Source organism: Sphingomonas sp. S-NIH.Pt15_0812, from assembly GCF_003951315.1.
Classification (GTDB): Bacteria; Pseudomonadota; Alphaproteobacteria; order Sphingomonadales; family Sphingomonadaceae; genus Sphingomonas.
In genome coordinates this window covers 108,987-219,094 of the sequence record NZ_QLJH01000002.1, presented here as the reverse complement: position 1 = coordinate 219,094, position 110,108 = coordinate 108,987, and the positions used below count along the sequence as shown (strand labels likewise).

112 protein-coding genes and 4 tRNA genes (2 of these 116 cut by a window edge) are annotated in these 110,108 nt (G+C 68.3%); 66 read left to right on the top strand and 50 right to left on the bottom strand.

Translation table 11 applies throughout. The features are described from left to right. Positions 1-19 carry the start of a PEPxxWA-CTERM sorting domain-containing protein gene (locus tag BRX43_RS02365; RefSeq protein WP_125993219.1) on the bottom strand. The gene continues 629 nt to the left of window position 1, outside the view, so the window shows 19 of its 648 coding nt (coding positions 1-19); it begins with the start codon at positions 17-19; its stop codon lies off the left edge, out of view. Between the two features lie 313 nt (positions 20-332). Here BRX43_RS02365 and BRX43_RS20155 point away from each other — a divergent pair, with 313 nt between their 5' ends. Continuing rightward, positions 333-503 (top strand): hypothetical protein, encoded by a 171-nt coding sequence (locus BRX43_RS20155; RefSeq protein ID WP_164523499.1) that lies wholly within the window; start codon positions 333-335, stop codon positions 501-503. A 30-nt stretch (positions 504-533) separates the two neighbouring features. Here the strand turns inward: BRX43_RS20155 and BRX43_RS02360 are convergent, their stop codons facing one another. Next, a complete protein-coding gene (locus BRX43_RS02360; protein WP_125993218.1) occupies positions 534-1,823 on the bottom strand; it encodes an MFS transporter in 1,290 nt (429 codons plus the stop codon). A 145-nt stretch (positions 1,824-1,968) separates the two neighbouring features. Between BRX43_RS02360 and pgsA the strand changes: the two genes are divergently transcribed. The 3 genes from pgsA to BRX43_RS02345 are packed head-to-tail and all read left to right on the top strand — an operon-like array spanning position 1,969 to position 3,223. Then, positions 1,969-2,520 (top strand): CDP-diacylglycerol--glycerol-3-phosphate 3-phosphatidyltransferase, encoded by a 552-nt coding sequence (gene pgsA, locus BRX43_RS02355; protein ID WP_125993217.1) that lies wholly within the window; start codon positions 1,969-1,971, stop codon positions 2,518-2,520. After that, positions 2,520-2,771 carry a molybdopterin converting factor subunit 1 gene (gene moaD / locus BRX43_RS02350; RefSeq protein WP_125993216.1) on the top strand — a complete coding sequence of 84 codons (252 nt, stop codon included), beginning with the start codon at positions 2,520-2,522 and terminating at the stop codon, positions 2,769-2,771. The genes pgsA and moaD overlap by 1 nt, the downstream gene beginning before the upstream one ends. Then, complete coding sequence (locus BRX43_RS02345) at positions 2,768-3,223, top strand: molybdenum cofactor biosynthesis protein MoaE (RefSeq protein ID WP_125993215.1); 456 nt, start codon at positions 2,768-2,770, stop codon at positions 3,221-3,223. Before moaD ends, BRX43_RS02345 begins: the two co-directional genes overlap by 4 nt. Positions 3,224-3,263: 40 nt before the next feature. On the opposite strand, the gene BRX43_RS02340 is transcribed toward BRX43_RS02345, so the two are convergent. The 4 genes from BRX43_RS02340 to BRX43_RS02325 form a co-directional block, all read right to left on the bottom strand. Continuing rightward, the gene (locus tag BRX43_RS02340; RefSeq protein ID WP_125993214.1) at positions 3,264-3,893 is read right to left on the bottom strand and encodes a fasciclin domain-containing protein; all 630 of its coding nucleotides are present in this window, start codon (positions 3,891-3,893) and stop codon (positions 3,264-3,266) included. A 102-nt stretch (positions 3,894-3,995) separates the two neighbouring features. Continuing rightward, positions 3,996-4,541, bottom strand: coding sequence for a fasciclin domain-containing protein (locus BRX43_RS02335; protein ID WP_125993213.1), 546 nt, complete (start codon positions 4,539-4,541; stop codon positions 3,996-3,998). Next, entirely contained in the window at positions 4,541-5,443 is a 903-nt protein-coding gene (locus BRX43_RS02330) for a hydrogen peroxide-inducible genes activator (protein ID WP_125993212.1), read from the bottom strand. Before BRX43_RS02330 ends, BRX43_RS02335 begins: the two co-directional genes overlap by 1 nt. Positions 5,444-5,457: 14 nt before the next feature. After that, entirely contained in the window at positions 5,458-6,225 is a 768-nt protein-coding gene (locus tag BRX43_RS02325) for a sulfite exporter TauE/SafE family protein (protein WP_125993211.1), read from the bottom strand. Between the two features lie 172 nt (positions 6,226-6,397). On the opposite strand from BRX43_RS02325, the gene epsC reads away from it, so the two are divergent. From epsC to BRX43_RS02310, 3 genes are all read left to right on the top strand, one after another. Continuing rightward, positions 6,398-7,084: a serine O-acetyltransferase EpsC gene (gene epsC, locus BRX43_RS02320; RefSeq protein ID WP_125993210.1), complete on the top strand. Its 687-nt coding sequence runs from the start codon at positions 6,398-6,400 to the stop codon at positions 7,082-7,084. Beyond that, on the top strand, positions 7,084-7,422 hold the full coding sequence (locus BRX43_RS02315; protein ID WP_125993209.1) for a DUF2794 domain-containing protein: 339 nt from the start codon (positions 7,084-7,086) through the stop codon (positions 7,420-7,422). Before epsC ends, BRX43_RS02315 begins: the two co-directional genes overlap by 1 nt. Positions 7,423-7,515: 93 nt before the next feature. Continuing rightward, positions 7,516-8,070 (top strand): TetR/AcrR family transcriptional regulator, encoded by a 555-nt coding sequence (locus BRX43_RS02310; protein ID WP_164523498.1) that lies wholly within the window; start codon positions 7,516-7,518, stop codon positions 8,068-8,070. A 21-nt stretch (positions 8,071-8,091) separates the two neighbouring features. Here the strand turns inward: BRX43_RS02310 and BRX43_RS02305 are convergent, their stop codons facing one another. The 3 genes from BRX43_RS02305 to BRX43_RS02295 are packed head-to-tail and all read right to left on the bottom strand — an operon-like array spanning position 8,092 to position 12,321. Continuing rightward, a complete protein-coding gene (locus BRX43_RS02305; RefSeq protein ID WP_125993207.1) occupies positions 8,092-9,564 on the bottom strand; it encodes an efflux transporter outer membrane subunit in 1,473 nt (490 codons plus the stop codon). Continuing rightward, the gene (locus BRX43_RS02300; protein ID WP_125993206.1) at positions 9,564-11,141 is read right to left on the bottom strand and encodes an MDR family MFS transporter; all 1,578 of its coding nucleotides are present in this window, start codon (positions 11,139-11,141) and stop codon (positions 9,564-9,566) included. Before BRX43_RS02300 ends, BRX43_RS02305 begins: the two co-directional genes overlap by 1 nt. Position 11,142: 1 nt before the next feature. Continuing rightward, positions 11,143-12,321 (bottom strand): HlyD family secretion protein, encoded by a 1,179-nt coding sequence (locus BRX43_RS02295; RefSeq protein ID WP_125993205.1) that lies wholly within the window; start codon positions 12,319-12,321, stop codon positions 11,143-11,145. A 138-nt stretch (positions 12,322-12,459) separates the two neighbouring features. Here BRX43_RS02295 and BRX43_RS02290 point away from each other — a divergent pair, with 138 nt between their 5' ends. Then, entirely contained in the window at positions 12,460-13,536 is a 1,077-nt protein-coding gene (locus BRX43_RS02290; RefSeq protein WP_241214715.1) for an endonuclease/exonuclease/phosphatase family protein, read from the top strand. Here BRX43_RS02290 and nhaA read toward each other — a convergent pair. Then, positions 13,481-14,884 carry a Na+/H+ antiporter NhaA gene (nhaA, locus tag BRX43_RS02285; protein WP_125993203.1) on the bottom strand — a complete coding sequence of 468 codons (1,404 nt, stop codon included), beginning with the start codon at positions 14,882-14,884 and terminating at the stop codon, positions 13,481-13,483. The genes BRX43_RS02290 and nhaA overlap by 56 nt on opposite strands. 154 nt (positions 14,885-15,038) lie before the next feature. On the opposite strand from nhaA, the gene BRX43_RS02280 reads away from it, so the two are divergent. Continuing rightward, positions 15,039-17,180, top strand: coding sequence for a histidine kinase dimerization/phosphoacceptor domain -containing protein (locus tag BRX43_RS02280; RefSeq protein WP_125993202.1), 2,142 nt, complete (start codon positions 15,039-15,041; stop codon positions 17,178-17,180). 4 nt (positions 17,181-17,184) lie between these two features. Here BRX43_RS02280 and BRX43_RS02275 read toward each other — a convergent pair whose 3' ends face one another. The 6 genes from BRX43_RS02275 to fumC form a co-directional block, all read right to left on the bottom strand. Further along, entirely contained in the window at positions 17,185-17,703 is a 519-nt protein-coding gene (locus BRX43_RS02275; protein WP_125993201.1) for a biliverdin-producing heme oxygenase, read from the bottom strand. Then, positions 17,700-18,998 carry a dicarboxylate/amino acid:cation symporter gene (locus BRX43_RS02270; RefSeq protein ID WP_125993200.1) on the bottom strand — a complete coding sequence of 433 codons (1,299 nt, stop codon included), beginning with the start codon at positions 18,996-18,998 and terminating at the stop codon, positions 17,700-17,702. Before BRX43_RS02270 ends, BRX43_RS02275 begins: the two co-directional genes overlap by 4 nt. A 156-nt stretch (positions 18,999-19,154) precedes the next feature. Further along, positions 19,155-19,805: a guanylate kinase gene (gene gmk / locus BRX43_RS02265; protein WP_206433066.1), complete on the bottom strand. Its 651-nt coding sequence runs from the start codon at positions 19,803-19,805 to the stop codon at positions 19,155-19,157. A gap of 101 nt (positions 19,806-19,906) precedes the next feature. Further along, on the bottom strand, positions 19,907-20,116 hold the full coding sequence (locus tag BRX43_RS02260) for a hypothetical protein (protein ID WP_125993199.1): 210 nt from the start codon (positions 20,114-20,116) through the stop codon (positions 19,907-19,909). Next, complete coding sequence (locus BRX43_RS02255; protein ID WP_125993198.1) at positions 20,116-20,325, bottom strand: hypothetical protein; 210 nt, start codon at positions 20,323-20,325, stop codon at positions 20,116-20,118. The genes BRX43_RS02260 and BRX43_RS02255 overlap by 1 nt, the downstream gene beginning before the upstream one ends. A gap of 53 nt (positions 20,326-20,378) precedes the next feature. Continuing rightward, on the bottom strand, positions 20,379-21,770 hold the full coding sequence (fumC, locus tag BRX43_RS02250) for a class II fumarate hydratase (protein WP_125993197.1): 1,392 nt from the start codon (positions 21,768-21,770) through the stop codon (positions 20,379-20,381). A gap of 138 nt (positions 21,771-21,908) precedes the next feature. Between fumC and BRX43_RS02245 the strand changes: the two genes are divergently transcribed. From BRX43_RS02245 to BRX43_RS02210, 8 genes are all read left to right on the top strand, one after another. Beyond that, positions 21,909-22,277 carry a BlaI/MecI/CopY family transcriptional regulator gene (locus BRX43_RS02245; protein WP_125993196.1) on the top strand — a complete coding sequence of 123 codons (369 nt, stop codon included), beginning with the start codon at positions 21,909-21,911 and terminating at the stop codon, positions 22,275-22,277. After that, entirely contained in the window at positions 22,274-23,932 is a 1,659-nt protein-coding gene (locus BRX43_RS02240) for a M56 family metallopeptidase (protein ID WP_125993195.1), read from the top strand. Before BRX43_RS02245 ends, BRX43_RS02240 begins: the two co-directional genes overlap by 4 nt. Positions 23,933-24,025: 93 nt before the next feature. Further along, positions 24,026-24,883: an MBL fold metallo-hydrolase gene (locus BRX43_RS02235; RefSeq protein ID WP_125993194.1), complete on the top strand. Its 858-nt coding sequence runs from the start codon at positions 24,026-24,028 to the stop codon at positions 24,881-24,883. After that, positions 24,865-25,617, top strand: a complete 753-nt coding sequence (locus BRX43_RS02230; protein ID WP_125993193.1) for a DUF4230 domain-containing protein — start codon at positions 24,865-24,867, stop codon at positions 25,615-25,617. Before BRX43_RS02235 ends, BRX43_RS02230 begins: the two co-directional genes overlap by 19 nt. Before the next feature lie 67 nt (positions 25,618-25,684). Then, entirely contained in the window at positions 25,685-26,707 is a 1,023-nt protein-coding gene (nadA, locus tag BRX43_RS02225) for a quinolinate synthase NadA (RefSeq protein ID WP_125993192.1), read from the top strand. Next, positions 26,707-27,546, top strand: a complete 840-nt coding sequence (gene nadC / locus BRX43_RS02220) for a carboxylating nicotinate-nucleotide diphosphorylase (RefSeq protein WP_125993191.1) — start codon at positions 26,707-26,709, stop codon at positions 27,544-27,546. Before nadA ends, nadC begins: the two co-directional genes overlap by 1 nt. A 178-nt stretch (positions 27,547-27,724) precedes the next feature. Next, positions 27,725-28,147: a hypothetical protein gene (locus BRX43_RS02215; RefSeq protein WP_125993190.1), complete on the top strand. Its 423-nt coding sequence runs from the start codon at positions 27,725-27,727 to the stop codon at positions 28,145-28,147. Positions 28,148-28,164: 17 nt separating this feature from the next. Further along, entirely contained in the window at positions 28,165-28,860 is a 696-nt protein-coding gene (locus BRX43_RS02210) for a ribonuclease T (RefSeq protein ID WP_125993257.1), read from the top strand. Positions 28,861-29,143: 283 nt separating this feature from the next. On the opposite strand, the gene astD is transcribed toward BRX43_RS02210, so the two are convergent. Both astD and BRX43_RS02200 read right to left on the bottom strand, forming a co-directional pair. After that, complete coding sequence (astD, locus tag BRX43_RS02205) at positions 29,144-30,553, bottom strand: succinylglutamate-semialdehyde dehydrogenase (RefSeq protein ID WP_125993189.1); 1,410 nt, start codon at positions 30,551-30,553, stop codon at positions 29,144-29,146. 77 nt (positions 30,554-30,630) lie between these two features. Then, positions 30,631-31,989 carry a protein adenylyltransferase SelO family protein gene (locus BRX43_RS02200; protein ID WP_125993188.1) on the bottom strand — a complete coding sequence of 453 codons (1,359 nt, stop codon included), beginning with the start codon at positions 31,987-31,989 and terminating at the stop codon, positions 30,631-30,633. A gap of 36 nt (positions 31,990-32,025) precedes the next feature. On the opposite strand from BRX43_RS02200, the gene BRX43_RS02195 reads away from it, so the two are divergent. Both BRX43_RS02195 and BRX43_RS02190 read left to right on the top strand, forming a co-directional pair. Further along, entirely contained in the window at positions 32,026-32,889 is an 864-nt protein-coding gene (locus BRX43_RS02195; RefSeq protein ID WP_125993187.1) for an alpha/beta hydrolase, read from the top strand. A 35-nt stretch (positions 32,890-32,924) separates the two neighbouring features. Continuing rightward, positions 32,925-34,034, top strand: a complete 1,110-nt coding sequence (locus BRX43_RS02190) for a glycosidase (RefSeq protein WP_125993186.1) — start codon at positions 32,925-32,927, stop codon at positions 34,032-34,034. Positions 34,035-34,052: 18 nt separating this feature from the next. Here the strand turns inward: BRX43_RS02190 and BRX43_RS02185 are convergent, their stop codons facing one another. After that, a complete protein-coding gene (locus BRX43_RS02185) occupies positions 34,053-34,295 on the bottom strand; it encodes a hypothetical protein (RefSeq protein WP_125993185.1) in 243 nt (80 codons plus the stop codon). 236 nt (positions 34,296-34,531) lie between these two features. Between BRX43_RS02185 and BRX43_RS02180 the strand changes: the two genes are divergently transcribed. The 3 genes from BRX43_RS02180 (at position 34,532) to BRX43_RS02170 (ending at position 37,883) form a co-directional block, all read left to right on the top strand. Beyond that, positions 34,532-35,668 carry a glycosyltransferase family 4 protein gene (locus BRX43_RS02180; RefSeq protein WP_125993184.1) on the top strand — a complete coding sequence of 379 codons (1,137 nt, stop codon included), beginning with the start codon at positions 34,532-34,534 and terminating at the stop codon, positions 35,666-35,668. A 105-nt stretch (positions 35,669-35,773) separates the two neighbouring features. Further along, positions 35,774-37,177, top strand: coding sequence for a nitronate monooxygenase (locus BRX43_RS02175; RefSeq protein ID WP_125993183.1), 1,404 nt, complete (start codon positions 35,774-35,776; stop codon positions 37,175-37,177). A gap of 7 nt (positions 37,178-37,184) precedes the next feature. Next, entirely contained in the window at positions 37,185-37,883 is a 699-nt protein-coding gene (locus tag BRX43_RS02170) for a glutamine amidotransferase (RefSeq protein ID WP_125993182.1), read from the top strand. A 145-nt stretch (positions 37,884-38,028) separates the two neighbouring features. Here BRX43_RS02170 and BRX43_RS02165 read toward each other — a convergent pair whose 3' ends face one another. Next, positions 38,029-38,220: a hypothetical protein gene (locus tag BRX43_RS02165; RefSeq protein ID WP_125993181.1), complete on the bottom strand. Its 192-nt coding sequence runs from the start codon at positions 38,218-38,220 to the stop codon at positions 38,029-38,031. 75 nt (positions 38,221-38,295) lie between these two features. Next, positions 38,296-39,306, bottom strand: a complete 1,011-nt coding sequence (locus BRX43_RS02160; RefSeq protein ID WP_125993256.1) for a D-glycerate dehydrogenase — start codon at positions 39,304-39,306, stop codon at positions 38,296-38,298. Positions 39,307-39,430: 124 nt separating this feature from the next. Between BRX43_RS02160 and BRX43_RS02155 the strand changes: the two genes are divergently transcribed. Continuing rightward, positions 39,431-39,931 (top strand): SH3 domain-containing protein, encoded by a 501-nt coding sequence (locus BRX43_RS02155; protein WP_125993180.1) that lies wholly within the window; start codon positions 39,431-39,433, stop codon positions 39,929-39,931. Positions 39,932-39,959: 28 nt separating this feature from the next. Here BRX43_RS02155 and BRX43_RS02150 read toward each other — a convergent pair whose 3' ends face one another. Continuing rightward, the gene (locus tag BRX43_RS02150; RefSeq protein ID WP_125993179.1) at positions 39,960-40,175 is read right to left on the bottom strand and encodes a hypothetical protein; all 216 of its coding nucleotides are present in this window, start codon (positions 40,173-40,175) and stop codon (positions 39,960-39,962) included. 127 nt (positions 40,176-40,302) lie between these two features. After that, positions 40,303-41,511 (bottom strand): acetyl-CoA C-acyltransferase, encoded by a 1,209-nt coding sequence (locus BRX43_RS02145; RefSeq protein WP_125993178.1) that lies wholly within the window; start codon positions 41,509-41,511, stop codon positions 40,303-40,305. A gap of 138 nt (positions 41,512-41,649) precedes the next feature. On the opposite strand from BRX43_RS02145, the gene BRX43_RS02140 reads away from it, so the two are divergent. The 9 genes from BRX43_RS02140 to BRX43_RS02100 all read left to right on the top strand — a co-directional run bounded on the left by BRX43_RS02140 (position 41,650) and on the right by BRX43_RS02100 (position 55,357). Then, positions 41,650-41,826: a hypothetical protein gene (locus BRX43_RS02140; protein WP_241214714.1), complete on the top strand. Its 177-nt coding sequence runs from the start codon at positions 41,650-41,652 to the stop codon at positions 41,824-41,826. 31 nt (positions 41,827-41,857) lie between these two features. Beyond that, complete coding sequence (locus tag BRX43_RS02135; protein ID WP_241214713.1) at positions 41,858-42,589, top strand: A24 family peptidase; 732 nt, start codon at positions 41,858-41,860, stop codon at positions 42,587-42,589. Beyond that, a complete protein-coding gene (locus tag BRX43_RS02130) occupies positions 42,586-43,017 on the top strand; it encodes a hypothetical protein (RefSeq protein ID WP_125993176.1) in 432 nt (143 codons plus the stop codon). The genes BRX43_RS02135 and BRX43_RS02130 overlap by 4 nt, the downstream gene beginning before the upstream one ends. Before the next feature lie 262 nt (positions 43,018-43,279). Then, a complete protein-coding gene (locus tag BRX43_RS02125) occupies positions 43,280-45,349 on the top strand; it encodes a BamA/TamA family outer membrane protein (protein ID WP_125993254.1) in 2,070 nt (689 codons plus the stop codon). Further along, positions 45,349-49,599: a translocation/assembly module TamB domain-containing protein gene (locus tag BRX43_RS02120; RefSeq protein ID WP_125993175.1), complete on the top strand. Its 4,251-nt coding sequence runs from the start codon at positions 45,349-45,351 to the stop codon at positions 49,597-49,599. The genes BRX43_RS02125 and BRX43_RS02120 overlap by 1 nt, the downstream gene beginning before the upstream one ends. 454 nt (positions 49,600-50,053) lie before the next feature. Continuing rightward, a complete protein-coding gene (locus BRX43_RS02115) occupies positions 50,054-51,274 on the top strand; it encodes an EAL domain-containing protein (protein WP_241214712.1) in 1,221 nt (406 codons plus the stop codon). Beyond that, a complete protein-coding gene (locus tag BRX43_RS02110) occupies positions 51,271-53,724 on the top strand; it encodes an ATP-binding protein (protein ID WP_125993174.1) in 2,454 nt (817 codons plus the stop codon). The genes BRX43_RS02115 and BRX43_RS02110 overlap by 4 nt, the downstream gene beginning before the upstream one ends. Positions 53,725-53,785: 61 nt before the next feature. Continuing rightward, the gene (locus BRX43_RS02105; RefSeq protein ID WP_125993173.1) at positions 53,786-54,175 is read left to right on the top strand and encodes a response regulator; all 390 of its coding nucleotides are present in this window, start codon (positions 53,786-53,788) and stop codon (positions 54,173-54,175) included. Between the two features lie 57 nt (positions 54,176-54,232). Next, positions 54,233-55,357 (top strand): ionic transporter y4hA, encoded by a 1,125-nt coding sequence (locus BRX43_RS02100; protein ID WP_125993172.1) that lies wholly within the window; start codon positions 54,233-54,235, stop codon positions 55,355-55,357. A 435-nt stretch (positions 55,358-55,792) separates the two neighbouring features. Here BRX43_RS02100 and BRX43_RS02095 read toward each other — a convergent pair whose 3' ends face one another. Further along, a complete protein-coding gene (locus tag BRX43_RS02095; RefSeq protein WP_125993171.1) occupies positions 55,793-56,074 on the bottom strand; it encodes a hypothetical protein in 282 nt (93 codons plus the stop codon). Then, the gene (locus tag BRX43_RS02090) at positions 56,050-57,732 is read right to left on the bottom strand and encodes a M1 family metallopeptidase (protein ID WP_125993252.1); all 1,683 of its coding nucleotides are present in this window, start codon (positions 57,730-57,732) and stop codon (positions 56,050-56,052) included. Before BRX43_RS02090 ends, BRX43_RS02095 begins: the two co-directional genes overlap by 25 nt. A gap of 225 nt (positions 57,733-57,957) precedes the next feature. On the opposite strand from BRX43_RS02090, the gene lon reads away from it, so the two are divergent. From lon to BRX43_RS02075, 3 genes are all read left to right on the top strand, one after another. After that, the gene (gene lon / locus BRX43_RS02085) at positions 57,958-60,354 is read left to right on the top strand and encodes an endopeptidase La (RefSeq protein WP_125993170.1); all 2,397 of its coding nucleotides are present in this window, start codon (positions 57,958-57,960) and stop codon (positions 60,352-60,354) included. Between the two features lie 129 nt (positions 60,355-60,483). After that, positions 60,484-60,756 carry an HU family DNA-binding protein gene (locus BRX43_RS02080; protein ID WP_125993169.1) on the top strand — a complete coding sequence of 91 codons (273 nt, stop codon included), beginning with the start codon at positions 60,484-60,486 and terminating at the stop codon, positions 60,754-60,756. Between the two features lie 65 nt (positions 60,757-60,821). Next, a tRNA-Val gene (locus BRX43_RS02075) sits at positions 60,822-60,896 on the top strand. 206 nt (positions 60,897-61,102) lie between these two features. On the opposite strand, the gene BRX43_RS02070 is transcribed toward BRX43_RS02075, so the two are convergent. Further along, entirely contained in the window at positions 61,103-62,038 is a 936-nt protein-coding gene (locus BRX43_RS02070; protein ID WP_125993251.1) for a DUF808 domain-containing protein, read from the bottom strand. A 190-nt stretch (positions 62,039-62,228) separates the two neighbouring features. Here BRX43_RS02070 and BRX43_RS02065 point away from each other — a divergent pair, with 190 nt between their 5' ends. Continuing rightward, a complete protein-coding gene (locus BRX43_RS02065; RefSeq protein ID WP_125993168.1) occupies positions 62,229-63,245 on the top strand; it encodes an NAD(P)-dependent alcohol dehydrogenase in 1,017 nt (338 codons plus the stop codon). Between the two features lie 4 nt (positions 63,246-63,249). Here the strand turns inward: BRX43_RS02065 and BRX43_RS02060 are convergent, their stop codons facing one another. From BRX43_RS02060 to aroA, 14 genes are all read right to left on the bottom strand, one after another. Continuing rightward, positions 63,250-64,245: an SDR family oxidoreductase gene (locus BRX43_RS02060; RefSeq protein ID WP_125993167.1), complete on the bottom strand. Its 996-nt coding sequence runs from the start codon at positions 64,243-64,245 to the stop codon at positions 63,250-63,252. A 72-nt stretch (positions 64,246-64,317) separates the two neighbouring features. Next, positions 64,318-65,076: a phosphoadenylyl-sulfate reductase gene (locus BRX43_RS02055; protein ID WP_125993166.1), complete on the bottom strand. Its 759-nt coding sequence runs from the start codon at positions 65,074-65,076 to the stop codon at positions 64,318-64,320. Then, the gene (locus BRX43_RS02050) at positions 65,069-65,527 is read right to left on the bottom strand and encodes a DUF934 domain-containing protein (RefSeq protein WP_125993165.1); all 459 of its coding nucleotides are present in this window, start codon (positions 65,525-65,527) and stop codon (positions 65,069-65,071) included. The genes BRX43_RS02055 and BRX43_RS02050 overlap by 8 nt, the downstream gene beginning before the upstream one ends. Next, positions 65,520-67,145: a nitrite/sulfite reductase gene (locus BRX43_RS02045; protein WP_125993164.1), complete on the bottom strand. Its 1,626-nt coding sequence runs from the start codon at positions 67,143-67,145 to the stop codon at positions 65,520-65,522. The genes BRX43_RS02050 and BRX43_RS02045 overlap by 8 nt, the downstream gene beginning before the upstream one ends. 1 nt (position 67,146) lies before the next feature. Beyond that, positions 67,147-67,443: a DUF2849 domain-containing protein gene (locus tag BRX43_RS02040; protein WP_125993163.1), complete on the bottom strand. Its 297-nt coding sequence runs from the start codon at positions 67,441-67,443 to the stop codon at positions 67,147-67,149. Beyond that, on the bottom strand, positions 67,440-68,231 hold the full coding sequence (gene cobA, locus BRX43_RS02035) for a uroporphyrinogen-III C-methyltransferase (protein WP_125993162.1): 792 nt from the start codon (positions 68,229-68,231) through the stop codon (positions 67,440-67,442). The genes BRX43_RS02040 and cobA overlap by 4 nt, the downstream gene beginning before the upstream one ends. An 85-nt stretch (positions 68,232-68,316) precedes the next feature. After that, positions 68,317-68,733, bottom strand: coding sequence for a DUF4112 domain-containing protein (locus BRX43_RS02030; RefSeq protein ID WP_125993161.1), 417 nt, complete (start codon positions 68,731-68,733; stop codon positions 68,317-68,319). 5 nt (positions 68,734-68,738) lie between these two features. Further along, positions 68,739-70,106: an ABC transporter substrate-binding protein gene (locus BRX43_RS02025; RefSeq protein WP_241214711.1), complete on the bottom strand. Its 1,368-nt coding sequence runs from the start codon at positions 70,104-70,106 to the stop codon at positions 68,739-68,741. Positions 70,107-70,180: 74 nt separating this feature from the next. Then, positions 70,181-70,264 (bottom strand) — tRNA-Leu (locus BRX43_RS02020). A gap of 114 nt (positions 70,265-70,378) precedes the next feature. Beyond that, positions 70,379-70,657 (bottom strand): integration host factor subunit beta, encoded by a 279-nt coding sequence (gene ihfB / locus BRX43_RS02015; RefSeq protein ID WP_125993160.1) that lies wholly within the window; start codon positions 70,655-70,657, stop codon positions 70,379-70,381. Positions 70,658-70,809: 152 nt separating this feature from the next. Continuing rightward, complete coding sequence (gene rpsA / locus BRX43_RS02010; RefSeq protein ID WP_125993159.1) at positions 70,810-72,522, bottom strand: 30S ribosomal protein S1; 1,713 nt, start codon at positions 72,520-72,522, stop codon at positions 70,810-70,812. Positions 72,523-72,795: 273 nt separating this feature from the next. Then, the gene (locus tag BRX43_RS20700; RefSeq protein WP_241214710.1) at positions 72,796-73,539 is read right to left on the bottom strand and encodes a PEPxxWA-CTERM sorting domain-containing protein; all 744 of its coding nucleotides are present in this window, start codon (positions 73,537-73,539) and stop codon (positions 72,796-72,798) included. Between the two features lie 124 nt (positions 73,540-73,663). Next, entirely contained in the window at positions 73,664-74,287 is a 624-nt protein-coding gene (locus tag BRX43_RS02000; RefSeq protein WP_125993158.1) for a d(CMP) kinase, read from the bottom strand. Then, on the bottom strand, positions 74,284-75,630 hold the full coding sequence (gene aroA, locus BRX43_RS01995; protein WP_125993157.1) for a 3-phosphoshikimate 1-carboxyvinyltransferase: 1,347 nt from the start codon (positions 75,628-75,630) through the stop codon (positions 74,284-74,286). The genes BRX43_RS02000 and aroA overlap by 4 nt, the downstream gene beginning before the upstream one ends. A 106-nt stretch (positions 75,631-75,736) precedes the next feature. On the opposite strand from aroA, the gene BRX43_RS01990 reads away from it, so the two are divergent. The 3 genes from BRX43_RS01990 to BRX43_RS01980 all read left to right on the top strand — a co-directional run bounded on the left by BRX43_RS01990 (position 75,737) and on the right by BRX43_RS01980 (position 76,545). Further along, positions 75,737-76,060, top strand: coding sequence for a TIGR02300 family protein (locus BRX43_RS01990; protein ID WP_125993156.1), 324 nt, complete (start codon positions 75,737-75,739; stop codon positions 76,058-76,060). A gap of 81 nt (positions 76,061-76,141) precedes the next feature. Then, positions 76,142-76,217: transfer RNA gene (locus tag BRX43_RS01985), tRNA-Ala, on the top strand. 252 nt (positions 76,218-76,469) lie between these two features. Further along, positions 76,470-76,545, top strand: a tRNA-Ala gene (locus BRX43_RS01980). 471 nt (positions 76,546-77,016) lie between these two features. Here BRX43_RS01980 and BRX43_RS01975 read toward each other — a convergent pair. Both BRX43_RS01975 and BRX43_RS01970 read right to left on the bottom strand, forming a co-directional pair. Continuing rightward, positions 77,017-77,673 carry a PEPxxWA-CTERM sorting domain-containing protein gene (locus tag BRX43_RS01975; protein WP_125993155.1) on the bottom strand — a complete coding sequence of 219 codons (657 nt, stop codon included), beginning with the start codon at positions 77,671-77,673 and terminating at the stop codon, positions 77,017-77,019. 135 nt (positions 77,674-77,808) lie between these two features. After that, positions 77,809-79,026, bottom strand: a complete 1,218-nt coding sequence (locus BRX43_RS01970; RefSeq protein ID WP_125993154.1) for an NADP-dependent isocitrate dehydrogenase — start codon at positions 79,024-79,026, stop codon at positions 77,809-77,811. A 150-nt stretch (positions 79,027-79,176) separates the two neighbouring features. On the opposite strand from BRX43_RS01970, the gene BRX43_RS01965 reads away from it, so the two are divergent. Together BRX43_RS01965 and pssA are read left to right on the top strand one after the other, a co-directional pair. After that, on the top strand, positions 79,177-79,899 hold the full coding sequence (locus BRX43_RS01965) for a phosphatidylserine decarboxylase (RefSeq protein ID WP_125993153.1): 723 nt from the start codon (positions 79,177-79,179) through the stop codon (positions 79,897-79,899). 46 nt (positions 79,900-79,945) lie between these two features. After that, a complete protein-coding gene (gene pssA, locus BRX43_RS01960) occupies positions 79,946-80,755 on the top strand; it encodes a CDP-diacylglycerol--serine O-phosphatidyltransferase (RefSeq protein WP_241214719.1) in 810 nt (269 codons plus the stop codon). Here the strand turns inward: pssA and BRX43_RS01955 are convergent. Beyond that, on the bottom strand, positions 80,694-80,930 hold the full coding sequence (locus BRX43_RS01955) for a hypothetical protein (RefSeq protein ID WP_125993151.1): 237 nt from the start codon (positions 80,928-80,930) through the stop codon (positions 80,694-80,696). The two genes, pssA and BRX43_RS01955, sit on opposite strands and share 62 nt — an antisense overlap. 369 nt (positions 80,931-81,299) lie before the next feature. Between BRX43_RS01955 and rpsB the strand changes: the two genes are divergently transcribed. The 14 genes from rpsB (at position 81,300) to BRX43_RS01885 (ending at position 94,920) form a co-directional block, all read left to right on the top strand. Further along, complete coding sequence (gene rpsB / locus BRX43_RS01950; RefSeq protein WP_125993150.1) at positions 81,300-82,118, top strand: 30S ribosomal protein S2; 819 nt, start codon at positions 81,300-81,302, stop codon at positions 82,116-82,118. Between the two features lie 85 nt (positions 82,119-82,203). Beyond that, a complete protein-coding gene (gene tsf / locus BRX43_RS01945) occupies positions 82,204-83,148 on the top strand; it encodes a translation elongation factor Ts (protein WP_125993149.1) in 945 nt (314 codons plus the stop codon). Between the two features lie 411 nt (positions 83,149-83,559). Then, the gene (gene pyrH, locus BRX43_RS01940; protein ID WP_125993148.1) at positions 83,560-84,288 is read left to right on the top strand and encodes a UMP kinase; all 729 of its coding nucleotides are present in this window, start codon (positions 83,560-83,562) and stop codon (positions 84,286-84,288) included. Beyond that, positions 84,288-84,845 (top strand): ribosome recycling factor, encoded by a 558-nt coding sequence (gene frr / locus BRX43_RS01935; protein ID WP_125993147.1) that lies wholly within the window; start codon positions 84,288-84,290, stop codon positions 84,843-84,845. The genes pyrH and frr overlap by 1 nt, the downstream gene beginning before the upstream one ends. Before the next feature lie 52 nt (positions 84,846-84,897). Next, positions 84,898-85,620, top strand: a complete 723-nt coding sequence (gene uppS, locus BRX43_RS01930; RefSeq protein WP_125993146.1) for a polyprenyl diphosphate synthase — start codon at positions 84,898-84,900, stop codon at positions 85,618-85,620. Positions 85,621-85,703: 83 nt separating this feature from the next. Continuing rightward, a complete protein-coding gene (locus BRX43_RS01925; protein WP_125993248.1) occupies positions 85,704-86,459 on the top strand; it encodes a phosphatidate cytidylyltransferase in 756 nt (251 codons plus the stop codon). After that, on the top strand, positions 86,456-87,613 hold the full coding sequence (locus BRX43_RS01920) for a 1-deoxy-D-xylulose-5-phosphate reductoisomerase (protein WP_125993145.1): 1,158 nt from the start codon (positions 86,456-86,458) through the stop codon (positions 87,611-87,613). Before BRX43_RS01925 ends, BRX43_RS01920 begins: the two co-directional genes overlap by 4 nt. After that, positions 87,610-88,752, top strand: a complete 1,143-nt coding sequence (locus BRX43_RS01915; RefSeq protein WP_125993144.1) for a M50 family metallopeptidase — start codon at positions 87,610-87,612, stop codon at positions 88,750-88,752. The genes BRX43_RS01920 and BRX43_RS01915 overlap by 4 nt, the downstream gene beginning before the upstream one ends. 119 nt (positions 88,753-88,871) lie before the next feature. Then, the gene (gene bamA / locus BRX43_RS01910; protein WP_125993247.1) at positions 88,872-91,592 is read left to right on the top strand and encodes an outer membrane protein assembly factor BamA; all 2,721 of its coding nucleotides are present in this window, start codon (positions 88,872-88,874) and stop codon (positions 91,590-91,592) included. Then, a complete protein-coding gene (locus BRX43_RS01905; protein WP_125993143.1) occupies positions 91,592-92,239 on the top strand; it encodes an OmpH family outer membrane protein in 648 nt (215 codons plus the stop codon). Before bamA ends, BRX43_RS01905 begins: the two co-directional genes overlap by 1 nt. Beyond that, positions 92,236-92,712, top strand: a complete 477-nt coding sequence (gene fabZ, locus BRX43_RS01900; protein ID WP_125993142.1) for a 3-hydroxyacyl-ACP dehydratase FabZ — start codon at positions 92,236-92,238, stop codon at positions 92,710-92,712. The genes BRX43_RS01905 and fabZ overlap by 4 nt, the downstream gene beginning before the upstream one ends. Before the next feature lie 99 nt (positions 92,713-92,811). Beyond that, positions 92,812-93,042, top strand: coding sequence for a 50S ribosomal protein L31 (gene rpmE, locus BRX43_RS01895; RefSeq protein WP_125993141.1), 231 nt, complete (start codon positions 92,812-92,814; stop codon positions 93,040-93,042). 369 nt (positions 93,043-93,411) lie between these two features. Then, on the top strand, positions 93,412-94,065 hold the full coding sequence (locus BRX43_RS01890; protein ID WP_125993140.1) for a porin family protein: 654 nt from the start codon (positions 93,412-93,414) through the stop codon (positions 94,063-94,065). A gap of 204 nt (positions 94,066-94,269) precedes the next feature. Beyond that, a complete protein-coding gene (locus tag BRX43_RS01885; RefSeq protein ID WP_125993139.1) occupies positions 94,270-94,920 on the top strand; it encodes a GntR family transcriptional regulator in 651 nt (216 codons plus the stop codon). 5 nt (positions 94,921-94,925) lie between these two features. Here BRX43_RS01885 and BRX43_RS01880 read toward each other — a convergent pair whose 3' ends face one another. Further along, positions 94,926-95,780 carry an MBL fold metallo-hydrolase gene (locus BRX43_RS01880; protein ID WP_125993138.1) on the bottom strand — a complete coding sequence of 285 codons (855 nt, stop codon included), beginning with the start codon at positions 95,778-95,780 and terminating at the stop codon, positions 94,926-94,928. 156 nt (positions 95,781-95,936) lie between these two features. Between BRX43_RS01880 and BRX43_RS01875 the strand changes: the two genes are divergently transcribed. From BRX43_RS01875 to BRX43_RS01860, 4 genes are all read left to right on the top strand, one after another. Beyond that, positions 95,937-96,389 (top strand): MarR family transcriptional regulator, encoded by a 453-nt coding sequence (locus BRX43_RS01875; RefSeq protein WP_125993137.1) that lies wholly within the window; start codon positions 95,937-95,939, stop codon positions 96,387-96,389. Positions 96,390-96,480: 91 nt separating this feature from the next. Then, a complete protein-coding gene (locus BRX43_RS01870; RefSeq protein WP_125993136.1) occupies positions 96,481-97,932 on the top strand; it encodes an MDR family MFS transporter in 1,452 nt (483 codons plus the stop codon). Positions 97,933-98,263: 331 nt separating this feature from the next. After that, positions 98,264-99,517: an arsenic transporter gene (locus BRX43_RS01865; RefSeq protein ID WP_125993135.1), complete on the top strand. Its 1,254-nt coding sequence runs from the start codon at positions 98,264-98,266 to the stop codon at positions 99,515-99,517. Positions 99,518-99,554: 37 nt separating this feature from the next. Then, positions 99,555-100,811 carry an MFS transporter gene (locus BRX43_RS01860; RefSeq protein ID WP_125993134.1) on the top strand — a complete coding sequence of 419 codons (1,257 nt, stop codon included), beginning with the start codon at positions 99,555-99,557 and terminating at the stop codon, positions 100,809-100,811. A 7-nt stretch (positions 100,812-100,818) separates the two neighbouring features. Here BRX43_RS01860 and BRX43_RS01855 read toward each other — a convergent pair whose 3' ends face one another. The 3 genes from BRX43_RS01855 to serS are packed head-to-tail and all read right to left on the bottom strand — an operon-like array spanning position 100,819 to position 103,992. Continuing rightward, positions 100,819-101,943, bottom strand: a complete 1,125-nt coding sequence (locus tag BRX43_RS01855; protein ID WP_125993133.1) for a M23 family metallopeptidase — start codon at positions 101,941-101,943, stop codon at positions 100,819-100,821. Between the two features lie 4 nt (positions 101,944-101,947). After that, positions 101,948-102,712: a 5'/3'-nucleotidase SurE gene (surE, locus tag BRX43_RS01850; RefSeq protein ID WP_125993132.1), complete on the bottom strand. Its 765-nt coding sequence runs from the start codon at positions 102,710-102,712 to the stop codon at positions 101,948-101,950. Next, positions 102,712-103,992: a serine--tRNA ligase gene (gene serS, locus BRX43_RS01845; protein ID WP_125993131.1), complete on the bottom strand. Its 1,281-nt coding sequence runs from the start codon at positions 103,990-103,992 to the stop codon at positions 102,712-102,714. Before serS ends, surE begins: the two co-directional genes overlap by 1 nt. Before the next feature lie 92 nt (positions 103,993-104,084). Here serS and BRX43_RS01840 point away from each other — a divergent pair, with 92 nt between their 5' ends. The 3 genes from BRX43_RS01840 to BRX43_RS01830 all read left to right on the top strand — a co-directional run bounded on the left by BRX43_RS01840 (position 104,085) and on the right by BRX43_RS01830 (position 106,054). Continuing rightward, positions 104,085-104,600, top strand: a complete 516-nt coding sequence (locus BRX43_RS01840; RefSeq protein WP_125993130.1) for a host attachment family protein — start codon at positions 104,085-104,087, stop codon at positions 104,598-104,600. 383 nt (positions 104,601-104,983) lie between these two features. After that, positions 104,984-105,442, top strand: coding sequence for an RNA polymerase-binding protein DksA (gene dksA / locus BRX43_RS01835; RefSeq protein ID WP_125993129.1), 459 nt, complete (start codon positions 104,984-104,986; stop codon positions 105,440-105,442). Positions 105,443-105,676: 234 nt separating this feature from the next. Then, positions 105,677-106,054, top strand: coding sequence for a PilZ domain-containing protein (locus BRX43_RS01830; protein WP_125993128.1), 378 nt, complete (start codon positions 105,677-105,679; stop codon positions 106,052-106,054). Between the two features lie 86 nt (positions 106,055-106,140). Here the strand turns inward: BRX43_RS01830 and BRX43_RS01825 are convergent, their stop codons facing one another. Beyond that, on the bottom strand, positions 106,141-106,299 hold the full coding sequence (locus tag BRX43_RS01825; protein WP_125993127.1) for a YdcH family protein: 159 nt from the start codon (positions 106,297-106,299) through the stop codon (positions 106,141-106,143). Positions 106,300-106,479: 180 nt separating this feature from the next. Here BRX43_RS01825 and BRX43_RS01820 point away from each other — a divergent pair, with 180 nt between their 5' ends. The 4 genes from BRX43_RS01820 to rmuC all read left to right on the top strand — a co-directional run bounded on the left by BRX43_RS01820 (position 106,480) and on the right by rmuC (position 109,376). Continuing rightward, positions 106,480-106,677, top strand: a complete 198-nt coding sequence (locus tag BRX43_RS01820) for a DUF465 domain-containing protein (protein ID WP_125993126.1) — start codon at positions 106,480-106,482, stop codon at positions 106,675-106,677. A 126-nt stretch (positions 106,678-106,803) separates the two neighbouring features. After that, on the top strand, positions 106,804-107,262 hold the full coding sequence (locus tag BRX43_RS01815) for a DUF1465 family protein (protein ID WP_241214709.1): 459 nt from the start codon (positions 106,804-106,806) through the stop codon (positions 107,260-107,262). Positions 107,263-107,294: 32 nt separating this feature from the next. After that, positions 107,295-107,816: a peptide deformylase gene (gene def, locus BRX43_RS01810; RefSeq protein ID WP_125993124.1), complete on the top strand. Its 522-nt coding sequence runs from the start codon at positions 107,295-107,297 to the stop codon at positions 107,814-107,816. Positions 107,817-107,939: 123 nt separating this feature from the next. Further along, positions 107,940-109,376, top strand: a complete 1,437-nt coding sequence (gene rmuC, locus BRX43_RS01805; protein ID WP_125993123.1) for a DNA recombination protein RmuC — start codon at positions 107,940-107,942, stop codon at positions 109,374-109,376. A 247-nt stretch (positions 109,377-109,623) separates the two neighbouring features. On the opposite strand, the gene BRX43_RS01800 is transcribed toward rmuC, so the two are convergent. Both BRX43_RS01800 and BRX43_RS01795 read right to left on the bottom strand, forming a co-directional pair. Next, positions 109,624-110,022: a hypothetical protein gene (locus tag BRX43_RS01800; protein ID WP_125993122.1), complete on the bottom strand. Its 399-nt coding sequence runs from the start codon at positions 110,020-110,022 to the stop codon at positions 109,624-109,626. Positions 110,023-110,038: 16 nt separating this feature from the next. After that, on the bottom strand, positions 110,039-110,108 hold the end of the coding sequence (locus tag BRX43_RS01795) for an RNA methyltransferase (protein ID WP_125993121.1). The gene runs 731 nt beyond the window's last position; the window shows 70 of its 801 coding nt (coding positions 732-801); its start codon lies beyond the right edge, outside the window; it ends in the stop codon at positions 110,039-110,041.

The window sequence follows — 110,108 nt, the reverse complement described above, 5'->3', positions numbered from 1 at the left end:
GCCGGGCAAATCGGGTCATCGGTGATTCTTTGAATGAAGGCGCAAGGACGCTCGTCACGATCCTCCCGGATTGGCCGCGGGTCGCTGGCGTCGCGCATGGGACATCATTCGCCGCCGACTCCTGCGCACGGCGGGCATCGTACGGGGTTGCCCCGGACGCTATGGCCGGTCGCCTGAAACCTTATCTACGGGTTTTATAGAGGATGTCGGGCCGCCGGACGGCCGGTGCCCGGATTTTTGCGCTTTCGTCCGAACGTCCCGATATGGGGCGGACATTTGTTAAGCATGTTTGGGACTGGGCGAAAACGTAAACAAGGCGTTAACACTTGGCCATGAAACGACGCCTCGTCCTCACAGCCGAATCGGCTCGTCATCCCTTCCGCCGGACGCTGCCGCCGCCGCCGGCGGCGATGCCCGAGGTCGACGATCAGGATCGCGACTGGAAGCTGTTCGTGCTCAGCTTCGTGGCCTTCTTCACCTGTTTCTACAGCTTCATCTTCTGACACGGCGGCGGGCGAACGGCGCCCGCTCGATCAGTCGCAGGCGCGGTGCAGCTTCTGCGCCAGCCAGGCGGAGACCAGGCACATGCCGGCGACCAGGAACAGCATGTCCTGCGGCGTCACGCCCATCGCCGTGATGCCGAGCACCGCGATCGACCCCAGCGTCATCGCACCGGCATTGACGACATTGTTGGCCGCCACCGTACGCGCGGTCTGGTCCTTTTCCACCGTGGTGGTGAGGAAGGCGTAGAGCGGCACCACGAACATGCCGCCGGTCACCGCGATGGCGAGCAGCACCAGCATGACCGGGATCGCCCCTGGCTGCGCGACGAATTCGGACAGGCTGTAATAATGGCCCGCCGGCGCCGCCGACCAGTGGCGCACCGCCAGCGAGAACAGCACCACGAACACGCCCATCGCGACCACCGAGGCGGGCGAATAGCGGGCGGAGATCCGCCCCTTGAGCATGGTGTTGATGACGACCGAGCCGATCGCCACGCCGACCGAGAAGATCGCGATCGCCGCGCTCGCCACCCGCTCGTCGGCGGTCAGCACATTCTTCACCAACGGCGGGAAGATGATGATCAGCACCGCGCCGATCGTCCAGAAGAAGCTGATCGCGCAGATCGCCAGGAACAGGCGCGGGATGTGCAGCGTCGCGGTGATCAGTCGCCACGAGGAGGTGAAGGGATTGTAGTTGATCACCAGCGGCGGCCCGACGCGCGGTGCCGGCGGCACCTGTCGCCCGACCAGCCAGCCTAGTGCCGACAGGCACAGCACCATCGCCGCCGCTCCGTCGATCGAGATCCAGCCGGCGACCACGGTGCCGAGCAGGACGGCGATATAGGTGCCCGCCTCGACCAGCCCGGTGCCGCCCAGCACGTCGCCGGCCGGCAGATGCTGGGGCAGGATCGCGTATTTGATCGGCCCGAAAAAGGTGGAATGCGTGCCGAGCAGCAGCACCGCGAACAGCATCAGCCCGATGCCGGTCTGCGTATGGCCCGCCTTGGCGAGCATCAGGCCGCCGGCGCCGATCGCCATGATGCCGATCTCGGCGGTCTTCACGATGCGGATGATCCGCGCCTTGTCGTGGCTGTCGGCGAGCTGGCCCGCCAGGGCGGAAAGCAGGAAGAAGGGCAGGATGGCGATGCCGGTCGCCAGCGCATTGAAATTCGCTTCCTTGCCGGGATCGTTGAACACCGCATAGGTGGCGAACAGCACCATCGACGTCTTGAACAGATTGTCGTTGAAGGCACCAAGGAACTGAGTCGTGAACAGGGGGAGGAAGCGGCGCTGCTTCAGCAACCCCATGGCATTGATCATGTCGACGAAGCGTCCCGGCCGTTGCTGGTCGCGCGGGTCTAGCCGAGCGGATCGCGTTGCGCCAATCCTTTAACCCCGAACCCGCTGGCGCGCCGGCTGCCGCTTTCCGGTTTCCGATCGCGTCGCCGCGCGATAGGGAGGGCCGGTGTTGAGTTTGCCCAACCTGTTGACCCTGTCGCGAATCGTCGCGGTGCCGCTGCTCGTCGGGCTGTTGTGGTGGCCGCAATGGACGCTGGGCTATGCCATCGCGTTCGCGCTCTACTGCCTGATGGGCATCACCGATTATTTCGACGGCTATCTGGCGCGCGCCAACGGGGCGGTGTCGCGGCTGGGCATCTTCCTCGATCCGATCGCCGACAAGATCATGGTCGCGGCGGTGATCCTGATGCTGGTCGGCACGCACGACATCGCCGGGCTGCACATCATCGCGGCGCTGGTCATCCTGCTGCGCGAGATCGCGGTGTCGGGGCTGCGCGAATTCCTGGCGCCGCTGCATGTTTCGATGCCGGTGTCCAAGCTCGCCAAGTGGAAGACGACGCTGCAACTGGTCGCGCTCGGTGCGCTGATCCTGGGCGGGGCGATCCCGTCGGCGGCGTGGATCCATGGCGTCGGCCTCGTCAGCCTGTGGGGCGCGGCGGTGCTGACCGCGATCACCGGCTGGGACTATCTGCGCGTCGGCTTGAGGCATATGGATTGATGGACCTGCTCTATTTCGCCTGGGTGCGCGAGACGATCGGCCGGAGCCAGGAGCGGGTGATGCCTCCGGATCATGTCGCCACGGTCGCCGACCTGCTCGACTGGCTGGCGGCGGACAGCGAGGCGCATCGTACCGCCTTCGCCGACCGGGCGCGGCTGCGCGCGGCGGTGGACCAGCAGTTCGTGCCGCTCGACGCCAGCCTGTTCGGCGCGCGCGAGGTGGCGATCTTCCCGCCGGTGACGGGCGGATGATCCGTATCCTGGTCGATCCCGCGCCGATCGACATCGCCGCGGAAATGGCGCTGGCGGAAGCGGGCCCGGACGATGGCGGGGCGGGGGCGGTCGCAACCTTCACCGGACTGGTCCGCACCGATGACGGCGTCGAAACGCTCGAACTGGAACATTATCCCGGCGCGACCGAGGCGGCGCTCCGCTCGCTCGCCGAGCAGGCGACGACGCGCTGGGCGCTGCACGCGGCGACCATCGTCCATAGGGTCGGCCCGATGCGGGCGGGCGAGCGGATCGTGTTCGTGGCGGCGACGGCGGCGCACCGGGCGGCGGCGCTGGACGCCTGCGCCTATCTGATCGACCGGCTGAAGACCGATGCGCCCTTCTGGAAGCGGGAGGTGCGCGGCGGCGTCGCCACCTGGGTCGAGGCGCGGCACGGCGACGAAGCGGCCGCCGCGCGCTGGTCGACTGATTAGAAGGCCGCCGCGCCGGTCGAAACCGGTGCGGCGCGATCGATCAGCCCAGCTTGGGCAGGCTGATGCCGTTGGTCACATGGATGACGCCATTCGTCTCGCGCAGGTCGGGCGTGTCGATATAGCTCTTGTTGTTGACCGCATCGGTCAGCAGGATGTTGCCATTCTCCAGCGTCGCGACGATCGGCTGGCCCGACAGCGTGGTCAGCGTCGCGCGACCGCCGCCGGCGGTGATCGCCGCCTTGATCTGGTCCGCCGTCATCGCGCCGTTGATGATGTGATTCTTCAGGATCGTCGTCAGGCTGGCGATATTGGCCGGCGCCAGGAAGGCGTCCATCGTGCCTGGCGGCAGGCGGCCGAACGCTTCGTCGGTCGGCGCGAGCAGCGTGTACGGGCCGGGACCGGACAGCAACGCCTCCAGCTTCGCGGCCCGGACCAGGCGGAGCAGCGCGCTATGGTTGGGGAGCGTCGGCAGCGCGGCAGCGATGGTGGTGGTCGCGGCCGGCGTGGCGGGCGCCGCCTGGGCGGCGGGTGCCGCTTGGCCCGATGCGGTCGCGGCGGGGGCGGTTGTGGCAGAGGCGGTGTTCGGCTGGGCGGGGGCCGCCTGCTGCGCTAGGGCCGGCAGCGCGAACGCCGTGGCGACGGTCAGTGCAAGCAAGGTCGGATATCGCATTCTTCTCTCCGGCGCTGTGGAAAATCTATCCTATCATCGCCCGAGCCGCCAATGGGTTCCCCTTGCGACGACCCGCGCCCTGGCCGGGATGGAGCGTGCGGATCAGGGCATTCGGGGCGCGAGAAAGCCGTTGGTGAGCAGCAGCACGCCGTTCGGGCGCACGATCTCGTCGGTGACGAAGGCATGGTCCCCATCGGCATTGGTCAGGGTCGGCACGTCGCCGGTCAGCGTCACGACCATCGGCTCGCCCGCGAGGGTCGCGAGCTCGGCGGTGCCGCCGCCGGCCGTCACGCGACGACGCAGTTCGGCCCGGTCGATCGCGCCCTCGACCATATGATAGTCGACCAGCCGCACCAGCATGGCGTGATTGTCGGGGGCGAGCAGCGACTCCGGCACTTCGGGCGCGAGCCGGCCATAGGCATCGTCGGTCATCGCGATCACCGTCACGGGTTGTGCGGCGGCGAGGCGGGGGGTGCCGCTGGCGCGGACGCCGGCCGCGAAGTGGAGCAGGGTCGGCGTGGCCGCGATCTCCTGCGCGAGGGATCGCCGCTCGGGGGCGGTCGGCGTGACGGGCGGGGCGACCGGTGACGCGGTCGGGGCGACGCAGCCGGCCAGCGCCAGCGCCAGGGCCAGTGGAGCAAGACGCATCAGAAGGTCGCCGCCAGCACGTCGGCCATCAGGCGGAAATCGGGTTCGCGCGGCGAGGCGCGTCGCCAGACCAGCGCGATCCGCCGCACCGCATGTTCGGCGGCGAGCGGTCGCGCGACGATGCTGGTATGCTCCAATATGCCCGCCTGGATCGCCATCTCCGGCAGGATCGTCAGCCCCAGGCCATGATCGACCATCTGCACGACCGTGTGGAGCGAGGTACCCATCATCGTCGCCTCGGCGCGCAGTTCCGGGCGGTTGCAGGCGGCGAGCGCATGATCCTTCAGGCAATGCCCGTCCTCCAGCATCAACAGGCGCGTCTCGTCGATATCGGCCGCCGGATAGACGGCGGGCGGCGGTTCGCTGCCCGATTGCTGGAAGGCGACGAACAGCCGGTCGTCGAACAGCGGCGCGCTCGCCACCTCGCCGCACGCATAGGGCAGGGCGAGCAGCACGCAGTCGGTGCGGCCATTGTGCAGGCCGTCGCATGCCGCCGCGCTCGGCTCCTCCCGCAGGAACAGCTTCAGGTCGGGATAATCCTGTCGCAGGCGCGGCAACATGCGCGGCAGGATGAAGGGCGCGATGGTCGGGATCACGCTCATCCGCATCTCGCCGGTCAGCGGCCGGCCGGCGGCCCGCGCCAGGTCGCCCAGCTCCTCAGCCTCGCGCAGCACGCGGCGCGCCTTTTCGACGAATCGCTCGCCCATCGGGGTGAAGCGGACGACGCGGCGGGTCCGCTCGACCAGGGTGACGCCGATCAGCGATTCGAGATCGCGCAAGCCTGCGGACAAGGTCGACTGCGTGACGAAACAGGCGTCGGCCGCCCGTCCGAAATGACCATGGTCGTGCAATGCCACCAGATATTGGAGCTGCTTGAGCGTCGGCAGATAAGTCGCGGCCATGATGTCCGCCTATCTCACCCGGCGAGCGCGCGCCACAGTCCGAACAGGCTGGTGACGATCAATATCACGCCGACCAGGATCAGCAGCGTCCGCGCGGGCACTTTCTTGGCCAGCATCGCGCCGAACGGCGCGGCCGCGACGCCGCCGATCAGCAGCCCCAGCGTCGCCACCGTCACCGCCGCCCAGCCGAGCTGCGCGATGAAGGTGGCGGAGATGGTCGCGGTCAGAAAGAATTCGGCGGTGTTGACCGTGCCGATCGTGGTGCGCGGCATCGCGCCCTGGACCAGCAGGTTGGATGTCACCACCGGCCCCCAGCCGCCGCCGCCGGCCGCGTCGAGGAAGCCGCCGGCCAGGCCCAGCGGCTCGACGATCCTTGGCTCCTTGGGCTGGGGCGGGTGGCGCAGCGCGCGGTAGAGCAGATAGACGCCGATCCCCGACAGATAGGCGAGGATGAACGGCTTGGCGGTGGCCGCCGATATGTTCGAGAGGACATAGGCCCCCAGCACGCCGCCGATCACGCCTGGGATCATCAGCCGCAGGAACAGCCGCCAGTTGACGTTGCGATGCAGGACATGGCTGATCCCGGAGACGGCGGTGGTGAAGGTCTCCACCGTATGCACGCCGGCCGAGGCGGCGGCGGGCGGCACGCCGATCCACAGAAGCGCGGTATTGGAGATCACGCCGAACGCCATGCCGAGCGCCCCGTCGACGACCTGCGCGGCGAATCCGATCAGGATGAAGGGCCAAATCTGGGCAAAATCGAACGTCGCTAGGTCGGGCATGAAGATCCTTTCGCGGGCTCAACCTGCCGCGCCGCGCGAATATCCACAAGGTAGATAGACTTTAGACCACCGATCCCGGCGCGGTGGGCCTGCTGGTAATCATGCGGCCCAAAGCCTAGATCATGCGTTCGACCAGGGTTGACGCGCCGGCCACGGCGACAAGGGGATTGTTATGCCAAATCGACTGGCATCCTATATCGATTCGATCCGGGCGCGCGATCCTGCGCCCCACAGCCGGCTGGAAATCCTGACCTATCCAGGCGTTTGGGCGCTGGCCGGACACCGCATCGCGCATCGTCTGTACAAGGCGCGCTTCTTCCTGCTGGCGCGGATCGTCAACCACTGGACCCGGGCCTGGACCGCGATCGACATCCATCCCGGCGCGAAGATCGGCCGCAACTTCTTCATCGACCACGGATTTGTCGTCATCGGCGAGACCGCGGAGATCGGCGACGACGTGACCATCTATCAATGCGTGACGTTGGGCGGCACCAGCCCCGACAATGGCGTCGCCGGCAAGCGCCACCCGACGGTGATGAACGGCGCGATCATCGGATCGGGCGCGCAGGTGCTGGGCCCGATCACGCTGGGTCCGCGCTCGCGCGTCGGCGCCAATGCGGTGGTGACGCGTGACGTGCCCGAGGGCGCGGTGATGGTCGGCATCCCGGCACGCCCGACGATGGTCGAGGGCGGACAGCAGACGCCGCGCTTCGTCCCCTATGGCACGCCCTGTTCGGAGAATTTCGATCCGGTGACGCAGCGCACCGAACTGCTCCGCTGCGAGGTGGAACAGCTCCGCCGCCGGCTCGATGCCCTGCTCGCCGACCAGCAGGGCGAGGGCGAGCGCGACCGGGCCTGATGGGGGTCGTTCCCTTTCCGCTGAACGGCGCGGGGCAAGTCGGCTTCGAACGCGCCGAACTGACGCGCATCCTGGACCTGTATGGCCGGATGGTCGCGGCGGGGCATTGGCGTGACTATGCGCTGGAACTGGGCCGGGACGCGGCGGTCTTCTCCGCCTTTCGCCGCACCGCCGAACGGCCGGAGATCCGGATCGAGAAGCGACCCGCCTTGCGGAATCGCCAGGGCATGTGGGCGCTGATCGGCGAGGCGGGCGCGGTGCTGAAGCGCGGGCATGAGCTGGGACCGGTGCTGGCGCCGGTCGAGCGGCGATTGATGAAACTGGTCGACGGGGAGTGATCGCCGTTCCGGTCGCGGCATGAAAAGTTGAGTGGTTTGAACGCGATGAGCGCCAATGTAGAAGCGGAACATGGTCCGTTCCGAATACCGGTCATGAGGCGCGACGCCCAGGCGCGTCGCGACGCGCTGCTGGATGCCGCGATGATCTGTTTCCGCCAGTCCGGCTATGGCGTCGCGCTGGAGGATGTCGCGGCGGCGGCCGGGGTGGGGCGGGGCACGCTCTATCGCAACTTCAAGGATCGCATGGCGCTGGTGCTGGCGGTGTTCGAGCGCGAATTGCGACGGATCGGCGAGCGGCTTGATCCGGCCGGGTCGCTGGACGACACCATCGCCACCATGGCGCTGGATGGCGCGCCGACGACGGCGCTGTTCAACCGGCTGGCGCTCGACCTGCCGCTAGACCCCGACAGCCGTCGCCAGTTCGAGATGCTGGCCGAGCGCATGGCGACCATGCTGCGCCCGATCGTCGAGCGCGCGCATGACGAGGGGCGACTCGACCGCTCGATCGGCACGCGGCAGGTGGTGCTGGTCATCCGCATGATCAGCAACCTGCTGCTCAAGCACCAGTCGCGCGAGGAGAAGCAGGCGGTGCTGGTGGAAGTGCTGGCGCTGTTCCGCCATGGCCTGTTGCCGCGTTCGGTGGCGTAGCCGAGGACATGAGTCTCGACCTCATCGCGCCGCTCCGTCCCCCTCCGGACGCGGCGGGGTCCAGCCCAACCCGAGGCTCTTCTGCACGGCGATATAGCTGTTGGTCAGCTGCGCCTTGGCCTGCGCCACCGCGATCGCGGCCGACAGGCGCTGGCGCTCGATGTCGAGCTGGTCGATCGTCGCGCTGGTGCCGGCGCGGACGCGCTGGTCGTTGAGCGTGGCGGCGCGGGCCGCCGACGCTTCGGCCCGGGCGAGGTTGCCGAGCTGCACACGCAGATTGCCGAAGCGCGACAGGGACGTCTCCGCCTCCTGCAATGCCTGGAGCACGCTCTGGCGATAGCCGGCCTCCGCCTGGTCGCGCTGCGCCTCCGAGACGTGGGTGGCGGCGCGCGCCTTGCCGAAGTCGAGGAACGACCAGCTGAGCGTCGGCGCGCCAAGCGCGGTCAGCTTTCCCAGGTCGAAGATGTCGCCCGGCGAGGTGCCGCCCAGTCCGAGCAAGCCCAGGAACCGGACGGCGGGCAGCTCGCGCGCCTTGCTGACGCCGATGCCGGCGGTGGCGGCGGCGAGCTGGCGCTCGGCGGAGCGGATGTCGGGACGGCTGGCGATCAGCATGGCCGGATCGCCGACCGGCACCTGCGCGGGCGGCAGCGGCACGGGCACGACGGTCGACAGAGTGGCGTCGAGCGCACCGGGCGCGCGGCCGGTCAGGATCGCGATCTGGCCGAGATATTCGTCGCGTTGCGCGCCCAGCGGCACGGCCTGCGCCTCGCTGGTCTCCAGCGCGGTCTGGAGCCGCTCGACATCCAGCGTCGAGGCGGTGCCGGCGTCGAAGCGCTGGCGGGTCAGGGCGAGCTGGCGCTGCTGGAGCGCCGTCGATTGCTGGTTCAGGCGGATGCGCTGCTGTACGTCGCGCAGCGAGACATAGGCCTGCGCGACCTGCGCCGACAGGCTGACCTGCGCGTCGGCGAGGTCGGCGAAGCGTGCCTCGGCGGTGCGGCGGGTCTGCTCGATCCCGCGCCGTCCGCCGCCGAAGATGTCCGCTTCCCAGCCGACATTGAGGCCGAGATTGTAGAATTGCAGCGAGGTCGAGCCACCGCCATCGCCCTGACTGCCGCCGCCGCTATTGCCACTGCCGTCCAGGTCGATGCCGGGCACCTCGGCATGGATGTACGTGCCGTTGGCGCTGACGCCGGGCAATTGCCCGCTGCGCTGCTGCGTGATCCGCGCCATCGCCTCGCGGATGCGCGCCTGCGCCTGGTCGATGCTGGGGTTATGCGCCAGCGCATCGTCGACCAGGGCGGTCAGCGTCGGGTCGTTCAGCGTCTCCCACCAGCGCGCCAGGCCCGGCGCCGGCGTGAAGGCGGGGTCGCTCGCGCGGACGAAGCGGCCGCGCGCGGCGGCGTCGGACGCGGTGGCGGGCGGCCCGGCATAATCGGGCCCGACGGTGCAGGCGGCGAGCAGGCCGACAAGCGGCAGGAGCGGCAAAATCTTCATCAGTGCGTCGCCGCGGGTGCGGCGTCCTTGGGCAGGGGGCGGAGGAACAGGACCAGGGGCAGCACGGCGAAGGTGCCCATGCCCATGATCCAGAAGATGTCGTTATAGGTCATGACCAGCGCCTGTGCCTGGACCTGCTGGCCGATCACGCGCAGCGCGGTCGAGGTGCCGCCGAACTGGCGCGAGATCCCGCCGACATAGTCCTGTACCGACACGGCGTTGGCGTTCAGCGTCTCCTCGATCCGGCGCGAATGGAAGTACATGCGCGTGTCCTGGATGATCGCGATGCCGGCGAGCGCGAAGCTGCCGCCCAGATTGCGCATCGCGTTGAACAGGCCGGACGCGTCGCCCGCATCCGCCGCCGGGACCGAGCGGATCGCCGCCTGGCTGAGGAACAACATGCCCAGGATCTGGCCGACGCCGCGCAGCAGCTGCGAGTCGACGAAGCTCGATCCGTCCGACACCAGGGTCAGCGTCGTGTCGAGCAGCGCCGAGACGCCCATGATGGTCAGGCCGAAGCCGACCGCGACGCGGATATCGACATGGCGCAGCAGGTACGGCGTCATCGCGATCATGATCAGGCTGGGAATGCCCGACAGCAGCACGATCTTGCCCGATTGCAGCGCATTGTAATCGGCCACCGTCGCCAGGAACTGGGGGATGGCATAGGAGGTGCCGTAGAGCACGATGCCCAGCACCACGCCCATCATCGCCACCGCGCCGAACTGGCGGTCGAGCAGCAGCGACAGCTTGATGATCGGCCGCCGCGCACGCACCTGCCCGACGAACAGCAGCGCGAAGCCGAACAGCGTCACCAGCGCCATGTAGCGGATCAGCTCGGACGAGAACCATTGCTCGCGCTGCCCCTCCTCCAGGAAGACGGTCAGGCCGCCCAGGCCCAGCGCCAGGCCGAGGATGCCCAGCCAGTCCGCCTCGCCGATCAGGTCGAGCCGCGAGCGTTCGTGCGGCAGGCCGACGAGCAGCAGGATCACCAGCAGCGCACAGATCGGCACGTTGAGGAAGAAAGCGTAGTGCCAGCTGACATTCTCGGTCAGCCAGCCGCCGATCAGCGGGCCGATCACCGGCCCCAGGATCGCGGTCATGCCGAACAGCGCGATGCCGACCGGCTGTTGCGACCGGGGCAGGCGCTGCGCGATGATCGTCTGCGCGGTCGGGATCATCGCGCCGCCGGTGAAGCCCTGGCCGACCCGGCCGATGATCATCATCGTCAGCGTCGTCGACAGGCCGCACAGCACCGAGAAGCCGGTGAACAGCCCCGCCGCGACGAGCAGGAAGGTGCGCAGGCCGAGCAGCCGGGTCAGCCAGGCCGACATCGGGATGATGACGATCTCGGCCACCAGATAGGCGGTGGCGATCCAGGTGCCCTCGGTCCCGCTGGCGCCGATCTCGCCCTGGATGGTCGGCAGCGACGAGTTGACGATCGAAATGTCCAGCGTCGCCATCAGCGCGCCGATCGTGCCCGCCGCGACCGCCAGCCAGGCGCTGGCGTCCGCGCGTTCCGGCACGCGTGCGGGGGCCGAGGCGCGCGCCGGGCGGGCAGGGGCGGCGGTCGCCATGTCAGTGCGCCCGCTGGTCGAGCTGGTCCTGCTGGTCGCGGATCCGCTTCAGGTCGCCCTTGGCGCCGATCGTGTCGACCGTCACCGTCACCGACAGGCCGGGGACGAGCAGCGCCCGCACCGCCGGCGTCGCGTCCAGCGCGATCCGCACCGGCACGCGCTGGGTGATCTTGGTGAAGTTGCCGGTCGCATTCTGCGGCGGCAGCAGCGAGAATTGCGCGCCGGTCCCCGGCGACAGGCTCTCGACCCGGCCGACCAGTTCGGTGCCGTCCAGCGCATCGACCTTGATCGTCGCCGGCTGGCCGACCCGCATCAGGGCGAGCTGCGTCTCCTTGAAGTTCGCCACGACATAGAGCTTGTCGAGCGGCACCAGCGACATGAGCCGCGTGCCGGCGCTGACGAACTGGCCGACCGTGACGGTCTTGTCGCCCACCCGGCCGGCGATCGGCGCGCGGAGCATCGTCGCGGTCAGGTCGACATCGGCGGCGCTGCGCTGCGCCTCGGCGGCCTGGCCCTGCGCACGCGCCTGGCGGACCTGGGATTCGATCGAGGCGACCCGGCGCTGCTGGAGAGCGAGCGCGGCTTCGCGGGCGCGCACGTCGGCGGCGGATTGCGCGGCGGTGGTGCGCAGTTGTGCCAGCCGCTCGCGGGTCTCGGCGCCGCTCGCCGCCAGCGGGGCATAGCGCGCGACCTCACTGGCGTCATAGGCGGCCTTGGTCCGCGCCGCCGCCAGTTGCGCGGCGGTCTGCTCGATCGTCGCATATTGTTCGCGGATCTGCGCGCGGGCGCTGTCCGCCTGCGCGGCGGCGACCGCGATCTGCGCATCGGCCTGCGCCACCTGCGCACGGTAATCGCGCGGGTTGATGCGGACCAGCGGCTGGCCCTGCTTCACGTCCTGGTTGTCGCCGACCAGCAGCGCCTCGACATAGCCGGTCACGCGCGGGGCGATCGTCACCGCATCCGCCTGGATGCGCGCGTCGTTCGTCTCCTCCTGATACTTGCCATGCGTCTGGTAGCGCACGAACCACAGCGCGCCCAGGATCACCACCGCCAGCGCGACCAGCAACAGGATTAGCTTGGCGCGACCGCTCAGCTTGCGCTTGGGCTTGCCGTCCTGGTCGGTCGTCGTGGTGTTGTCGTCCGGCTGCCGATCGTCGCTCTCATGCTGCGAGTCCGCCATCTATTCGCCTCGATTGTCGTGCGCCCGGTCCAGCGGGGCGCGATGATGTCCGTCTTAACCGGACAATATGTCCGGTTAGCGATTTTCGCAAGGCACAACCCTTTGTTTGCGGCCATGGGTCGGGTAGCGATCACCTCCGTGTCCTATCGTTCGTTTCCATCCCGCCTGGCCCTGTTCGCCGTCCTGTCCACCGCCGCCGGATGCACCCATCTGCCCCCGCCCAGGATCGCCGACGCGCAGAACGCGCCGGTGCCCCAGCCGATCCGTTCCGCCGACGCAACGACGGCAGAGGTGCAGCTGGACGTGCTGACCTTCAATATCGAGGGGCTGGGCTGGCCGGCGCGCCGCGGTCGCGGCGCCTCGCTGGCGCAGATCGGCGAGACGCTGGCACGGCTGCGGCGCGAGGGGCGGGCTCCCGATGTGGTGCTGATCCAGGAGATGTTCAGCGCCGCCGCCGTGCGCGCGGTCCAGGCGATGGGCTATCCGAACATGATCGTCGGCCCGTCGCGCACCCAGCGCAAGCGCATGGCCGGTACGCCCGCGATGGCCGGTCCGTTCCGCTGGAAGAAGGGCGAGACGGGCATGCACCTGGTCGGATCGGGGCTGGCGATCCTCAGCCGCTATCCGATCGTCGCGCATGATGCGGAGCCGTTCGGCAAGCATCGCTGCGCTGGGCTGGACTGCCTGAGCAACAAGGGGATGGTCCATGCCCGGATCACCATTCCCGGCGTGCCGCAGCCGATCGACCTGTTCGACACGCATCTGAACTCCCAGGGCGCATCGCGCGTGCCGGCCAAACGCAACGGCGAGGCGCACCGGTTGCAGGTCGGGCAGCTCGCCCACTTCATCGACGCCTCGGCGCAAGCGGGGGCGCCGGCGATCCTGGGCGGCGATTTCAACATGCGCGGCTCGACCGAGCGGTTCGACCGGTTCCGCAGTACGTCCCGTAACTTCACGCTAGTGCATCAATATTGCGAGGCGAACCGCGCGCTGTGCGACGTGCGCATGTCGTGGGACGGCGACGCCCCCTGGCTGGATACCGAGGATCTCCAGCTTTTCCATGACGGGGCCCTGGTCGCGGTCCGCCCGGTGCGGGTGGAGGCGATGTTCGACGGGGCGGACGGCCTGCCGCAGCTCTCCGATCATGACGGCTTCCGCGTCACCTATCGCCTGCGCTGGACGCCGGATGCGGCGAAGCGGCCCGCCACAGGGTGAGATAGCCGAACACGCCCGACAGCAGCGAGGCGGCGAGGATGCCGAGCGAGGCCAGCTCGGTATGCTCGGCATCGGCAAAGGCTAGGTCGGCGATGAACAGCGAGATGGTGAAGCCGATCCCCGCCAGCGCGCCGATCCCCAGCACCATCCGCCAGGTGACACCCTCCGGCAATGCAGCCTGGCCGGTGCGCGTCGCCGCCCAGGTCGCCGCCACGAAGCCGATCGGCTTGCCCAGCGCCAGCCCCACCACGACCCCCAGCACCAGCGGCGAATGCAGCGCGCCGCCGATCAGTTGGGCGGAGAAATGGATGCGGACATTGGACAGGGCGAACAGCGGCAGCACGATATAGGACACCCAGGGGGTCAGGATGCGGACCAGCCGCTCCGCCGCCTCGTCGGTCGCCGCCGCCATTTCGTGGATATAGCCCAGCCGCTGCTCGGCCCGTTCGTTATGTCCCTCTGCCGCCTCGGCATCGGGGGCCTGCTCGGCCGCCGCCTGGGCACGGCGCAACTGGTCAACCGGCCGTTGCACCCGCTCCGCGAAGCGGCGCGGCGACAGGCGCGAGCTGGTCGGCAGCAACAGCCCGACCGCGACCCCGGCGATGGTCGGGTGGATGCCCGATCCGAATACCCCGATCCACACCACCAGCCCCAGCAGCACATAGGGGATGGGCGCCACCCAGCGCAGCCGCAACAGTCCGACGATGCCCAGATAGCCGAAGCCGGCGAGCAGCAGGAACGGCCAGTGGATTTCGGCGGTATAGGCGAGCGCGATGACCAGCAGCCCGAACACGTCGTCGATCGCGGCGAAGGCGAGCAGCACCCCCCGAACGGCGGTGGGCAGGCGGGTGGTGAACATCGCCACGATCGCCAGGCTGAACGCGGTGTCCATCGCCGCGACGATGCCCCAGCCATGCTGCGTGTCGGTGCCGAGATTGAACACGAGGTAGAAGGCGACCGGCACGACCAGCCCGCCGATCGCGCCGGCGACCGGGAAGATGGCGGTGCGCAGCGACGATAGCGATCCCTTGACGAACTCGCGCTTCACCTCGGTGCCGATGATCAGGAAGAAGAGCGGCATCAGCGCGTCGTTGATCCACTCCGCCGCCGGCCGTGCCACCGCCCAGGCGCCATAGCTGACCCGCACCGGCCGGTCCCAGAGCCGGATATAATCGGCCCCGAGCGAGGAATTGACGATCACCATCGCGACGATCGACGCGATCAGCAAGGGGCCGCCGGAAACCTGACCGATCGCGAAAAAGGGTTCGATCTTGCGCAGCACGGCGGCGGCGGGGGAGTGGTGCGCCCGGGCGGCGACGCGGCCATATAGCCGGGGGGAAAGGGCCATAAGGGGTCCGTGCTCGTTCGACTGTCCCGAGCATACGGTTCAGGTCGGGCGCATGTTCCCCGCGACCGTCTTGAGCGAAATTAGGTAAACGCCCAAAGCATTTGCGTTTTCAGGGCAATGCGTACAAGCCTTGGGGTCTAGTATCAGGATTGGCATGGCTTCCCATCTCCTTTCGACGGACCCCGGTGCGGATTTGTCCGCCTGTGACCGGGAACCGATTCACATTCCCGGCTCGATCCAGCCGCATGGTCTGTTGCTGGTAGCGGAGATCGCGAGCGACCTGGTGGTCGCCGGGGCTGGACCGATCGAGTCGGTGCTGGCCGCCGACTGGCTGGGGCGGTCGGTGGTCGACCTGCTCGGGCAGGATGTGCAGGGTCGGTTCGATCCCATGCCGGTCGGCTCGAGCAGCCTGCCCGGCACGCCGGTGACGGGGCTGGACGGCCACCGCTACGACGTGGCGCTGCACCGTGCCGGAGACCGGCTGCTGGTCGAGCTGGAACGCGCCGCCGACGCACCGCTCAGCTCGGGCGAGATGCTGGCGTTGCTGGAGAATTTCGCGATCGGCTTCGAGCGGGCGGGCGATCTCAACGCGCTCTGCGCCCGCGCCGCCACCGCCTTTCGCGCGCTGACCGGCTTCGACCGGGTGATGGTCTATCGCTTCCTGGACGACGATGCGGGTCGCGTGGTGGCGGAGGATCGCGATCCGGCGCTGTCGCCCTTCCTGCATCATCATTTCCCCGCCTCCGACATTCCGCGCCAGGCGCGTGCGCTCTATGTGCGCAACCGCGCGCGGGTGATCCCGGACGTGGATTACGAGGCCGCGCCGATCCGCCCGGCCCTGTGGCAGGACAGCGACCTGAGCGACGTGGCGGTGCGCAGCGTGTCGCCCATCCACCTCCGCTACCTGCGCAACATGGGCGTGCAGGCCTCCGCCTCCATCTCGATCGTCAAGGGCGGCCTGCTGTGGGGGCTGATCGCCTGCCACCATCGCACGCCGCACAGCCTGCCCGCCGATATCCGCGCCGGGGCGACCGTGCTGGCGGGCAGCCTGTCGCGCCAGATCCGCGCGAAGGAAGAGGCGGAAACCTATCGCGAGCGGTTGGGTCTGCGTGGGCTGGAAGATGCCATCGCCCCCCGGTTGTCCAGTGCGCCGAGCCTGGCCGAGGCGGTGTCGCACACCCGGCGCGAGCTACGCGAGCTGCTGGGTGGCGATGGCCTGGCCCTTGTCGAGGGCAGGACCGTGCTGGTGCGGGAGGGACGATGCCCGCCCGACGCATTCCTCCGCGATCTGGTCGACTGGCTGCGGCAGCAAGGGGGCGAGCCGTTTTCCTCGCACATGCTCGGCGCCGCCTATCTGCCGGCCGCCGCGCATTTCGCCGAAGCGAGCGGGCTGCTCGCCCTGCCGCAGCCGGAGGGGCCGGGGATGCTGCTCTGGTTCCGCGCCGAACAGCCAGAGGAGATCGAATGGGCGGGCAATCCGCACAAGTCGGTGGCGCTGACGCATGGCGAGACGCTGACGCCGCGCGCCTCGTTCGAGACGTGGCGCGAAGAGGTGCGGGGTCGGTCGCGGCATTGGACGCTGGAAGAGATCGAGTCGGCGCGCCGCCTGGGCCGCACGCTCCTCGATGCCGATCGCGGTCGGCGCCTGCGCGAACTGAACGGCGAGCTGAACCGGACGGTCGCGGCGAAGGACGTTCTCCTCCAGCAGAAGGACCTGCTGATGAAGGAGGTCGACCACCGCATCCAGAACAGCCTGCAACTGGTCGCGGCCTTCCTGTCGATGCAGGCGCGCGCCGCCGGCCCCGGCGCGGTGGCCGACCAGCTGGGCGAAGCACAGGCGCGGCTGGCGGCAGTGGCGCAGGTGCATCGCCGGCTCTACCGCGACGACCAGATCGAGACGATCGACCTGTCCCGCTATATCGGCGAATTGACGGCCGACATGAAGGCGACGCTGGGCGAGGTCTGGGCGCGGCAGATGACGCTCGATCTCGCGCCAGTGCTGATTCCGACCGACCGGGCGGTGAAGATCGGCCTGATCCTGACCGAGCTGGTCATCAACGCGACCAAATATGCCTATCCCGGCGCGATGGGGCCGATCGCCATCGCCCTGGAGCGGCACCATAGCCGCCTGCGGCTGATCGTCGCGGACGAGGGGAACGGCAAGCAGACGGTGGGCGGAACCGGGTTCGGCAGCCGGATGATGCTGGCGATGGTCCAGCAGTTGGGCGGCGAGCTGGAGATGGAGGACAATGCGCCCGGCCTGCGCGTGGTGATGACCGCGCCGATCGCGGCCTGATCGATCAGGCGGCGCGTTCGTAGAGCGCGAAACAGGCCATTGCGCCCGCCACCGCCGCCGCCTGCCATTCCGGCGAGGCGTCCGCCGCCCTGGTCTCGATCGCGGCGAGCAGCGCGCGCCATTCACCCGGCAGGTGGCGGGCCCCCAGATAGCGGCTCGGCCATCCCGCCGCCACGGAGCGCGCCAGCAGGGTGCCGCCCAGCCGCGAACCCTCCGTCACATAGAGCGCGCCCCAGGCCGCCGCATCGCCATCCGGCGCGAAGGGCAGAGGCGTCGGCATCGTCCAGCCCAGATCGGCCAGATCGCCGCCCAGCAGGCTGGTCCGCTCCCGCCAGGAGGGCAGGTCGGGATGATTGGCGAGGGCCGCCTCCACCGCCGGCAGCGCGCGGGCATGGGCGGTGAGGAAGGCGGCATAATCGTCGCGATCGTCCAGACGGAACGCGCCGTAAGCGGTATCGACCCGGTCATGGGCCGGGCCGCTCGCGGCGCGCAATCGCTGGACGAAGCCGGGATCGGCGGTCATGCCGCCGCCGACAGCGTCGGATCGCCCGCCGCATCGTCCCGGCCGGCGGCGATGTCGCGGATCAGCCCCTGCCGCCGCGCGACGATCGTCGGGACCAGCGCCTGACCGGCGACGTTGACGGCGGTGCGGCCCATGTCGAGGATCGGGTCGATCGCCAGCAACAGCCCCGCGCCCTCCAGCGGCAGGCCGAGCGTGGTCAGCGTCAGCGTCAGCATCACCAGCGCGCCGGTCAGCCCGGCGGTGGCCGCCGATCCGATCACCGACACCAGCACGACCAGCAGATAATCGGCGGCGTGGAGCGGGATGCCGTAATATTGCGCGACGAACAGCGCCGCCACCGCCGGATAGACGGCGGCGCAGCCGTCCATCTTGGTGGTCGCGGCGAAAGGGACGGCGAAGGCGGCATATTCGCGCGGCACGCCGATCCGCTCCACCGCCGCCTCGGTGACGGGCAGGGTGGCGATCGAGGAGCGCGAGACGAAGCCGAGCTGGATCGCGGGCCAGGCGGCGGCGAAGAAGCGCCCGACCGACAGGCCGTTGGCGCGCAACAGCAGCGGATAGACGACCAGCAGCACCAGCGCGAGACCGATATAGACGGCACCGGCGAAGGCGCCGAGCGCGGACAGCGACTGCCAGCCATATTGCACCACGGCATGGCCGAGCAGCCCGGCGGTGCCGATCGGGGTCAGCCGCACGATCCAGCGCAGCACGCGGCGGAAGATGGCGAGCGCGGCGGCGTTGAACGCCAGGAACGCCTCGCCCTGCGCGCCCACGCGGACGGCGGCGATGCCGATCGCGATGGCGACGACGATGATCTGGAGGATGTTGAACGACAGGCTGGTGGTCGCCACCCCGTCCGTCAGCCTGGTCGAGGCGGCGAGGCCCAGGATGTTCGCCGGCACCAGCCCGCGCAGGAAGTCGAGCCAGGAGCCGGTCGTGGCCGGCCGCACCGCCGCCGCCGCATCGACCCCGGCATGGGCGCCGGGCGCGATGACGGTGGCGAGCACCAGCCCGATGCTGACCGCGATCAATGCGGTGATGGCGAACCAGATCAAGGTACTGGCGACGAGGCGCGCGGCATTGCCCAGGTCGCGCAGCGCGGCGATCGAGGCGACGATGGCGGTGAAGACCAGCGGCACGACCAGCGCGCGGAGGAGCTGCACGAAGATCTCGCCGATGATCCGCAGCCCCTCGGCCAGCCCGCTCTCGGCACCGAGCGCGCGCGCCCAGACGCCGAGCACCAGCCCGACGGCCATGCCCAGGAACACCTGGACGCTGAAGGATGGAAGTTTCATGGCGCCGCTGTTGCTGGCACGGCCCGGAAAAGACAGCAAGCTTTGGTGCGCCGCAGCAAAGTCGGGCTTGTCGCGGGATGGACGGTTTGTCGTTTACCGTCCGTGGGTTGTCGACCCGCACTGCGTTCCCCCGCCTTGGCAGGGGAACGGCAGGGCCTAGCGCGTCAGCCGGCGAATGAAGCCGATCAGCCCGGTCTGGCGCGAGCGCTTGAGGCGTTCCGCCGCCAGGATCGTCTTCACGCCGCGGAAACACTCCTCGACATCGTCATTGACCAGCACATAGTCATAGCCGTCCCAGTGGCTGACCTCGTTGGCGGCGCGCGCCATGCGGGCGTCGATCACCTCGACCGAGTCGGTGGCGCGGCGTTCGAGTCGGTCGCGCAGCTCTTCCATCGAGGGTGGGAAGATGAACACGCGCACCACGTCGCCGCCCGCGATCTGGAAGAGCTGCTGCGCGCCCTGCCAGTCGATGTCGAACAGCACGTCCTTGCCGGCGGCGAGCATCGCCTCGACCTGCGCGCGCGGCGTGCCATAGCGATTGCCGAAGACATGCGCCCATTCCAGGAATTCGTCGTCCGCGACCATGCGGCGGAATTCCTCCAGATCGACGAAGTGGTAATCCTTGCCGTCGATCTCGCCGGAGCGCGCCGGCCGGGTCGTCGCCGACACGGACAGGGCGAGTTCGGGCTCGTCCGCCAGCAGCTTGCGCGCGATCGTCGACTTGCCGGCGCCGGAGGGGGAGGACAGGACGAAGAGCATCCCACGGCGCTTCAGGCCATGGGCGTCGGTCGGGGGATAGTGCGCCATGCCCGCCTTTGGCCAAGCCGGGGCCGGGCCGTCAAGCCGATACGCCGAAAGGCGGCCGACCGTCGTCCGGTCGACCGCCCGAAATCCGGGTGGAAACCGCCTTAGAAGCCGCGCGGCTCCATCCGCGAGGCGCGACGGCGGTCATAGGCCTTCTTCGCGACATAGCCGCCGCCCAGCAACATGCCGAGCGGACCCATGCGACGCAGGCCGCCACCGACCAGCGCCCCCATGGCGGCCCCCTTCAACCCACCGCGGCCATCGCGACGATCCATCTCGCGGCCCACCAGAGCACCGATAATCTTGCCGATCATTACTTGTCTCCCTTCACGACGTCCACGAGTCCGCCGGCTCCCCGCAACACCGCCCAGCCGACCGCGTAGGTGATCGCCATGGGCACCGCGACCTTCAACGCATTGGCGATGATCGCGCCTTTCAGCGCGCCGTCCCAGCTGGAGTCGTCGTCGCCGCTCATCGAATCGATCACGCCGCCGACCAGGGCGCCGATGGTGGTTGCACTCACGAAAGCATCTCCTCGTATACCAGGATAAGCGTCGGACCGCCCTGGGAGTTCCCTTAGCGGCCGATCATCGCCTCGGGCCGCACCACGCGGTCGAACGTCTCGGCATCGACCAGACCCAGCGCCAGTCCCGCCTCCTTCAGCGTCAACCCTTCCGCATGGGCGTGCTTGGCGATCTTGGCGGCATTGTCGTAGCCGATCTCGGGCGCCAGCGCGGTGACCAGCATCAGCGACCGGTCGACCAGTTCGGCGATGCGGGCGCGATTGGCGGTCATGCCGGCCACCGTCCGGTCGGCGAAGCTGGTCATGCCGGTGGCGAGCAGGTCGATCGAGCGCAGCACGTTTGCGCCGATCAGCGGCTTGAAGACATTGAGTTCCAGATGACCCTGGAGGCCGCCCACCGTGACCGCGACATTGTTGCCCATCACCTGGGCCGCGACCATCGTCAGCATCTCGTTCTGGGTCGGATTGACCTTGCCGGGCATGATCGAGCTGCCCGGCTCGTTCGCCGGCAGGTCGAGTTCGCCCAGGCCCGAGCGCGGGCCGGAGCCGAGCAGCCGGATGTCGTTGGCGATCTTGGTCAGCGCCACCGCCAGCACGTTGAGCGTGCCATGCAGGTCGACCAGCCCGTCATTGGCAGCGAGCGCCTCGAACTTGTTGGCGGCGGTGACGAATCCCAGACCGGTCAGCGCCGCGATCTCCGCCGCCACCGCCTCGGCGAAGCCGGCCGGTGCGTTGAGCCCGGTGCCGACCGCCGTGCCGCCCTGCGCCAGGGGCAGGATGTTGCGGGCCAGCGTCCCCTCGATCCGCGCCCGCGCGCTGGCGAGCTGTGCGGCATAGCCGGAGAATTCCTGGCCCAGCGTCAGCGGCGTCGCATCCTGCAAATGGGTGCGACCGATCTTGACGATGTCGTCCCACGCCGTCGCCTTGGCATCCAGCGCCGCATGGAGATGGTCGAGCGCGGGGAGCAGCGTGCGCGTCACCGCCAGGGCGGCCGCGACATGCAGCGCGGTCGGGAAGCTGTCGTTCGAGGACTGGCCGCGATTGACGTCGTCATTGGGATGGACCGGCACCTTGCCGCCGCGCGCGCCAGTCAGCATCTCGTTGGCGCGGCCGGCGATCACCTCGTTGACGTTCATGTTCGACTGGGTGCCGCTGCCGGTCTGCCAGATGACCAGCGGGAACTGGTCGTCCAGCCGGCCATCGATCACCTCGGCGGCGGCCGCGTCGATCGCATCGGCCTTGGCATCGTCCAGCCCATGGTCGCGGTTCACCCGCGCCGCCGCGCGCTTCACGATGGCGAGCGCATGGACGATGCCGATCGGCATCTGCTCGCGCGCGCCGAAGGGGAAATTCTCCAGGCTGCGTTCGGTCTGCGCGCCCCAATAGGCGGTGGCGGGAACTTCGATCGCGCCGATCGAGTCGGTTTCGGTGCGGGTGTCGGTCATGGGCGTCCTCTTTGCTGCACGGCGTCAAGGATCGTGCGCCGGCAAGGTTGCATCCTGGTGAAAACGATCCCCCCGGACGGGTATTGACTACACTCGTAATCGATGTGACTACGGCTGTAATCACAAAGGAGGCGAGTCGTGGCCGAGCGGATCAGCGATGCGGAACATGCCGTGATGGAGGTTCTGTGGGAGGAGGCGCCGCTGACGGCGCAGGATGTCGCCGAACGGGTCGACCCGGCCCGCGGCTGGAGCGCCAATACCGTCAAGACATTGCTCGGCCGGCTGCTCGCCAAGGCGGCGATCGCGCATGAGGAGGATGGCCGCCGCTATCTCTATCGCCCGCTGGTCCAGCGCGACGACTATGTCAGCGGCGAGTCGCGGCGGCTGATCGACCGGCTGTTCGGCGGTCGGCTGACCCCGCTGGTCGCGCATCTGGCCGAACGGGACGAACTGACCCAGCGCGACATCGCCGAGATCGAGGCGCTGCTGAAGGATCTGAAGGCATGACCGCGGCCCTCGCCGCCTGGGGGGCGGAGGCCTTGTTGGCGTCGGCGCTGCTGATGGCGCTGGTGCTGCTGGTGCGGGGCCCGGTGCGGCGCATCTTCGGGCCGCAGATCGCCTATGGCCTGTGGGCGCTGCCGGCGCTCCGGCTGGTGCTGCCGCCGATGCCGGCATCGTGGCGTGAGCAGGCGGCGATGCCGATCTCGCGCGCCAGCGACGCGGTGACGGTGCTGATCCTGCCGGGCACCGCTCCCGTCGCCGAGGCACCGGCGATGGCCGCCGCCGCCGTGCCGGTCGCGGCGACGGGGTTCGATTGGGGCGGGATCGACTGGCTGGCGATCGGCGCGGGGCTGTGGCTGGCGGGGGCGCTCGCCTTCTTCGTCCATCATTGCCTGTCGCACCGGCGCTTCTGCCGGCGATTGCTGCGCGACGCGCGGCTGCTCGACCGGATCGATGGCGTGGCGGTGGTCGAGAGCCATCATGCCACCGGGCCGCTCGCCTTCGGGATCAAGCGCCGCTTCGTCGCCTTCCCGCGTGACTTCGACGAACGCTATGACGCGGACGAGCGGTCGCTCGCCCTGGCGCACGAGCTGGGCCATCACCAGCGCGGCGATCTGGTGGCCAACTGGGCGGCGCTGGCGGTGCTTGCGCTCCATTGGTTCAACCCGCTGGCATGGCGCGCGTTTCGCGCCTTCCGCGCCGACCAGGAACTGGCCAACGACGCCCGGGTGCTGGCCGGCCGCAGCCGCGCCGATCGCCACATCTATGCCTGCGCCATCGTCAAGGCGGCGCATGGCGGCGCGGTGTCGGCGGCCTGCCACCTGCACACCATCACCGATCTGAAAGGGAGACTGAAGATGCTGACGATTGCCAAGCCGTCGCGCACGCGGCTGACGACCGGGGCCGCCGCGGTGCTGGGCGTGGTGACGGCGGGGCTGATTGGCACCGCCTCGGGCACCAGCGCCACCGCCGCCATCGCCGCCCGGATGGGCGAGGCGACGGGCGGGGCGATGCCCGCCATGCCCGCCATGCCGCCCATGGTGAAGACGCCCGCCATCCCGGATGCGCGCAGCGGCAGGACGACCCGCGTCGTCGTGGTGAAGAACGGCAAGACCACCACCTATGAAGGCTCGGCGGCGGAGGCCTATCTAGCCGATCATCCCGCCCCCGTGCCGCCCGTGCCGCCGGTCGCGCCGCGCGCGCTCCAGGCCCCGGTCGCGCCAGCCGCTCCGGCCGCGCCAGGTGCCGCCTCGGCGATGGGCGTCGCGCTGCCCACCCCGCCGGTTCCGCCGCGCCCGCTCGCCGGAATGCCGACGGCGGCCGAGATGCGGGCGATGGTCGATATCCGCTCGGGCAACTGCGGCCCGGACACGGGCGGCAAGGCCTATGTCGTCAGCCGCACCAGCAACGGCCATCGCTCGACCGTCATCTGCACCGACCGCATCCAGGCGGCGGCGCGGGCCGGGCGATTGACCGAGGCGGACCAGGTTCGAATCCAGCGCGAGTCGATGACGGCGGCGCTGTCCGGCCTGGAGACGGCCCGTGCCGCGCTCGCCAGCAACGCATCGATCCCTGCCGAGGGGCAGCGCGAGGCGCTGGCCGGAATCGATGAATCGATGGCCGATCTGCGCCAGCAAATGGCGGAAATCGGGAAGGATTGATCCGTCGGCTCCCGCCATCGCGGCGGGGTCCGCAGGCGCGCGCAGGGGTTTTCGCCCTTGCGCGCCGCGCCATGTCGGGCCATTTCGCGAACGATGGCCGAGCTACCGACCGGGATTCCGATGGCGCTGGAGCCGCTGGTCACGCGACTGCTCGCGCCCAATGCCTCGGCCTATACCTATACGGGCACCCAATCCTATCTGGTCGGTGAGACGGACCTGGCGGTGATCGATCCGGGGCCGGACGATCCCGCGCACATCGCCGCGCTGATCCGCGCGATCGACGGCCGACCGGTACGCGCGATCCTGGTCACGCATCATCACCGCGACCATAGCCCCGCCACCCGGCCGCTCGCCCGCGCGACGGGCGCGCCGATCGTCGGCGCCGCGCCCTTTGCGCCGGATTATGAGGGCGGCCGGTCCGACGCCGCCTTCGACCGCGACTATGCACCCGACCGCGTGCTGGCGGAGGCGGAGTCGGTGGCGGGGCAGGGCTGGACGCTGACCGCGCTGGCGACACCCGGCCACACCTCCAACCATCTCTGCTTCGTGCTGCCGGAGACGAAGGCGCTCTTTTCCGGCGACCATGTGATGGGATGGGCGACCAGCGTCGTGTCGCCGCCCGATGGCGACATGGGCGACTACATGGCCAGCCTGGAGAAGCTGATGGGGCGCGACGACCGCGTCTTCTATCCGGGGCATGGCGAGGCGGTGGACAGTCCGGCGCGGCTGGTGCGCGGGATGCTGGGCCATCGCCGCCAGCGCGAGGGGCAGATCCTGCGCCGGCTGGGCGAGGGCGTCTGGGCGGTGCCGGAGCTGGTCGCGCGCCTCTATGCGGGGCTCGACCCGCGCCTGGTGCCGGCGGCGGAACGGTCGGTGCTGGCGCATCTCCATGATCTGAGGAAGCGGGGCCTGGTGGCCGAGGAAGGAGCAGGATGGCGGATCGCGGCGTAGAGGCGGAACGGACCACGGGCGCGGTCGTCGCACCCGCACGGGGCGGCGGCATCGGCGCCTTCCTGGCCAAGACGGCGGGCGTGCTGGTGCTGCTGGTGCTGGCGGTGCTGATCGCGCTGTGGGGCGTGCAGCGCTATGTCACCGAGCGGCTGACCCCCGATCCGGTCACCGTCGCCTCCGCCAGCCTGCAAGGGCTGCGCGAGCAGAACCGCCTGTCGGCCTTCGCCGCGCGCTATGTCGCGGTCGTCACCTCCACCCAGTCGCAGCTCGGCTTCCAGACGCAGAAGACGCTGATCATGCCGGGCACCGTCCGCTACGAGGTCGATCTCGCCAAGCTGACCCAGCGCGACGTCGCCTGGAACCCGGAGACGCACACGCTGTCGGTGCGCCTGCCGCCGGTCGAGGTGGACGGGCCGCAGGTCGATCTGAACGCCACCCGCGAATATGGCTCGGGCGGGGTGCTGTCGACCTTCACCAATGCCGAGGCGCAGCTCGACGCCGCCAACCGCCGCGCCGGCCAGGCCGAGTTGCTGCGCCAGGCGCGCGAGCCGACCGCGATGGCGCTGGCCCGCGACGCGTCGCGCCGCGCGGTCGAGCGCAGCTTCACCATGCCGCTGCGCGCGGTGGGGGTCGACGCCAAGGTGGTCGTGCGCTTCGCCGACGAGCCCGTCGCCAATGACGAGCGCTGGGACGTGTCGCGCTCGATCGACGAGGTGCTGGCCAACCGGCGATAAGCCGATCCTGCTTGATCCCGGCGCGCGGGGCCGCCATGGCGGGCGGATCATAACGGGACCGAATGGCATGGATGCTAGGATTGGGATGGGCGGCAGCCTGACGGGCATGGACCTGCGCGCCGAGATCGATCGGCTGCGCAAGGAGCGTAACGCCGTGATCCTGGCCCATTATTATCAGGAACCGGCCTTGCAGGACATCGCCGATTTCGTCGGCGACAGCCTGGACCTCAGCCGCAAGGCGCAGGCGACCGATGCCGATGTGATCGCCTTTTGCGGCGTGCGCTTCATGGCGGAGACGGCGAAGATCCTGTCGCCCGACAAGATCGTGGTGCTGCCCGACATGGCCGCCGGCTGTTCGCTGGAGGATAGCTGCCCGCCGGAACAGTTCGCCGCGTTCCGCGCCGCGCATCCCGACCATATCGCGCTGACCTATATCAACTGCTCGGCCGAGGTGAAGGGGCTGTCCGACGTGATCGTCACCTCCTCCTCCGCAGAGGCGATCCTGGCGAAGATCCCGCCGGAGCAGAAGATCATCTTCGGCCCCGACCGCAATCTGGGCGGCTATCTGGCGCGCAAGACGGGCCGCGAACTGCTGTTGTGGCCGGGCGTGTGCATCGTGCACGAGGCGTTCTCGGAAACCGAATTGCTCAAGCTCAAGGCGCAGCATCCCGGCGCACCGGTCGCCGCGCATCCGGAATGCCCGGCGGTGATCCTGGACCATGCCGATTATGTCGGCTCGACCCGCGGCATCCTGGAATATGCGCAGGCCATGCCCGGCGACACGCTGATCGTCGCGACCGAGCCGCATATCATCCACCAGATGGAAAAGGCGATGCCGGAGAAGCGCTTCATCGGCGCGCCCGGCGCGGACGGCAACTGCAACTGCAATATCTGCCCCTATATGGCGCTGAACACGATGGAGAAGCTCTATCTGGCGCTGCGCGACCTGACCCCGCGCATCGAGATCGACGAGGATCTGCGGCTGCGCGCCAAGAAGAGCCTGGACGCGATGCTGGAAATGGCCAGCGCCACCGTCGGGCAGGGCGATCTCGGCCCCGCCAAGCCCGCCGCAGCGGTGACGGGCGACTGATGCTGCCGGACGGTTTCGACTGCGCCGCCTTCGTCGCCGCCACGCTGGCGGAGGATCTGGGGCCGGGCGGTGACATCACCAGCCAGGCGGTGATCCCGGCCGAGGCACGCTTCACCGGCGTGATGGACAGTCGCGAGGCGATCACCGTCGCCGGGCTGGAGATTGCCGAGGCGTTCTTCCGCACGCTCGACCCGGATGTGGCGATCGAGCGGCTGGTCGAGGACGGGGCGCGGGTCGTGGCGGGCACCGAGCTGATGCGCTTGTCCGGTGCGGCGCGCGCGATGCTGACCGCCGAGCGATCGGCGCTCAACACGGTGCAGCATCTGTCCGGCATCGCGACGCTGACCGCGACCTATGTCGATGCGATCGCGGGGACGGGTGCCACGTTGCTCGACACGCGCAAGACGATCCCGGGTCTCCGCCTGCTGGAGAAATATGCGACGCGGATGGGCGGCGCGCAGAACCATCGCATGGGCCTGTGGGACGCGGCGATGATCAAGGACAATCACGTCGCGGTCGCGGGCGGCGTCGGCCCGGCGGTGGCGCGCGCGGTGGCGGCGGGGATCGAGCGCATCATCGTCGAGGTCGACCGGCTGGACCAGATCGAATCGGCGCTGGCGGCAGGTGCGACGCATCTGCTGCTCGACAATATGGGGCCGCAGATGCTGGCCGAGGCGGTCGCCCTGGTCGACGGGCGGGTGCCGACCGAGGCGTCGGGCGGCGTGCGGCTCGACACGATCCGCGCGATCGCCGCGAGCGGCGTGACCTATGTCAGCGTCGGCCGCCTGACCCAGTCGGCGCCGGCGGCCGATATCGGACTGGATTTCGCGGCGGTCTGACGTCGTCCGGTATTGCTGTTCTCCCGCCTTTGCCGGGGGAATATGAAGCGGCGTGGGGAGGGAGCGACCCGCTCTTCCCGGATCGTCCCCCGATCGACAGCGTTATGCGCGCGAAACGAACGGTTCTCAGCCGGCAGGATCGGCGGTAGAAGCCGGATGCTTGTGCAAGGGGAAAAGCGTGCGCCCGAAATCCATCGTCACGGCCGAGCAATTCTATCTCGGCGGCACCGCGCTGCTGCTCGTCAGTTCGCTGATGGTATGGCGGCCGCTGGTCGATGCCTATGGCGCCGGGCTGGCGGGCGGCGTGACGGCCTTCACGGTCGGCGCGTTCCTGCTGCTGATCCTGTTCACTACCCGGCGCGGCAGCCGGATCGCGCGCGGCCTGCTGATCGCGCTGACCGGGCTGGGCGCGATCTCGCTCCTCTACCAGATCGGGACGGGACAGGTGGCGCTGGGGCCGCTCGGCGTGGTCAATGTCGTGCAGGTGGTGCTGACGGTGATCGGCGCGGTATTGTTGTTCCGGCCGACCGCGCGCGCCTTCTTCGCGTGGCCGCATGACGATTGGGAAGAGGATAGGGTGGTGACGGAGAAGGAGTTGTGATCGTGCGGTTCGGATGGATGGCGGCGGCCTTGATGGTCGTGCCGTCGGCGGTGCAGGCCCAGGCCTATAAATGCGCGATCCCCAATGCCGTGCCGCGCCCACATCCCGACCTGCCGAGCGATGGTCAGCCCCGCCGCGTGCTGCCGATCGGTGGCTATACCCTGGCGATCACCTGGGCGCCCCGCTACTGCCGCGAGAATGGCGACGAGGCGAGCGCGCGGCTGCAATGCGGCAGCGGCAATCGCTTCGGCTTCACGCTGCATGGATTGTGGCCGGACGGCATCGGCAAGGACTGGCCGCAATATTGCCGGGCGACCCCGTTGTTGCCGCGCCCGGTGATCCGCGCCCATCTCTGCGCCACGCCATCGGCGCAGCTGATGCAGCATGAATGGTCCAAGCACGGCACCTGCATGGCGGGCGAGACGCCAAAAAGCTATTTCAACCGCTCCGCCGCGCTCTATCGCAAGCTGCGCTATCCCGACATGGAGGCGCTGTCGCGCGAGCCCCTGACCGCCGGGCAGTTCGCCCAGGCGATGGCGCGCGCCAATCCGGGGCTGACCCCGGACATGATGCGCGTGACGGCGGACCGGAACGGCTGGCTGGACGAAGTGTGGCTGTGTCTCGACAAGGGCTTCCGTTACCAGCGTTGCCCCGCGCATCAGGGTGGGCTGTCGCCCAACGCCTCGGTCAGGATCTGGCGCGGACGGCGGTAACGCGAGGCGTTCCCCCGCCTGTTCCCCGGCGAAGGCCGGGGTCCAGTCGGGAAGGCTGTGGTTATCCAGCGTTGCGCGTCGTCATGATCGTCCCCCAACTGGGCCCCGGCCTTCGCCGGGGAACAGGAGAGCGGGGCAGGGGCAGCCTGGCGCAGGATGACATCGGGTTGACCCAAGCCGTCATTGCGAGCGTGGCGAAGCGATCCAGGGCGTCACGCGCGCGGCTTTGGATTGCTTCGCTGCGCTCGCAATGACGTTTTCAGGTCGAGGTCACGTCTCGGGCTCAGCCGTCCCGCAACCCCACGCCGATCGCGGCGCGGGCGGAGTCGGCTTCGCTGCTGACCACCGGATAGGCGCAGTAATCGGCGGCGTAATAGGCGGATGGCCGATGATTGCCCGACCAGCCGATGCCGCCGAACGGCGCATTGGACGCCGCGCCGTTGGTCGGCTTGTTCCAGTTGACGATGCCCGCGCGGATCGTCGCCCAGAAGCGGTCGTAGAGCGCCGGCGTCTGGCTGACCAGGCTGGCGGACAGGCCGTAGCGGGTGGCGTTCGCCTCGGCGAGCGCGGTGTCGAAATCGTCGGTGCGCACGATCTGGAGAATTGGGCCGAACAGCTCGCCATCGGGCCGGTCGGCCATGGCGGTCACGTCGATCAGGCCCGGGATCAGGAAGGGACGGTCGGGATCGGGGCGGGCCAGATGGCGGATCGCGCGGCCGCCGCGCATCACCAGCCCCAGAAAGCTTTCCGACAGATGGTCCGCCGCGTCATTGTCGATCACCGGACCCATGAAGGGCGCGGGGTCGTCATGCGGCGCACCGACGATCAGCCGCCCGACCATGTCGTCAAGGATGGCGAGGAGGGCATCGGCCAGCCGCGCCTCGACGATCAGCCGCCGTGCGGCGGTGCAGCGCTGTCCGGCGCTGGTGAAGGCGGACTGGATCACCAGCACCGCCGCGCTGTGCAGGTCGGGCGTGTCCCAGACGACGATCGGATTGTTGCCGCCCATTTCCAGCGCCAGGATCTTCTCCGGATGCTCGGCGAACTGGCGGTTGAGCGCCAGGCCGGTCCGCGCCGATCCGGTGAACAGCAGTCCGTCGATGCCGGGATGCGCCGACAGGGCGCGCCCCTCCGCCGGGCCGCCGACCAGCAGGCGAACGCACCCCTCCGGTACGCCGGCGGCATGGAGGCATTCGACCAGGAAGCGGCCGGTCGCCGGTGTCTTCTCGGACGGCTTGAAGACCACCGCATTGCCCGCGAGCAGCGCAGGGACGATATGTCCGTTGGGCAGATGCGCCGGGAAATTATAGGGGCCAAGCACCGCGAGCACGCCATGCGGCTTGTGCCGGATTGCCATGCGCGAGCCCATCTGGCCTTCCATGCGACGCTGCGAGGTGCGCTCGGCGTAGGCGGCGACCGATATGTCGACCTTGGCGATCACCGAATCGACTTCGGTCCGTGCCTCCCACAGGGGCTTGCCGGTTTCGCGCGCGATCAGGTCTGCGAAGGGCTCGTGCCGCTGGCGCACCACATTGGCGAAACGGCGCAGCGTCTCGACGCGATAGGACAGCGCCTGCGCCGCCCATCCAGCCCAGGACGCGCGGGCCGCCTCGACCTCCGTGTCGGCATCGCCGATCGGCAGGCGGGCCAGTTCCGCGCCCGTGGCAGGTTCATGGCTGACTAGCTCGCCCATCCTCACTCTATGAAGTCGTGCCGCGTTCAGGTCCAGCCGGTCGATGGGGGGAGGGCCTTGTGCCGTTTCGGGACGGATCAGGCCAGCGCCTCGCCCATGGCGCGGATCGCCGCCACCTTTCCGTCCAACTGCGACCAGTCGTCCTCGGCGGCGATCGGAGCCCAGATCGCCTCCACTTCGTCGATCAGCATCGCGCAGGGTTCGTCCGACCAATAGGCATGGGCGCGGTCCTTGCGGGGGGCATAGGGGGCCAGACGGCTGCGCACCTCGTCCCACTCGGTATCGTAGCTGTCGGGCAGGCGGCCACCAAAGGCGTCGAAGAACAGCCGGTCGATAGGAGCCTGGGTGGCGCGCAGGGTCCGCTCCAGCGCGCGGACCAACGCGCGATCCTCCTCGGCCCCACGCGGCCGGACGCCGAGCCGCCATAGCATCGCCTCGACCAGGGCGGGGTGGAAATGGCCGGCGAATCCCTCCAGCGCGGCGATCAGAGGATCGCTCTCCGCCACCAGCCGCAAGGTCGCGGCGAGCTGCGCGACGTTCCAGCCGATCGCCTCGGGCTGGCGGCCGAAGGCGTAAAGGCCCTGATGGTCGAAATAAGCGGCGGTGAAACCCGGGTTCCAGGTCGGGGCGAACCGCCAGGGGCCATAATCGAAGCTTTCGCCGGTGACGTTGATATTGTCGGTGTTGAGCACGCCATGGACGAACCCGGCCGCCATGTAGCGCGCCGCCAGCACGGCGGTACGCTCAACGATATTGGCCAGCATCCGTACCGGATCGCCCGGCGCCTGTCCGTGCAGTTCGACCAGCACGTAATCGACTAGCCGCCGCATCGCCGCCTCGTCCTGGAACCAGGCAAGCCGCTGGAAGCTGCCGATGCGGATATGGCCGTGGCTCAGCCGGACCAGCACGGCGGAGCGGGTCGGGGAGGGTTCGTCGCCCCTGTCCAGCGACTCGCCCGTCTCGATCAGCGACAGGGTGCGCGAGGTGGGGACGTTCAAGGCCTCCAGCATCTCGGTCGCCAGGATCTCGCGCACGCCGCCCTTCAGCGTCAGCCGGCCGTCGCCGAACCGGCTATAGGGCGTCTGGCCCGAGCCCTTGGTGCCGAGGTCCATCAGCCGGTCGCGATCGTCGAGCATCTGCGCGAAGGTGAAGCCGCGCCCGTCGCCGATATCGGGATTGTAGCTGCGGAACTGATGGCCGTGATAGCGTAGCGCCAGCGGCTGGGGCAATGTGTCGGGCAGCGGCTGAAATCGGCCGAAATGGCCGAGCCATTCGGCTTCGTTCAGCCCGGCGAGGCCGATCGACGCGGCGGCGCGGTCGTTGCGGTAGCGGAGCATCGTCTGCGGGAAGTCCGCCGCCGCCACCGGGTCCCAGAAATCGGGGCCGAGGTCGAGCAATGCGGTGCTTGGGCGATATGCTTGCGGGCTGTGGGGCATGACGCGATATGGGGGGCTCCACGGCGGGGGTGCAACATGGCGGCGTATGAGAACATCTTCTGGTGGTCGAATGACGGCATCCGCCTGCACGCACGGGATTATCCCGGGGATGCGGGCGTCCCGCCGCTGATCTGCCTCCCCGGCCTGACCCGCAACGCGCGCGACTTCGCGGCCCTGGCCGAGGCGATGGCGGGTCGCCGGCGGGTGATCGCGGTCGATTTTCGCGGCCGGGGCGAGAGCGGCTATGCGCGCGACGCGATGAGCTATGTCCCGCTCACCTATGTGCAGGACGTGCTGGCGCTGCTGGCGGACCGGGGGATCGCGCGGTTCGTAGCGGTCGGAACGTCGCTGGGCGGGATCGTGACTATGCTGCTGACCGGCCCCGCGCGCGAGCGGATTGCGGGCGCGGTGCTGAACGATATCGGCCCCGAACTGGAGGCGGCGGGCATCGCGCGCATCCGGGGCTATGTCGGTCGCGGATCGAGCTGCCCGACCTGGTTGCACGCCGCGCGAACGCTGGCGGAGGCGCAGCGCGACATCTATCCGCATTGGGGACTGGCCGATTGGCTGGCGATGGCCAAGCGGCTTTACCGCGTGACCTCCGCCGGGCGGATCGTGCTCGATTACGACCTGAAGATCGCCGAGCCGTTCCGGGTGCCGGGCGCGGAGACGGGGCCGGACATGTGGCAGGCGCTGGGCGGCCTGGGCGGGGTGCCCGTGCTGCTGGTGCGCGGCGAGCGGTCCGACGTGCTGGGTGCCGCCACGGCGCGGCGGATGGCGGAGGCGCTGCCCGATGCCGAACTGGTGACGGTGCCGAGCGTCGGCCATGCGCCGATGCTGACCGAGCCGGAGGCGCTGGCGGGGATCGAGCGGCTGCTGGCGCGGGTCGACGGGTCCTAGGCGGAACCGCCCCCGCCGCAACGCGTCTCCACGCCATGGCCTTCGATCAGATCATCTTCACGCCGCATGACGTCGATCTCACCCGCTCGCCGCTGGCGGGGCGGATCGATGCCGAGACCTATGTGCTGGGTGCGTTCAATCCGGGGCTGACCCGGCTGGCGAACGGCAATCTGCTGATGATGGTGCGGGTGGCGGAGGCGCTGCGCCAGCCGATCCGGGACGGACATGTCCATGCGATCCGCTGGACGGCGGAGGGCTATCGGCTCGATGCCTGGCCGCTGGCGCTGGTCGACACCGCCGATCCCCGCAAGTTCATGATGCGCGGCGGCGGGTGGAAGGTGATGGCGCTGACCAGCCTGTCCTGGCTGCTGCCCGTCGAGCTGTCGCCGGACGGGACCTCGGTGGTCGCCATCCATTACGACCGGGCGATCGCGCCGACCGCCGACTACCAATGCTATGGCCTGGAGGATGCGCGGATCAGCCGCGTCGATGGCCGCTATTACATGACCACCTGCTCGGTCAGCCCGGAACGCCATGCGACGACGCTCTATACCAGCGACGATGCGCTGGACTGGGTATTGGAGGGCATCGTCCTCGACCATCAGAACAAGGACATGCTGATTTTCGAAGGCAAGGTCGGCGGCAAGTTCTGGGCGCAGACCCGGCCGCTCGGCGACCTGTATTTCGCCTATCCGCCGGACAGCGAATGGCGGGCCGGTCCGTCGATCAACCTGGCGAGTTCGCCCGACGCGCTGCACTGGAAGCCCTATGACAAGCCGGGCATCCGGCCCCATGCCGCCACGGTGGCGACCGCGCGCATGGGCGGCGGCACCCCGCCGATCCTGACGCCGCGCGGCTGGCTGACGCTGTGGCACGGAGTCGAGCCATCGGGCGTGGTCGGCGTCTATCGTACCTATTGGTCGATCCTGGATCGCTATGACCCGTCGGTCACCGTCGCGACCGAACATGCGCCGCTGCTGGAGCCGGCACCGACCCTGACCGAGCCGCTGAAGGACCTGCTCTATCTCGAGAATGTCGTCTTTACGACCGGCATCGTGGAGCAGGGGGAGGAGTATGTCGTGGCGAGCGGCGAGGCCGATCTGGCCTGCCGCATCACCCATATCCCCCGGTCGACCTTCGCCTGACCGGGGAAAGCAACGGACTTAGTTGCTGTCCGAATTGTCGTCGACGGCGATGATGACGCCGCCCGCGATGATCGCCGCCGCTCCGATCAGGCCGATGATCGCGCCCGGTGCCGCAAGCTTGTTGCCCTTCTTCGAAGGAGCCGAGGCACGCACCGACTTGGCGACCGACAGGCTGGCCGCACTGTTTGCGGGTGCGGCGAGAACCGGGGTGGCGCTCAGGGTGGCGATGCAGGCAGTTGCGACGATCGACTTGATCTTCATGGTAATTCCCTTTGTTTCACCGCTACAGGCACGATCCTGAATATGGTGCACGGCAGCAAAAGCAACATTCCGCCGCCATTTGCAAGCGACCTTTCCACATTGTCGATTCGACCATTTTGGATTTATCGAATCCGTTAAGATACTGTGTATATTGTAGCGGTTGGCGGCTTCCTTTCGAACAAAGGCGTAAGATCGTACCGGTTCAAACCGGCCGCCGCATCGGCTAGGCGAGGGAGATGAGCGCACCTCTGTCGATCCTCCACCTCCATTCCTCCTTCGACCTCGGCGGCAAGGAGGCGCGCGCGGCGCGGCTGATGCAGGCCTGGGGCGAGCGGGCGCGGCATGTCATCGTCTCCGCCGATCCGGCGGCGCTCGGCGCGCGGGCGCGGATCGCAAGCGGCGTCCGTTACGAGATCGCGCAGAACCCGCCGCCGCTCGCCGGACGGCCCTCGGTCGGCCGATACGAGGCGATCGCCAAGTTCATGCGCCGGTTCGACCTGGTGCTGACCTATGACTGGGGGGCGATCGACGGGGTGATGGCGCGGCGCGTCTTCGGCAAGGACATGCCGCCACTGGTCCATCACGAGGACGGCTTCACCGGCGACGAGGCCAACGGGCTGAAGATCGAGCGCAACCTCTATCGTCGCGCGGCGCTGTCCGCCGCCCATGCACTGGCCGTGCCGTCGGAGACGCTGGAGGAGATCGCGTTGCGCGCCTGGAAGCAGCCGGCCGCGCGCGTCCACCGCATCGTCACCGGCATCGCCACCCGCGCCTATGGCCAGCCGGCGAAGAAGGGCGCGATCCCCGGCCTGGACCGCAAGGCGGGCGAGGTGGTGATCGGCGCGATCGGCAGCCTGACGCCGATCAAGAATTTCCCGGCGCTGGTCCGCGCCTGTGGCGGCCTGTCGGGCAGGTTCCGGCTGGTGATCGTGGGCGAGGGACCGGAGCGCGCGGCGATCGAGCGTGCCGCGATGGCGATGGGGATCGACGACCGGCTGGTCCTGCCCGGCCCGTTGGAGCGGAGCTACGACATGCTCGGCGCCTTCGACCTGCTGGCGGTGTCGTCGGAGGCGGAGCAGTTCCCGATCGCGGTGGTCGAGGCGATGGCGGCGGGCCTGCCGGTCGCCAGCCTGCCGCTGGGCGATGTGCGGCGCATGGTCGCGCCGGAAAACCTGCCGTTCATCGCCGAATTTCCGACCGAGGTGCGCCTGCGCGACGTGATCCAGGCGCTGATGAAGGACGCCGACCTGCGGCGCTCCGTGGGCGCCGCGAACCGGCGAAAGGCGCTCGCCGACTATGACGAGGCGGTGATGATCCACCGCTACAAGGCGCTGTACGAAGGAGCGCTCGGCCAGCCCGGCGCGCTGGGCTGACGCCGGACGCTATTCCCAGATTAAGGTTTCGCGCAGCTTTGCCCTCGCACCGCCGGAACAAATCGGTATAGGGATGGGCACGATTTCCCGGAAGGTATGTGTCCCGTGTTCAAAGGCCTCTCTCCCATCAACTATAACGGCCGCGAAGTCTGGCCGCTGGTGGAGGGGGGCAAGGGCGTCGCCGCGACCAACCATGCCTCGGCCGGGGCCTGGGCGGCGGCGGGCGGCATCGGCACCGTCTCGGCCGTCAATGCCGACAGCTATGATCCCGACGGCAAGATCGTGCCGCAGATCTATCGCGCGCTGACGCGGCGCGACCGGCACGAGGAACTGATCCAATATGCCATCGACGGCGCGGTCGAGCAGGTGCGTCGCGCCTTCGACATCGCCGGCGGCAAGGGCGCGATCAACATCAACGTGTTGTGGGAGATGGGCGGCGCGCAGCGGGTGCTGCACGGCGTGCTGGAGCGGACGCGCGGCATGGTGGCGGGCGTCACCTGCGGCGCGGGCATGCCGTACAAGCTGTCGGAGATCGCGGCCTCCTACGAAGTGTCGTATCTGCCGATCGTCTCCTCGGGTCGTGCCTTCCGCGCCTTGTGGAAGCGCGCCTATTCCAAGGCGGCGAACTGGCTGGCGGCGGTGGTCTATGAGGACCCCTGGCTGGCCGGCGGCCATAACGGCCTGTCCAATGCCGAGGACCCGTTGAAGCCGGAGGATCCATATCCCCGAGTCAAGGCGCTGCGCGACACGATGCGCGAGGGCGGCATTCCTGACAGCACGCCGATCGTGATGGCCGGCGGCGTCTGGTATCTTCGCGACTGGAACGACTGGATCGACAATCCCGAACTGGGCGCGATCGCCTTCCAATATGGCACGCGCCCGCTGCTGACGCGGGAAAGCCCGATCCCCGACGATTGGAAGCACCGGCTGATGACGATCGAGGAGGGCGACGTGCTGCTCCATCGCTTCTCGCCGACCGGTTTCTATTCCTCGGCCGTCCGCAATCCCTTCCTGCGCGCATTGGAGGCGCGGTCGGAACGGCAGATCGCCTTCTCGATGCAGGAAGCGGGCGACCATGTCTTCCAGCTCGACGTGGGCGTGAAGGGCAAGAATTTCTGGGTGACGCAAGGCGACCTGCTGCGCGCGCGCGAATGGTTCGGTCATGGCTTCACCCTGGCGTTGAAGACGCCGGACAACACGCTGGTGTTCGTGACCCCGGAGGAGGCCAAGGAAATCCGCAAGGACCAGGCCGACTGCATGGGCTGCCTGTCGCAATGCCTGTTCTCCAGCTGGGCGGACACCGAGACCAACTCGACCGGCCGGCTCGCCGATCCGCGCAGCTTCTGCATCCAGAAGACGCTGCAGGATATCGCCCATGGCGGAGATACCGAGCAGAACCTGATGTTCGCCGGTCACGCCGCCTATAATTTCAAGAAGGACCCCTTCTACTCGAACGGGTTCGTACCGAGCGTGAAGCAGTTGGTGGATCGCATCCTGACGGGAGACTGACCCCATCGTGGCCAAGCGCGCGCTGATCCTCCGCCATGTCGATTATGAAGGCGCGGCAGGGTATCGCGCGCCGATCGAGGCGGCGGGCTACACCCTGGAATGGCAGGCGGCGGACAGTGCCGATTTTGCCGGGGGCGTGCTGGACGCGGCCGACCTGCTGATCGTGATGGGCGGCCCGATGGGCGTCTACGAGACAAATACCTATCCCTGGATCGAGCCCGAAGTGGCGGCGATCGGGCGGCGGATCGCGGCCGGCCTGCCGACCCTGGGGATCTGCCTGGGCAGCCAGATGATCGCCGCGGCCCTGGGTGCGCGGGTCTATCCCGGCCCGGCGCGCGAGGTCGGCTTCGCGCCCCTGCACCTGACCGCCGCCGGCGAAGCCTCGCCGCTCGCCGCGCTGGCGGAGACGAAGGTGCTGCACTGGCATGGCGACACCTTCACGCTGCCGGAGGGCGCGGTCCGGCTCGCCTCGACCGAGGGCTATTGCAACCAGGCCTTCGCGGTCGATCCGCGGGTGCTGGCGCTGCAATTCCATGCCGAGATGGGCGAGGACCCGCGCTTCGACATCTGGCTGGAAGAGGGGCGAGACTATATCGCCAGCGCCGGCCTGACGCCGGAGCGGCTGGTGGAGGATCACGGGCGACTGGGGCCGCTGGCCGTCGCGGCTGGGCGGCGGATGATCGGGGATTGGCTGGCCGGGCTCTAAGCCCCGTCTAGGCCGCGAGACCCTGTTGGCGAAGGCCGGGGGCCCGATGATTGACGATCACGAAGACGCGTAGCGCCCCGTTTCCGAAGCCGTCCCACCTGGGCCCCGGCCTTCGCCGGGGAACAATATGCTGTCTGCGGAATCCTTAGTCCGCGACGGTGCCGACCACTGCACCGGCCGTGCCGCCGACCGCTGCGCCCTTTTCGACGCTGCCGCCGGTCGCCGCCGCCACGCCCGCGCCACCCGCGCCACCGATCGCGGCACCGCGCAGCGTCGAGCAGGCCGACATCGACAGGGCCGCGACGATCAGCGCGCTACCAGCAAACAAGGTCTTCATAAGGCACTCCTTTTTCCGGGGGTGCCGCATTAATCCCGATCAAACCGCATCGTTCCCGGCGTTCCGCCTGCGAAACTAACGCCAGCCGTCCAGCACCTGGTCCGGCGGACGGTGGCCATCCGCCCAGGCGCGGATGTTCTGGATCACCTTCTCGCCGCTCGCCACGCGGCTTTCATAGGTCGCCGAGCCCATATGCGGCGTCATCACCACATTGGGCAGGGCGAGCAGGCGCGGGTCGATGCGCGGCTCGTGCTCCCACACGTCGAGCCCGGCCCCGGCAAGCCGCCCCTGTTCCAGTGCGTCGACCAGCGCCTCCTCGTCGACGATACCGCCGCGACTGGCGTTGATCAGGAAGACATGGGGGCGCATCAGCGCGATCCGCCGGCGATCGATCAGCATGCGGCTTTCGGCGTTGAGCGGCGTGTGGACGGTGACGATGTCGGCGACCGCGAGCAGATCATCCAGATCCGCGTGCCAGGTCGCGCCCAGTTGCGCCTCCAGCACGGCGGGCAGGCGATGGCGGTTGTGGTAATGGATGGCCAGGCCGAAGGCGCGGGCGCGCGCCGCCACCGCCTGGCCGATCCGGCCCATGCCGACGATGCCCAGCGTCTTGCCGCCGATCCGATGGCCGAGCATCCCGCTGGGGCTCCATCCGGCCCATTCGCCCGAGCGGACCAGCTTCTCCCCCTCCGCCAGCCGGCGCGGAACCGAGACGATCAGCGCCATGGTCAGGTCGGCGGTATCCTCGGTCAGCACGCCGGGCGTGTTGGTGACCATGATGCCACGCGCCCGGGCGGCGGCCAGGTCGATATGGTTCACGCCCGCACCGAAATTGGCGATCAGGCGCAGGCGGGGTCCGGCGGCGGCGATCACGGCGGCGTCGATCGGGTCGGTCACGGTCGGCACCAGCACATCGCACTCGGCGACGGCGCCGTGCAGCCGTTCGGCGGACCATTTGGCATCGTCCACGCTCGGCACCGTGTCGAACAGCGCCTCCATCCGCGCCCGGACCCGGTCCGGCAATTCGCGGGTGACGATCACCCGGGGGCGGAGGCAACGTCGCGTGTCGGGATGCGGATCGGCCATGGCATGGGATTGGCGGAGGCGGACGGCGGCGTCAACGGCCGCATCCATCGCGCCGCATGGTCGAGACGGTTGATCCGGAGCGCGCGCCGTGAAAGGAGGGGCCTCGCCTAGAGGAACTTCTGTCATGCGTATCGCGATCGCCGCGCTGCTCGCCATCGCCATTGTGCCCACCGCCTTGTCCGCCAGCGATCCGGCGGCGGCCGCGACCGAGAAGCGGAGCGTGCCCTATTGGGCGTCGATCGGGCCGGGCCAGGCGCGGATGCGGACCGGCCCGGCCCGCACCTATCCGGCGAGCTGGCTGTATCAGCGTGCCGGCCTGCCGGTGCAGGTGGTGGGCGTGTTCAAGGAATGGCGGCGCATCCGCGACCAGGACGGCACCGAGGGCTGGATGCAGGGCAATCTGCTGCGGCTGACGCGGACCGCCGTGGTCACGGGAACGGAGGCTGCGCCGATGCGCCTGCAACCGGCCGAGCGGGCGGCGATCGCGTGGCGCGCCGCGCCCGGCGTGGTCGGGCGGATCAGCGATTGCGGCCATGGCTGGTGCCGCTTCGACGTGAAGGGCCGCGCCGGCTATGTCGAGGTCGGAAGCCTGTGGGGCGTGGAGGCGACGGAAATCCTGCCCTGAGGCGGGACCGGCCCGCCTCCCGCGACGATCAGGACAAAGCGGGGGCGGGCGTCGCGCCCAGATAGATCATGCAGGCCCAGCCCGTGCACAGCAACGCGAAGGTGACCGACGTGCCATAGGCGAGTTGCCCGGCGGTCTGCACCGCGCGACCCAGCGGACGCGCCTCGCGACGGCGGCGGCTGGCGGTCGACAGGACGAAGCTGACAATGACGGCATAGGCCATCACCAACACGTTGAACACCATATACATCCTCGTTTGCCGCACCGCCGTTCGCCCGCGTCGGGGGGATCGTCAAGCGGTGCTCGGCCCATCTGCTCCCTCTATGCGGCGAATGGTTAATATGGGGCAAAAAGCCGGGATATTTTCGGGATCATAGTCGTTCCACGGCCATCGCCGTGGCCTCGCCGCCACCGATGCACAGACTCGCCACGCCGCGCCGCCCGCCGGTCGTCTCCAGCGCCGACAACAGGGTCGCCAGGACACGGGTTCCGGAGGCACCGATCGGATGGCCCAGCGCGCACGCCCCGCCATGGACGTTCATCCGGTCATGCGACAGGCCCAGGTCGCGCATCGCGATCATCGCGACCACCGCAAAGGCTTCGTTCACCTCGAACAGGTCGACCGAGTCGGCCGACCAGCCGGCCTTGTCCAGCGTCTTGCGGATCGCGTCGACGGGGGCGGTGCTGAAGCGCGCCGGCTCGTGCGCATGGGCGCCGAGCGCGACGACGCGTGCGATCGGCGTCAGGCCCAGCCGGTCGGCGACCGACTGGCGCGTCATCACCAGCGCCGCCGCGCCGTCCGAGATGGAGGAGGAATTGGCGGCGGTGATCGCGCCGTCCTTGGCGAAGGCGGCCTTGAGCGTCGGGATCTTGGCGACGTCGCCGCGCGCGGGCTGCTCGTCCAGCGTCACGGTCGTGCTGCCCTTGCGGCCGGCGACCTCGACGGGCACGATCTCGCGATCGAACGCGCCGCTCGCCTGCGCCTGCTGCGCGCGGGTGAGCGAGGCGATGGCGTAATCGTCCATCGCCTCGCGCGTGAACTGATATTCGCGGGCGATATCCTCGGCGAAGGTCCCCATGGCGCGGCCGGGGTCATAGGCATCCTCCAGTCCGTCGAGCATCATATGGTCGAGGATGCGGTCATGGCCGATGCGCGCGCCGCCGCGATGCTTGGTCATCAGATAGGGCGCGTTGGTCATGCTCTCCATGCCGCCCGCGACCAGCAGGTCGACCGACCCGGCCGCCAGGGCCTCCGCGCCCATGATCGCCGCCTGCATCCCCGATCCGCACATCTTGTTGACCGTGGTCGCCTCGACATGCGCGCCGAGTCCCGCGCCGATCGCTGCCTGGCGCGCCGGGGCCTGGCCCAGGCCGGCGGACAGCACGCAGCCCATATAGATGCGCTCCACCGCCGCCGCCGCGACGCCGGCCCGCTCGACCGCGCCGCGCACCGCCGCCGCGCCGAGCTGGGTCGCGCTGGCGCCGGACAGGCAGCCCTGGAACGAGCCCATCGGCGTGCGGGCATAGGACAGGATGACGATCGGGTCGGCGGCCGACAGGGGGGCGGGCGCACTGGCCATTCTACTCTCCATAAGACGATGTATTGATGGGTATCATTGGCAATTCCGGTGATGCCGGCCGCCGATGGCGACCAGCCTCGCCCGCGATGCTGCATCGCCGACATAGTCCTTCGTCGGTCCGCCTGCCAGCCTTGCGCCGTGCCGAAATGGGCGGCGTTGGCGTCGCTCGACCATGGCCGGCGGATCGTGGGCCGAGGGTTCGTGATCGCCCTCGCCTTGTCGAAGGATCGGGCGCTGGCTACGCAGAACGTCCTGCTGTGCGGCGTCCATCTGTTCGGGGTCTATCGCTATCTGGTCCGCAAAGCCGCTCTCTGATCCCCTCCTCTGGTCGCCCGGCCTGGCCGCGGTGGTGCTGGGCGGGCTGGGGCTGATCCTGGGCAGTTTCATCGCCGCGCTGGTCGTCCGCTGGCCGGAGGAGCGATCGGTCGCCAGCGGGCGGTCGGCCTGCGATGCCTGCGGACGGACGCTCCGCGCGATCGAGTTGGCGCCGCTGCTGAGCGCGGCATGGCAGCGCGGTCGTTGCCGGGGCTGTGGCGCGGCGATCGATCCGATCCATTGGCAGGTCGAGGCGGCGGCACTGGCGATCGGCCTGTCGGCCGGCTGGATCGCGCCGGGTGCGACCGCGATCGCAGGGGCGGTGTTCGGCTGGCTGCTGCTGGCATTAGCGGCGCTCGACTGGCGCGCCTTCTGGTTGCCCGACCGGCTGACCGTGCTGTTGGCCGCGACCGGCCTGATGGGCGCGGCCACGGACCTGCCGCCTTCCCCGGCCGACCGGTTGGTCGGCGGCCTGCTCGGCTTCGGCCTGCTCTGGGCGATCGCGGCGGGGTATCGCCTGTGGCGGAAGCGGGAGGGGATGGGCGGCGGCGACCCCAAGCTGTTCGGCGCGATCGGCCTGTGGCTCGGCTGGCGGATGCTGCCAGCGGTGCTGCTGGTCGCGGCGCTGATCGGGCTGGGCGTGGTGTTGGTGCGGCGGCTGGCGGGGCGGCCGATGGCGGCGGACGATGCATTGCCCCTGGGCACCCTGCTTGCGATCGCGGCTTATCCCGCGTGGCTGATGATGATAGAGGCGCTGGCATGATCGCCGTCCTGATGCTGGCCGTGCTGATGCAGGCCGCCACCCCCGCCGTCACCATCCTCACGCCCGGCAAGCTGCCGCAACAGGCACTGCCCGCGCGGGGCTGTGCCGCCTATCTCTGGAGCCTCCAAGACCGATCGCTGGTGACGATGGCGACCGCCGACCCGGCGACGCTGCGGCTGGTGATCGACGGCAAGGTCGTGGACCTGCCCCAGGAAAGCCGCACCGGCCCGGGCGGCTTCGGACTGCCGACGCACGGCGTCTATCGGCAGGGCGGGGTGATGGCGACGCTGGATCTGACCTTCGCGACCCGCGCCGACCTGACCGATGGCGGCGGCGTACCGGAAGCGACGCTGACCATCGCCCGGGACGGGGCCGATATGATGGTGCTGCCGGTCGCCGGGATGATCGGCTGCGCGCCGCGCGCCTGAACAAAGGCAATGATATTGCCGCATATCGGGATGATTTCGCGGCCGTGACGAAACCCTGACCGTTCCAGTGCGTTGGGCGACATGCTGGGGGCAGATCACAATCGATCGTCCCGCAAAGGGGAATGATGATCGCGTGACTGCTTCGACCCGCCGGCATTATTGGCTCGCCGTCGCGCTGACCGCCACGTCTCCCGCTTTTGGTCAATGGTCACAGCCGGGCGTCGCCCCCGCGAGCGGCCCTGATGCGCCCAAGCCGACCGATATGCGGCCGGTGCCCGGCCAGGGCGTTGCGCCGGATCAGGGCGATCCGCAGGGCAATGCCCCGATCGTTCCCGAGGCCGAATTCGACGCAGCATTGCCCCCCTTGTCCGGCGACATCGACGCGCCGCTGGAGCCGATGGACCGCATGGCGGCGCCCGCCACCCCGCCGACCCAGACACCCGTTGCGCCTGCCACCGCCACCCCGCTCGCGACCGGCGACACACTGGCGCCGGTAGGGCCGGAAGACCCGGCGCTGGCCCAGCCGCTCACCCCGCTGGCCAGCTTCGACTCGACGCCGCTCCAGACCGAGGTGGCTGCGACCGGGGAGAAGACGCCGGACATCCGCTATGAGACGGTGGTGCGCGGGCTCGACGCGCTGAACCTGGAGGACGAGTTCAAGTCGCTTTCGGCCCTGCGCGAAGGCAAGGGCAAGGCGGCGAACGGTGCGCAGGTCTCGGCGCGCGCGCGCGAGGATGAAGGGCTGGCGGTGCGGCTGATGAAGTCGCTCGGCTATTATGACGCCACCGCCATCGCCACGGTCGAGCAGCCGGCCACGCCCGGCGCGCCGCTCACCGCGCTCCTCACCGCGTCGCCCGGCCGGCTCTATACCTTGTCGTCTGTCACGATCGATGCCGCACCGGTGGTGCCGACCGACCTGATCCGCCGCAACCTGCCGCTCAAGGTCGGCGACCCGATCGAGGCGGCACGGATCCAGGGGGCGGAGGCGAATGTCAGCCTGCAACTGCCGCGCCAGGGCTATCCCTTCGTCAAGGTCGGCGAACGCGACATCCTGCTCGACGATCAGGGTCCGAAGGCGACCGGCGCCTATACGCTGCCGGTCGATACCGGCCCCCGGTCGAGCTTCGGCCAGTTGGTGACGACGGGCGATCCGGTGTTCGGGTTGGATCACCTCAATGTGTTTCCGCGCTTCAAGTCGGGGCAGCTCTATGACGCCCAGAAGACCGACGATCTGCGCGATGCCCTGGTCGCGACCGGCCTGTTTTCCTCGGTGTCGGTCGAGCCGAAACAGACCGGTCGACCCGGTCCGGACGGGACCGAACAGGTCGACCTGCTGGTCCGCCAGACCAAGGGCAAGAACCGCTCGCTCACCGCGACCGCCGGCTATTCGACCGGGCAGGGCACGCGATTGGAGGGCGGTTGGATCAACCGCAACATGTTCCCGGACGAGGGAGCGCTGATCACCTCGGCGGTGCTCGGCACGCAGGAACAGGGGCTGAACGCCACCTTCCGCCGTTCCAATGCCGGGCGGCGCGACCGGACCTTCCAGATCCTGGCCAATGTCAGCCACCAGAATTACGATGCCTATGAAGCCTATATCGGCACGTTGGCGATCCGCTGGAGCTATGATTCCACGCCGCTTTGGCAGAAGCCGCTGACCTATGCGTATGGCGTCGAGCTGACCGGCACCAACGAGGATGTCTACGACTTCGATCTCGGCCGGCGGCGGCGCGGCACCTTCGGCATCGCGGCGCTGCCCGGGCAGGTGGTGTTCGACCGCTCCGACAGCCTGCTCAATCCGACCAAGGGATTCCGCCTGAAGCTCAACGTGTCGCCCGAAACCTCGGTGCGGGGCGCGGTGCGACCCTATGTGCGGACGCTGGTCGAGGCGACCGGCTATTACCCGGTCAACGACAGTCTGGTGATCGCCGGCCGCGCCCGCGCCGGTTCGATCCAGGGCATCGAGCGCGACGACCTAGCCCCCTCGCGGCGCTATTATGGCGGCGGCGGCGGATCGGTGCGCGGCTATGGCTATCAGCGGCTCGGGCCGTTCGATCCCGACGGCAATCCGGTCGGTGGCCGCTCGCTCAACGAATTCTCGCTGGAGGCGCGCTACCGGTTCGGCGATTTCGGCATCGTGCCGTTCGTCGATGCCGGCAACAGCTATGCCAACGCGCTGCCGACCTTCACCGACCTGCGCTTCGGCGCGGGCATCGGCGGGCGCTTCTACACCAATTTCGGGCCGATGCGCATCGACGTCGCGACGCCGCTCAACCCGCGGCCGGGCGACGGCAAGGTCGCGCTCTATATCTCGATCGGGCAGGCATTCTGATGGCCGACACGCTGGCGCAGGACTCCGCGCCCCCTCCGTCCGCGCCGCACAAGCGCTCCCTGGGGTTCCGCATCCTCAAGGGGATCGGCCTGACCCTGCTCGGTCTGGTCGCGCTGGTGATGGTCGTGCTGTTCGGGATCAATACCGATCCGGGCCGCCGCTTCGTCGCCGACCAGATCGGCGGATACAGCACGGCCTCGGGCCTCAACATCAAGGTCGGGCGGATCGACGGTTCGCTCTATGGTCGCATGGCCCTGTCCGACCTGCGCGTCAGCGACCAGAAGGGCGTGTTCCTGACCAGCCCGCGCCTCGACATCGACTGGCGACCCTTCGCCTATGCGAAGAACCATGTCGACGTGAAGCTGCTGAGCGCCGACCAGATCACGCTGGCGCGCCGGCCCGTATTGAAGCCGACGCCGCCGACGCCGGACAACCAGCCGCTGCTGCCCGATCTCGATATCGACGTGAACCGGCTACATATCGGCCGCTTCACCATGCAGAAGGCGGTGACCGGGCAGACCCATATCCTGTCGCTCGACGGCACCGTCCATATCGCCGATCGCCGCGCGCAGGTGAAGGCGAACGCCGCCGCGTTGCGCGGTCCGGGCGTTGCCGGCGGCGACCGGCTGGCGCTGACGCTGGACGCGGTGCCCGACCGGAACAGGCTCGACCTGGACGTGAAGCTCCAGGCACCGACCGGCGGCGTCGTCGCGACGATGGCGAGCCTCAAGGCGCCGATGACCGTGAACGTCGACGGTCGCGGCAGCTGGGCGAACTGGCGCGGTCGTGCGCTCGCCACGCTGGGCGGCGGGCAGCTCGCCGACCTGAACCTGACCACGCGGAACGGTCATATCGAGGTGCGCGGCACCACCCGGCCCGGCCTCTATCTGGAGGGCCCGGTCGAGCGGCTGACCGCGCCGCAGCTGGATGTGGCGATCGACACGACGCTCAACGAGCGACGCGCCGACACGCGGCTGACGCTCAAGTCCGACGCGCTGGCGGTGGACGCCGGCGGGCTGATCGATCTCGCCAACAGCCAGTTCGGCAATTTCGCCGTCGATGCCAAGCTGCTGACCCCCGGCGCGATCGCCCCTAACCTGCGCGGGCGTGATGTCACCGCGCGCGTGGTGCTGAACGGCGCGTTCGCGACGCCGACGGTCGACTACAAGCTGCGCGCCGCCGCGATGGGCTTCGGCACGACGACGGTCGAGAATGTCTATGCCGAGGGGCTGGCGCGGGTGAACAGCGACCGCATCCTGGTGCCGGTGCATGCCCGCGCCCACCGGGTGACCGGGTTGAACGCGGCGGTCGGCGGACTGACCAACAATGTCCGGATCGATGGCGACCTCGCCATCTCCATGCCCAACATCCTGTCGGACAATCTGCGGATCCGCTCCGACTCGATCGACGCGACCGCCGTGATCGTCGCCAATACGGCGACCGGCCGCTACACCGGCGCGCTCAAGGGGCGGGTGAACAACTACCGGCTCGAATCGATCGGCATCCTCAATCTCTCCACCGACGCGAAGCTGGTGCCGGGGCCGAATGGCGGTTTCGGCGTCACCGGCCGGGTGGTCGCGCAGACCAAGCAGCTTTTCAACGACGGGGTGCGCAATTTCCTGGGCGGCAATGCCGTGGTCCGCTCGGACATCGGCTACAGCCCCGAAGGCATCGTGACCTTTGCCAATCTGCGACTCAATGCGCCGCAGTTCCGGATCACGTCGGGGCAGGGGCGGTTCGACCCGGCCTCTGGCGCGGTCGCGGTGACGGCCGATGCCTATTCGACGCAATATGGTCCGCTGTCGGCGCGGGTGACCGGATCGGCGGACTCGCCGGTAGTGGTGTTGCGCGCGCCCCGACCGGGCGTCGGCGTCGGGCTGGTCGATCTGAACGCGCGTGTCGTCGGCCGGGGCGGCGCCTATGCGGTGACCGCGAGCGGCGGCACCAATTACGGTCCCTTCACCGCCGACGTGCTGGTGCGGCCAGGCAACCAGCTGGCGGTCGACATCCGCCGCGTGGTCTTCGCCGGCATCGCCGCCAATGGCCGGGTCGTGCAGACGCCACGCGGACCGTTTGCCGGGGCGCTAGCCTTCAACGGACAGGGCGTGACCGGCAATGTCCGGCTCGCCGATCAGGGTGGCAATCAGCGGGCGGACATCGCGGCGCGGGCCTATAATGCGCGCATCCCGGGGCAGGTGGACTTCACCATCGGCCGCGCGATCGCCAATGCCAGCATTGTGCTGCTCCCCAAGGCGCCGCAGGTGGTGGCCGATGTGCAGCTAGCCGACACGCGCTATGGCCCGACCGTCATCCAGGCGGCGCGTGCCAAGGTCAATTATGTTGGTGGGCGTGGCACCGCGCAGGCGCTGCTGACCGGATCGAACGGCGTGCCGTTCCGCGTCGCGCTCAACGCTCGACTGGCCCCGGACGATTATCTGGTCGCGCTCAAGGGCGCGGCGAGCGGCATCGACTTCCGCACGGTCAATCCCGCGCGTATCCGCACCAGCGCCGGTGCATACCGCCTCGATCCGACCCGGGTCGACTTCGCGCCGGCCAATGGGCAACCAGGCGGCTCGCTGCGACTGGCCGGATCGTTCGGCGGCGCGACGCAGGTGCAGGCCCGGCTCGACCGGCTCAACCTGTCGATCCTCAATGCCTTTGTCGCCAATCTGGGCTTGAGCGGCCAGGCGAGCGGCAGTCTGGATTTCCGCCAGGCATCGAGCTCCGCCTTCCCGGACGCGACCGCACGGATGACGATCAGCCAGTTCCGCCGCACCGGGGTCGCCACCGTCTCCGACCCGGTCGACATCGTGCTGGCCGGCACGCTGGACGCGCAGGGCGGCGACATGCGGGCGCTGATCCGCAATGGCCAGACCGTGGTCGGTCGCGTACTCGCCTCGCTGCGGCCGTTGCCGCCGGGGGCGGGAAGCTGGACGACCCGGCTGCTCAGCGCGCCCCTGGGCGGTGGCATCCGCTATAACGGACCGTCGTCGCTGCTCTTCTCCTTCGCGGCGCTGCCCGACCAGCAATTGACCGGGCCGATCGCGGTCGCGGCGGATTTCGGCGGCCGGGTATCCGCGCCACGGCTGAACGGCCTGATCCGCGCCGACAACCTGACCTATGACAATGAGCAATATGGCACGCGACTGACCAACATGCAGATCGCCGGCCGCTTCAACAACGACCGGCTGGAGATCAGCCGCCTGAACGCGCGCGCCGGCGACGGCACGGTGCAGGCGCAGGGCTCGATCGGCCTGGCCGCTGCTGCCGGCTTCCCGATCGATCTGCGCGCGACGTTGAACAATGCACGGCTGGCGAACAGCGATGCGCTGGCCGCAACCAGCAGCGGCACGATCCGGTTGACCAACGGGCCGCAGGGCGGGCTGATCCAGGGCGAACTGACCATCCCCAATGCCCGCTACCAGATCATCCGCCAGGGCGCGGCCGAAGTGCCGGAGCTGACCGGGGTCCGCCGCAAGAGCGAGATCCGCGCCGCACGGCCGACCGATCGGCCGACCCCGGCCCCGGTCGGGCTGTTCAAGCTCGACCTGCGGGTCCGCGCGGACAACCAGCTGTTCGTGTCGGGCATGGGGCTGGAGTCGGAATGGGAGATGGACCTGCGGATCGGCGGCACCTCCGCCGCGCCGGTCATCACCGGTGGGCTCGACCTGATCCGCGGCACCTACAGCTTCGCGGGCAAGCGGTTCGAGGTGAACCGCGGTCAGATCCGCTTCCAGGGCGGCGCACTGATCGATCCGGACATCAACATCCAGGCGACCACCACCACCAACGGCGTCACCGCCGTGCTGAACGTGACCGGGACCGGGCAGCGGCCGCAGATCAGCTTCACCTCGACGCCGGCCCTGCCGCAGGACGAGGTGCTGAGCCGGTTGCTGTTCGGCACCAATCCGGAGAACCTGTCGGCGGTGGAGGCGATCCAGCTCGCCTCCGCGCTCAACAGCCTGCGCGGATCGGGCGGGGGCGGGCTCAACCCGCTCGGCAAGCTGCGCTCGGCGACCGGGTTCGATCGGCTTCGCGTCCTCGGCGGCGACGAGGCGAGCGGTCGGGGCACCAGCCTGGCTGCGGGCAAATACCTGACCAACAATATCTATGTGGAGATCATCACCGACGCGCGCGGCTTCACCGCCACGCAGCTGGACATCGCGCTGACCCGCTCGCTCAGCGTGCTGACCGCAGCCGGTTCGTTCGGCGGTTCGTCGGCAAGCGTCCGCTACTCCAGGGATTATTGATCGATGCGTCTCGTTCGGTTGATCGATGGCCGGGCGGGCGGGGTGATGGTCATGGGCCCCAACGAAAAAACGGACCCGACGCCGCTGGGCGTGGGGTCCGTTTTCCCGGTCCGTCGTCCGGGCGCCCGCCGCTGGCGGCTGCGCCTATCGGGCAACGGGTATGACTTCAGATCGGGCGGATGTGATCGCCATAGATCAGCGCCAGGATGAACTTCAGCATGGTTTTTCTCCCTCAAGGCCCCTCGTTGGAGGCTGGGAATTATTAACACCACGTTTACCAGTTCGCAACGGAGAAACCCCATTGGACCCGTAGCTTAACAGTATATTTATCGATTTTCGTTTATTCGGCGGAACGATGGATCAGCATCCGATGACGAACAGCCAACGGGCCGGGCCACCGCGCCCCGACGAAGCGGCATCGCCTTCCCGCACAATGCGGGGAGGATGGCGGTTCGTGGTTCTGGTGTCGGTGGCGAATTATGGCCTGTTGCGCCGGCATCTCGGCCTCGCACTCGCCGATTCGCTGGCCGATCTGCTGGTCCGGCGGATGGCCGCGCTGGTTCCCGCAGCGGCGATCAATGCCACCGGGCGCGACCTGATCGAGCTGATCTTCGTCGGTGACGACCGCGCCGACCTGGACGACCGAATCGGGGCGATCGAACGGCTGTTCGCCCGTCCTTTGCCGATCGACATCGGCGTGGTCGCGGTCGACGTGCATATCGGCGCATCGGCCGCCCCTGTCGGTGAGGCGGACGATGTGCGACTGATCGAGGAGGCGGAAACCGCGCTGATCGAGGCACGGTCGGAGCGGCAGCCGGTGATCTGCGACGTGGCATGCGGGGACGTCGCGCATGACCGCATGTCGCTGGCGCATGACCTGCCCGTCGCGATTCGGCGTGGCGAGATGGTGCTCCACTATCAGCCGAAGCTGCATGTCCGTCAGCAGCGCATCTCCAGTGTCGAGGCGCTGGTCCGCTGGAATCATCCGACGCGCGGGCAGGTGTCGCCCGGCGATTTCATCCCATTGGCGGAACAGTCGCGTGATATCGTCGACTTGACCTTGTGGACCATCCGCCAGGTGATCGAGGATCAGCGGCTGATGGCGTCGCGCGGCGTCGACTGCCCGATCTTCATCAACATCGCCGGCGTGCTGCTGACCGACACCGCCTTCGTCCGTGAGGCCTGCGGCCTGATCCAGGGCAGCGGCGCACGGCTGGGGTTTGAGGTCACCGAAACATCGGTGATTCGCGACCCGCAATGCGCGATCGCGCATCTCCAGATCTTCGCAGGCATCGGCATCACCATCGCCATCGACGATTATGGCGCCGGCCTGTCGTCGCTGGCCTATCTGAAGCAGCTGCCGGCGCGCGAGCTGAAGATCGACAAGCTGTTCGTCACCCAGCTCACCAGTTCGAACCGCGACCCGCTGATCGTCCGCTCGACCATCGACCTCGCCCATGCGTTGGAGATGGAAGTGGTTGCCGAGGGCGTGGAAACCCATGCCGCGCTCGCGCTGCTGTCGGTGATGGGCTGCGACATGGTGCAGGGCTTCCTGATCAGCCGGCCGATGCCGCTCGACGCGCTGCTCGCCTATCTGGAGGAGCAGCGGGGCGGGTTCGAGGTGCCGGTGCCGCCCAGCGTGCAAAGCCTGCGGAACGCCTGGTCGCGCCGATGATCCCGCAAGCGGCGATTGTCGTCGCGCTGATCCTGTCCGCTACCGGATGGTCGACGGCGAGCCGGGGCGCGTCGCCGGTCGATGCGCCATTCGATCGGTCGGTAGCGATGGCCCGTACCGCGATGGTCACCGATCCCACCATTGCATTGACGTCGGCTCGCCAGGCCGAGGACCATGCCGAGGCACGCGACGATGCGCGGCAGCGCGACCTGGAACTGGCGCAGGCGTGGCGATTGCAGGGGGATGCCTGTCTGCGGCTGAACCGCCTGGGCGAGGCGGCGGCGCTGTTATCCCGCGCCGAGGCGGCGGCCCGGCGCTACGATCCCCGATCGCAGGTGATGGGCGAGGTCCTGCTGACCAATGCGGCCTATCAGGGCGTTCAGGGCCGGGCGGCGGCGGCGCTGCGCGCGTTTCAGCAGGCGTTCCGCATCTTTCAGGGAACGGGTGACGCGCGCAGCCAGGCGATGGCGCTGGTCGGGATGGCGGGCCTTTACAATGACGCGCGCGACAATGAGACGGCGCTACGCTATTTCAGCCAGGCGGAGGACGTGTATCGCGGCGACCCGCGATTGTTGCTCGCGGTGTTCAACAATCGTGGCACCGTCTATCAGGATCTTGGCCGCTTCGCCGATGCGGAGGCGGACTTTCAACGCGCTTATGGCCTCGCGCGCAGCCGCAACAGCCCGCTGCTCCAGGCCCAGGTGCTGGGCAATCTGGCGCGCAACCGCCTGAAGGCCGGACGGGTCGGCGAGGCGGATTGGGCGCTGCGACGGGCCCTTATCCTGACACGCAAGGGTGAAGCACAACATTGGCGGCCGCAAATCCAGGCCATCGCTGCGCAAGCGGCGTTGCAGGAACGACGGACGGACGAGGCCGGCCGGCTGATCGAGGCAAGCTTCGCAGGGGTTGATCCGGACACCACGACCCTGCCTTATCGCGAGGCGCATCAGACCGCCTATCGCACCTTCGCGATGCTGGGCAAGCCGGACAAGGCGTTGCCGCACCTGATCGCGCTGAAGCGGCTGGACGACGAGGCGACCAAGCTCGCCACCCAGACCAACACCGCGTTGATGGCGGCGCGGTTCGACTTCGCCAATCAGGAACTGCGGATCGCCAAGCTGAAGGCCGAGGAGTTGCGGCGCGGCATCGCCTTCGAACAGGCGCGGGCGCGGACCGAGCGGCTGGTGTTCCTGGGCGCGGCGGCGGCGACCACGATCGTCATCCTCATGCTGGCGATCAGCCTGTTCACCGTCCGTCGCAGTCGCAACCAGGTCCGCGCCGCGAACGAAGACCTGGCGGTCACCAATGAGGCGCTGGGCAAGGCCCTGGCCGCGAAGACCGAGTTCCTGGCGACCACCAGCCATGAAATCCGCACGCCGCTGAACGGCATATTGGGCATGACCCAGGTGATGCTGGCCGATGTGCGGCTGGACGCGGCCATCCGCGACCGACTGACCGTGGTGCATGGCGCGGGCGTGACGATGAAGGCGCTGGTCGACGATATCCTGGACGTGGCGAAGATCGAGACCGGCCACCTGACCATCGAGGAAGCGCCGTTCGATCTGGCCGCGACGATCCGCGACGCCGCGACGATGTGGCGGGCGCAGGCGGAGGCGCGGGGGCTGCGGTTCGAGACGGCGCTGGCGGGCTGTCCAGACTGCGTCGTCGGCGATGCCGCGCGGGTCCGCCAGATCGTGTTCAACCTGGTCGCCAATGCGCTGAAGTTCACCAGCGCGGGGCAGGTGTCGCTGTCCGTCACCCGCGTCGACGATGACAGGAATTATGCGATCGCGGTGCGGGATACCGGCATCGGCATTGCCCCGGACCAGCGGAACGCGATCTTCGAGGCCTTCCGCCAAGCGGATGCCAGCACGACGCGGCGGTTCGGCGGCACGGGCCTGGGCCTGTCCATCTGTCGCAACCTGGCGCGGGCGATGGGCGGCGATGTCGCGGTCGACAGCGTCGAGGGGGAGGGGTCGATCTTCACCGTGACGTTGCCGCTGGTCGTGCCGGTGAATGCCCAGCAACGGGTGACGTGCGGCACCGATGCGGAGGGGGCGGGCCTGCTGGTCATCGATCGCAATCCGATCGCCCGCAGCATGTGGCGGACGCTGTTCGCACCGCATGAGGAACGCCTGGTCTTTGTCGGGAGTTTCGAGGAAGCGATCGAGTCGCTGAAAGAGGGGCCATGTCGACGCGTGCTGGTGGACGAAGCACCGCTGCGGGGCGAAACCGAGCCGGATGCCGCGTTGACGCGTCTGGTTGCGGCGGCCGAAGAATGTGGCGCGGCGGTGACGTTGTTGTGGCCGGCGGCGGATGCCTCGGGCGTGATGCGCCTGTCGGACAGCGGCGTGAGCCAGGTCGTGAGCAAGCCGGTGACGGGCGCCGCACTGGTCAAGGCTCTGTTCACCGCATCGCAGGACGATCTGCTTGTAACGCAGGCGGTATGACGCGTAGACGCTGGCCCATGATCAGGCGCTGGCAGGGGCACAGGATGGGATCGGCATAGCGATGGACGTGCTCTTCATCGAGGACGATCGCATGAACCGCCGTGTCGTTCGCGACATGCTGGACGTGGCCGGCGCCAGCATGAGCGAGGCGGAGGATGCCGAGCAGGGGCTGGTGGAGATCGACCGGCACGACTTCACCATCGTGCTGATCGACCTGCGGATGCCGGGCATGGATGGCATCACCGCGATCCGCCACATCCGCTCGCGCGGCGATGCCAAGGCCGCGGTCCCGATCATCGTGGTGACCGCCGACGCGGCGGTCGACCTGCGCGAACGCTGCCTGGCGGCGGGGGCGGACGACGTGATCTTCAAGCCGGTGGCGATGGATGCGCTGTTCGAATCGATGGGCCGTGTGCTGGCGCAACGCGACGGGGGGGGCGTGATCGCCTGACCGGAACCTTTTCGCGTCGCCGGGGCATTGGTTCGGTGAATGCAAAAGGGAGGCGGCATGGCGGAAGAGGTGATCGTACCACAGGGGGCCAAGCGGGCCTTGTTGCAAAGACTGACCCTGCCCTGGTGGACATTGGTGTTCCCGATGCTCGGGGTGGCGGCGATCGTCACGTCGCTGGCGAAGCTCGGCACGATCGGCACGGTGGCGGCGATCGTCGTCTTGATCGGCAGCGTGCTCGCCGCCGTCCACCATGCCGAAGTGGTGGCGCACCGGGTCGGCGAGCCCTTCGGGACGCTGGTCCTGGCGATCGCGGTGACGGTGATCGAGGTCTCGCTGATCGTCAGCCTGATGCTCTCCGATGCGGGCGACGCCTCCTCGCTGGCGCGCGACACGGTGTTCGCGGCGATCATGATCATCCTCAACTTCATCGTAGGGCTCTGCCTGCTGGCGGGCGGCATCCGGCACGGCGAGCAGCGTTTCACCTTGCGCGGGGTGAGCGCCGCCCTGTGCGTGCTGGCGGCGATGGCGGTGCTGTCGCTGGTCCTGCCCAATTATACCGATTCCACCTCGGGGCCGACTTATGCGCCATCGCAACTCCTGTTCGTGGCGGTGGTGTCCCTGATCCTCTACGGCACGTTCGTGATGGTGCAGACGGTGCGGCATCGCGACTATTTCCTGCCCTCGGGCGAGAGCCTGCCGCACGATGCCCATGCCGCGCCGCCGACCGATGCCGCCGCATGGAGCGCGTTCGGCGTGTTGCTGATCGCGCTGGTCGTCGTGGTGCTGCTCGCCAAGGCGTTGTCGCCGACCGTCGAGGCGGCGATCCTGGGGGCGGGGCTGCCGCTGGCGCTGGTCGGCGTCATCATCGCCGCGCTGGTGCTCGCGCCCGAGAGCTTGGCGGCCTATCGCGCGGCCAAGCGCAACCGCCTGCAGACCAGCCTCAACCTGGCGCTGGGATCGGCGCTGGCGACGATCGGACTGACGATCCCCGCGGTCGCCATCGTGTCGCTGGTCCTCGGCCTGCCCCTGGCGCTGGGGATCAGCGGGAAGAGCATGACCCTGCTTGCCGTATCGCTGTTCGTGGCCACCCTGTCATTGGGCAACGGCAAGACCACGGTGTTGCAAGGCGTCGTCCATTTGGTGATCTTCGCCGCCTATCTATTCGTGACCGTGGTGCCATGACCCTGGTGGCACGTCGGAAAAAGCTAGCGTCGCCGCGGAACGCAGACGCGATTGCCTTTTTTGCATTCTTGATGGTCGAACGAGCAATTGCTTAACCACGTGCTGCGATGCACAAGAGCCGTGCCTTTCAGGCATCCTCTCCTAAAAACTTTTCGGCCGGGCTTGTCCCGGCCTTTTTTTTGTCTTCGGCTTGTGTACAAGCACGTCACCAATCACCGCGTCGTCAATTATAAAACGGGTTATGGAGTGGAGCCGCCGGTCGAACCGGCAGCGGCCGGTGATGGTCGGGAGATGAGCGCCTGCGACGGCAGCTCTCTCCCGTTATTTTTCGCTCGACATGTTACCGCGAAATTCATCCGTATCGAATGCAATTGCGCTTTGGTACTTGCGGAGCGCGTAAAGGACAGGATGATCTAGGTGCAAAGGCAACCGGATTCATTTTGAAGAATCAAAGGTGTGACCTGCCGTCAGCCGACTGGCGAGCACCACCCCCGCCACCAGTTGCGCCGCGCCATAGAGGCGCCGCCGCCCGGCCCGCCCGGCAAAGGGGCGGACCAGGGCATCGAGCACGGGCACGTCCGATCGCCATAAGGCGACGTGACGACGGGGCTGGAGCAGGCCGAGCATCCCGTCGCCGATCATGAAGATCGCCGCCATCTCCGCCACGCGAGCGACGGAACGCGCCGTCCCGGTCATTTCGTCTTGCCGCTTCGCCATGCCTGCAACTCCTCGACTGCTGTCGAACGCATCAACACGCGGGCGAAGGGATCGATCACCACATGCGCATCGGCAGGCACCGCGAGCTCGCCCCGGCCGCCGGTCATCGCGACCCTGGTGATGCGGTCGCCGACCTGCACCTCGACCGGCAAGGGGAAGGGGCCGTTGCCCGGAACCTTCCACCGCAGCGTCATGCGGTCGCCCGAGCGTTCGGTCACCAGCTCCGGCAGGGCGGCGCGGCGCAGATAGACGTCGAAGAACCAGCCGTAATCCTGGCCGGTCACCTGGCGGACGAAGCGCTCATATTCCGCCGTCGAGCCGAAGCGCGGCTGGAAGTTGCCCGGCTTCGGATCGGTGCGGCCATAGACGGCAAGTCGGGTCACGTCCCAGAAGGCGGCGTCGCCGATCAGGCCGCGCAGCGTGTGCAGCATCCACGAGCCCTTGTTGTAGATGTCGAGGCCGGGGCCGCCATCCTTGGCTTCATATACCTCCTCCTCGGTGATGACGCGGCCGCGCACGATCGGCACCTGATTGGCGATGCCGCCGCGCTGGCCCTGCATCATCGCGGCATAGCGCGCCTCGCCCTCGCGCCAGCGGCCATAGGCGGGCTGCATATAGCTGCCATAGCCCTCGTGCAGCCAGTAATCGTCCCAATTGGCGGCGGTCAGCTGGTTGCCGAACCATTCATGGCTGAACTCATGCTGGAACAGCCAGTCGAATCCCTCGATCGCCTTGGCATAGTCGTTGCCATAGGCATTGATCGTCTGATGCTCCATGCCCTTGTAGGGCGTCTCGACCACGCCGACCTTTTCATTGCCGAAGGGGTAGGGGCCGATCACGCTCTCGAAAAAGTCGAGCGTCGGCGCGAATTCCGCGAACAGCTTCTCGGCCTGCGCCTTCTCGCCCGGCAGATACCAGTAGAACATCGGGATGCGGTTGCCGAACCGGCTCTTATAGGTGCCGCTGATCTCCTCATAGGGCCCGATATTGAGGGCGATGCCATAGGTGTTGGGATGCGCGATACGCCAGTTCCAGAGGCTGCGGCCATCGGGCAGCGTATCAACGCCGAGCAGCACGCCGTTGGAGGGGGCCTTCAACCCCTTGGGCACGGTGATGTGCAGCGTCACCACCGCCGGCTCGCCCTTGGGGAAGTCGAGGCAGGGCCAGAACAGGTCACAGCCATAGCCCTCAGCCGTGGTGCCGAACCAGGTCCGGCCGTCCTTGGTCTTCGACCAGACGACGCCGTCGTCCCAGGGGGCGCGGACCGCGACGTGCGGCGTGCCGCCATAGGTGATTCGCGCGCGGACCGACTGTCCGGCGGCGAGCGGCCGGGGCAGTCGGACGACCAGCTGCCCCTCCGGGTTGGACCAGGCGGTGGCGGGCAGGTCGACGCCGTCGATCGCGATCGCGCGGACCGGCAGGTTGCGGTCGAGATCGATCACCAGCCGGTCGAGCGGCGCGGTGGCGGTGAAGCCCAGCGTGGCCACCCCCTCCAGCCGGTAACGGTCGGGCAATAGCTCGAATGCTAGGTCGGCACTGTCGAAGCGCATCGCCAGTTGCTCGGGCGGGCGCACGCCGCCCGAGCGCTTGGTCTGTGCGGTGACGGGCGGGGTGCCCTTGGCCGGGGGAGCGGTGTCGAGCGATGCGGAAGCGGCCATGAGGGCGAGGGGGGCGAGCATTGATGCGAACATGACGAGACCGAACAAGAGGGACGGGCGACCGCCCGGATCGTTCCGAGGCTATAGGATGGTGAGGGCTTTGCCTATGCCGGAGCATGGCGGCGACCCTTGGGGCGACCGGCCCGCCGTGCAGGTGATTGATGGATGGGGCATCACCGCCCATATAGGACAAAAGCGCCGATCGAGCGGCGCCCGGAGTAGCTTGTGAACCATTTCCTGCCGGTACTTCCCCTGCGCGATATCGTCGTTTTCCCGGCCATGATCGTGCCGCTGTTCGTGGGTCGCGAGAAATCGGTCGCGGCGCTGGAGACGGCGATGGCCGGTGACAAGGAGATATTCCTCGTCGCCCAGCTCGATCCCGCCGAAGACGACCCCTCGCGCGAGGATCTGTACGAGATCGGCGTCACCGCCACCGTGCTGCAGCTGCTCAAGCTGCCGGACGGCACCGTCCGCGTGCTGGTCGAGGGCAAGCAGCGCGCCCGGCTGGGCGAGCTGGCCCCGGCCGCCGACCATCTCGCCGCCACTGTCGACCCGGTCGAGGACGAGGCGGGCGAGGGTGTCGAGATCGAGGCGCTGATGCGCTCGGTCGTGTCGCAGTTCGAGAATTACTCGAAGCTCAACAAGAAGCTGCCGGCGGAAACCGCGGTGCAGCTGGGCGAGCTGGAGGATGCCGCGCGGCTGGCCGACGCGGTCGCCGCCAATATCCAGGTCAAGGTCGGCGACAAGCAGGCGCTGCTGGTCGAGACCGATCCCGCCAAGCGGCTGGAGATGGCTTTCGCGCTGATGGAGGGCGAACTTGGCGTCCTGCAGGTCGAGAAGAAGATCAAGACCCGCGTCAAGCGCCAGATGGAGAAGTCGCAGCGGGAATATTATCTCAACGAGCAGCTGAAGGCGATCCAGCGCGAGCTGGGCAATGGCGATGAGGAAGGCGATGGCGACGAACTCGCCGAGCTGACCCAGAAGATCGCGACGCTGAAATTGTCCAAGGAGGCGCGCACCAAGGCGACCGCCGAGCTGAAGAAGCTCAAGACCATGGCGCCGATGAGCGCCGAGGCGACGGTCGTGCGCAACTATCTCGACGTGCTGCTCGGCCTGCCCTGGGGCAAGAAGTCCAAGGTCAAGAAGGACATACCCGCAGCCGAGGCGATCCTGAACGAGGATCACTACGCGCTGGAGAAGGTGAAGGACCGGATCGTCGAATATCTCGGCGTGCAGGCGCGCACCAACAAGCTGAAGGGGCCGATCCTTTGCCTGGTCGGCCCGCCGGGCGTCGGCAAGACCTCGCTGGGCAAGTCGATCGCCAAGGCGACGGGGCGCGAGTTCATCCGCCAGTCGCTGGGCGGCGTGCGCGACGAGGCGGAGATCCGCGGCCATCGCCGCACCTATATCGGCTCGATGCCGGGCAAGATCGTGACCAACCTGAAAAAGGCCGGCACGTCCAACCCGCTCTTCCTGCTCGACGAGATCGACAAGCTGGGCCAGGATTTCCGGGGCGACCCGGCCTCGGCGCTGCTCGAGGTGCTGGACCCGGAGCAGAACGGCAAGTTCAACGACCATTATCTGGAGATCGACGTCGATCTGTCGGACGTGATGTTCGTCTGCACCGCCAACACGCTCAACCTGCCGCAGCCCCTGCTCGACCGGATGGAGATCATCCGGCTGGAAGGCTATACCGAGGATGAGAAGGTCGAGATCGCCGAGCGGCATCTGGTCGCCAAGCAGATCGAGGCGCATGGCCTGAAAGACGGGGAGTTCACGCTGACGCAGGGCGGTCTGCGCGCGCTGATCCAGCGCTACACGCGCGAGGCGGGGGTGCGTACGTTGGAGCGCGAGATCGCCAAGCTGTGCCGCAAGGCGCTGCGCCAGATCCTGGAAGGCAAGGCGGAAAGCGTGACGATCACGCCCGACAATCTGTCCGACTTCGCCGGCGTGCAGAAGTTCCGCCACGGCCTGAGCGAGACCGAGCACCAGATCGGCGCGGTGACCGGTCTGGCCTGGACCGAGGTGGGCGGCGAGCTGCTGACCATCGAATCGGTGACGGTGCCGGGCAAGGGGCAGGTGAAGACCACCGGCAAGCTGGGCGATGTGATGAAGGAATCGGTGCAGGCCGCCTTCAGCTTCGTCCAGGCGCGCTCGCCCTCTTATGGCATCAAGCCCAGCCTGTTCCATCGCAAGGACATCCATATCCACCTGCCCGAGGGCGCGGTGCCCAAGGACGGGCCGTCGGCGGGCATCGGCATTGTCACCTCGATCGTGTCGACGCTGACCGGCGTACCGGTGCGGCGCGAAGTGGCGATGACCGGCGAGGTGACGCTGCGCGGCCGGGTGCTGCCGATCGGCGGGTTGAAGGAGAAGCTGCTGGCCGCGATGCGCGGCGGCATCACCACGGTGCTGATCCCGCACGAGAATGAGAAGGATCTCGCCGACATTCCGCAGAACATCAAGGACAGTCTGACGATCGTGCCGGTCCAGCATGTCGACGAGGTGCTGCGCCTGGCGCTGACCGAGCTGCTGGAGGCGATCGACTGGACCGAGACCGATGATCTGGCGGCGCTTCCGCCCGCACCGATCACGCCGGCGGGTGGCGAATTGCATCACTGACGGGTAGACCGCCGCGCGTCGCCTCGTCGCGTGGCGGTTGACTCGGGCTAAATGCTCGCTCTTATTGGGACTTCTTGCCGCGCGGATCGATTCCGGCGCGCGGTGTGACGATATTTTGGGGGTTTATCAATGAACAAGCAGGAGCTGATCGCGACGGTCGCGGACACGTCGGGGCTCGGCAAGGTGGATGCGACCAAGGCGGTGGAGGCGGTGTTCGACGCCATTTCCGCCAGCCTGCGCAAGGGTGACGAGGTTCGTCTGGTCGGTTTCGGGACGTTTTCCGTGTCGAAGCGCAAGGCGTCGACGGGCCGCAACCCGCGCACCGGTGAGCCGATGACGATCAAGGCCTCCAGCCAGCCCAAGTTCAAGGCCGGCAAGATCCTGAAGGACTCGGTGAACTGATTTTTTTGCGGAAGGTGGCTGGACAGGCGGAAAACCACCGCCTAAAGGGCTGCCTCCCGGACGATGGGCGCGTAGCTCAGCGGTAGAGCACACCCTTCACACGGGTGGGGTCACAGGTTCAATCCCTGTCGCGCCCACCATCGTCCCGGTCTTCCAAATGCCTGCCTTCCGATCCGCGACAGCGGCTCGGCGGCGGGCATTTTGCGTTTGGGCCTGACCCGTCCCGTTCCCGGGCGAAGGCCGGGGCCCGGTTGGGGGACGATGGTGACGACGGACGGCGCTCCGTTACTTCGACCTCCCCCACTGGGCCCCGGCCTTCGCCGGGGAACAGGAGGGAGCCTGCCGCTCAATGCGGCTTGCGCTTCACCATGTGGAGCAGCGCGACGATCAGCCCGCCCGCGGCCAGCCCGACGATCGCCGAGCCGATGGCGGTGACGATCCATGCCAGCACGCCGTGCAACGCCGGGACCGCGCCCGCCGCCGTCTCGGCGGCATGATGCACGACATGCTCCGGCGCGGCGAAGCCCAGCCCGGCCATGCCATGCACCAGGATGCCGCCACCGACCCAGATCATCGCCGCCGTGCCGATCGCGGCCAGCGCCGACATGATGACCGGCATCGCCTTCACCATGCCGCGCCCGATCGCCTGGACGGCGGTTGAGTCCTTGCCGGCGAGATGCAGGCCGATATCGTCCAGCTTCACGATCAGCCCGACCACGCCATAGACGCCGACCGTGATCGCCACCGCGACGATCGCCAGCGCCACCGCCTGGGCGACGATGCCGCTGCCCGAGACTTCCGCAAGCGCGATCGCCATGATCTCCGCCGACAGGATGAAGTCGGTGCGCACCGCGCCGCTGACCTTCTGCTTCTCCAGTGCCTCCGGCGTGGTCGCGCCCTCCGCCGCCTCTTCGGTCGCGTGATGGCCGCCAAAGGCCTCGACCAGCTTCTCCACCCCCTCGAAGCAGAGATAGGCGCCGCCGATCATCAGCAGCGGCGTCAGCGCCCAGGGGGCGAAGGCGCTCAGCACCAGCGCCAGCGGCAGGAGGATCAACAGCTTGTTGCGGAGCGAGCCCAGCGCGATCTTGCCGATGATCGGCAGTTCGCGGGCGGGCGACAGGCCGGTGACATAGCGCGGGGTGACGGCGGTATCGTCGATGACCACGCCGACCGCCTTGGTGCCGGCGCGGCTGGCGGCGGCCCCGACATCGTCGAGCGAGGCGGCGGCGAGGCGGGTGATCCCCGCCACATCGTCCAGCAAGGCGGCCAATCCACTCGGCATGTCGTCATTCTCCGTCCGCGCCAACTGGTCCGTCCATCGCGCGGGCGGCGCGCCCGATGAACGATCCGTCATGATGCTGCGCCGCCGCACTGTAAAGCCATGCGTATCGGCCCATCGATATCGGCCCGCGGCAGGATGAGGGAGAGTTTGCGGAGCGCGCTCGTTGTCGGACCGAAGCAAGGAGTTGACGATGAAGACGATGATCGTGCGCGCGCCCGCCGGCTTGGATCGACTGCGGATGGAGGACCGGCCCGATCCGGGGGCGCCGGGACCGGGGGAGATCCGCGTGGCGCTGCATGGCAGCTCGCTCAACTATCACGACCTCGGCGTCGTGACCGGCCGGATGGGCGCGCCGGACCCGGAGCAGGGCCGGGTGCCATTGGCGGACGGCGCCGGCGTGGTCGACAGCGTCGGCGACGGGGTGACCGAATTCCTCCCCGGCGACCGCGTCGTCTCGTGCTTCTTCCCGCAATGGCAGGACGGCACCGCGCAGGTCGGTGACTTTGCCGGCACGCCGGGCGACGGGATCGACGGCTTCGCGCAGGAAGTCGCGGTCCGCGCCGCCACCGCCTTCACCCATGCCCCCGAGCATCTGGACGCCGTGGAGGCGGCGACGATCACCACCGCCGGGCTGACGGCATGGCGCGCGCTGGTCGGCGATGGCGGGCTGAAGGCGGGCGACACGGTGCTGCTGCTCGGCACCGGCGGCGTGTCGATCTGGGCGCTCCAGATCGCCAAGGCGATGGGCGCGACGGTGGCGATCACCTCCTCCTCGGGCGAGAAGCTGGAGCGGGCTCGCGATCTGGGCGTGGACTTCACGCTCAACTATCGGGAGACGCCGGAATGGGGCCGGGCGATCGCCGACTGGACCGGCGGCCTGGGCGTCGACCATGTCGTCGAGGTCGGTGGGCCGGGCACGCTGGCCCAGTCGATCGGGGCGGTGCGCGTCGGCGGGCATATCTCGCTGATCGGCGTGCTGACCGGGGCGAGCGGCGAGGTGCCGACCGCCGCATTGATGGCCAAGCAGGCAAGGTTGCAGGGCCTGATCGTCGGCAGCCGGCGGATGCAGCAGGATTTCGTCCGCGCGATCGAGGCGAACGACATCCACCCGGTGATCGACCGCCGCTTCCCGCTGGACCGACTGGCCGACGCCTTCGCCTATGAGCAAAGCGCCGGCCATTTCGGCAAGATCGGCGTGGAGTGGTAAAGGCTTAGGGCTGGCCGGTCCCGCCGGCGGCGCCATAGACCTGACCGGTCGAAAAGGTGGCGTCGTTGGCAGCGAGCTGGACGAAGATCGATCCCAGCTCGACCGGCTGGCCCGGCCGGCCGAGCGAGGTGTCGCCGCCAAATTCCCGCAGCTTCTCCGCGGTCGCGCCACCCGCGACCTGGAGCGGCGTCCAGATCGGCCCCGGTGCGACGCCGTTGACGCGAATGCCCTTGGGGCCGAGCTGCTTGGCGAGCGACTTGGTGAAGTTCATCATCGCCGCCTTGGTCATCGCATAGTCGACCAGATTGGCGGACGGGTCATAGGCCTGTTCCGAGGTCGTCTGGATGATCGATGCGCCGGCCGGCATGTGCGGCAGCGCCGCCTTGGTGATCCAGAACATCGCGTAGATATTGGTCTTCATCGTCGCGTCGAAATCCTCCGACGACAGGTCGGCCAGCGCCTGGCGCTGCTGCTGGCGGCCGGCATTGTTGACCAGCAGGTCGAGCCCGCCCAATTCGCGCACCGTCTGCGCGACCATGCGGTTGCACCAGCGCTCGTCCTGGATGTCGCCGGGCAGGGCCAGCGCCTTGCGCCCCGCCTGGCGGATCAGCGCGACCACCTCGCGCGCATCGGCCTCCTCGGCGGGCAGATAGCTGATCGCCACATCCGCGCCCTCCCGTGCGAAGGCGATGGCGGCGGCGCGGCCGATACCCGAGTCGCCGCCCGTCACCAGCGCGCGCCGTCCGGTCAGACGGCCCGATCCGACATAGCTGGTTTCGCCATGGTCGGGACGCGGCGTCATCTTGCCGGCGAGACCGGGAAAGGGCTGCATCGCCGTGTCGAAGGGCGGGCGCGGATAGCGGGTGCGCGGATCGGGCATCGCCGCGCCCGCCGCCGATTTGGCGCGCTGCGCCGCCGCGGGCGCGGCGATGCCCGCCGCCGCCAGTCCGACCGCCGTGCCCGCCATCATGTCCCGGCGTGAGAAATCCCGATCCGTCATCATACCGTCTCCTGTTGTCGGGTCGGCAACGGGCGGAAGGGGTGACGGTTCAGTGGTGCTCAGCGGAAGTGATCAGAAAATCGGGTCGTCGCCGGGTGTCGCCGCCTGGTGGATGCCGCATTCCACCTTGTCCCAGCCGCGCCAGCGTCCGGCGCGCGGGTCTTCGCCGGGCTGCACGCGCGAGGTGCAGGGCGCGCAGCCGATCGACAGATAGCCTTGTGCCTCCAACGGGTGGCGGGGCAGCGCGTGCTCGGCGAAATAGGCTTCCAGATCGGCCTTGGGCCAGTCGGCGAGCGGGTTGATCTTGAGCCGCCCGTCCTCGACCTCGAAGCGGGGCAGGGCCTTGCGCGTGCCGGCTTGGAAGCCCTTGCGCCCGGAAATCCAGGCCGAGAAGGGCGCGAGCGCGCGCCGCAGCGGCTCCACCTTGCGGATTTCGCAGCAGCCGTCCGGGTCGTAGGACCAGCGCAGGCCCTTGTCGTCCTTCAACCGCAACAGGCGCGGATCGGGCCGGAACACGCGCAGGTCGGTCAGGCCCAGCCGCTCGGACAGTTCGTCGCGATACGCCAGCGTTTCGCCGAACATCTTCTGCGTGTTGGTGAAGATCACCGGTACGTCCGGGTCGATGTCGGCAACCATGTGCAACAGCACCGCCGACTCGGCGCCGAAGGACGAGACGGAGGCGATCCGGCCCGCCAACTCGTCCGTGATCAGCTCACGCAGCATGTCGGGCGCGGCGACGCCCGCGAAGCGCGCCTCCATCGCCGCCGCATCCTCGACCGTGAAGGCAGGACGAACATCGATCAGGTCGAGATCGCGCGCGGCCTCACCCATGGCGCTTCCTCCAGACCGGCATAACCGGGTCGGCGGCGGCCTGGTAGCGATCGGCATAGCGGTCCAGGCTGGCGCGCAGCGTCGCGCCGTCGATCTCCTTTTCCGGCGCGAAGCTGTCGAAGCCGCAGCGCCGCATCAGCGGCAACTGGTCGACCAGCACGTCCCCGGCCGCGCGCAGTTCGCCGGCATAGCCCGCCTCGCGCAGGATGCGCCCGGCCGAATAGCCGCGCCCGTCGCGAAAGGTCGGGAAGCTCACCTCGATCAGCGCCAGCCGGTCGAGATGCGGCAGCAATGCGCGTGCATCCTCGCCCGCCTCGAGCCGCACCGCCGTCGCGTTGGTCTGTTCGGCCAGGAACGAGTCGAGCGTCACCGCCGGCTCGTCATGCGGCTCGTCGTCGCGGAAGCGGAGCAGCGGCTCGCCGCCGATCGACGCGCGGTCGAGATCACCCATAGATCGCCTCCTTGAACGGCTGCATCCCGACGCGGCGATAGGTGTCGAGGAACCGCTCGCCCTCCTGCCGCAGTTCGACATAGGTGCGGGTGGCGCGGTCGACCGCATCGACCACCCCGTCCTCGTCGAAACCGGGCCCGGTGATCTTGCCGAGCGAGACGTCCTCCGCGCCCGATCCGCCGAAGGAGAGCTGGTAATTCTCCACGCCTTTCTTATCGACGCCCAGGATGCCGATATGGCCGGCATGGTGATGGCCGCAGGCGTTGATGCAGCCCGAGATCTTCACCTTCAGCTCGCCCAGGTCATGCTGGCGCGGGGCGAGCCGCACCGCCAGCTTCTGCGCCAGCGGGATCGAGCGCGCATTGGCGAGGCTGCAATAGTCCAGGCCGGGACAGGCGATGATGTCGGTGACCAGGTCGAGATTGGCCTCCGCCAGCCCGGCGTCGCGCAGCGCCGCCCAGATCACGGGCAGGTCCGCCTTGCGGACATGCGGCAGGACGAGGTTCTGCGCATGGGTGACGCGCAATTCGTCGAAGCTGTAGCGCTCGGCCAGATCGGCGACCAGGTCCATCTGGTCGGCCGAGGCGTCGCCGGGAATGCCGCCGATCGGCTTCAGGCTGATCGTGACGATGGCATGGCCCGGCTGCTTGTGGGCGGCGACATTCTGGTCGAGCCAGACCGCGAAGTCGGGATCGCTGCGGTCGATCGCGTCGGGCGCATCGGCGGAAAAGGCGGGGGCGGCGAACATCGCCTGGATCCGCTCCAGCTCGGCGCGCGGCGGGTCGATGCCGAGCTGCTTGACCGCGACGAACTCCTCCTCGACCTGGCGGCGATACTCGTCCGCGCCGATCTCATGGACCAGGATCTTGATCCGCGCCTTGTAGATGTTATCGCGCCGGCCATAGCGGTTATAGACGCGCAGCGCCGCTTCCAGATAGCTCATCAGATCGTCGACGGGGACGAAGTCGCGGATCAGCGGCGCGATCATCGGCGTGCGGCCCATGCCGCCGCCGGCATAGATGCGCGCGCCGACCTCGCCGTCCCGCTCGACCAGTTGGATGCCGATATCGTGCAGCCGCATCGCCGCGCGATCCTCGTCCGCCGCGATCACCGCGATCTTGAACTTGCGCGGCAGATAGCTGAACTCGGGGTGGAAGGTCGACCATTGCCGCAGCAGCTCCGCCCAGGGGCGGGGATCGGTCACCTCGTCCGCCGCCGCGCCGGCGAACTGGTCGGACGAGATGTTGCGGATGCAGTTGCCGCTGGTCTGGATGGCATGCATCTCGACCTTGGCCAGCCGTTCGAGGATGGTCGGCGTATCCTCCAGCTTGATCCAGTTGAACTGGAGATTCTGGCGCGTCGTGAAATGGCCATAGCCCCGGTCGAACTCGCGCCCGATGCCGGCGAGCGTCCGCAACTGGCGCGAGTCGAGCGTGCCATAGGGAATGGCGACGCGCAGCATATAGGCGTGGAGCTGGAGATAGAGGCCGTTCATCAGCCGGAGCGGCTTGAACTGGTCCTCGGTCAACTGCCCCGCCAGTCGGCGGCGAACCTGGTCGCGGAACTCGTCGACGCGCGCATCGACGATCGCCTGGTCATATTGGTCGTAACGATACATGTCAGATCACCCAATGGCCGGCCTGGGGGTCGGCGGGCTTGAGGGTCAGGTCGGGGCGGACGGTGGGGCCGAGCGCGCGGATCCGATCCTTGATATGGGCGGGGCGGGGGCCGTCCCCGGTCGCGGCCGCGTCGATCACATAGGGGACGTTGACGCGGCGTGCGCCTTCCTCGGCGCGGGCGATCGCCTCGCCCTCCGCCCCGACATCCACCGCCTCCTCGATATGGCGCGACCAGCCGCTGCCGGTCCACCAGGTCACGTCCCCGCTGGCGAGATCGTTGCCGGTCAGCAATTTCATGTCGCGCTCTCCTCGGCGATACGCGCCCAACGGGCCAACTTGTCCTCGGCATCGGACAGCAGGACGACCTCGCCGACGACGATGATCGCCGGGCTGCCGACCCGCTCGCGCTCCACCATCGCACCGAGATCGGCCAGCAGGGTGCGGATCGCGCGATGGCCCGGCTGGGTGCCGCGCTCCAGCACCGCCACCGGCATGTCGGGCGCGACGCCGTCGGTCATCAGCTTGTCGGCGATCGCCGAGGCCGTCGCCACGCCCATATAGATGACGAGCGTCCGGCCTTGCCCGGCAAGGCCGGACCAATCCTGGTCGGACAGGCCCTTGCACTGGCCCGCGACGAAGCTGACCGCCGAACTGTGGTCGCGGTGGGTCAGCGGCAGCATCGCCTCCGCCGCGCAGCCGAGCGCGGCCGAGACGCCGGGGATGACCTCGACCGGCAGGCCGGCGGCGCGCACCGCCTCCACTTCCTCGCCGCCGCGTCCGAAGATGAACGGGTCGCCGCCCTTCAGCCGCACGACCAGGCTGCCGGTGCGGACATGCGCGACGATCAGCGCGTTGATCGCCTCCTGCGGCAGCGTATGGTGCGCGCGCCGCTTGGCGACCGAGATACGCTGTGCGGCGGCGGGCGCGATGTCGAGCACGCGCGGGTCGATCAACCCGTCATGGACGACGACATCCGCCGCCTTCAGCGCCTCGACGGCGCGGACGGTGAGCAGGCCGGGATCGCCGGGACCGGCGCCGACCAGGATCACGCGGCCGCGATTATGGGGATCGAGCAGAGTTGCCATGGGCTTCAGATGGCGGTTCCCCGCCGCCGCGACAATCGAGCGATGCTTTGCGCTGGGGTAGGGCAGCTATCGCCGCCCCGTGCCCTCAACCCTCGACCACGCTGGCACCGGGATGATGGCGATCGAGATGGCGGCGGATGATGCGCAAATTGCGCGTGTTGGAGCGAAAGAAGAAGTCCGCCGCATCGCCGACGAACGGGATCAGGCCGAGCGCGGCGTCGAAGCCGACATTGCCCATCATCCGCGCCAGCTGCCACCGCGACAGGCCGAGATTGCGGGCCTCCCAGACGATCCAGCTGCCCATCAAGGCGGTGATCGCATCGCCGACCACGGGCACCAGACCGACGACGAAGTCGAGACCCACGGCGCGGTTGGTGCCGGGCAGGGTGAAGCTGCGCTCCAGCAGCTTCTCCATCGCCTCGATCCGCCGACGCACCGAGACGGGGTCGCGATCGAGCGGCAGGGTGTCGAAGATCGTCGGGTCGATCCGGGTCGTGTTCATCGATCTTAGTTGGGGTCGGCGCGCAGGCGATTCAACGGATGCCAGGCGCGGGCATTGGCCTGCCACGCCGCCAGCCGGGTCGCGACCAGCGACCAGCGCAACGGGCGGGCGAGCGGGATGAAGGCGGTGTCGCGATTGAGCGCCGCATCCGCCTCGGCGATGCGTTGCGAGCGCAGGCGGAGGGTCGGCGCGTCGCGGCCCGCCTCCAGCAGGGCGGTCGCTTCGTCGCTGCAGGGCGCGCAGGCATTGGCGAGATACCAGCGCGCGCTGTCATAGGGGGCGACCCGGTCGATCAGGCGCAGGTCGGCGGCGGCGTCCGGCGCGGCGCGGCTGACTTCGATGCCGATCCGACGCAGGTCGGCGGCGATCTGCCCGAACAGCAAGGTGCCGCCCGGACCGGCGGGCAGGGCGATGGTCAGCGCGATCGGGCCGCCGGTCCAGGTTGCGACCCGAGCGCGCGCCAGGTCGCGGCGCTGGTCTATGGTCAGCAGCGACCAGTCGGGGATTTGCGGCGGCGCGGCCGAGTCGAGCGTGTCGGGCAGCAATCGATCGGTGGCGTCCCAGCCCGGCGCGATGGCCGCCACCAGGGCACCGCGATCGATCGCCGCCGACAGCGCGGCGCGATTGGCGGGATCGGCCAGGAAGCCGTTGCGATTGGCGATGGCGAGCCCAAACAGCCCCGCCGCCGGGTCGAGTCGCAATGCCCCCCGAGGCAGTTCCGCCAGGGCGAGCAACGGCCAATCGGCGATACGGCCACCGCTGACCAGGTCGGATTTGCCGCGGGCGAAGCGGAGGATCGCGGACGAGGCGCGCTCCCCGATCAGCCGCACATCCTCTTCCGGCTTATGTTCCTGCTGGTCGTCGGGATCGGCGATGCCGGGATCGAAGGCGGGGCGCAGCAGCGGCGAGACGCTGCGCTCGGCGATGCGGAACGGGCCGCTGCCGGCGGGCGGGTCGAGCCGCAGCAACGCCATTTCCGGCTGGGCGAACAGCTTGAGCAGGTCGGGGCGCGGGCGTTTCAGCCGGACCTCGATGACCTGCGGCGTCATCACCACGATCTCGTCGATCGCGGTCAGGAAGGGGGCGAGTGGGTTGCGCGCGCGCGGGGCGAGCCGACGTTCGAGCAGGCGCACGACCTGTTCGGCGGTGACGGGCGCGCCGTCCGCCCAACGCGCCTCGCGCAGGCGGAAGATATAGCTGCCGCCATTGTCGATGACCGTCCAGCGCTCGGCCAGCCCCGGTTCGATCTGCCCGACGGCATCGAAGCGCACCAGCCCCTGCGCGGTCGAGTCGAGCAACAGCCGCGAGGGCAGGTCGGCGCGCGCCGAGAAGCCGGTGGCATAGCGCGGCGGTCCGCCGATGGCGCTGACCACGACCGCCCCGCGATCGGGTCGGCGCTGGCAGCCGGCGGGCAGCAACAGGGCCGCGGTCAGGGCGAGAAAGGCGGTGGTGCGGACGGCGGGACTCGAACCCGCACTCCGAAGGAAGCCGATTTTAAGTCGGCTGCGTCTACCGATTTCGCCACGTCCGCCCACCACTCCGCGTGAAGCCCGAAGCGAGCCCCGCCGTCAACCCCATGTACCCGCACCGGGCACGGGCAGGCCCGATGATGGCAGGCCGAGGATGATGCGGGGCCGCGTCTCGATCAGACGTTGAGCTTGGCGCGCATTTCCTTGCCGGGCTTGAAATAGGGAACGCGCTTGGCCTCGACATCGACCGTCTCGCCGGTGCGCGGATTGCGGCCGGTGCGGGCGTCGCGAGCGCGGGTGGAGAAGGCGCCGAAGCCGCGGATCTCGACACGGCCGCCGGCCGCGAGACGCTCGGTGATCTCGCCAAAGAAGGTGGCGACGATGGCGTCGACTTCCTTGGGGCTGAGCGTCGGATTTTCCTCAGCGATCTTCTGTACGAGTTCGGACCTAATCATTCTATCCCCCGACGATGATGGTCAGTTTCTAATACAGGTTAAATTTGCCGAGGAAAGCCTATTTCGATGCCAAGGCGCGAGGAAAGTTGGGAAAAAGTGAATGGACTGTACCAAAAAGGGCCGGAGCGATGCTCCGGCCCTTTCCTGTCGACTTACTTCTTTTCGCTCTGGGCCTTCAGCGCGGCGCCCAGGATGTCGCCGAGCGACGCACCCGAGTCCGACGAGCCATACTGCGCCACGGCCTGCTTCTCTTCGGCGATCTGCATCGCCTTCACCGAGAAGGTCGGCTTCTTCGACCGATCGAAGCCGGTGACCATCGCGTCGAGCTTCTGGCCGACCTGGAACCGCTCCGGACGCTGCTCGTCACGGTCGCGGCCGAGATCGGTGCGCTTGATGAAGCCGGTCACGCCGTCGTCACCCTGCTGCACTTCGAGGCCCGCATCGCGCACTTCGAGGATGGTGACGGTGACGACCTGGTTCTTGCCCAGGTTGCTGCCGCCGGTGGCCGCGCCGACCGACGGGCCGCCACGCTCCAGCTGCTTCATGCCGAGGCTGATGCGCTCCTTCTCGGCGTCGATGTCCAGCACGATCGCCTGGACGGTCTCGCCCTTGCGATGCAGCGCCAGCGCATCCTCGCCCGACACGCCCCAGGCGATGTCCGACATGTGGACCATGCCGTCGACATCGTTGTCCAGGCCGATGAACAGGCCGAACTCGGTCGCGTTCTTGACTTCGCCCTCGACGGTCGAGCCGATCGGATGGGCCGCGGCGAACGCCTCCCACGGATTGGCCTGCGCCTGCTTCAGGCCCAGCGAGATACGACGCTTGTCGCTGTCGACCTCGAGCACCACCACATCGACTTCCTGCGAGGTCGAGACGATCTTGCCCGGATGGACGTTCTTCTTGGTCCAGGACATTTCGGAGACGTGGACCAGACCCTCGATGCCCGGCTCCAGCTCGACGAACGCACCATATTCGGTGATGTTCGTGACGCGGCCCGACAGCTTGGCGCCGACCGGATACTTGGCCGACGCGCCGTCCCACGGATCCGACTCGAGCTGCTTCATGCCGAGGCTGATGCGCTGCGTGTCCTTGTTGATGCGGATGATCTGCACCTTCACGGTGTCGCCGATCGCGATCATCTCCGAGGGATGGTTGACGCGCTTGTACGACAGGTCGGTGACGTGCAGCAGGCCGTCGATGCCGCCCAGGTCGACGAACGCACCGTAATCGGTGATGTTCTTGACGACGCCGTCGATCACCTGACCCTCGGCCAGGCTCTGGATCAGGCCCGAACGCTGCTCGGCGCGGGTCTCTTCCAGCACGGCGCGACGCGACACGACGATGTTGCCGCGCTTGCGGTCCATCTTCAGGATCTGGAACGGCTGCGGGATGTCCATCAGCGGCGTGACGTCACGCACCGGACGGATATCGACCTGCGAACCGGGCAGGAACGCCACGGCGCCCGACAGGTCGACCGTGAAGCCGCCCTTGACGCGACCGAAGATCGTGCCCTCGACGCGGGCCGACTTGGAGAATTCGAGTTCGAGCTTGTCCCATGCGGCTTCGCGGCGGGCGCGGTCGCGCGACAGCATCGCTTCGCCGTGCATGTTCTCGACGCGGTCGACATAGACCTCGACTTCGTCGCCGACCTTCAGCTCGGCCTTCTGGCCGGGGGCGGGGGCGAATTCGCGGAGCGGCACGCGGCCCTCCGACTTCAGGCCGACGTCGATGACGGCCATGTCGTTTTCGATCGCGGTGACGGTGCCGTGCACCACGCGACCCTCGAAGCTGTCGGCGCCGCCGAACATGTCATCGAGCATCGCCGCGAAATCATCGCGGCTGGGCTGAATCTGGGTTGCCATTAGAAAATGTCTTCCTCGGGGTTCGTTTCCGGCCAAGCGGTTGGATCCGCTGGTCTTGGCCAAAACGCCGCGACGGCCCCATGCCGGCACGGCATCCGTCGGACCGATGATGCGAAAAGGGCGCGAGAGGACAGAGCCCGTCGCGCCGATCTTCGCGGGCACCTGCCCGTCGAACCTGTTCTCTATAGGAGAGGGGCGGCGAAAAAGCAATCGCCGCCCCTCGGCCCACCCGGTCCGGCGCGCCAAAGGGACGCACGCGCCGGACGGGCGGGATCAGGCGTAGACGGTGGTGGTGCTGCGGCGGCGGTAGCGGGCGGCGGCGCCGACCATCGCGAAGCCGACCAGCATCATCGCCCAGGTCGCGGGCTCCGGCACCGCGGCGACGGTGCTGGCATTGACGCCGGCGAGCTTGAAGGCGTCGTAGATCTTGGGCGCATCGGCCGCCGTGGCGCTGATCATCCAGACATTGCCGATCGCGGTGCTGCCCAGCGCCAGGCTGCGGCTGCCGTCGGAGCCGTTGCCATAGGAGATCGCGCTGCCGGTGAACGCCTTGGACAGGCTGTCGGCCGACAGGCTGCCGTTCCAGGCCGTGGAGGTATTGCCCCAGCGGATCAGGGCGTTGTTGTCCGGGGCCGAGCCGTAGAGATCGAAGGTGTTGAACACCGCCGAGGTCAGCTTCACCGCCTGGTCGAACTGCAGGATGAAGAAGTCGGTGCCGAAATAGCTGTCCGCCTGGTGCGAGCCGTTCGCGCCGCTTTCGATCGCGTTGGTGATGCCGAGGCCGTCGGTGCCATAGCTGCCGACCGCGCTGCGGCCGACGCCGAAGAAGCCGAAATCGGTCCAGCCGGTGACCTTGACGTTCAGCGTCTGGCCGTTGTTCGTCGCGCTATAGACACGGGCGTCGGTGCTGCTGCCGGACTTGCCGCCATTGGTCATGCCGACCGAGAAGTCCGTCGCATAGGCCGGGGCGGCGGCGAAGATGGCGGCAGTTGCGGCCGTGTAGAGGAAATTGCGCATGTTGTTGCTCCCACTCGATTTTCTGTGAGAGCACTTTCGCTAAGCCGCTGATTTCCTTCAATCGATGCTTATGGTTAACGAAATCCTACTTTGACACGGGCGATGGTTAACGCCCGTTCGTCGTTCAGCCGGCGCGGCGCGCCTCGACCAGTCCGATGGCGCGGCGCACCGATTCCTCGATCGTCAGGAAGCTGGTATCGAGCAGCGACGAGTCGGGCGCCTGGATCAGCGGGGCGGTGGAGCGCCCGCTGTCGCGCGCGTCGCGGGCGCGGATATCCGCCAGCACCTTGTCGAAGCTGATCGTCGCGCCATGCGCATGGAGTTCGGCATGGCGCCGCCGCGCCCGGATCTGCGGCGTCGCCTTGATAAACAGCTTGGCGTCCGCCTCCGGCGCGATCACCGTGCCGATGTCGCGTCCGTCCAGCACCGCGCCGCCTGGCTGATTCGCGAAGCGCCGCTGCCGCTGGAATAGCGAGGCGCGGACCAGCGGATGCGCCGACACCACCGAGGCGAGCTGCCCGATTGCGTCGCTGCGCAAGCCTGGATCGGCGAGCAGCGAATCGTCGAAATCGCAGGCGGCGACCGCGTCCGCTTCCTTCGAGCCGTCCAGTTCCAGCCGCTGCACCGTCATCGCGACGGCGCGGTAGAGCAGGCCGGTATCTAGGTGGGGCAGGTCATAATGCCGCGCGAGCGCGCGGGCGATCGTGCCCTTGCCGCTGGCGGCGGGGCCGTCGACCGCGATGATCATGCCGCCTGCTCCGCATCATTCGTCGCCAGATGGTCGAGCGACGCGTAGAAGCTGGGATAGCTGGTCGCGACCGGCGCGGCGTCGTCGATCGTGATCGGCCGCCGGGCGTGGAGCCCGGCCACCGACAGGCTCATCGCGATCCGGTGGTCGAGCAGCGAGGCGATGGTCGCGCCGCCGGGGATCGGCTCGCCGCCGGTGCCGGTGATCGCCAGGCCGTCCTCATATTCCTCGCAGACCACGCCGCACAGCTCCAGCGCCGCGCGCATCGCGGCGATCCGGTCGCTTTCCTTGACGCGCAGCTCGTGCGCGCCGCGTGCGACGGTGCGCCCCTCGGCAAAGGCGGCGGCGACGAACAGCACGGGATATTCGTCGATCATGCTCGGCGTCAGTTCGGTCGGCACCTCGATCGCGCGCAAGGTCGCGTGGCGGACGCGCAGGTCGGCGACCGGCTCGCCGCCGACGATGCGGGGATTCTCTTCGCCGATGTCCGCGCCCATCAGGCGCAGCGCGGCGATCACCCCGGTGCGCGTCGGGTTCAGGCCGACATTCGCCACCACGATGTCCGACCCCGGCACCACCGATGCGGCGACCAGCCAGAAGGCGGCGGAGGAGGGGTCGCCGGGCACGACGATCTGTTGCGGGCGCAGCTCGGCCTCCCCCCGGATCCGGATCACCCGGCCCTCCGGGCTCGGCTCGACGGTCAGGTCCGCGCCGAAGCCGGCGAGCATCCGTTCCGAATGGTCGCGCGTCGCGACCGGCTCGACCACGGTGGTGATGCCGGGCGTGTTGAGGCCGGCCAGCAGGATCGCCGACTTCACCTGCGCCGAAGCGACCGGCAGCGTATAGGTGATCGGCACCCCCGGGCAGAGGCCGCGCAGCATCAGCGGCAGCCGCCCGCCGGGCGAGGCGGTGATCTCCGCGCCCATCGTCGACAGCGGCTCGATCACCCGGCCCATCGGCCGGCCCGACAGGCTGGCGTCGCCGGTGAAGGTCGCGGTGATCGCATGGGACGCGACCAGGCCCATCAGCAGCCGGGTCGAGGTGCCCGAATTGCCCATGTCCAGTGCCGTATCCGGCTGGCGCAAGCCGCCGACGCCGACGCCGTGGATGCGCCAGATGCCGTCCGTGCCGCGCTCGATCTCCGCGCCCATCGCGCGCATCGCGGCGGCGGTCGCGAGCACGTCCTCGCCCTCCAGCAGTCCCTCGACCCGGCTTTCGCCCACCGCGAGCGCGGAGAGCATCAGCGAGCGGTGGCTGATCGACTTGTCGCCGGGAACGGTGATCGTGCCGCGCAGGGGGCCGCGCGACCCCAGCGTCTTGGGTTGGGGCGGAAGGTGGCTCATGGGGCAGGCGCTTTGACAGCGGTCTTGCGCTATGGCAAGGCGCGGGCCATCTCGCTGGGATAGCATCCCTGGGGTATTCCCAATTCCGAAAGGCTAAGGACACGGCATGATCAAGCCGGAATGGGGCACGAAGCGTACGTGCCCGAAATGCGCGACGCGTTTCTACGACCTCGAAAAGGACGACCCCGTCACCTGCATCAGCTGCGGCTATGCCTGGGAACCGGAACCGATCCTCAAGTCGAAGCAGCCGCTGCCCTTCGAGGCGCAGAAGTCCGACACGCAGAAGCCAGACGCCGACCTGGAAGGCGATGACGAGGATCTGGAGGACATCACCGGCGAGGACGAAGAGCCCTCGGCGGACGATGAAGTCGATCTCGGCGGCGACGACGACCTGGGGGTCGAGACGTCGAGCGACGAGGACGAACACTGATCGAAGAAATTTGGCAGGCGGTGGAAACACCGCTTGCCAAGCTTCGGCGGGGCGGCTAGTGGGCTGCCTCCCGGACGGAATGGGGCCGTAGCTCAGCTGGGAGAGCGTCGCAATGGCATTGCGAAGGTCAGGGGTTCGATCCCCCTCGGCTCCACCATGTCCGTCCTGATGGCCAAATGGCCTGTGATCCTACAAGATCGGTACTCTGTCGGGTGCGGAAGCGATAAGCTTTCGTGCCTTTTTTCGTTTGGTTTCGGTCGATAATCGAACTGGCTGACGGTCGAAAGCCGTCGATCTCCACCTCTGCAAGCCGATCGGCCGTGGAGGGTGAAATTCCCCAGGCAAGGATGCGTTCTTCTACTTGCCAAGTTTCGGGTCGCCGGCTAATGGGCTGCCTCCCGGACGGAATGGGGCCGTAGCTCAGCTGGGAGAGCGTCGCAATGGCATTGCGAAGGTCAGGGGTTCGATCCCCCTCGGCTCCACCATATCCGTCCTGACCGCCGATACGGTGATCTTCCACATCGTTGCGTTACCGTGCGTCGCCTCGACGCACCCGGCCGTGCCGCCCGCGACGCGTCCTCTTGGCCGTCCATGAGCGAGCGCACCGGAGTAGCGTTCCAGGAGCGGATCGTTGGCCCTGGATGCCTGTCCGGGCGGACCGGGAAGGCGTGAAGTCCGGCGGCAAGGCCGAGGCGGGGATGCCCGTGCTTCCCGAGACATGATGAGCTCCGTTGGAGCGGGTGCCGCCGCCCGCGCGGTTGGCGGCCGCGCTGTCGGTGCGACGATGACATCGAAGCCCTAGGATGCTCCGCGGCCCGCGAGTTCGCAGTTACGCCCGCTGCGTGATTCCTGCGTCATGTGCGCGGCCTCGCGAGCCTGCGGCAGGCAAAAGGGCCGGTGGATCGCTCCACCAGCCCCGGTCCTCATGCACATGACGTCCCGCCAAACGGCTTCCCTCAGCCGAGGCGGGCGACAGTCGAACGGCGGCGGTAACGTGCCGTGCCGGCCACCAGGCTCATTCCGAGCAGCATCATCGCCCAAGTCGTCGGCTCGGGTGCTGCCGAAACCGTCGCAAGGGACGCGCTGCTCGAATAGGACGAGCCGCCTGTCGAGTTGAAGCTGATCGTCAATTCCGACGCCGTATCGGCCAGCCGGCGTCCCACGTTCCTGGTGAAGCCGGACAGCACCAGCGATCCGGCGGTCGAAATGCCCGGGATGTTCGAGAAGGCGATGGTTTGAACGCGATAGGCGGAGAAGTTGAAGGTATCCCGGCTTTCGATTCCGTCGGTGAAGACGAACAGATCGGTCAGTGTCTGATCGATCGATGCCCCGACCGTGCGGCTGAAGGCGATCACACCGTTGAGCCAGCCGGGCTGCATCTGCGCGCCGGCAAAGCCCCCGGTGGCGGTGATCTGGAACGACTCTCCGCGCGCCGATGCGCCGAAGGTCGACGTATCGCCGATGGTGACCGTCGGCGAGAACAGCAGGGCGGAACTGACCGTCCCGCTGCTGATCGTGGTGGCGGCCGTAGCCGGCGCAGCGGCAAAAATCGCTGCCGCCGCGAAAGCGGGCAAAACATGACGCATAACGAAATTCCCCATGATGCCGGCCATTCACGGCCAGACAGCTGGGTGAATCATAATTTCAATTTTTAATTCAGGATAGTATTTGATAGTGTTGGTGGTGCCCCATTCTGGAACGCGGCCCCGTTTCGGCACCCTTCCGAAGAAGGGTGCCGACGGACACGATCAGGCGTTCGCCATCTTCGCTTCGAGATTGACGCGGACCTGCTCGAAGAACTGCTCCGTCGTCATCCAGGGCTGGTCGGGACCGATCAGGATCGCGAGATCCTTGGTCATGTGGCCGTTCTCGACCGTCTCGATGCAGACACGCTCCAGCGTCTCGGCGAACTTCGTCACCTCGGGGGTGTTGTCGAACTTGCCGCGATACTTGAGGCCGCCGGTCCAGGCGAAGATCGACGCGATCGGGTTGGTCGAGGTCGCCTTGCCCTGCTGGTGCTGGCGATAGTGGCGGGTGACGGTGCCGTGCGCCGCTTCCGCTTCCACGGTCTTGCCGTCCGGGGTCAGCAGCACCGAGGTCATCAGGCCGAGCGAGCCGAAGCCCTGCGCCACCTGGTCCGACTGCACGTCGCCGTCATAGTTCTTGCAGGCCCAGACGAACTCGCCGTTCCACTTGAGCGCCGAGGCGACCATGTCGTCGATCAGGCGATGCTCGTAGACGATGCCGGCTTCCTGGAACTTGTCCTTGAACTCGGCCTCGAACACCTCGGCGAACAGGTCCTTGAAGCGGCCGTCATAGGCCTTGAGGATCGTGTTCTTGGTCGACAGGTACACCGGCCACTTCAGGTTCAGGCCATAGTGCATCGAGGCGCGGGCGAAGTCGCGGATCGAATCGTCGAGATTGTACATGCCCATCGCGACGCCCGAGGCCGGGAAGTCGAACACCTCATGCTCGATCTCCTGGCCGTCCTCGCCCGTCCACTTCATGGTCAGCTTGCCCTTGCCGGGCACCTTGAAGTCGGTCGCCTTATACTGGTCGCCGAATGCGTGGCGGCCGACGACGATCGGGTGCGTCCAGCCGGGGATCAGGCGGGGGACGTTCTTGATCACGATCGGCTCGCGGAAGACCACGCCACCCAGGATGTTGCGGATCGTGCCGTTGGGCGACCGCCACATCTTCTTCAGGCCGAACTCCTCGACACGCGCCTCGTCCGGCGTGATCGTCGCGCACTTGACGGCGACGCCGTACTTCTTGGTCGCCTCGGCGGCGTCGACCGTCACCTTGTCGTCGGTGGCGTCGCGATTCTCGATGCTCAGGTCGAAATAGGCCAGCTCGATGTCGAGATAGGGCTTGATCAGCCGCTCGCGGATCCATTGCCAGATGATCCGGGTCATCTCGTCGCCGTCGATCTCCACGACCGGCGTGTTCACCTTGATTTTGGCCATTATCGCTTCCTTGGGAAAGTGGATGGGCAGGCGTCTAGGATGTGTGTCCGGCGACCGCAATGCCCGTCCGCTGCGCCGCCCCGGCCCTTCGGGCAGGGACAAGGGGCGTTCCGCATTGTCACTTGGATGCCACAGGGGTAGGAGAAGCCGATGCCATCCCTCGAAAAACCGCCGGTCGTGACGACCACCGTCAAGTGGCGCTTCCCGGCCGTCCATCCCGAAGGCCGGAAATACACCGCCATCGCGCTCGGCATCACCCTGCTGCTGACGATCATCAGCAAGGTGCTGTTCTGGCCGATGCTGGGCGTCACCGCCTGGGTCGCCACCTTCTTCCGTGATCCGATCCGCACCACGCCGCAGGGCGAGGGCCTGATCGTCGCGCCCGCCGACGGGCTGGTGACGATGATCCAGCGGGTGCCCGTGCCGCGCGAGCTGGTCGGCGAGCTGGGCGACGCGCCGATGGTGCGCGTGTCGATCTTCATGTCGGTGTTCGACGTGCACATCAATCGTACGCCGATCGCCGGCACCATCCGCCAGGTCGTCTATATCTCCGGCAAGTTCTTCAACGCCGATCTCGACAAGGCGTCGGACGAGAATGAGCGCCAGCATTTCGTGGTCGAGGGCCGCGACGGTCGCAAGATCGGCTTCACCCAGATCGCCGGCCTGGTCGCGCGCCGCATCGTCGCCTTCACCAAGCCCGGCGACATGGTCGCGGCGGGCCAGCGGATCGGCCTGATCCGGTTCGGCAGCCGCGTCGATGTGTTCCTGCCCGACGATTGCGCGCCACAGGTCGCGCTGGGCCAGCGGTCGGTCGCGGGAGAGACGATCATCGGCCGGGTCGGCGGCGTGCCGGTGCAGGGCATCGCGCAGTGAGCGGCCGCCGGTGAGCGATCCCGCATCCCTCGAGCCGGGCGATCCGATCGCGCCGCGCCGGACCGGTCGTTTCCGCCGCCCGCATGGCGGCATCCCCTTGCGCGCGGTCGCCCCCAATGCCGTCACCGCGCTCGCGCTGTGTTCGGGCCTGTCGGGGGTGCGGTTCGCGATCGGCCATGACTTCGAACGCGCCGTCGCGATGATCATGGTCGCGGGCGTGCTCGACGGTATCGATGGCCGGATCGCCCGCCTGTTGCATGGCGAAAGCCGGTTCGGCGCGGAGCTCGATTCGCTATCCGACGCGATCAGCTTCGGCGTGGCGCCCGCGCTGATCCTCTATCTCTGGTCGCTATCCGCCTATCCGCGTTTCGGCTGGATGGCCGCTTTGGTGCTGGCGGTGTTCTGCGCATTGCGTCTCGCTCGCTTCAATGCGCTGATCGACGAGAAGGAGCAGCCGCACAAGTCGGCCGGCTTCCTGACCGGCGTACCCGCACCGGCGGGCGCGGGGCTGGCCCTGCTGCCGCTGATGCTGTCGCTCTGGGTGGACGTGCCGTTCCTGTCGTCGCCCTATTTCGTCGCGCCTTGGGCGATCTTCATCGCGCTGCTGATGGTGTCGAGCATCGCGACCTTCTCCTGGAAGTCGCTGCGCCTCCGCCGGAACATCCGGTTTGAGGCGCTGGCGTTGGTGGTGCTGCTCGGCGCGGCGCTGATCACCTTGCCCTGGCCGACGCTCAGCCTGATCGCGTCGCTCTATCTGATCCTGATCCCGTTCAGCATGGTCAGCTACGAACGGGTCAAGCGGCTTCGTGCAGCCGGCGCAGGGGCGCGGGGACCGGGTTCGACGCCCACCGCCTGACGGCGATGCGCCGCTCCGCCAGCGCAAGCTGGTGTAGGGGCGCATAGCCATGGTCGGCCTGGCCCATCGCCAGACGCACGATCCGCCGCCATTGCGGCCCGATCGCCAACGCGATCACCGACGCGGACAGGGCGAATGCGCCCGCGAACACCACCATGCTCATCACTGCCACCATGTCCGCCTCCCGTATCGCATCAGTCGACCATCGATCGATGCTAACCTATCAGCCAGAGGGCGGTTCCTGGATGTGCATACACCTAGGTTGCCGCGATCGGATAATGCGCCCCGCTGGTGCGGCATGACGAATCCCGTTCCCCTGATGAAGCGGTTATGTTCCACCTTCGTTCCGCATGTCAAGCGTCCGGAACAAAGGCGGATCATCGCGGCTCGTGACGGGGCCGCGGCACGGATGGTTGCGTTTCGGACGATGTTCGACTAAGCGGCGCGCCTCAACCCCGCATGGGAAGCATCACACACCGGTGCGCATGGCTTCGAGCCCTCGCGTCATCCGCTTCCCAGAGGAACAACCGGAAGGATATTCATTATGGCGGCTCCTGTCGTCACCATGCAGCAGCTCATCGAGACCGGCGCGCACTTCGGCCACCAGACCCACCGCTGGAACCCGAAGATGAAGCCCTACATCTTCGGCGACCGCAACGGCGTCCACATCCTCGATCTGTCGCAGACCGTGCCGCTCTTCGCGCGCGCCCTCGAATTCGTGTCGCAGACCGTGGCGCAGGGCGGCAAGGTGCTGTTCGTCGGCACCAAGCGCCAGGCGCAGGAGCCCGTCGCCGACGCCGCGCGTCGCGCCGGCCAGCATTTCGTCAACCACCGCTGGCTGGGCGGCATGCTCACCAACTGGAAGACGATCTCCAACTCGATCAAGCGCATGAAGGCGCTCGAAGAGCAGCTGTCGGGCAACACCGCCGGCCTCACCAAGAAGGAAGTGCTGCAGCTCACCCGTGAGCGCGACAAGCTGGAACTGTCGCTCGGCGGCATCCGCGACATGGGCGGCATCCCGGACGTGATGTTCGTGATCGACGCCAACAAGGAAGAGCTGGCGATCAAGGAAGCCAACACGCTCGGCATCCCGGTCGTGGCCATCCTCGACTCGAACGTGTCGCCGGACGGCATCGCCTTCCCGGTGCCGGCGAACGACGACGCCAGCCGCGCCATCCGCCTGTATTGCGAGGCGATCGCGATCGCTGCGACCCGCGGTGGCCAGGAGCAGCAGCAGCGCCGCGGCGTCGACATGGGCGCGATGGCCGAGCCGCCGTCGGAAGCGGCGCTGAGCACCGACCCGATCGTCGGCGACGCTAATGCCGACCAGGCGGTCGAGGCCGAGCGCCAGATCGACGCATAATCGTCACGTACGGCTTCTAGCGGGCGGGGCAGGGCGGAACGCTCCGCCCCGCCCGCACTCACATTCGGACAAGAGGATCGATAACATGGCCGATATCACGGCAGCGATGGTCAAGGATCTGCGCGAGAAGAGCGGCGCGGGCATGATGGACTGCAAGAAGGCGCTGAACGAGACCGGCGGCGACATGGACGCGGCGATGGACTGGCTGCGCACCAAGGGCCTGGCGGCCGCCGCCAAGAAGTCGAGCCGCACCGCGGCCGAGGGGCTGGTCGGCGTCGCGACGTCGGGCACGCGCGGCGCGGCGGTGGAGGTCAACTCGGAGACGGATTTCGTCGCCAAGAACGACCAGTTCCAGCAGTTCGTCCGTGAAGTGACCGAGATCGCGCTCAACAGCGGCGACGACATCGAGGCGCTGAAGGGCCAGGCGATGCCGTCGGGCAAGACCGTCGAGGAGACGCTGACCAACAACGTCGCGACGATCGGCGAGAACCAGTCGCTGCGCCGCTCGAAGCGCCTGGAAGTGAGCAAGGGCGCGGTCGTGTCCTATGTCCACAATGCGCAGGCGCCGGGCATGGGCAAGATCGGCGTGCTCGTCGCGCTCGAGTCCGAGGCGTCGGACGAGGTGCTGCAGTCGCTCGGCAAGCAGCTGGCGATGCACATCGCGGCCGCGTTCCCCAAGGCGCTGAACGAAGCGGACCTGGACGAGGCCGAGATCGAGCGCGAGCGCGCGATCGCGACTGAGAAGGCCGCCGAGTCGGGCAAGCCCGCCGACATCATCGCGAAGATGGTCGAGGGCGGCATCGCCAAGTACCGCAAGGAGCATGCGTTGGTCAGCCAGCTGTTCGTGATGGACGGCAAGACCAAGATCAGCGACGTGGTGGCCAAGGCTGGCAAGGACGCCGGCGCGACCATCGTGCTGAAGGACTATGTCCGCTTCCAGCTGGGCGAGGGCATCGAGAAGGAAGCGTCCGACTTCGCCGCCGAAGTCGCGGCGGCCTCGGGCGTGCCGCAGGCCAAGCCGGCGGCGTAACGGCTCGCGTCCGCCTGTCCGGGCGGAACGGCTGAACTTAGGGGCGGGGGTGGCTTTCGGGCCACCTCCGCCCTTTGCTTGTGGGTCGTGGTTCGGGCGGAGGCGGAAAGAAAGATGGTCGCGGGAAGCCGAGAAGGAAAATTCGTGTTGTTCTCTTTCCCACCTCCTGTTCCCCGGCGAAGGCCGGGGCCCAGTTGGAAAGGTGGTTGCAACGGAGCAATGCCCATCGTCACCATCGTCCCCCAACTGGGCCCCGGCCTTCGCAAGGCAGGAGGAAGAAAGAAGAGGCGCGCTTCCTCCTGCACCGATTCATCACATCACCGCCCGCACGCGAGCATCGCGAAGCGGTTGCCCCGCCAGCGGTGCGCGCCTAAGGTCCGCGCCGCTTCCACCCCCGACAAATCGAGACGCATGACCGCACCGCGCTACAACCGTATCCTGCTGAAACTCTCGGGCGAGGTCCTGATGGGCGAAGGTGGCCTGGCCATCGATCCCGTCGTCACCGCCCGCGTCGCGCAGGAGATCGCCGACGTCCGCGCCCAGGGTTATGAACTCTGCATCGTCGTCGGCGGCGGCAACATCTTCCGTGGCCTGTCCGCCGCCGCCAAGGGCATCGAGCGGGCGACCGCCGACTATATGGGCATGCTGGCGACCGTGATGAACGCGCTGGCCGTGCAGAACGCGCTGGAGCAGATCGGCGTCGACACCCGCGTCCAGTCGGCGATCCCGATGGCCAGCGTCTGCGAGCCGTTCATCCGCCGCCGCGCCGAGCGCCATCTGGAAAAGGGCCGCGTGGTGATCTTCGCCGCCGGCGTCGGCTCGCCCTTCTTCACCACCGACTCGGGTGCCGCGCTGCGCGCCGCCGAGATGAAGTGCGACGCGCTGTTCAAGGGCACCAGCGTCGACGGCGTCTATGACGCCGATCCGAAGAAGGTGCCGACGGCGACCCGCTACGACACCGTCAGCTTCAACCGGGTGCTGTCCGACGACCTGAAGGTCATGGACGCATCCGCCGTGGCATTGTGCCGCGACAACAACATCCCCATCGTCGTCTTCAACATCCGCGAACATGGCAATTTCGCTGCCGTGCTGTCGGGGAATGGCATTTCGACGACCGTACAGACCCAGGAGAACAAGTGATGGCTGCCTATGACAAGGCCGATATCCAGCGCCGCATGACCGGTGCCGTCGAATCGCTGCGCCACGATCTGGGCGGCCTGCGCACCGGCCGCGCCTCGACCACCCTGCTCGATCCGGTGACGGTCGAGGTCTATGGCAGCCATATGCCGCTCAGCCAGGTCGCGACCGTGTCCGCGCCCGAGCCGCGGATGCTGTCGGTGCAGGTCTGGGACAAGTCGAACGTCAGCCCCGTCGAAAAGGCGATCCGCTCGGCCGGCCTCGGCCTCAACCCGATCAACGACGGCCAGACGCTGCGCCTGCCCATCCCCGATCTGACCGAGGAGCGCCGCAAGGAGCTGGCCAAGCTGGCCAGCCAATATGCGGAAAAGGCCCGGATCGCCGCGCGCAACGTGCGTCGCGACGGCATGGACAGCCTGAAGGCCGACGAGAAGAAGAACGTGTTCGGCGAGGACGAGCGCAAGCGCCACGAGACCGAGCTGCAGAAGATCACCGACGCCACGATCGCCGACATCGATTCGGTGTCGTCGTCGAAGGAGAAGGAAATCCTGGGCAAGTGATCGCGGCGACGCGTCTCTCCGGTCGCGGCCCGATGGCGGCGGGGGCGGGGGCATGAGCACCGCGCCCGCGCTCGCCGTCGTGCCGCATGGCGCGGCGGTGCCGCGCCATGTCGCCATCATCATGGACGGCAATGGCCGCTGGGCCAAGCAGCGCCATCTGCCGCGCCTGGCCGGGCACAAGGCGGGGGTGGAGGCGGTGCGCCGCGTTACCCGCGCCGCCCGCGCCATGGGGATCGAGGCGCTGACGCTCTACGCCTTCTCCTCGGAGAATTGGCGGCGGCCGGCACAGGAAGTGGGCGACCTGATGGGGCTGTTGCGCCTCTTCATCCGCTCCGACCTGGCCGAGCTGGCGCGCGAGAATGTCCGGTTGCGCGTGATCGGCGACTACCGCGCCTTTACGCCCGACCTGGTGAAGCTGGTCGATGACGCCATCGCGCGGACGGCGGGCAATAGCGGCCCGCTGCTGGTGATCGCGCTCAATTACGGCGCGCAGGCCGAACTGGCGGCGGCGGCCCGGCGCGCGGCGGCGAAGCTGCCGGCCGATCAGATCGACGAGGCCGCGATCGCGGCCGAGCTGGAGACGGCGGAACTGCCGCCGCTCGACCTGATCATCCGCACTTCTGGCGAGCAGCGCTTGTCCAATTTTCTTTTGTGGCAAGCGGCGTATGCCGAACTCCTGTTCGTCGACACGCTCTGGCCGGATTTCGATGGCGAGGCGCTGGCGGAGGCGGTAGCGGTGTTCGGGCGACGCCAACGCCGTTTTGGAGGCTTGTGACCCCGATCCCCGATCTGCCGCCAGGCCTGCTGCCCGACACACCCGATTCGAAGCTGCGGACTCCTTCCAACCTGCGGCTGCGCATGATCGCCAGCGTCGCGATGATCGCGGTGGCGATGCTCGCGCTGGTGCTGGGCGGGATCGCCTTCTGGCTGCTGACCGTGGTGGTCGCCCTGTTCATGATGGCCGAATGGGCCGATCTGACCGGCGTCGATGCCCGGGCCAAGCGCATGGGCCAGTTCGCGCTCAGCGTGCCGCTGGCCGTGATGGCGCCAGCCTCCCTGGTGCTGGAGGTCCACGACTTCTTCTCGCTGGGTTTGCTGTTCGGCGCCGCCTTCTTCCTGGTGATCGTCACCGGCAAGCGGCAACTGGCGCTCGGCACCCTTTATTGCGGATTGCCGGTGCTGGCGCTGGTCGCGCTCCGGCGGCACGAGGACGGGCTGGTCTATGCGCTTTGGGCGATGGCGCTGGTCTGGGCGACCGATATCGGCGCGTTCTTCGCGGGGCGCACGATCGGCGGGCCGAAGCTCGCGCCGCGGATCAGTCCGGCCAAGACCTGGTCGGGCCTGATCGGTGGCGTCACGCTGGCGACCCTGTTCGCGGCGGCGATGCACGGGGCGTATGACCTGCCCTGGCGGCTGGTCGCGGCGACCCCGCTGCTGGCGGTGCTGGCGCAGATGGGTGATCTATATGAAAGCGCGCTCAAGCGTCGTGCCGGCGTCAAGGATTCGGGGCATATCCTGCCCGGCCATGGCGGCGTGATGGACCGGCTGGACGGCGTGGTGCCGACTGCGCCGGTCGCGGCGCTGCTCGTGATCCTGCCGCAGTTCCTGTCATGAAGACCGTCTCCATCCTGGGTGCGACCGGCTCGATCGGCACATCGACGCTCGACCTGGTCGAACGCGAGCCGGACCGGTTCCGCGTCCGCGCGCTGACCGCCAATTGCGACGTCGCCAAACTGGCCGCCGCCGCCCGGCGCACCCATGCCGAACTGGCGGTCGTCGCGGACGAACGCTGCCTGCCCGCCCTGCGCGAGGCGCTGGCCGATACCGATATCGAGGTCGCCGGTGGCCGCGCGGCGGTGATCGAGGCGGCGGCGCGGCCGGTCGACTGGACCATGGCGGCGATCGTCGGCTGTGCGGGGTTGGAGCCGGTCATGGCCGCGGTCGCGCAAGGCACGACGGTGGTGCTCGCCAACAAGGAGCCGCTGGTATCGGCGGGCGAGGTGATCCTGGCTTATGCCGCGGCGCATGGGGCGACGCTGCTGCCCTGCGACAGCGAGCATAATGCGATCTTCCAGTGCCTGGCGGGACAAGACATGGCCGATGTCCGCCGCATCATCCTGACCGCCAGTGGCGGGCCCTTCCGTGCCGCCACGCTCGACGCGATGCGCGCGGTGACGCCGGCGCAGGCGGTGGCGCATCCGAATTGGTCGATGGGAGCGAAAATCTCCGTCGACAGCGCGACGATGATGAACAAGGGGCTGGAACTGATCGAGGCGGCACGGCTGTTCCCGATCGATCCCGACCGGATCGAGATCGTCGTCCATCCCCAGTCGGTGATCCACAGCCTGGTCGAATATCGCGACGGCTCGACGCTGGCGCAGCTCGGTCCCTCGGACATGCGGGTGCCGATCGCGCACTGCCTGGCCTGGCCCAAGCGGATGGCGACGCCGATGGCGCCGCTCGACCTGGTGGCGATCGGCCGGCTGGAGTTCGAGGCGCCCGATCCGGTCCGCTTCCCGGCGCTGGCGCTGGCGCGCGCGGCGCTCGATGCGGGTGGGGCGCGACCGGCGATCCTGAACGCCGCGAACGAGGTGGCGGTGGCGGCCTTCCTGGCCGGGCGGATCGGCTTCCTCGAAATTGCCGCAATCGTATCGGATACGCTGGATCGCTACGACCCGCCTGCGCCGGCGACGCTCGACGCGGTGCTCGCGATCGATGCCGAGGCGAGAAGGCAGGCGACGGCAGGCCTGAAGGATGCTGCAGCTTGATCGATGCCCCTGGTATCCCCCTGACCCTGATCGCCTTCGTGGCGGTGATCGGCCCGCTCGTGTTCATCCACGAAATGGGTCATTATCTCGCCGGCCGCTGGTTCGGGATCAAGGCGGAGGCCTTCTCGATCGGGTTCGGCCGCGAGGTGGCGGGCTGGACCGATCGGCGCGGGACCCGCTGGAAGCTCGGCTGGCTGCCGCTCGGCGGCTATGTGAAGTTCGCGGGTGACATGAACCCGGCCAGCCAGCCCAGCGCCGAATGGCTGTCGCTGCCGCCCGAGGAGCGGAGCCGCACCTTCCAGGCCAAGCCGGTGTGGCAGCGCGCGATCGTGGTCGCGGCGGGGCCTTTGGTCAATTTCCTGGCGGCGATCCTGATTCTGGCGGGCTTCGCCTATCTCTATGGCGTGCGCACCGCGCCGCCGGTGGTGGGCGCGGTGGTGCAGGGCAGCCCGGCCGCCGCCGCCGGCCTTGCCCCCGGTGATCGCATCCTGTCGATCAACGGCCGGCAGATGGACGATTTCGGCGACCTGGCCCAATATGCGATCCTGCGGCCCGGCGCGACCGTCACCGCCATGGTGGTGCGGGGCGGCGGCGAGGCGGCGGCACGGCCGCTGACCCTGAGGATCGGCGAGACGCGGCAGAGCGACCGGTTCGGCAACCAGTTCCGCATCGGCCGACTCGGCATCGCCAGCCCGCCCGCGCACTATGAACCGGTGTCGCTGCTGCGGGCACCCGTCGAGGGCGCGTCGCAGGTGGTGGCGATCGTCCGCTCGACCATCGATACGCTGGGCCAGATCATCACCGGCCGCCGCTCGGTCGACGAACTGGGCGGCCCGCTCCAGATCGCCAAGGTATCGGGCGAGCAGATGTCGCTCGGCTGGCCCGCCTTTGTCTGGCTGATCGCGATGGTGTCGATCAATCTGGGGTTCATCAATCTTCTGCCAGTGCCGATGCTGGATGGCGGCCATCTGTTCTTCTATGCGATCGAGGCGGTGCGGCGACGCCCGGTCGGTCCGGCGGCGCAGGAATGGGCGTTTCGCGGTGGTCTGGCGGCGCTGTTGGCCCTGATGGTCCTGGTGACCTTCAACGATCTGGGCAAGTTCGGCCTGTGGCGCGGTATCGCCGGCTTGATCGGGTGACCGGACTCGGGCAGGGGCCGCAACGGCCGGGGGTCGCTTTTCTGTTTTCTCGGGGTGGGTGCGTGACGAATAACGGTTCCAAGGTCGCAGCGATCGGCGCGACGCTGCTGGCGACGACCATGCTGGCCGGCACGCCGGTGCTGGCGCAACGGGCCCCGGCCCAGCCGCGTGGGGCTGCCGCCCGCGAGGCGCAGGGCCCGCGCGTCTCGATCCCGCAGGGCACGCCCGCCGCGCCGCAGGCGGTCGCTCCCGACGCCGCCGGCACCATCAAGTCGCTGCGCGTCGAGGGTTCCCAGCGGATCGAGCCGGAAACGGTGCTGTCCTACACCAAGCTGCGTGTCGGCATCCCCTATACGGCGGAGACGCTCGACCAGGCGCTGAAGGATCTGCAGGCGTCCGAGCTGTTCGCCGACTTCTCCATCTCGGGCGTCGAGACGGGCAATATCGTCCTGCGCATCCGCGAGAACCCGATCATCAACCGGGTGATCCTGGAGGGCAACAAGGCGATCAAGAGCGACAAGATCCAGAAGGAGATCAAGCTCGCGCCCCGCCAGATCTTCACGCGGACGGCGGTGCGCGCCGACGTGTCGCGGATCATCGAGCTGTATCGTCGCCAGGGTCGTTTCGCCGCCGTGGTCGAGCCGAAGATGGTCAGCCTCGACCAGAACCGCGTCGATATCGTGTTCGAGATCACCGAGGGCGCAAAGTCCAAGGTCCGCCAGATCAACATCCTGGGCAATGAGAAGTTCAGCGACGACGAGCTGCGCGGGCAGATGGCGACCAAGCAGTCGCGCTGGTTCCGCTTGCTGTCGTCGAACACCAGCTACGACCAGGACCGGCTGAACTACGACCAGCAGAAGCTGCGGCAATTCTACCTGACCCAGGGCTATGCCGATTTCCGCGTTACCTCGGCGGTGGCGGAGCTGACCCCGGACAAGCGCGACTTCATCATCACCTATGTGGTCGAAGAGGGGAAGCGCTACAAATTCGGCGACGTGACCGTCGACAGCGAAATCCGCGACTTCGACAACAAGGCGCTGGCCGCTGGCCTGCCGATGAAGAAGGGCGACTGGTACAACGCCAAGATGGTCGAGGACTCGGTCGACAAGCTGAGCCAGACCGCCGGCCTGTTCGGCTATGCCTTCACCGACGTGGAGCCGGAGTTCCAGCGCGATCCCGAGACGCTGACGATGGGGATCAACTTCCACATCGGCCAGGCGCAGCGCACCTATGTCGAGCGGATCGACATCAACGGCAATACGCAGACGCAGGACAAGGTGATCCGCCGCGAGATGCGTCTGGCCGAGGGCGACGCGTTCAACGACTTCCAGATCAAGCGCTCGCAGGACCGCATCAACTCGCTCGGCTTCTTCCAGGACAAGTTCGAGATCAAGCGCAGCCCCGGTTCCGCGCCCGACCGCATCCTGCTCGAAGCGCCGGTGGAGGAGAAGCCGACCGGGCAGCTCCAGCTGTCGGCCGGTTATTCCAGCCTTGAGCGGTTCATCATCCAGGCGAACATCTCGCAGCAGAATTTCCGTGGCAAGGGCCAGGAGCTGCGGCTGGGCGTCAATTACTCCGCCTATTCCAAGTCGATCGAGGCGGGCTTCACCGAACCCTATCTGTTCGACAAGAACATCGCGGTCGGCGTCGATGTGTTCCGGCGCGATTACAACGCGTTCAACTTCACGAACAATGGCGACCGGAACACCACCTACAATCAGGTGTCGACCGGCTTCCAGGTCCGGTCGGGCGTGCCGCTGACGGAATATTGGTCGCTGTCGGGTCGCTATGGCCTGTCCTATGACGAGGTGGGCCTGGACTCGAGCCTGCTCACCAACGGGCAGTGCAATCCGGCGCAGGTCGGGCGCTATCTGTGCGAGCAGCTCGGCAATCGCTGGACCTCGTCGATCGGCACCTCGCTGCTCTACAACAGCCTCAACTCGGGTCTCCGTCCGACCGCCGGGCATAGTCTTTCGTTCAGCGTCGACTTCGCGGGCCTGGGCGGCGACGTCAAATACGTCCGTGGCCAGTTCAAGGGCGCGAAATATTGGGGCTTGGGCAAGGGCTTCGTCTTCTCGACGCTGGGCGAGGGCGGTTACATCCACTCGCTGGAGAAGAGCCGGGGCCCGGGCATCGATCCGGTGCGGATCATCGACCGCTTCTATCTGGGCGAGCCGAACTTCCGCGGCTTCGACATTCGCGGCGTGGGTCCGCGTATCCGCCGGACCAACCTGACCACAGGCGACCCGGCGTCGGGTGCACAGCTTCTGTCGACCCAGCGGAATGACGGGTTCGACGACGCGCTTGGCGGGCGCGCCTATTATCTGGCGCGCGCGGAACTCGAGATTCCGTTGGGTTCGGGTGCGCGTGAGCTCGGCCTGCGGCCGTCCATCTACGCGCAGGTCGGCAGCCTGTTCGGCATCACGCGGCCGATCATCAACCAGACGTTCGATCGCTATATCGATCCCAAGACGGGGCAGCCGGGCGTCAATGCCGATGGTTCGCCGACGTTCCTCGGGCCGCTGACGGGAAGTTACATCGCCACCACCACGGGTTCGAACGGTGCGCCGACGACGATCACCACGACCTGTGCCGCTGGCCTGCCCGATACCAATACCCCGGGAACCTGCATCGGGACCACGCCGAACCAACCAATTCGCGGTACTCCCTATGTGGAGGAGTTCCTCGGCAATTCCGCCAAGCCGCGCCTGACGGTCGGCTTCGGCGTCAACTGGACTTCGCCTTTCGGTCCCTTGCGCATCGATATCGCCAAGGCGCTGATCAAGCAGAAGGGCGACGACAACAAGCTTATCACCTTCAACGTAGGGACGCAGTTCTGATGACCCGTTTCAAGACGCTTCTTCTCGCGGCCGCGCTGGTCGCTCCCGTTGCGGCCCCGGTGGCGGCGCAGGCGCAGACCGTGGCGGTCGCCAATCCCGAGCAGGCGATCGGCGCATCGCGCGCCTGGGCCACCGCCCGCACCCAGATCGAGACGACATACAAGGCGCAGCTCGACCAGGCCGAGGCGCGCCGCCAGGCGGTGGGCAAGGAACTGCAGCCGCTGGTGACCGCGTTCAACACCGCGCGCGCCGCGCCCAACGCCAACCAGGCGTCGCTGCAGCAGCAGGCCACCACGATCCAGACCCGCGAGCAGGCGGCCCAGGCCGAGATCCAGCGCATCACCCTGCCGGCGCAGCGCGCCCAGGCCTATGCGATCGAGCAGATCTCCGCCAAGCTGCCCGACGCGGTGCAGGCCGTGGTGCGCGCGCGCAACGTGTCGATGCTGGTCCGCCCGGACGCGGTGCTGTTCGCCGGCCCGGCCGCCGACGTGACCAGCGCGATCACCACCGAGCTGGATCGCCTGGTCCCGACCGTCAGCGTCACGCCGCCCGCCAACTGGCAGCCGGGCCAACAGCAAGGCGCGTCCGCCGCTGCCGCCCCCGCCGCCGCTCCGGCCGCGCGTCCGGCGCAACCCGCCGGCCGATGAGCGAGACGGAGACGGCCGCCGTGCTCGGCCCGCTGGACGTCACGCGGGTCATGGCGGCGATCCCGCATCGCTATCCGATGCTGCTGGTCGATCGTGTCGAGGAACTGGTCCTCGACACGTCGATCCGCGCGGTAAAGGCGGTGACGATCAACGAGGGCTTCTTCCAGGGCCATTATCCCGGCCGTCCGATCATGCCGGGCGTGCTGATCGTCGAGGCGCTGGCGCAGGCCGCGGGCGTCCTGGCGGTGGAGAGCCTCGGCTTGGCCAATTCGGGCAAGCTCGTCTATTTCATGACGATCGACGGCGTGAAGTTCCGCAAGCCCGTGGAACCCGGCGTCCTCCTCCATCTGGAGGTGCAATTCGTCCAGAAGCGGACGCGCGCCTGCAAGTTCGCCGGCGTCGCCAAGATCGACGGCGCGGTCGTGGCGGAGGCGAACTTCACCGCGATGATCGCCGATCCGCCCGCCGCCTGAGGCCGGACGATCCATCCATTGCCAATTCGGGCGCGTCCGTGTAGGGCGCGCCCTTCTCTTTCAGGCTGGTCGGAACCAGCCATGCCAGGAGCATAGACGATGAAGGCCGATACCCACCCCGACTATCACATGATCAAGGTCCAGATGACGGACGGCACCGTGTACGAGACCCGCTCCACCTGGGGCAAGGAAGGCGACACGATGACGCTGGAAATCGATCCGCTGGCACACCCGGCCTGGACCGGTGGTCGTGGCCAGATGCTGGACGCGGGCGGCCAGGTCGCACGCTTCAACAAGCGTTTCGGCGGCGGTCTCACGCTGCGCAAGTAAGCGCGCGACCGATCCGTTTCGACGGATCGGACCTTGCCGAACAGAGAACGGCCGGCGTCCCCGTGACGCCGGCCGTTTTCGTTCATCGTCGGTCGGCGCCGCAAGATGACGTCGGCATGAAAATTTCGACACCCAGTTACGGGATGCGCGGCGAGGCCGATGTCGCTTGATCGACCGCGATGTCGAATGTTCGCCATAATTCTGCCTGAAAATATTCAGCCATCGTAAAGCTCATGGGACCATCGCAAATTCTGTTGCGTCGGTGCAACACTTTAAAACGTTTATCTGAGGTTCATGCAGCGACTTGGCTTTTCGGTCATTGAGCCTGGCGAGCCCGACAGCGGGTCTCGAAGTATATGGAGTTCTATTATGCGTAAGCGTCTTGCCGTGGCGAGTGTCGCCTGTGTTCTCGTGGCTGCCCCGGCGTTCGCTCAGGAGGTCAATCCGACCTTCACCGGTCCGCGCGTCGAAGCGACGCTGGGTTGGGATCACGTCGCCGCCGGCAGCAACGCGCAGGGCACCGGCGAGTCGCACCGCAACATCGACGGCCTCGTCTATGGCGGTGGCATCGGCTACGACATCGCGACCGCAGGCGGCGTGGTGCTGGGCGCCGAGGGCGAGATCACCGGCTCGACCGCGAAGAGCGACCGCTACGACTATACCCAGGATTTCGGCTATGGCCGGGTGAAGGCGGGTCGTGACCTCTATGCCGGTGTCCGCGCCGGTATCCTCGCCAGCCCGACGACGTTGCTCTACGTCAAGGGCGGTTACACCAATGCCAAGCTGAACGTGCTGGCGGGCAACACCAACACCTCGACCGACACCAGCTTCAAGCTGGACGGCTGGCGCGTGGGCGCGGGTGCCGAGCATGCGCTGAGCAGCAACAGCTATGCCAAGATCGAGTATCGCTATTCGAACTATGGCAGCGGCCGGGTCAACTATTCGGACGGCGGCACCAGCGGCGCGTTCGACGTGGACACCGACCGCCATCAGGTCGTCGCGAGCTACGGCTTCCGCTTCTGATCTGAGGCTCGGATGAGGGGGGGCGGGGCGGTCGAACAGCCGCCCCGCTACTTTTATCGTATACGGTAAGTCGATGCTATCGCTACCAAAAATCTGATAATGCGATTGATTGCGAGGCATCATTCTGAAAAGGTTCCGCCGCGACGTGTCGCGGGATGGCCTTGGCCAGCCCGACGCCCTTATCGTCATCGGAGTAGCCTTTTCATGTCCAGTATCGTCGTCCGCACCCTGTCCGAGCGGGTGTTCGAGATCGTCCGGGAGCAGATCGTGACCGGGCGGTTGGCGACGAACCTGCCGATCCGGCAGGATGCGCTGGCGGCCCAGCTCGGCGTCAGCAAGATTCCGCTGCGCGAGGCGCTGGGCCGGCTGGAGCAGGAGGGCCTGCTCGTCAGCCAGGCCAATCGCGGCTATTTCATCCAGCCCATGTCCGCCGAGCAAGCGGACGAAATCTATGCGATGCGTCTGGCCATCGAACCCGCCGCGGCCGCCCATGCCGCGCTGGTCGCCGATGCTCCGGCGCAGGCCGAGGCGGAGGCGGCGTTCGACCGGTTGGATCGCGCCTTCGGATCGGACCTGGGCGAGATGGCGGTGCGCAACCGCGACTTCCACATCGCGATGGTGAGGCCGGCCAATCGTCCGTTGACCACGCAGATGATCGAGCGGCTGTCGATCCTCGCGGAACGCTATGTCATCGCCCATCTCCAGCCCGCCGGGCGGGAGTCGCGCGCGCATCAGGAGCATCGCGCGCTGCTCGATCTGTGGCTGGCGCGCGACGCGGCGGGGCTGGAGGCGATGCTGGCCCAGCATATCGCCGCGACGCTGACCGACCTGCGCGAGCAATTCGCCGCAGCCTGATCGCGTCAGAGCGGCTGGCCCGCCTGGCAATGGTCCAGTTCGACCGGATCATGGGTGCAGGTGACCGTCACTTCGCCGCGTCGCTCGACCGATAGCCGCCGCAATCGTTCCTGGTTGCGCAGCCGCTGCGTCGCATCGACCTCCATCAACCGCTGATAGGCGCGCAGGCCCGGCGTGCAATGCCGCCGCACCCGCCGCATCTCGCCCCGGTAGAAATAGGCGTCGCCGGCATGGAGCAACCAGCCGCCGTCATCCCGCCGGATCGCCACTCCGGCATGGCCCCAGGTGTGACCGGGCAACGGCACCATCAGGATTTCCGGGGGCAGGCCGTCCAGATCACGCACCGCATCGAAGCCGAACCACGCCTCGCCCCGCGCGCCGTAGCGCCGCCAGTCGCCCACGCCATCGAGTTGCCGGGCCCGCCAGCGGTTGCGCGCGACGATCCCGTGGTGCGGGCCGGTGGCATCATCATATTCGCGCTGCATGACATGGACGGTGGCATGGGGGAAATCGTCCAGCCCGCCAGCATGGTCGAAATCGAGGTGGGTGGCGATGATGTGGCGCACGTCGCTGGCCCGATAGCCCAGCGCCTCGACCTGGCGGATCGCCGTCTCGCGCTCGCGCAGGCGGATGTTGAGCATCAGGCGCCAGGGCAGGGTGATGCGGGGTTCGGGGTGGCGATGCGGATGCGCCACGTCGCGCAGGCCATAGCCGGTATCGACCAGCACCAGCCCATGCGCCTCCGTCTCGATCAACAGGCAGTGGCAGACGAGATGTCCGAGCGGCCCCGCGCTGCGTCCGTCGAACAGTGCGCCGCCCAGCGGACAGTCGGTGCCGCAATTCAGGTGATGGATATGCATGTCGAACTCTCTGCGACCATGCGCGTAGAACGTCCGTCGCGGACCCGCGTGTCCGGCCAAACTATCTGAGCGAGGTCAGCAAGCTGCGGCAGGAACATGGGCAAGCCGCACGCCATGCGGCTTGCCCGGCATTGCTTAGCGTCCTATCTATCCGCGATGACGACGAGGCGATCCGCCAAAGAGCGGCGGCTCGCGACTGGCCTGGTGCCGGTGGCGCGCGCCTACCGCCAGCACCTCGACCGCGAACTGGCGGGCCTGTCGCTGTCGCATTCGACCGCGCTGGCGGTGATGTTGCTCGGCCGGATGGCGGACGGCGTGCGTCAGGGCGCGCTGGCCGAGCGGCTCGGCGTCGAGGGGCCGACCATGGTGCCGCTGGTCGAACGGATCGAGCGGGCCGGGTTGGTCGAGCGGCGTCCCGATCCCGTCGATCGCCGCGCCAAGACGCTGCATCTGACCCCGGCCGGGCACGACCTGGCGATGCGGGCGGAGGAGCGGTCGGTCGCGGTGCGCGCCCGGGTCTTCGCCGGGATCGACGACGCGGCGCTCGACGCCGCCATCCAGGTGATCGAGCGGCTGCAACAGGCGCTCGACGGGGCGGACCCGGCATGAGCGGCCGCCGAATGGCAAAGGAGTCCGGGCGCTGAATCTGATCGATCGTCTACGTCCGCGCCGGCGCGGCATCGCCTCGGTCCATGCCGAGATGCGCGACGGCATCGTGCCCGCCGCCAATGGCGTCGCCCAGACGCCCGAACATGATCCGGTCGAGCCGCCTAGCCGCAACTATCGCACCGTCGCGCTGATCATCGCCTGCGCGATGTTCATGGAGAATCTCGACGCGACCGTGCTGGCGACCGCGCTGCCGACCATGGCACGCGATTTCGGCGTGCGCGCGCCGGAGATGAGCATCGCGCTCACTTCCTATCTGCTGGCGCTGGCCGTGTTCATCCCGGCCTCGGGCACGATGGCGGACCGCTATGGCGCGAAGCTGGTGTTCCGGCTGGCGATCGTCCTGTTCATGTGCGGCTCGCTGGCGTGCGGCCTGTCGCCGACGCTGCCGATGATGGCGGCGGCGCGTTTCGTCCAGGGGATCGGCGGCGCGATGATGATGCCGGTCGGGCGGCTGGTGCTCCTTCGGTCGGTGGCCAAGCGCGACATGGTGTCGGCCATGTCCTGGCTGATCATGCCCGCCCTGATTGGGCCGATCGTCGGACCGCCGGTGGGCGGTTTCATCGTCACCTATCTCGACTGGCGCTGGATCTTCTGGCTCAACCTGCCGATCGGCGTGCTGGGCGTGATCCTGGTCGGGCGCTTCATCGCCGACATCCGGGAGACGGATGCGCATCCCTTCGACCCGGTTGGCTTCCTGCTCTCGGGCGTCGCGCTCGGTTGCCTGTTGTTCGGCTTCGAGATGGCGAGCCGGGCGGGCGGCGGCGTGGTGGCGGCGCCACTGATCGGGATCGGACTGGTGGCCGGATGGTTCTACCTGCGCCACGCCCGCCGCGTCGCCCATCCGATCCTCGACCTGTCGCTGCTGCGCGTGCCGACCTTCCGCCTGTCGGTCATGGGCGGATCGCTGACCCGGATCACCCAGGGCGCGCAACCCTTCCTGTTGCCGCTGATGATGCAGATCGGCTTCGGCATGAGCGCGGCTCAGAGTGGCCTGATCACCGTGGCGACCGCGATCGGATCGTTCGGGATGAAGGGCGTCGCCCGGCGCATCCTGCGCCGCTTCGGCTTCCGCTCCAGCCTGATCGTGATCGGCGTGCTGTCGGCGTGCAGCTATGCGCTGTGCGGCCTGTTCCGGCCGGACTGGCCGGTGGCGGCGATGTTCGCGGTGTTGGTGGTATCCGGCTTCCTCATGTCCTTCCAGTTCACTGCCTACAACACGATCGCCTATGACCAGATCGACAAGCGGCGGATGAGCGTGGCGACGAGCTTCTACGCCACCTTCCAGCAATTGATGCTGTCGCTGGGCATCTGCGTCGCGGCGCTGGTGCTGCATCTGTCGATGCTGGCGCGGGGCCATGTGCGGCCGGCCTTTCCGGATTTCACCACCGCCTTCTTGGCGGTCACCGCGATCTCGCTCACGGCGCTCTTCGTCAATCGCCGTTTCGCCCCCGATGCGGGTGCGGAGATGAGCGGCCGGCAGTAACGGACCAGTATAGTCAGCAATGATGACGTAATAATCGGCCTTGCCGGCAAGAGTAGTCCATGTTCTTGCGACATGACAGATTCTTCATGCAAATGACGGGAGCGATGTCGCCGGCACCGGGTTCTGCACCCACCCGATGGGATGACGGTGCCGATGCGTTTCCCTGCCTGCCAAGACCCGTGCGTCGCGCCGTCTTCGGTCGCCTGCTTGCATTTGCCTTGCGCGCGTCGCCGGGCGAGGAGCCGGCGGACCCGGCCGGTGATCGACCGAACTGAACGGAGGACTGTGCCATTCGTACCGCTCGATCCCGCGCCCATGCGGCGACCGTCGCATGATCCTGGCAACGGGGGCGACCTGGGGCATCTGCGCCCTGTCGACGGCGGGCGTGATCGCGCGACCGTTCCGCTGGCCGGAGGCGATCTGGGCGGTGGCGGGAGCCGCGCTGCTGCTGCTGCTGGGGCTGATGCCGCCCGGTGCCGCGCTCCATGCGGTGGGCGAGGGGATGGACGTCTATCTCTTCCTGATCGGCATGATGCTGCTGAGCGAGACGGCGCGGCAACAGGGGCTGTTCGACTGGGTGGCGGCGACGGCGGCGATCCATGCGCGCGGGTCGACACCGCGCCTGTTCCTGCTGGTCTATGCGACCGGCATCGTCACCACCAGCTTCCTGTCCAACGACGCGACCGCCGTGGTGCTGACCCCCGCCGTCTATGCGGCCGCGCGCAAGGCCAAGGCCGATCCGTTGCCGCTGCTGTTCGCCTGCGCGCTGATCGCCAATGCCGCCAGCTTCGTGCTGCCCATCTCCAACCCGGCCAATCTGGTGCTCTATGGCGGGCATATGCCGGCGCTGGGTGCCTGGTTCGGCTCGTTCGCGCTGCCGTCGCTGGCGGCGATCGTCGTGACCTTCCTGGCGTTGCGCTGGGCGGAGCGGTCGCGGATCGCGGGCGACTGCACGTCGGATGTCGAGCGGACGCCGCTGACCGGCGGCGGGCGCGCGGCGCTGGCGGGGATCGTCGGCACGGCGGGGCTGCTGCTCCTGGTGTCGGCGCTCGACCGGCCGCTCGGCCTGCCGACCGCGCTGGCCGGCGTCGCGACGACGCTGGCGGTGGCGATGCTGGGGCGGCGTTCGCCGCTCGGCGTGGTGCGCGACGTGTCGTGGAGCGTGCTGCCGCTGGTCGCGGGTCTGTTCGTGCTGGTCGAGGCGCTGGACCGGACCGGGGTGATCGGCATGATCGCCGCCGCCCTGCGCGATGCGGCGACGGCGGACCCGGCGCGCGCGGCCGTCACCTCGGGCACGATTCTCGCCTTCGGGTCGAACCTGGTCAACAACCTGCCCGCCGGGCTGATCGCCAGTACCGCCGTGGCGCAGGCGCATCCGCCCCGGCTGGTCGTCGACATGCTGCTGATCGCGGTCGATCTGGGGCCGAACCTGTCGATCACCGGCTCCCTCGCCACGATCCTGTGGCTCCAAGCGATCCGGCGCGAAGGGGAGGATGTCGACTTCCTCCGTTTTCTGAAGGTGGGCGCGGTGACGATGATCCCGGCGCTCGCCGCCGCCTTCGCCGCGCGACTGCTGATCGGCTGACCGTTTCCGGCTTCTCCCCCTGTTCGAAGGATTTGTGATGGCGACCGCTTCCGCAACGCTCCGCTCCGGCGGCGCGGCCCCCCATCCCAGGCCGCCGGGCCGTACGCTCGACGCGCTCAACTTCTTCCTGGCGGACGTGCGCGATGGCCTGGGGCCGTATCTGGCCATCTACCTGCTCGCGGTGCGGGGCCCGGCGCATGGCTGGAACGAGGCGACGGTCGGCATGGTGCTGACCATCGCCGGGCTGGTCGGGCTGATCGCGCAGACCCCCGCCGGCGGGCTGATCGACCGCAGCCGCAACAAGCCGCGCATCGTCATCGCCGCCGCCCTGCTGGTGACGCTCAGCAGCCTGTCCCTGCCCATCGTCTCCGGCTTCACCGCCGTCACCATCGGCCAGTCTGTCGCGGCGGCGGCGGGGGCGGTGTTCGCGCCGGCCATTTCCGCCATCACGCTGGGTCTGGTCGGCCCCAAGATGTTCGCCAAGCGGGTCGGCCGCAACGAGGCGTTCAACCATGCCGGCAATGCGGTGTCGGCGGCGCTCGCGGGGCTGCTGGCGTGGAAGTTCGGGCCCGTGGTCGTCTTCTGGCTGATGGCGGGGCTGACCGTGGCGAGCGTGTTCACGGCGATGCGGTTGCGCAACGCGGATATCGACAATGCGGTCGCGCGCGGCCTGGACTGCGAGCCGGAAGAGGGGTGCGAGGAACCCAGCGGCTGGCGGGTCGTGCTCGAGAACCGGCCGCTACTGATCTTCGCGGTCATCGCCTTCCTATTCCACCTCGCCAATGCGGCGATGCTGACCTCGGTCAGCCAGTTGCTATCGCGCACCGTCGGCAAGGACCAGGCCACGTCCCTGACCGCCGCCTGCATCGTCGCGGCGCAGGCGGTGATGGTGCCGGTCGCGATCCTGGTCGGCCGCCATGCCGAACGCTGGGGGACCAAGCCGATCTTCCTCACCGGCTTCGCCTTCCTGGCGGCGCGCGGGGCGCTCTACACGGTCTCGAACGATGCCTGGTGGCTGGTCGGCGTGCAGGCGCTGGACGGCGTGGGCGCGGGCATCTTCGGCGCGCTGTTCCCGGTGGTGATCGCCGACCTGACCAAGGGATCCGGTCGGTTCAACGTCGCGCAGGGGGCAGTGGCGACGACCCAGGGGCTGGGGGCGGCCCTGTCGGCGACGCTGGCCGGGTCGATCATCGTTGCGGCGGGCTATACCGCCAGCTTCCTGACGCTCGCCGCCATCGCCGGGGCCGGGCTGATCCTCTATCTGGTGGCGATGCCGGAGACGAAGCGGAAATAGGCGCGGATCAGCGGCGAAGCTGGCTCTGCGGGTCGACCGGGGTGCGGCCCTTGCGCAGTTCGAAATGCAGCTCGGGCTGGTCGGCGAAGCCGGTATCGCCCGACAGGCCGATCACCTGTCCGCGAGTCACGCTCTGTCCGCGCGTGACCAGCAGCTTGGCGGCATGGCCATAGACGCTGGTCCAGCCATCGCCATGCTTGATGATGATCAGGCCGCCCAGCGCCGCGATGCCGTCGCCGGCATAGGCGACGACCCCGGCCGCGGTCGCGCGGATCGGCGTGCTCAGCGGCACCGCGATCTTGATGCCGTCGTTACGCTCGCCGCTGCGTCCCGGCCCGAAGCGGCGGACGACCCGCCCGTCGACCGGCCAGAGGAAGCCGCCGCCGGCCAGTTGCCTGGGCGGCGCGACGGGCACGGTGGCGGGCAGGGGCTTTTTGGGCCGGGCGACGGGCCTGGCGGGTGCGGCATACTTCGCCAGCGCCGGCTCGCCGCCGGTCAGGATGTCGTCGACATCGAGCTGGAAGGCGGCGGCGCGCTCGGCGGCGCGGCTGCCCGGCGCGGCGGCGGCCTCCGGGATCAGGATGCGCTGGCCCGCGCGCAACACATAGGGTTCCTCCAGCGCGTTGGCGGCGACGATGCGCGACCATTCGACGCCATAGGCGCGGGCGATGGCGATGCCGGTCTGGCCGGTGCGGACCAGGTGGTAGCGGCCGGCGGGAATGGTCAGCCTCTGCCCGACCCGGACGACATAGGCGGGCGCGGCGATGCCATTGGCGCGCGCGATCGCATCCACGCCGGCACCCGTCCGTTCGGCGATGCCGCGCAACGTGTCGCCCGGCCGGACGACATAGGTGGACGCATCGACGATCCGCGCATCCGCCTCGACCGGCCGCGCTTCCCAGAGCGGGCGGACGGCCGCACCCGGCACCGCGACGCGGGTGACGGGCCGGGTCGGCGATCGGCCTTGCGCCGCGACGGCCTCGTCATGCGGGGTGAAGTCGGTGGTCGGTGGGTTCCGGTCGACCGGCGGCGGCGGTGCGGGCCGACCGTAATCGTTGGGCGGTTCCATCCGGGGGATGCAGCCGCCCAGCATCAGCGCCGTCGCCGCCACCACCGCTCGCCGCATCGCCATCCTCCTACGCGTACACCGCGCGCAGCATATCGAGCGAGGCGCGATGCGTCATGTCCACCTGCAACGGCGTCACCGACACATAGCCCTCGGCCGAGGCGTCCAGGTCCGTCTCGCCGGTGACGGTCAGCGGCACGCGGTCCATCGCCAGCCAGTAATAGGGGAAGCCGCGCGGATCGCTGCGCTTCTCCATCCGCGCCCGGCCATAGTCGCGCAGGCCCTGCGGCACGATGCGCACGCCCCGGACCTGATCGGGGGCGACCGGCGGGAAGTTGATGTTGACCATCGTCCGGGGGGACCATTCGGCGTCGAGCAGCGGCCGCAGCACCCGCTCGCCCCACGCCTCGGCGGTGGCGAAGGACACGCGCTCGCCGGGGGCATGGTCGGGATAGCGCTGGCTGAGCGCAACCGAGCGGATGCCGGCCAGCGCCCCCTCCATCGCGGCGGAGACGGTGCCCGAATAATGCACGTCCTCGCCCAGGTTCGCGCCGCGATTGACGCCCGACAGGATCAGGTCGGGCCGGCCGTCCTTCATCACCTCGGTCAGCGCCATCATCACCGCGTCGGTCGGCGTGCCGGTCACCGCGAACCGCTTCCCGCCGAAGCGCTTCAGGCGCATCGGCCGGGTCAGCGTCAGCGAGCGGCCGGTGCCCGACTGTTCCTCGATCGGCGCGACCACGGTGACATCGTCGGAGAGGGTGGCGGCGATCGCCTCCAGCACAGCCATGCCGGGCGCGTGGATGCCGTCGTCATTGGTCAGCAGGATGCGCATCAGCGGGCCGGCTCCAGCAGTTCGAGGCCGCCCATATAGGGGCGCAGGGCCGCGGGCACGACGACCGAGCCGTCCGCCTGCTGGTAGTTCTCGACCACCGCGACCAGGGTGCGACCGACCGCCAGGCCGGAGCCATTGAGCGTATGGACGAAGCGCGGGGCCTTCTCACCCTCCGCCCGGAAGCGCGCGTTCATCCGCCGCGCCTGGAAGTCGCCGCAGGTCGAACAGCTCGAAATCTCGCGATAGCGCTGCTGGCCCGGCAACCACACTTCCAGGTCGTAGGTCCGCAGCGAGGTGAAGCCCATGTCGCCGGTGCACAGCTTCATCCGGCGATAAGGCAGGTCGAGCGCCTCCAGAACGCCCTCGGCGGCGCGGGTCATCCGTTCGTGCTCCGCATCCGAGGCGTCGGGCGGGGTGATCGCCACCATCTCGACCTTCTCGAACTGGTGCTGGCGGATCAGGCCGCGCGTGTCGCGGCCCGCCGCACCCGCTTCCGACCGGAAACAGGCGGTGAGCGCGGCGAAGCGCAGGGGCAGGTCCGCTTCGCTGAGGATCTGCTCGCGGACGATGTTGGTCAGCGACATCTCGGCGGTGGAGATCAGCCAGCGGCCATCCGTGGTGCGGAACAGGTCCTCGGCGAACTTGGGCAACTGCCCGGTGCCGAACGCCACCTCGTCGCGCACCAGAAGCGGCGGCGCGACCTCCTCGAAGTCGAAGTCGTTGACCAGCCGGTCGAGCATGAACTGGCCGAGCGCTCGGCTGAGCCGCGCCATCGGGCCGCGCAGCAGCGTGAAGCGCGCGCCGGCCAGCGCCACGCCGGTATCGAAGTCCATGCCCAGCGCCGGGCCGATCGCGTCATGTTCGCGCACCGGGAAGTCGAACGCGCGCGGGTTGCCCCAGTTCTTCTCCTCGACATTGCCGTCCTCGTCCGCGCCCTCGGGCACGTCGGCGGCGGGCAGGTTGGGGATGGCGGCGAGTCGAGCGTCCAGTTCGGCGGCGGTGGCGCGTTCCTCCTCCTCCAGCTGCGGCAGGCGGTCCTTGAGCGCGGCGACCTCTGCCATCAGGCCTTGCGCCCGCGCCTCGTCCTTCTGCGCCTTGGCCTGGCCGATCTGCTTGGACAGGTCGTTGCGGCGGGTTTGCGCCTCCTGCGCGGCGGCGATGGTGGCGCGGCGGCGCTCGTCGAGCGCGAGCAGTTCGGCGGCGGCGGGAGCGAGGGAGCGGCGCGCCAGCGCGGCGTCGAAGGCAGCGGGGTCGTCGCGGATCAGGCGGATGTCGTGCATGGCCGGGCTATGGCGGGCGGGGCCGGACCGCGCAACCCGTGCCGCCGCGCGCGCGTTACCCGACCGACAACAAGCCGATAGAGGAGATAGCGATGCAGGTTCCCCATAACGCGTTCGTGCTGGTGGTGGATGGCCGCAAGAGCCTGTTCTTCCGTAACGAGGGGGATGCGGAGCACCCGAACCTGAAGGTCGAGCATGCGGAGGAACACGTCAATCCGCGCGACGGCGAGCAGAAGACCGATGCGGCCGGCAGCGCGCGTTCGACCCAAAGCGGCGCGGGTGCGCCGCCGATCGCGCAGGGCGGATCGAATCAGGCCGGCGGCGGCGGGCAGGGCGCGCAATTCGCACCCTCGCGCGGGTCGTTCGAGGAAACCGACTATCACCAGCAGGAGGAGGACCGGTTCGCCGCCGAAACCGCCGACATGCTGCGACGCCGGGCGCTCGCCAACAAGTTCGAGTCGCTGATCGTGGTCGCACCGCCCAAGACGCTGGGCGAATTGCGCAAACATTACCACAAGGAGGTCAGCGGCCGGCTGGTCGGCGAACTGGCCAAGGATCTGACGGGCCATCCGGTCGACCAGATCGAGCAAGCTCTCATGAACGCCTGACATCGTCCTCACTGGACCGATCGTGAGGGACCGCCGGGGCCGCCCATGCCCCGGAGGTCTCTTGTTGTCGGCATGATGTGACGCCGGGCCGGCAAGGCTCGCGATGGTCCCGGCGCGGGCGATCATCGATCAGGATCAATAACCTGGACGCTCCCCGTCGATCCATTTCGGATACGGATGTGCCAAATCCGGGCGGAATGGACGCTTCATTCCGGTAAAGCGTGGTTTCTACGCAACAATCCTGTCAAAACCATATCGGGGACAGTGGAACGGTTGCTTGTGACACGACCTTCACGAAGCTATAGGCCGCATCATCTGGGGGTGGCCCGGCGGGTAAGAGACGGTGACAATCCGCTCCGCTTCAGGGCCGTAGGGAGATCGGTATGGCGACGGTGTTGAATCGCGTTGACGACCATTCCACTGGCCACATGGTGGCCAATGACGACGGCTATCGCCCGACGGCGGACGAGCCGTTCATGAATCCCCGACAGCAAGCCTATTTCCGCAAGAAGCTGAACCAGTGGAAAGAGGCGATCCTGATGGAGTCGCAGGGAACGCTGTCGCAGCTTCAACTCGACTCGCTGCGCGAATCCGACCTGACCGACCGGGCGTCGAGCGAAACCGACTGGTCGATCGAACTGCGCACCCGCGATCGCCAGCGCAAGCTGATCAGCAAGATTGAGGCGGCGCTGCGGCGGATCGACGAGGGCGAATATGGCTATTGCGAGGTGACCGGTGAGCCGATCAGCCTGGCACGGCTGGAGGCCCGGCCGATCGCGACCATGACCGTCGAGGCGCAGGAGCGTCATGAGCGTCACGAGAAGGTGTCGCGCGAAGATTGAGATCTTCCGAGCGCGGCTGCTTGCGAGCTGCCGGCTTTCTACCTCCCATATCGGGGCGGCGACCTATGGGTTTCGCCGCCCTCGTCGTGAACGCTCGAGGACGTGTTCGTTCGTCCCGCATAGCCTGTCCCGTCGCGGGACGCATGGACTGGGGGGCGGCTTTCCTTTAGGGCTTTGTTGAGGAATTCAGCCCCAATCGCGTGCGGGCGAATAGTGGACGAAGCGGGATCGGATATGAACGGCGCAACCGGCGATGACAGCAGGAACGAAGCCGAGGGCGCCGGCAAGCGGAGCAATCGCCGCGACAGCCTGTTCCTGACCGCGCAGCTTCGATTCGACGGGGTCGACAAGACCTATGACGTGCGAATCCGCAACCTGTCCGAGGGCGGGATGATGGCGGAATATCCGCGCATCGTCGGGATCGGCGCGCGGGTGACGGTCGACCTGCGCAATATCGGCGAATGTCCGGGCCGTGTCGCCTGGTGCGCGGAGGGCCGGATCGGCATCGCGCTCGATTCGCCGATCGACCCGAAAAAGGCGCGCCTGCCCGTGGGTGGCGGCACCACGACGCCGACCTATGCCAAGTCGCTGCTCGGCGCGCCGCGTCGCTGACCGGTCCGCGTCACGGCCCCTAAACAAAACGCCGGCCCTGCCAGGATGGCGGGGCCGGCGTCGACCATGGACGTCTAGTGCGACGTTCAGTGGCTGACGATCTCGTCCTTCAGTCGTAGCTTCTGCTTCTTCAGTGCCGCGATCAGCGCGGTGTCGGGGAGCGGCCGGTGGCTCTCCTCGGCGAGGCGTCGGTCGATCGACGCGTGCTTGGCCTCCAGTGCGGACTGGTGAGCGGTGGACTGCATGGGCAGATTCTCCTTCAGCTAGCGAGGGTGAATAGAACATAGGACGCGTCCTTTGTCGCCCGGTAAAAACCGCGACTGCGACCGTCCGTTGCACTTTTGCGGCGGCGTCCTGTACGGCGTTCCCGCGCGCTGGAAGGGAAACCGGTACGGCGCGGGGATCAAAAGGGGCGCGGGGACAGGATGGACGACAGCGAGATCAACGCCCGGTTGCAGGAACTGCGCACCGAGCATCGCGACCTGGACGTGGCACTGGCGGCGCTCCAATCGCACGGCGCGCCGGACCAGTTGCAGCTTGCCCGCCTGAAGAAGCGCAAGCTGCGTCTCCGCGACGAAATCTCGATGCTGGAGGATCAGTTGCTGCCCGATATCATCGCCTGACCGCGCCGCCGCGCCCCGATTCGGGACGGGGTGGCGTCGGATAGGCTCTGGGCAGGTGCCGCGGCCTGTGCCATGCCGCCGGGCATGATCGGCTCGATGTCACCTGCGGGCTTCCAGACGCGTCTCGTGAGCGCGCTTTATACCGATGCCATGCTGCTCGCCGACGAGGCGCGCAGCTATTTCGACGATCGCAGCCGCCGCGACCGCGACACCTTGCCGCCCGTGGCGCGGGTGGCGTTCAGTTGCGAGTCGCTGAAGGTGACGACGCGGCTGATGCACGTCATCGCCTGGCTGCTGGTCCGCCGCGCCGTGGCGGCGGGCGAGCTGACGCCGGCCGAGGCGCTGACCGCCAATCGTCGGCTGAGTGAGGAAATCACCAGCGAGGACGACATGCTGTCGCGCCTGCCGGACGAGGCGCGGCATCTGGTCGAGGCGAGCCAGGCGCTGTTCCGCCGTGCCGCCGTGCTCGACCGGGCGCTGGCCGGGGACGGGGCGCGCGAGGCGGCCGAAGCGGCGGGCAGCCCGGTCCGCGCGATGCAGCATGATCTGTTGGCGCGGCTGGGGCGGGGCGGCGTCGCCGCTTGACGCTGCGGGCGGGGGGACTTAGCCCCGCCGCCATGTCCGTACTTCCCATCGTCGAAATCCCCGATCCGCGCCTGCGCCTCGTCTCCAAGCCCGTCGGCGAGGTCGACGACGGGGTCCGCCAGTTCGTCGCCGACATGTTCGACACCATGTATGCCGCGAATGGCATCGGTCTCGCCGCGATCCAGGTCGGCGTCGATCAGCGCATCCTGGTCATCGACCTCCAGGCCGACGAGGATGAGGAGGGCAAGCCGATCCGCGCGCCCAAGGCCTATATCAATCCCGAGATCCTGTCGGCGTCCGAGGAACTGTCCAGCTATAATGAGGGCTGCCTGTCGATCCCGGATCAATATGCCGAGGTCCGCCGCCCGGCGCGCTGCCGCGTCCGCTGGATGGACGAGACGGGGGCGTCGCATGAGGAGGAACTGGACGGCCTGCTCGCCACCTGCATGCAGCATGAGATCGACCATCTGAACGGCGTTCTGTTCATCGACCATGTGTCGCGGCTGAAGCGCGACATGCTGCTGAAGAAGCTGGCCAAGCAGCGGCGCAACTGACTCGGCCGGGGCGGCGGGAGAAAGCCCCTTTCCGGCCGGGTGCGTTCGCTGTACGTTCCCGGCCATGTCTGATGCTTCCCCGCCCGTCGCCATCTCCGTCTCTCCCATGACCGGGGGTGGCCGATGACGGTCGCGATGATCGTCGCCTCGCTGTTCGCGCTGGTGGCGGGACTGGCGCTCGGCTGGCTGCTGGCGGGACGCAAGTCGGCCGGACTGGCCGCCGATCTGGCGCTCGCGAAGCAGCGGGTGGCCGATGCCGATCTGGTGCGGCAGGCGCGCGACTCGGTCGAGCGCGAGCGCAACCAGGCATTGCAGGATGTGGCGACGCTTCGCGCGCAGGTCGAGGAGCGCCATGCCGCCCATCAGGCGCTGACCGCCGAGTTGCAGGCGCTGCGATCGGCGGCGCAGGAGCTCGCCGGCCTGCGCGCGCAATCCGCCGAGCGCGAGGCCGCGCACCAGCAGACGCTGCGCCAGTTGCATGAAGCGCGCGAGACGATGACCGCGCAGTTCGGCGCCGCGGCCGCCAAGGCGCTCGAATCGGCGCAGACCCAGTTCCTCGAACAGGCCAATGCCCGCTTCGCCGCTTCCGAGGCTGCGCAGGGCGCCAAGCTCAGCGCGCTGCTCCAGCCGGTGAACGACCGGCTCCAGCGCTATGAGGAGGGCGTGGCGCAGGTCGAGAAGGAGCGGCGCGACGCGTTCGGCAATCTGCAAGGCCTGATGGAATCGATGCGCGTCGGGCAGGAGACGGTGCGCAGCGAGGCCGCCAAGCTGGTCAATGCGCTGCGCAACGCCCCCAAGGCGCGCGGGCGCTGGGGCGAGCAGCAGCTCCGCAACGTGCTGGAGAATTGCGGCCTGTCCGAACATACCGACTTCGCGACCGAGGTCAGCGTGTCGGACGGCGAGGGCGGGCGGTTGCGTCCCGACGCGATCGTGCGCGTGCCGGGCGGCAAGTCGCTGGTCATCGACGCCAAGGTGTCTCTGAACGATTACCAGGACGCGTTCGGCGCGATCGACGACGATGCGCGGCAGGTCGGCCTGGCCCGCCACGCTGCCTCGATGCGGGCGCATGTGAATGGCCTGGGCGCCAAGAGCTATTGGACGCAGTTCGACGATACCCCCGATTATGTCGTCATGTTCGTGCCGGGCGAGCATTTCCTCTCCGCCGCGCTGGAGCAGGATTCGACGCTGTGGGATTATGCCTTCGACAAGCGGGTGCTGCTGGCGACGCCGACCAACCTGATCGCGATCGCGCGGACGGTGGCGGCGGTTTGGCGGCAGGAGATGCTGGCGGAACAGGCGCGCGAGATCGGGATGCTGGGCAAGGAGCTGTACGCCCGGCTCGCGACGATGGGCGGGCATGTGTCCAAGCTCGGCCGCAATCTCGACACGGCGATGTCCGCCTACAACCAGTTCGTCGGGTCGCTGGAAAGCCAGGTGCTGACCCAGGCGCGCCGCTTCGAACAGCTCAAGATCGACACCGCCGGCAAGACGATCGAGCCGCTGCCGGTCGGCGAGCAGTCGGCACGGCCTCTGACGAAGTTGGTGACGGCGGCGGAGTAAGGGCGACGCCGAGCGGCGGTGTTATCGCGAGAGGATTGTCGTTTCCTGACGCCGTGTTCCCCGGCGAAGGCCGGGGCCTAGTTGGGGGACGTTGGTAATGAAGGGTAGTGCTCCGTTACTGCCACCTTTCCAACTGGGCCCCGGCCTTCGCCGGGGAACAGGAAGGTAGGAAGGGTTAGGTCACATCCGGCTGGCGGTGCAGCGTCGATACGGCTGGATCACCCGACAGATTTCCGCGCGACCCCCATCAACACGCATCGATCAGCAGGGGCGGCAGCGCCACCCCCCTGGTGTCGCGACTTTGCAGGCGGACCAGCCCCTTGGCCTTGGTCAGCGCATCGACGCCCGGTTCGAAGCAAATGCCGCGCTTCATCGTCGTCGCCATGCTGGCATCGCTATATTGCCCGCGCCAGTCGTCCATGCCGTCGAGCGCGATGGTCAGCGTCCGCCCCTCGGCCGCCGCGCCGGTGATGCGGACGCCGCCGCCCAGCGACTTGGGTACGGTGGCCAGGATCTGCGCGGCGGATGTCTTGGCCAGTGCCACCGGATCGGCGGGCGCCGGTGCCTCGGGCGCGCCGGAACAGGCCGCCAGCATCGCCATTGCCGCAATCGTCACCATCGTCCGCATCGTCCGCATCGTCCGCATCGTCGCTCTCCCTGGATCAGCCGCGCTGTTGCGCCAGCACTTCATAGGCCATCACCGCCGTTGCCACCGCCGCGTTCAGGCTGTCT

Coding starts and splice junctions, on each gene's coding strand:
- BRX43_RS02335 (WP_125993213.1), bottom strand. CDS start 4,541: ATGCGTCTTGCTCCACTGGCCCTGGCGCTGGCGCTGGCCGGCTGCGTC.
- BRX43_RS02345 (WP_125993215.1), top strand. CDS start 2,768: ATGATCCGTATCCTGGTCGATCCCGCGCCGATCGACATCGCCGCGGAA.
- BRX43_RS01830 (WP_125993128.1), top strand. CDS start 105,677: ATGAACGGCGCAACCGGCGATGACAGCAGGAACGAAGCCGAGGGCGCC.
- BRX43_RS02070 (WP_125993251.1), bottom strand. CDS start 62,038: ATGCCGAGTGGATTGGCCGCCTTGCTGGACGATGTGGCGGGGATCACC.
- BRX43_RS02080 (WP_125993169.1), top strand. CDS start 60,484: ATGAACAAGCAGGAGCTGATCGCGACGGTCGCGGACACGTCGGGGCTC.
- ihfB (WP_125993160.1), bottom strand. CDS start 70,657: ATGATTAGGTCCGAACTCGTACAGAAGATCGCTGAGGAAAATCCGACG.
- BRX43_RS01990 (WP_125993156.1), top strand. CDS start 75,737: ATGATCAAGCCGGAATGGGGCACGAAGCGTACGTGCCCGAAATGCGCG.
- BRX43_RS02040 (WP_125993163.1), bottom strand. CDS start 67,443: ATGAAATTGCTGACCGGCAACGATCTCGCCAGCGGGGACGTGACCTGG.
- dksA (WP_125993129.1), top strand. CDS start 104,984: ATGGCGACGGTGTTGAATCGCGTTGACGACCATTCCACTGGCCACATG.
- cobA (WP_125993162.1), bottom strand. CDS start 68,231: ATGGCAACTCTGCTCGATCCCCATAATCGCGGCCGCGTGATCCTGGTC.
- BRX43_RS02050 (WP_125993165.1), bottom strand. CDS start 65,527: ATGGGTGATCTCGACCGCGCGTCGATCGGCGGCGAGCCGCTGCTCCGC.
- BRX43_RS02235 (WP_125993194.1), top strand. CDS start 24,026: ATGGCCGAGCTACCGACCGGGATTCCGATGGCGCTGGAGCCGCTGGTC.
- BRX43_RS01975 (WP_125993155.1), bottom strand. CDS start 77,673: ATGGCCGGCATCATGGGGAATTTCGTTATGCGTCATGTTTTGCCCGCT.
- BRX43_RS02305 (WP_125993207.1), bottom strand. CDS start 9,564: ATGAAGATTTTGCCGCTCCTGCCGCTTGTCGGCCTGCTCGCCGCCTGC.
- BRX43_RS02240 (WP_125993195.1), top strand. CDS start 22,274: ATGACCGCGGCCCTCGCCGCCTGGGGGGCGGAGGCCTTGTTGGCGTCG.
- nadC (WP_125993191.1), top strand. CDS start 26,707: ATGCTGCCGGACGGTTTCGACTGCGCCGCCTTCGTCGCCGCCACGCTG.
- epsC (WP_125993210.1), top strand. CDS start 6,398: ATGCCAAATCGACTGGCATCCTATATCGATTCGATCCGGGCGCGCGAT.
- BRX43_RS01885 (WP_125993139.1), top strand. CDS start 94,270: ATGTCCAGTATCGTCGTCCGCACCCTGTCCGAGCGGGTGTTCGAGATC.
- BRX43_RS20700 (WP_241214710.1), bottom strand. CDS start 73,539: ATGCGCAATTTCCTCTACACGGCCGCAACTGCCGCCATCTTCGCCGCC.
- BRX43_RS02315 (WP_125993209.1), top strand. CDS start 7,084: ATGGGGGTCGTTCCCTTTCCGCTGAACGGCGCGGGGCAAGTCGGCTTC.
- BRX43_RS01920 (WP_125993145.1), top strand. CDS start 86,456: ATGAAGACCGTCTCCATCCTGGGTGCGACCGGCTCGATCGGCACATCG.
- aroA (WP_125993157.1), bottom strand. CDS start 75,630: ATGAGCCACCTTCCGCCCCAACCCAAGACGCTGGGGTCGCGCGGCCCC.
- BRX43_RS02330 (WP_125993212.1), bottom strand. CDS start 5,443: ATGGCCGCGACTTATCTGCCGACGCTCAAGCAGCTCCAATATCTGGTG.
- moaD (WP_125993216.1), top strand. CDS start 2,520: ATGGACCTGCTCTATTTCGCCTGGGTGCGCGAGACGATCGGCCGGAGC.
- BRX43_RS02180 (WP_125993184.1), top strand. CDS start 34,532: ATGAGCGCACCTCTGTCGATCCTCCACCTCCATTCCTCCTTCGACCTC.
- BRX43_RS02065 (WP_125993168.1), top strand. CDS start 62,229: ATGAAGACGATGATCGTGCGCGCGCCCGCCGGCTTGGATCGACTGCGG.
- BRX43_RS01925 (WP_125993248.1), top strand. CDS start 85,704: ATGATCGCCAGCGTCGCGATGATCGCGGTGGCGATGCTCGCGCTGGTG.
- rpmE (WP_125993141.1), top strand. CDS start 92,812: ATGAAGGCCGATACCCACCCCGACTATCACATGATCAAGGTCCAGATG.
- BRX43_RS01965 (WP_125993153.1), top strand. CDS start 79,177: ATGCCATCCCTCGAAAAACCGCCGGTCGTGACGACCACCGTCAAGTGG.
- BRX43_RS02185 (WP_125993185.1), bottom strand. CDS start 34,295: ATGAAGATCAAGTCGATCGTCGCAACTGCCTGCATCGCCACCCTGAGC.
- BRX43_RS02125 (WP_125993254.1), top strand. CDS start 43,280: ATGCGGCCGGTGCCCGGCCAGGGCGTTGCGCCGGATCAGGGCGATCCG.
- def (WP_125993124.1), top strand. CDS start 107,295: ATGTCCGTACTTCCCATCGTCGAAATCCCCGATCCGCGCCTGCGCCTC.
- nadA (WP_125993192.1), top strand. CDS start 25,685: ATGGATGCTAGGATTGGGATGGGCGGCAGCCTGACGGGCATGGACCTG.
- BRX43_RS02100 (WP_125993172.1), top strand. CDS start 54,233: ATGGCGGAAGAGGTGATCGTACCACAGGGGGCCAAGCGGGCCTTGTTG.
- fabZ (WP_125993142.1), top strand. CDS start 92,236: ATGAGCGAGACGGAGACGGCCGCCGTGCTCGGCCCGCTGGACGTCACG.
- BRX43_RS02230 (WP_125993193.1), top strand. CDS start 24,865: ATGGCGGATCGCGGCGTAGAGGCGGAACGGACCACGGGCGCGGTCGTC.
- uppS (WP_125993146.1), top strand. CDS start 84,898: ATGAGCACCGCGCCCGCGCTCGCCGTCGTGCCGCATGGCGCGGCGGTG.
- BRX43_RS02130 (WP_125993176.1), top strand. CDS start 42,586: ATGATCGCCGTCCTGATGCTGGCCGTGCTGATGCAGGCCGCCACCCCC.
- BRX43_RS02360 (WP_125993218.1), bottom strand. CDS start 1,823: ATGATCAATGCCATGGGGTTGCTGAAGCAGCGCCGCTTCCTCCCCCTG.
- BRX43_RS01905 (WP_125993143.1), top strand. CDS start 91,592: ATGACCCGTTTCAAGACGCTTCTTCTCGCGGCCGCGCTGGTCGCTCCC.
- BRX43_RS01865 (WP_125993135.1), top strand. CDS start 98,264: ATGATCCTGGCAACGGGGGCGACCTGGGGCATCTGCGCCCTGTCGACG.
- BRX43_RS01825 (WP_125993127.1), bottom strand. CDS start 106,299: ATGCAGTCCACCGCTCACCAGTCCGCACTGGAGGCCAAGCACGCGTCG.
- BRX43_RS01855 (WP_125993133.1), bottom strand. CDS start 101,943: ATGGCGATGCGGCGAGCGGTGGTGGCGGCGACGGCGCTGATGCTGGGC.
- pyrH (WP_125993148.1), top strand. CDS start 83,560: ATGACCGCACCGCGCTACAACCGTATCCTGCTGAAACTCTCGGGCGAG.
- BRX43_RS20155 (WP_164523499.1), top strand. CDS start 333: ATGAAACGACGCCTCGTCCTCACAGCCGAATCGGCTCGTCATCCCTTC.
- rpsB (WP_125993150.1), top strand. CDS start 81,300: ATGGCGGCTCCTGTCGTCACCATGCAGCAGCTCATCGAGACCGGCGCG.
- BRX43_RS02150 (WP_125993179.1), bottom strand. CDS start 40,175: ATGGTGTTCAACGTGTTGGTGATGGCCTATGCCGTCATTGTCAGCTTC.
- BRX43_RS02190 (WP_125993186.1), top strand. CDS start 32,925: ATGGCCTTCGATCAGATCATCTTCACGCCGCATGACGTCGATCTCACC.
- BRX43_RS02055 (WP_125993166.1), bottom strand. CDS start 65,076: ATGGGTGAGGCCGCGCGCGATCTCGACCTGATCGATGTTCGTCCTGCC.
- astD (WP_125993189.1), bottom strand. CDS start 30,553: ATGGGCGAGCTAGTCAGCCATGAACCTGCCACGGGCGCGGAACTGGCC.
- bamA (WP_125993247.1), top strand. CDS start 88,872: ATGCTGGCCGGCACGCCGGTGCTGGCGCAACGGGCCCCGGCCCAGCCG.
- BRX43_RS02095 (WP_125993171.1), bottom strand. CDS start 56,074: ATGGCGAAGCGGCAAGACGAAATGACCGGGACGGCGCGTTCCGTCGCT.
- BRX43_RS01880 (WP_125993138.1), bottom strand. CDS start 95,780: ATGCATATCCATCACCTGAATTGCGGCACCGACTGTCCGCTGGGCGGC.
- BRX43_RS02295 (WP_125993205.1), bottom strand. CDS start 12,321: ATGGCGGACTCGCAGCATGAGAGCGACGATCGGCAGCCGGACGACAAC.
- BRX43_RS01890 (WP_125993140.1), top strand. CDS start 93,412: ATGCGTAAGCGTCTTGCCGTGGCGAGTGTCGCCTGTGTTCTCGTGGCT.
- serS (WP_125993131.1), bottom strand. CDS start 103,992: ATGCACGACATCCGCCTGATCCGCGACGACCCCGCTGCCTTCGACGCC.
- BRX43_RS01860 (WP_125993134.1), top strand. CDS start 99,555: ATGGCGACCGCTTCCGCAACGCTCCGCTCCGGCGGCGCGGCCCCCCAT.
- BRX43_RS02145 (WP_125993178.1), bottom strand. CDS start 41,511: ATGGCCAGTGCGCCCGCCCCCCTGTCGGCCGCCGACCCGATCGTCATC.
- BRX43_RS02340 (WP_125993214.1), bottom strand. CDS start 3,893: ATGCGATATCCGACCTTGCTTGCACTGACCGTCGCCACGGCGTTCGCG.
- BRX43_RS02200 (WP_125993188.1), bottom strand. CDS start 31,989: ATGCCCCACAGCCCGCAAGCATATCGCCCAAGCACCGCATTGCTCGAC.
- BRX43_RS02280 (WP_125993202.1), top strand. CDS start 15,039: ATGGCTTCCCATCTCCTTTCGACGGACCCCGGTGCGGATTTGTCCGCC.
- BRX43_RS01870 (WP_125993136.1), top strand. CDS start 96,481: ATGCGCGACGGCATCGTGCCCGCCGCCAATGGCGTCGCCCAGACGCCC.
- BRX43_RS01875 (WP_125993137.1), top strand. CDS start 95,937: ATGACGACGAGGCGATCCGCCAAAGAGCGGCGGCTCGCGACTGGCCTG.
- BRX43_RS02300 (WP_125993206.1), bottom strand. CDS start 11,141: ATGGCGACCGCCGCCCCTGCCCGCCCGGCGCGCGCCTCGGCCCCCGCA.
- BRX43_RS02045 (WP_125993164.1), bottom strand. CDS start 67,145: ATGTATCGTTACGACCAATATGACCAGGCGATCGTCGATGCGCGCGTC.
- surE (WP_125993132.1), bottom strand. CDS start 102,712: ATGCGCATCCTGCTGACCAATGACGACGGCATCCACGCGCCCGGCATG.
- frr (WP_125993147.1), top strand. CDS start 84,288: ATGGCTGCCTATGACAAGGCCGATATCCAGCGCCGCATGACCGGTGCC.
- BRX43_RS02270 (WP_125993200.1), bottom strand. CDS start 18,998: ATGAAACTTCCATCCTTCAGCGTCCAGGTGTTCCTGGGCATGGCCGTC.
- BRX43_RS02310 (WP_164523498.1), top strand. CDS start 7,516: ATGAGGCGCGACGCCCAGGCGCGTCGCGACGCGCTGCTGGATGCCGCG.
- BRX43_RS02120 (WP_125993175.1), top strand. CDS start 45,349: ATGGCCGACACGCTGGCGCAGGACTCCGCGCCCCCTCCGTCCGCGCCG.
- BRX43_RS02030 (WP_125993161.1), bottom strand. CDS start 68,733: ATGAACACGACCCGGATCGACCCGACGATCTTCGACACCCTGCCGCTC.
- BRX43_RS02110 (WP_125993174.1), top strand. CDS start 51,271: ATGATCCCGCAAGCGGCGATTGTCGTCGCGCTGATCCTGTCCGCTACC.
- BRX43_RS02160 (WP_125993256.1), bottom strand. CDS start 39,306: ATGGCCGATCCGCATCCCGACACGCGACGTTGCCTCCGCCCCCGGGTG.
- BRX43_RS02210 (WP_125993257.1), top strand. CDS start 28,165: ATGGCGGCGGCCTTGATGGTCGTGCCGTCGGCGGTGCAGGCCCAGGCC.
- BRX43_RS01970 (WP_125993154.1), bottom strand. CDS start 79,026: ATGGCCAAAATCAAGGTGAACACGCCGGTCGTGGAGATCGACGGCGAC.
- BRX43_RS02060 (WP_125993167.1), bottom strand. CDS start 64,245: ATGACGGATCGGGATTTCTCACGCCGGGACATGATGGCGGGCACGGCG.
- BRX43_RS02165 (WP_125993181.1), bottom strand. CDS start 38,220: ATGAAGACCTTGTTTGCTGGTAGCGCGCTGATCGTCGCGGCCCTGTCG.
- BRX43_RS02000 (WP_125993158.1), bottom strand. CDS start 74,287: ATGATCATCGCGGTCGACGGCCCCGCCGCCAGCGGCAAGGGCACGATC.
- BRX43_RS01820 (WP_125993126.1), top strand. CDS start 106,480: ATGGACGACAGCGAGATCAACGCCCGGTTGCAGGAACTGCGCACCGAG.
- BRX43_RS02195 (WP_125993187.1), top strand. CDS start 32,026: ATGGCGGCGTATGAGAACATCTTCTGGTGGTCGAATGACGGCATCCGC.
- nhaA (WP_125993203.1), bottom strand. CDS start 14,884: ATGGCCCTTTCCCCCCGGCTATATGGCCGCGTCGCCGCCCGGGCGCAC.
- BRX43_RS02325 (WP_125993211.1), bottom strand. CDS start 6,225: ATGCCCGACCTAGCGACGTTCGATTTTGCCCAGATTTGGCCCTTCATC.
- BRX43_RS02275 (WP_125993201.1), bottom strand. CDS start 17,703: ATGACCGCCGATCCCGGCTTCGTCCAGCGATTGCGCGCCGCGAGCGGC.
- fumC (WP_125993197.1), bottom strand. CDS start 21,770: ATGACCGACACCCGCACCGAAACCGACTCGATCGGCGCGATCGAAGTT.
- gmk (WP_206433066.1), bottom strand. CDS start 19,805: ATGGCGCACTATCCCCCGACCGACGCCCATGGCCTGAAGCGCCGTGGG.
- BRX43_RS01840 (WP_125993130.1), top strand. CDS start 104,085: ATGCAGGTTCCCCATAACGCGTTCGTGCTGGTGGTGGATGGCCGCAAG.
- BRX43_RS01800 (WP_125993122.1), bottom strand. CDS start 110,022: ATGCGGACGATGCGGACGATGCGGACGATGGTGACGATTGCGGCAATG.
- BRX43_RS02105 (WP_125993173.1), top strand. CDS start 53,786: ATGGACGTGCTCTTCATCGAGGACGATCGCATGAACCGCCGTGTCGTT.
- tsf (WP_125993149.1), top strand. CDS start 82,204: ATGGCCGATATCACGGCAGCGATGGTCAAGGATCTGCGCGAGAAGAGC.
- rpsA (WP_125993159.1), bottom strand. CDS start 72,522: ATGGCAACCCAGATTCAGCCCAGCCGCGATGATTTCGCGGCGATGCTC.
- rmuC (WP_125993123.1), top strand. CDS start 107,940: ATGACGGTCGCGATGATCGTCGCCTCGCTGTTCGCGCTGGTGGCGGGA.
- BRX43_RS02260 (WP_125993199.1), bottom strand. CDS start 20,116: ATGATCGGCAAGATTATCGGTGCTCTGGTGGGCCGCGAGATGGATCGT.
- BRX43_RS02155 (WP_125993180.1), top strand. CDS start 39,431: ATGCGTATCGCGATCGCCGCGCTGCTCGCCATCGCCATTGTGCCCACC.
- BRX43_RS01955 (WP_125993151.1), bottom strand. CDS start 80,930: ATGGTGGCAGTGATGAGCATGGTGGTGTTCGCGGGCGCATTCGCCCTG.
- BRX43_RS02090 (WP_125993252.1), bottom strand. CDS start 57,732: ATGGCCGCTTCCGCATCGCTCGACACCGCTCCCCCGGCCAAGGGCACC.